General features: G+C 23.8%; 118 protein-coding genes and 12 pseudogenes (2 of these 130 cut by a window edge). 60 read left to right on the forward strand and 70 right to left on the reverse strand.

Annotation, left to right across the window (positions count from 1 at the left end; translation table 4 throughout):
* Positions 1–484, forward strand: the 3' portion of a protein-coding gene (locus AACK95_RS04490; protein WP_338979395.1) for an IS30 family transposase. 467 nt of this gene lie to the left of the window's left edge; 484 of the gene's 951 nt are visible here — the last part of the coding sequence; its start codon lies beyond the left edge, outside the window; it ends in the stop codon at positions 482–484.
* A 177-nt stretch (positions 485–661) separates the two neighbouring features.
* On the opposite strand, the gene AACK95_RS04495 is transcribed toward AACK95_RS04490, so the two are convergent.
* From AACK95_RS04495 to AACK95_RS04505, 3 genes are all read right to left on the reverse strand, one after another.
* Complete coding sequence (locus tag AACK95_RS04495) at positions 662–1,504, reverse strand: ABC transporter ATP-binding protein (protein ID WP_422397166.1); 843 nt, start codon at positions 1,502–1,504, stop codon at positions 662–664.
* A gap of 175 nt (positions 1,505–1,679) precedes the next feature.
* On the reverse strand, positions 1,680–5,675 hold the full coding sequence (locus AACK95_RS04500; RefSeq protein WP_338979585.1) for an ABC transporter permease: 3,996 nt from the start codon (positions 5,673–5,675) through the stop codon (positions 1,680–1,682).
* Positions 5,676–5,715: 40 nt separating this feature from the next.
* Complete coding sequence (locus AACK95_RS04505) at positions 5,716–6,579, reverse strand: hypothetical protein (RefSeq protein ID WP_338959718.1); 864 nt, start codon at positions 6,577–6,579, stop codon at positions 5,716–5,718.
* Positions 6,580–7,197: 618 nt separating this feature from the next.
* Here AACK95_RS04505 and AACK95_RS04510 point away from each other — a divergent pair.
* From AACK95_RS04510 to AACK95_RS04525, 4 genes and pseudogenes are all read left to right on the forward strand, one after another.
* A complete protein-coding gene (locus AACK95_RS04510) occupies positions 7,198–8,148 on the forward strand; it encodes an IS30 family transposase (protein ID WP_338979587.1) in 951 nt (316 codons plus the stop codon).
* Positions 8,149–8,313: 165 nt separating this feature from the next.
* Positions 8,314–9,093 carry a phosphate ABC transporter ATP-binding protein PstB gene (pstB, locus tag AACK95_RS04515; RefSeq protein WP_400255247.1) on the forward strand — a complete coding sequence of 260 codons (780 nt, stop codon included), beginning with the start codon at positions 8,314–8,316 and terminating at the stop codon, positions 9,091–9,093.
* Between the two features lie 37 nt (positions 9,094–9,130).
* Positions 9,131–9,352 carry a hypothetical protein gene (locus tag AACK95_RS04520; protein WP_338979589.1) on the forward strand — a complete coding sequence of 74 codons (222 nt, stop codon included), beginning with the start codon at positions 9,131–9,133 and terminating at the stop codon, positions 9,350–9,352.
* A gap of 82 nt (positions 9,353–9,434) precedes the next feature.
* Positions 9,435–10,673 (forward strand): annotated as a pseudogene (locus tag AACK95_RS04525) (IS256 family transposase).
* 176 nt (positions 10,674–10,849) lie between these two features.
* Here AACK95_RS04525 and AACK95_RS04530 read toward each other — a convergent pair.
* Positions 10,850–11,032, reverse strand: coding sequence for a PhoU domain-containing protein (locus AACK95_RS04530; RefSeq protein WP_338979591.1), 183 nt, complete (start codon positions 11,030–11,032; stop codon positions 10,850–10,852).
* A 4-nt stretch (positions 11,033–11,036) separates the two neighbouring features.
* Positions 11,037–12,275: pseudogene (locus tag AACK95_RS04535) on the reverse strand (IS256 family transposase).
* A 92-nt stretch (positions 12,276–12,367) separates the two neighbouring features.
* On the opposite strand from AACK95_RS04535, the pseudogene AACK95_RS04540 reads away from it, so the two are divergent.
* Positions 12,368–12,508 (forward strand): annotated as a pseudogene (locus AACK95_RS04540) (IS256 family transposase); the annotation flags it as partial.
* A gap of 57 nt (positions 12,509–12,565) precedes the next feature.
* On the opposite strand, the gene AACK95_RS04545 reads toward AACK95_RS04540, so the two are convergent.
* Both AACK95_RS04545 and AACK95_RS04550 read right to left on the reverse strand, forming a co-directional pair.
* Positions 12,566–14,335 carry a ribonuclease J gene (locus tag AACK95_RS04545; RefSeq protein WP_338979593.1) on the reverse strand — a complete coding sequence of 590 codons (1,770 nt, stop codon included), beginning with the start codon at positions 14,333–14,335 and terminating at the stop codon, positions 12,566–12,568.
* Positions 14,336–14,513: 178 nt separating this feature from the next.
* Positions 14,514–16,628: a polyribonucleotide nucleotidyltransferase gene (locus AACK95_RS04550; RefSeq protein ID WP_338979594.1), complete on the reverse strand. Its 2,115-nt coding sequence runs from the start codon at positions 16,626–16,628 to the stop codon at positions 14,514–14,516.
* 105 nt (positions 16,629–16,733) lie between these two features.
* On the opposite strand from AACK95_RS04550, the gene AACK95_RS04555 reads away from it, so the two are divergent.
* The gene (locus tag AACK95_RS04555) at positions 16,734–17,069 is read left to right on the forward strand and encodes a rhodanese-like domain-containing protein (protein ID WP_338979595.1); all 336 of its coding nucleotides are present in this window, start codon (positions 16,734–16,736) and stop codon (positions 17,067–17,069) included.
* Position 17,070: 1 nt separating this feature from the next.
* Here the strand turns inward: AACK95_RS04555 and AACK95_RS04560 are convergent, their stop codons facing one another.
* Genes AACK95_RS04560 through AACK95_RS04570 form a run of 3 tightly spaced genes read right to left on the reverse strand, consistent with a single transcriptional unit; the run spans position 17,071 to position 18,742 of the window.
* Positions 17,071–17,469 carry a hypothetical protein gene (locus AACK95_RS04560; protein WP_338979596.1) on the reverse strand — a complete coding sequence of 133 codons (399 nt, stop codon included), beginning with the start codon at positions 17,467–17,469 and terminating at the stop codon, positions 17,071–17,073.
* Between the two features lie 38 nt (positions 17,470–17,507).
* Positions 17,508–18,323, reverse strand: a complete 816-nt coding sequence (locus tag AACK95_RS04565; protein WP_338979597.1) for an NAD(+)/NADH kinase — start codon at positions 18,321–18,323, stop codon at positions 17,508–17,510.
* 23 nt (positions 18,324–18,346) lie between these two features.
* Entirely contained in the window at positions 18,347–18,742 is a 396-nt protein-coding gene (locus AACK95_RS04570) for a Spx/MgsR family RNA polymerase-binding regulatory protein (protein WP_174481244.1), read from the reverse strand.
* A gap of 462 nt (positions 18,743–19,204) precedes the next feature.
* On the opposite strand from AACK95_RS04570, the gene AACK95_RS04575 reads away from it, so the two are divergent.
* On the forward strand, positions 19,205–19,945 hold the full coding sequence (locus AACK95_RS04575; protein WP_338979599.1) for an IS30 family transposase: 741 nt from the start codon (positions 19,205–19,207) through the stop codon (positions 19,943–19,945).
* A 440-nt stretch (positions 19,946–20,385) separates the two neighbouring features.
* Here the strand turns inward: AACK95_RS04575 and AACK95_RS04580 are convergent, their stop codons facing one another.
* The gene (locus tag AACK95_RS04580) at positions 20,386–21,717 is read right to left on the reverse strand and encodes a hypothetical protein (RefSeq protein WP_338979600.1); all 1,332 of its coding nucleotides are present in this window, start codon (positions 21,715–21,717) and stop codon (positions 20,386–20,388) included.
* 190 nt (positions 21,718–21,907) lie between these two features.
* On the opposite strand from AACK95_RS04580, the pseudogene trpS (AACK95_RS04585) reads away from it, so the two are divergent.
* Positions 21,908–22,932 (forward strand): annotated as a pseudogene (gene trpS, locus AACK95_RS04585) (tryptophan--tRNA ligase).
* Positions 22,933–22,944: 12 nt separating this feature from the next.
* Positions 22,945–23,820, forward strand: a complete 876-nt coding sequence (locus tag AACK95_RS04590) for a Cof-type HAD-IIB family hydrolase (protein WP_338979601.1) — start codon at positions 22,945–22,947, stop codon at positions 23,818–23,820.
* A 246-nt stretch (positions 23,821–24,066) separates the two neighbouring features.
* On the opposite strand, the gene AACK95_RS04595 is transcribed toward AACK95_RS04590, so the two are convergent.
* The 3 genes from AACK95_RS04595 to AACK95_RS04605 form a co-directional block, all read right to left on the reverse strand.
* The gene (locus tag AACK95_RS04595) at positions 24,067–24,327 is read right to left on the reverse strand and encodes a hypothetical protein (protein WP_338959160.1); all 261 of its coding nucleotides are present in this window, start codon (positions 24,325–24,327) and stop codon (positions 24,067–24,069) included.
* A 93-nt stretch (positions 24,328–24,420) separates the two neighbouring features.
* Entirely contained in the window at positions 24,421–25,491 is a 1,071-nt protein-coding gene (locus tag AACK95_RS04600) for a hypothetical protein (protein ID WP_338979602.1), read from the reverse strand.
* Between the two features lie 75 nt (positions 25,492–25,566).
* Positions 25,567–26,841 carry a hemolysin family protein gene (locus tag AACK95_RS04605; protein WP_338979604.1) on the reverse strand — a complete coding sequence of 425 codons (1,275 nt, stop codon included), beginning with the start codon at positions 26,839–26,841 and terminating at the stop codon, positions 25,567–25,569.
* Between the two features lie 135 nt (positions 26,842–26,976).
* Between AACK95_RS04605 and AACK95_RS04610 the strand changes: the two genes are divergently transcribed.
* Entirely contained in the window at positions 26,977–27,624 is a 648-nt protein-coding gene (locus AACK95_RS04610; protein ID WP_338979605.1) for a hypothetical protein, read from the forward strand.
* A gap of 241 nt (positions 27,625–27,865) precedes the next feature.
* Positions 27,866–28,435 (forward strand): hypothetical protein, encoded by a 570-nt coding sequence (locus AACK95_RS04615; RefSeq protein WP_338979607.1) that lies wholly within the window; start codon positions 27,866–27,868, stop codon positions 28,433–28,435.
* A 326-nt stretch (positions 28,436–28,761) separates the two neighbouring features.
* On the opposite strand, the gene AACK95_RS04620 is transcribed toward AACK95_RS04615, so the two are convergent.
* Genes AACK95_RS04620 through AACK95_RS04630 form a run of 3 tightly spaced genes read right to left on the reverse strand, consistent with a single transcriptional unit; the run spans position 28,762 to position 30,032 of the window.
* A complete protein-coding gene (locus AACK95_RS04620; RefSeq protein WP_252320877.1) occupies positions 28,762–28,914 on the reverse strand; it encodes a hypothetical protein in 153 nt (50 codons plus the stop codon).
* Positions 28,915–28,923: 9 nt separating this feature from the next.
* On the reverse strand, positions 28,924–29,517 hold the full coding sequence (rdgB, locus tag AACK95_RS04625) for an RdgB/HAM1 family non-canonical purine NTP pyrophosphatase (RefSeq protein ID WP_338979608.1): 594 nt from the start codon (positions 29,515–29,517) through the stop codon (positions 28,924–28,926).
* On the reverse strand, positions 29,517–30,032 hold the full coding sequence (locus tag AACK95_RS04630) for a cob(I)yrinic acid a,c-diamide adenosyltransferase (protein ID WP_338981026.1): 516 nt from the start codon (positions 30,030–30,032) through the stop codon (positions 29,517–29,519). The genes rdgB and AACK95_RS04630 overlap by 1 nt, the downstream gene beginning before the upstream one ends.
* A 100-nt stretch (positions 30,033–30,132) precedes the next feature.
* Between AACK95_RS04630 and AACK95_RS04635 the strand changes: the two genes are divergently transcribed.
* Positions 30,133–30,936: a phosphotransferase gene (locus AACK95_RS04635; protein ID WP_338979610.1), complete on the forward strand. Its 804-nt coding sequence runs from the start codon at positions 30,133–30,135 to the stop codon at positions 30,934–30,936.
* 50 nt (positions 30,937–30,986) lie between these two features.
* Here the strand turns inward: AACK95_RS04635 and AACK95_RS04640 are convergent, their stop codons facing one another.
* Positions 30,987–31,289 carry a hypothetical protein gene (locus tag AACK95_RS04640; RefSeq protein WP_252320869.1) on the reverse strand — a complete coding sequence of 101 codons (303 nt, stop codon included), beginning with the start codon at positions 31,287–31,289 and terminating at the stop codon, positions 30,987–30,989.
* Between the two features lie 136 nt (positions 31,290–31,425).
* Positions 31,426–31,929, reverse strand: coding sequence for a riboflavin kinase (locus AACK95_RS04645; RefSeq protein WP_338979611.1), 504 nt, complete (start codon positions 31,927–31,929; stop codon positions 31,426–31,428).
* A gap of 40 nt (positions 31,930–31,969) precedes the next feature.
* Between AACK95_RS04645 and AACK95_RS04650 the strand changes: the two genes are divergently transcribed.
* The gene (locus AACK95_RS04650) at positions 31,970–32,614 is read left to right on the forward strand and encodes an IS30 family transposase (RefSeq protein ID WP_338979613.1); all 645 of its coding nucleotides are present in this window, start codon (positions 31,970–31,972) and stop codon (positions 32,612–32,614) included.
* A gap of 82 nt (positions 32,615–32,696) precedes the next feature.
* Positions 32,697–32,909, forward strand: a pseudogene (locus tag AACK95_RS04655) (IS256 family transposase); the annotation flags it as partial.
* Positions 32,910–32,982: 73 nt separating this feature from the next.
* Here the strand turns inward: AACK95_RS04655 and AACK95_RS04660 are convergent.
* Positions 32,983–33,504, reverse strand: a complete 522-nt coding sequence (locus AACK95_RS04660) for a hypothetical protein (RefSeq protein WP_338979617.1) — start codon at positions 33,502–33,504, stop codon at positions 32,983–32,985.
* Between the two features lie 95 nt (positions 33,505–33,599).
* Positions 33,600–34,052 (reverse strand): hypothetical protein, encoded by a 453-nt coding sequence (locus tag AACK95_RS04665; protein WP_338979618.1) that lies wholly within the window; start codon positions 34,050–34,052, stop codon positions 33,600–33,602.
* A 190-nt stretch (positions 34,053–34,242) separates the two neighbouring features.
* Between AACK95_RS04665 and trpS (AACK95_RS04670) the strand changes: the two genes are divergently transcribed.
* A complete protein-coding gene (gene trpS / locus AACK95_RS04670) occupies positions 34,243–35,268 on the forward strand; it encodes a tryptophan--tRNA ligase (protein WP_338979619.1) in 1,026 nt (341 codons plus the stop codon).
* Between the two features lie 427 nt (positions 35,269–35,695).
* On the opposite strand, the gene AACK95_RS04675 is transcribed toward trpS (AACK95_RS04670), so the two are convergent.
* Positions 35,696–36,934: an IS256 family transposase gene (locus AACK95_RS04675; protein ID WP_338981028.1), complete on the reverse strand. Its 1,239-nt coding sequence runs from the start codon at positions 36,932–36,934 to the stop codon at positions 35,696–35,698.
* A 757-nt stretch (positions 36,935–37,691) separates the two neighbouring features.
* Between AACK95_RS04675 and AACK95_RS04680 the strand changes: the two genes are divergently transcribed.
* The 7 genes from AACK95_RS04680 (at position 37,692) to AACK95_RS04710 (ending at position 44,540) form a co-directional block, all read left to right on the forward strand.
* On the forward strand, positions 37,692–38,348 hold the full coding sequence (locus tag AACK95_RS04680; RefSeq protein WP_338979620.1) for a hypothetical protein: 657 nt from the start codon (positions 37,692–37,694) through the stop codon (positions 38,346–38,348).
* Positions 38,349–38,364: 16 nt separating this feature from the next.
* On the forward strand, positions 38,365–39,036 hold the full coding sequence (gene cmk, locus AACK95_RS04685) for a (d)CMP kinase (protein WP_338979622.1): 672 nt from the start codon (positions 38,365–38,367) through the stop codon (positions 39,034–39,036).
* 27 nt (positions 39,037–39,063) lie between these two features.
* Positions 39,064–40,395, forward strand: coding sequence for a ribosome biogenesis GTPase Der (der, locus tag AACK95_RS04690; RefSeq protein ID WP_338979623.1), 1,332 nt, complete (start codon positions 39,064–39,066; stop codon positions 40,393–40,395).
* A 438-nt stretch (positions 40,396–40,833) separates the two neighbouring features.
* Complete coding sequence (locus tag AACK95_RS04695; RefSeq protein ID WP_338979624.1) at positions 40,834–41,751, forward strand: PTS transporter subunit EIIC; 918 nt, start codon at positions 40,834–40,836, stop codon at positions 41,749–41,751.
* An 86-nt stretch (positions 41,752–41,837) separates the two neighbouring features.
* A complete protein-coding gene (locus AACK95_RS04700) occupies positions 41,838–42,482 on the forward strand; it encodes an IS30 family transposase (RefSeq protein WP_338979625.1) in 645 nt (214 codons plus the stop codon).
* An 82-nt stretch (positions 42,483–42,564) separates the two neighbouring features.
* Positions 42,565–43,803, forward strand: a complete 1,239-nt coding sequence (locus AACK95_RS04705) for an IS256 family transposase (protein WP_338981030.1) — start codon at positions 42,565–42,567, stop codon at positions 43,801–43,803.
* Between the two features lie 146 nt (positions 43,804–43,949).
* Entirely contained in the window at positions 43,950–44,540 is a 591-nt protein-coding gene (locus AACK95_RS04710; RefSeq protein ID WP_338979626.1) for an IS30 family transposase, read from the forward strand.
* Positions 44,541–44,551: 11 nt separating this feature from the next.
* On the opposite strand, the pseudogene AACK95_RS04715 reads toward AACK95_RS04710, so the two are convergent.
* Positions 44,552–44,800: pseudogene (locus AACK95_RS04715) on the reverse strand (ISNCY family transposase); the annotation flags it as partial.
* 368 nt (positions 44,801–45,168) lie between these two features.
* On the opposite strand from AACK95_RS04715, the gene AACK95_RS04720 reads away from it, so the two are divergent.
* Entirely contained in the window at positions 45,169–46,407 is a 1,239-nt protein-coding gene (locus AACK95_RS04720; protein ID WP_338981032.1) for an IS256 family transposase, read from the forward strand.
* A gap of 195 nt (positions 46,408–46,602) precedes the next feature.
* Here AACK95_RS04720 and AACK95_RS04725 read toward each other — a convergent pair whose 3' ends face one another.
* The 3 genes from AACK95_RS04725 to AACK95_RS04735 all read right to left on the reverse strand — a co-directional run bounded on the left by AACK95_RS04725 (position 46,603) and on the right by AACK95_RS04735 (position 48,235).
* On the reverse strand, positions 46,603–47,025 hold the full coding sequence (locus tag AACK95_RS04725) for a hypothetical protein (protein ID WP_338979630.1): 423 nt from the start codon (positions 47,023–47,025) through the stop codon (positions 46,603–46,605).
* 231 nt (positions 47,026–47,256) lie between these two features.
* A complete protein-coding gene (gene greA / locus AACK95_RS04730) occupies positions 47,257–47,778 on the reverse strand; it encodes a transcription elongation factor GreA (protein ID WP_338979631.1) in 522 nt (173 codons plus the stop codon).
* A gap of 109 nt (positions 47,779–47,887) precedes the next feature.
* Complete coding sequence (locus tag AACK95_RS04735; protein WP_252320667.1) at positions 47,888–48,235, reverse strand: HPr family phosphocarrier protein; 348 nt, start codon at positions 48,233–48,235, stop codon at positions 47,888–47,890.
* Positions 48,236–48,454: 219 nt separating this feature from the next.
* Between AACK95_RS04735 and rpmB the strand changes: the two genes are divergently transcribed.
* From rpmB to phoU, 5 genes are all read left to right on the forward strand, one after another.
* Entirely contained in the window at positions 48,455–48,646 is a 192-nt protein-coding gene (gene rpmB / locus AACK95_RS04740; RefSeq protein ID WP_338979634.1) for a 50S ribosomal protein L28, read from the forward strand.
* A 360-nt stretch (positions 48,647–49,006) separates the two neighbouring features.
* A complete protein-coding gene (locus AACK95_RS04745; protein ID WP_338979636.1) occupies positions 49,007–49,879 on the forward strand; it encodes a PstS family phosphate ABC transporter substrate-binding protein in 873 nt (290 codons plus the stop codon).
* Between the two features lie 14 nt (positions 49,880–49,893).
* Positions 49,894–51,915 carry a phosphate ABC transporter permease PstA gene (pstA, locus tag AACK95_RS04750; protein WP_338979639.1) on the forward strand — a complete coding sequence of 674 codons (2,022 nt, stop codon included), beginning with the start codon at positions 49,894–49,896 and terminating at the stop codon, positions 51,913–51,915.
* 80 nt (positions 51,916–51,995) lie between these two features.
* Positions 51,996–52,775: a phosphate ABC transporter ATP-binding protein PstB gene (gene pstB, locus AACK95_RS04755; protein ID WP_422397167.1), complete on the forward strand. Its 780-nt coding sequence runs from the start codon at positions 51,996–51,998 to the stop codon at positions 52,773–52,775.
* 37 nt (positions 52,776–52,812) lie between these two features.
* The gene (phoU, locus tag AACK95_RS04760; RefSeq protein WP_338979640.1) at positions 52,813–53,490 is read left to right on the forward strand and encodes a phosphate signaling complex protein PhoU; all 678 of its coding nucleotides are present in this window, start codon (positions 52,813–52,815) and stop codon (positions 53,488–53,490) included.
* Between the two features lie 70 nt (positions 53,491–53,560).
* On the opposite strand, the pseudogene AACK95_RS07140 reads toward phoU, so the two are convergent.
* From AACK95_RS07140 to AACK95_RS04775, 4 genes and pseudogenes are all read right to left on the reverse strand, one after another.
* Positions 53,561–53,686, reverse strand: a pseudogene (locus AACK95_RS07140) (IS256 family transposase); the annotation flags it as partial.
* Positions 53,687–53,828: 142 nt separating this feature from the next.
* On the reverse strand, positions 53,829–55,067 hold the full coding sequence (locus AACK95_RS04765; protein ID WP_338981036.1) for an IS256 family transposase: 1,239 nt from the start codon (positions 55,065–55,067) through the stop codon (positions 53,829–53,831).
* Positions 55,068–55,149: 82 nt separating this feature from the next.
* Positions 55,150–55,803, reverse strand: a complete 654-nt coding sequence (locus AACK95_RS04770) for an IS30 family transposase (protein WP_338979642.1) — start codon at positions 55,801–55,803, stop codon at positions 55,150–55,152.
* 103 nt (positions 55,804–55,906) lie between these two features.
* Positions 55,907–57,205: a hypothetical protein gene (locus AACK95_RS04775; RefSeq protein WP_338979644.1), complete on the reverse strand. Its 1,299-nt coding sequence runs from the start codon at positions 57,203–57,205 to the stop codon at positions 55,907–55,909.
* A gap of 386 nt (positions 57,206–57,591) precedes the next feature.
* Between AACK95_RS04775 and AACK95_RS04780 the strand changes: the two genes are divergently transcribed.
* Both AACK95_RS04780 and AACK95_RS04785 read left to right on the forward strand, forming a co-directional pair.
* The gene (locus AACK95_RS04780) at positions 57,592–57,786 is read left to right on the forward strand and encodes a helix-turn-helix domain-containing protein (protein ID WP_338979555.1); all 195 of its coding nucleotides are present in this window, start codon (positions 57,592–57,594) and stop codon (positions 57,784–57,786) included.
* Between the two features lie 87 nt (positions 57,787–57,873).
* Positions 57,874–58,542, forward strand: a complete 669-nt coding sequence (locus AACK95_RS04785; protein WP_338981038.1) for an IS30 family transposase — start codon at positions 57,874–57,876, stop codon at positions 58,540–58,542.
* A 19-nt stretch (positions 58,543–58,561) separates the two neighbouring features.
* Here the strand turns inward: AACK95_RS04785 and AACK95_RS04790 are convergent, their stop codons facing one another.
* The 7 genes and pseudogenes from AACK95_RS04790 to AACK95_RS04820 form a co-directional block, all read right to left on the reverse strand.
* Complete coding sequence (locus tag AACK95_RS04790) at positions 58,562–59,269, reverse strand: ABC transporter ATP-binding protein (RefSeq protein WP_338979646.1); 708 nt, start codon at positions 59,267–59,269, stop codon at positions 58,562–58,564.
* Between the two features lie 112 nt (positions 59,270–59,381).
* Positions 59,382–59,937: pseudogene (locus tag AACK95_RS07145) on the reverse strand (hypothetical protein).
* 2 nt (positions 59,938–59,939) lie between these two features.
* Positions 59,940–60,146 (reverse strand): site-specific DNA-methyltransferase, encoded by a 207-nt coding sequence (locus AACK95_RS04800; RefSeq protein ID WP_338981040.1) that lies wholly within the window; start codon positions 60,144–60,146, stop codon positions 59,940–59,942.
* A gap of 13 nt (positions 60,147–60,159) precedes the next feature.
* Positions 60,160–60,777, reverse strand: a complete 618-nt coding sequence (locus AACK95_RS04805; protein WP_338979649.1) for a site-specific DNA-methyltransferase — start codon at positions 60,775–60,777, stop codon at positions 60,160–60,162.
* A 131-nt stretch (positions 60,778–60,908) separates the two neighbouring features.
* Positions 60,909–62,006, reverse strand: a complete 1,098-nt coding sequence (locus AACK95_RS04810; protein WP_338979651.1) for a nicotinate-nucleotide adenylyltransferase — start codon at positions 62,004–62,006, stop codon at positions 60,909–60,911.
* Positions 62,006–62,905: a deoxyribonuclease IV gene (locus AACK95_RS04815; protein ID WP_338979653.1), complete on the reverse strand. Its 900-nt coding sequence runs from the start codon at positions 62,903–62,905 to the stop codon at positions 62,006–62,008. The genes AACK95_RS04810 and AACK95_RS04815 overlap by 1 nt, the downstream gene beginning before the upstream one ends.
* A 19-nt stretch (positions 62,906–62,924) precedes the next feature.
* A complete protein-coding gene (locus AACK95_RS04820) occupies positions 62,925–64,283 on the reverse strand; it encodes a DEAD/DEAH box helicase (protein ID WP_338979654.1) in 1,359 nt (452 codons plus the stop codon).
* A gap of 283 nt (positions 64,284–64,566) precedes the next feature.
* Here AACK95_RS04820 and AACK95_RS04825 point away from each other — a divergent pair, with 283 nt between their 5' ends.
* From AACK95_RS04825 to AACK95_RS04840, 4 genes are all read left to right on the forward strand, one after another.
* Positions 64,567–65,061 carry a hypothetical protein gene (locus tag AACK95_RS04825; RefSeq protein WP_338979657.1) on the forward strand — a complete coding sequence of 165 codons (495 nt, stop codon included), beginning with the start codon at positions 64,567–64,569 and terminating at the stop codon, positions 65,059–65,061.
* 69 nt (positions 65,062–65,130) lie between these two features.
* On the forward strand, positions 65,131–65,646 hold the full coding sequence (locus AACK95_RS04830; RefSeq protein ID WP_338979659.1) for a hypothetical protein: 516 nt from the start codon (positions 65,131–65,133) through the stop codon (positions 65,644–65,646).
* A 191-nt stretch (positions 65,647–65,837) separates the two neighbouring features.
* A complete protein-coding gene (locus AACK95_RS04835; protein ID WP_338979661.1) occupies positions 65,838–66,218 on the forward strand; it encodes a hypothetical protein in 381 nt (126 codons plus the stop codon).
* 191 nt (positions 66,219–66,409) lie between these two features.
* Positions 66,410–67,648 carry an IS256 family transposase gene (locus tag AACK95_RS04840; RefSeq protein ID WP_338981042.1) on the forward strand — a complete coding sequence of 413 codons (1,239 nt, stop codon included), beginning with the start codon at positions 66,410–66,412 and terminating at the stop codon, positions 67,646–67,648.
* On the opposite strand, the gene AACK95_RS04845 is transcribed toward AACK95_RS04840, so the two are convergent.
* Entirely contained in the window at positions 67,635–68,675 is a 1,041-nt protein-coding gene (locus AACK95_RS04845) for an Mbov_0401 family ICE element transposase-like protein (RefSeq protein ID WP_338979663.1), read from the reverse strand. The genes AACK95_RS04840 and AACK95_RS04845 overlap by 14 nt on opposite strands.
* Before the next feature lie 286 nt (positions 68,676–68,961).
* On the opposite strand from AACK95_RS04845, the gene AACK95_RS04850 reads away from it, so the two are divergent.
* From AACK95_RS04850 to AACK95_RS04870, 5 genes and pseudogenes are all read left to right on the forward strand, one after another.
* The gene (locus tag AACK95_RS04850) at positions 68,962–69,237 is read left to right on the forward strand and encodes a hypothetical protein (RefSeq protein ID WP_338979664.1); all 276 of its coding nucleotides are present in this window, start codon (positions 68,962–68,964) and stop codon (positions 69,235–69,237) included.
* A gap of 22 nt (positions 69,238–69,259) precedes the next feature.
* Positions 69,260–69,427 carry a hypothetical protein gene (locus AACK95_RS04855; RefSeq protein ID WP_338979666.1) on the forward strand — a complete coding sequence of 56 codons (168 nt, stop codon included), beginning with the start codon at positions 69,260–69,262 and terminating at the stop codon, positions 69,425–69,427.
* Positions 69,428–69,484: 57 nt separating this feature from the next.
* Positions 69,485–70,724, forward strand: a pseudogene (locus AACK95_RS04860) (IS256 family transposase).
* Between the two features lie 111 nt (positions 70,725–70,835).
* Positions 70,836–70,994, forward strand: a complete 159-nt coding sequence (locus AACK95_RS04865; protein ID WP_338979668.1) for a hypothetical protein — start codon at positions 70,836–70,838, stop codon at positions 70,992–70,994.
* A gap of 120 nt (positions 70,995–71,114) precedes the next feature.
* Positions 71,115–72,065: an IS30 family transposase gene (locus AACK95_RS04870; RefSeq protein WP_338979395.1), complete on the forward strand. Its 951-nt coding sequence runs from the start codon at positions 71,115–71,117 to the stop codon at positions 72,063–72,065.
* On the opposite strand, the gene AACK95_RS04875 is transcribed toward AACK95_RS04870, so the two are convergent.
* Genes AACK95_RS04875 through AACK95_RS04885 form a run of 3 tightly spaced genes read right to left on the reverse strand, consistent with a single transcriptional unit; the run spans position 72,062 to position 74,448 of the window.
* The gene (locus AACK95_RS04875; protein ID WP_338979670.1) at positions 72,062–73,399 is read right to left on the reverse strand and encodes a hypothetical protein; all 1,338 of its coding nucleotides are present in this window, start codon (positions 73,397–73,399) and stop codon (positions 72,062–72,064) included. The genes AACK95_RS04870 and AACK95_RS04875 overlap by 4 nt on opposite strands.
* Positions 73,359–74,102, reverse strand: coding sequence for a hypothetical protein (locus AACK95_RS04880; RefSeq protein ID WP_338979671.1), 744 nt, complete (start codon positions 74,100–74,102; stop codon positions 73,359–73,361). Before AACK95_RS04880 ends, AACK95_RS04875 begins: the two co-directional genes overlap by 41 nt.
* Positions 74,053–74,448 carry a hypothetical protein gene (locus AACK95_RS04885; RefSeq protein WP_338979673.1) on the reverse strand — a complete coding sequence of 132 codons (396 nt, stop codon included), beginning with the start codon at positions 74,446–74,448 and terminating at the stop codon, positions 74,053–74,055. Before AACK95_RS04885 ends, AACK95_RS04880 begins: the two co-directional genes overlap by 50 nt.
* A 23-nt stretch (positions 74,449–74,471) precedes the next feature.
* Between AACK95_RS04885 and AACK95_RS04890 the strand changes: the two are divergent.
* Positions 74,472–74,732: pseudogene (locus AACK95_RS04890) on the forward strand (transposase); the annotation flags it as partial.
* A gap of 99 nt (positions 74,733–74,831) precedes the next feature.
* Here the strand turns inward: AACK95_RS04890 and AACK95_RS04895 are convergent.
* The 14 genes from AACK95_RS04895 to AACK95_RS04960 all read right to left on the reverse strand — a co-directional run bounded on the left by AACK95_RS04895 (position 74,832) and on the right by AACK95_RS04960 (position 84,580).
* Complete coding sequence (locus tag AACK95_RS04895) at positions 74,832–75,083, reverse strand: hypothetical protein (RefSeq protein ID WP_338979677.1); 252 nt, start codon at positions 75,081–75,083, stop codon at positions 74,832–74,834.
* Between the two features lie 171 nt (positions 75,084–75,254).
* The gene (locus AACK95_RS04900; protein ID WP_338979679.1) at positions 75,255–75,563 is read right to left on the reverse strand and encodes a hypothetical protein; all 309 of its coding nucleotides are present in this window, start codon (positions 75,561–75,563) and stop codon (positions 75,255–75,257) included.
* A 171-nt stretch (positions 75,564–75,734) separates the two neighbouring features.
* Positions 75,735–76,397 (reverse strand): thiamine diphosphokinase, encoded by a 663-nt coding sequence (locus tag AACK95_RS04905; protein ID WP_338979681.1) that lies wholly within the window; start codon positions 76,395–76,397, stop codon positions 75,735–75,737.
* Positions 76,387–77,073 carry a ribulose-phosphate 3-epimerase gene (locus AACK95_RS04910; RefSeq protein WP_252319571.1) on the reverse strand — a complete coding sequence of 229 codons (687 nt, stop codon included), beginning with the start codon at positions 77,071–77,073 and terminating at the stop codon, positions 76,387–76,389. Before AACK95_RS04910 ends, AACK95_RS04905 begins: the two co-directional genes overlap by 11 nt.
* Positions 77,074–77,086: 13 nt before the next feature.
* Positions 77,087–77,968, reverse strand: coding sequence for a ribosome small subunit-dependent GTPase A (gene rsgA / locus AACK95_RS04915; RefSeq protein ID WP_338979685.1), 882 nt, complete (start codon positions 77,966–77,968; stop codon positions 77,087–77,089).
* 12 nt (positions 77,969–77,980) lie between these two features.
* Positions 77,981–78,952 (reverse strand): serine/threonine-protein kinase, encoded by a 972-nt coding sequence (locus AACK95_RS04920; protein WP_174481523.1) that lies wholly within the window; start codon positions 78,950–78,952, stop codon positions 77,981–77,983.
* Positions 78,953–79,036: 84 nt separating this feature from the next.
* Positions 79,037–79,669, reverse strand: coding sequence for a PP2C family protein-serine/threonine phosphatase (locus AACK95_RS04925; protein WP_338981044.1), 633 nt, complete (start codon positions 79,667–79,669; stop codon positions 79,037–79,039).
* Between the two features lie 79 nt (positions 79,670–79,748).
* Positions 79,749–80,315 (reverse strand): RsmB/NOP family class I SAM-dependent RNA methyltransferase, encoded by a 567-nt coding sequence (locus AACK95_RS04930; protein ID WP_338979686.1) that lies wholly within the window; start codon positions 80,313–80,315, stop codon positions 79,749–79,751.
* A gap of 807 nt (positions 80,316–81,122) precedes the next feature.
* Positions 81,123–81,491 (reverse strand): SemiSWEET family sugar transporter, encoded by a 369-nt coding sequence (locus tag AACK95_RS04935; RefSeq protein ID WP_338979688.1) that lies wholly within the window; start codon positions 81,489–81,491, stop codon positions 81,123–81,125.
* A 5-nt stretch (positions 81,492–81,496) separates the two neighbouring features.
* Complete coding sequence (locus tag AACK95_RS04940; protein WP_174481527.1) at positions 81,497–81,844, reverse strand: SemiSWEET family sugar transporter; 348 nt, start codon at positions 81,842–81,844, stop codon at positions 81,497–81,499.
* Positions 81,845–82,007: 163 nt separating this feature from the next.
* The gene (locus AACK95_RS04945) at positions 82,008–82,469 is read right to left on the reverse strand and encodes an IS30 family transposase (RefSeq protein ID WP_338979689.1); all 462 of its coding nucleotides are present in this window, start codon (positions 82,467–82,469) and stop codon (positions 82,008–82,010) included.
* Positions 82,470–82,473: 4 nt separating this feature from the next.
* The gene (locus AACK95_RS04950) at positions 82,474–83,610 is read right to left on the reverse strand and encodes an IS256 family transposase (protein WP_338981046.1); all 1,137 of its coding nucleotides are present in this window, start codon (positions 83,608–83,610) and stop codon (positions 82,474–82,476) included.
* A 19-nt stretch (positions 83,611–83,629) separates the two neighbouring features.
* A complete protein-coding gene (locus AACK95_RS04955) occupies positions 83,630–84,220 on the reverse strand; it encodes an IS30 family transposase (RefSeq protein WP_338979690.1) in 591 nt (196 codons plus the stop codon).
* Between the two features lie 42 nt (positions 84,221–84,262).
* A complete protein-coding gene (locus AACK95_RS04960) occupies positions 84,263–84,580 on the reverse strand; it encodes a helix-turn-helix domain-containing protein (RefSeq protein WP_338979691.1) in 318 nt (105 codons plus the stop codon).
* A gap of 141 nt (positions 84,581–84,721) precedes the next feature.
* Between AACK95_RS04960 and AACK95_RS04965 the strand changes: the two genes are divergently transcribed.
* The 12 genes from AACK95_RS04965 to AACK95_RS05020 all read left to right on the forward strand — a co-directional run bounded on the left by AACK95_RS04965 (position 84,722) and on the right by AACK95_RS05020 (position 95,127).
* Complete coding sequence (locus tag AACK95_RS04965; RefSeq protein ID WP_338979692.1) at positions 84,722–85,468, forward strand: hypothetical protein; 747 nt, start codon at positions 84,722–84,724, stop codon at positions 85,466–85,468.
* Positions 85,469–85,484: 16 nt separating this feature from the next.
* On the forward strand, positions 85,485–85,643 hold the full coding sequence (locus tag AACK95_RS04970) for a hypothetical protein (protein WP_286640945.1): 159 nt from the start codon (positions 85,485–85,487) through the stop codon (positions 85,641–85,643).
* A gap of 40 nt (positions 85,644–85,683) precedes the next feature.
* Complete coding sequence (locus AACK95_RS04975; RefSeq protein WP_338979693.1) at positions 85,684–85,872, forward strand: hypothetical protein; 189 nt, start codon at positions 85,684–85,686, stop codon at positions 85,870–85,872.
* A gap of 1 nt (position 85,873) precedes the next feature.
* Positions 85,874–86,059, forward strand: a complete 186-nt coding sequence (locus tag AACK95_RS04980) for a hypothetical protein (RefSeq protein ID WP_174480219.1) — start codon at positions 85,874–85,876, stop codon at positions 86,057–86,059.
* 17 nt (positions 86,060–86,076) lie between these two features.
* Positions 86,077–86,454: a hypothetical protein gene (locus AACK95_RS04985; protein WP_338979694.1), complete on the forward strand. Its 378-nt coding sequence runs from the start codon at positions 86,077–86,079 to the stop codon at positions 86,452–86,454.
* A gap of 18 nt (positions 86,455–86,472) precedes the next feature.
* Entirely contained in the window at positions 86,473–87,657 is a 1,185-nt protein-coding gene (locus AACK95_RS04990; RefSeq protein ID WP_338979695.1) for a hypothetical protein, read from the forward strand.
* Between the two features lie 14 nt (positions 87,658–87,671).
* Entirely contained in the window at positions 87,672–89,390 is a 1,719-nt protein-coding gene (locus AACK95_RS04995; RefSeq protein WP_338979697.1) for a hypothetical protein, read from the forward strand.
* Positions 89,391–89,393: 3 nt separating this feature from the next.
* On the forward strand, positions 89,394–91,091 hold the full coding sequence (locus tag AACK95_RS05000) for a hypothetical protein (RefSeq protein ID WP_338979700.1): 1,698 nt from the start codon (positions 89,394–89,396) through the stop codon (positions 91,089–91,091).
* Between the two features lie 331 nt (positions 91,092–91,422).
* Complete coding sequence (locus AACK95_RS05005) at positions 91,423–92,373, forward strand: IS30 family transposase (RefSeq protein WP_338979395.1); 951 nt, start codon at positions 91,423–91,425, stop codon at positions 92,371–92,373.
* A 176-nt stretch (positions 92,374–92,549) separates the two neighbouring features.
* Complete coding sequence (locus AACK95_RS05010) at positions 92,550–93,191, forward strand: hypothetical protein (RefSeq protein ID WP_338979701.1); 642 nt, start codon at positions 92,550–92,552, stop codon at positions 93,189–93,191.
* Positions 93,136–93,993 (forward strand): hypothetical protein, encoded by an 858-nt coding sequence (locus tag AACK95_RS05015; RefSeq protein WP_338979703.1) that lies wholly within the window; start codon positions 93,136–93,138, stop codon positions 93,991–93,993. The genes AACK95_RS05010 and AACK95_RS05015 overlap by 56 nt, the downstream gene beginning before the upstream one ends.
* A 300-nt stretch (positions 93,994–94,293) precedes the next feature.
* Positions 94,294–95,127: a hypothetical protein gene (locus tag AACK95_RS05020; RefSeq protein ID WP_338979704.1), complete on the forward strand. Its 834-nt coding sequence runs from the start codon at positions 94,294–94,296 to the stop codon at positions 95,125–95,127.
* Between the two features lie 61 nt (positions 95,128–95,188).
* Here the strand turns inward: AACK95_RS05020 and AACK95_RS05025 are convergent, their stop codons facing one another.
* The 3 genes from AACK95_RS05025 to AACK95_RS05035 all read right to left on the reverse strand — a co-directional run bounded on the left by AACK95_RS05025 (position 95,189) and on the right by AACK95_RS05035 (position 98,661).
* Positions 95,189–96,427 (reverse strand): IS256 family transposase, encoded by a 1,239-nt coding sequence (locus AACK95_RS05025; protein ID WP_338981048.1) that lies wholly within the window; start codon positions 96,425–96,427, stop codon positions 95,189–95,191.
* A gap of 57 nt (positions 96,428–96,484) precedes the next feature.
* The gene (locus AACK95_RS05030) at positions 96,485–96,709 is read right to left on the reverse strand and encodes a hypothetical protein (RefSeq protein WP_338979706.1); all 225 of its coding nucleotides are present in this window, start codon (positions 96,707–96,709) and stop codon (positions 96,485–96,487) included.
* 245 nt (positions 96,710–96,954) lie between these two features.
* Positions 96,955–98,661 carry a hypothetical protein gene (locus AACK95_RS05035; protein ID WP_338979707.1) on the reverse strand — a complete coding sequence of 569 codons (1,707 nt, stop codon included), beginning with the start codon at positions 98,659–98,661 and terminating at the stop codon, positions 96,955–96,957.
* 73 nt (positions 98,662–98,734) lie between these two features.
* On the opposite strand from AACK95_RS05035, the gene AACK95_RS05040 reads away from it, so the two are divergent.
* The gene (locus AACK95_RS05040) at positions 98,735–99,895 is read left to right on the forward strand and encodes an Mbov_0401 family ICE element transposase-like protein (RefSeq protein WP_338979708.1); all 1,161 of its coding nucleotides are present in this window, start codon (positions 98,735–98,737) and stop codon (positions 99,893–99,895) included.
* Between the two features lie 110 nt (positions 99,896–100,005).
* Here AACK95_RS05040 and AACK95_RS05045 read toward each other — a convergent pair whose 3' ends face one another.
* From AACK95_RS05045 to AACK95_RS05065, 5 genes are all read right to left on the reverse strand, one after another.
* Positions 100,006–100,338 carry a protein kinase domain-containing protein gene (locus tag AACK95_RS05045; RefSeq protein WP_338979709.1) on the reverse strand — a complete coding sequence of 111 codons (333 nt, stop codon included), beginning with the start codon at positions 100,336–100,338 and terminating at the stop codon, positions 100,006–100,008.
* Between the two features lie 84 nt (positions 100,339–100,422).
* Positions 100,423–101,172, reverse strand: a complete 750-nt coding sequence (locus AACK95_RS05050; RefSeq protein WP_338979710.1) for a PP2C family protein-serine/threonine phosphatase — start codon at positions 101,170–101,172, stop codon at positions 100,423–100,425.
* Between the two features lie 11 nt (positions 101,173–101,183).
* Positions 101,184–102,467: a methyltransferase domain-containing protein gene (locus AACK95_RS05055; RefSeq protein WP_338979711.1), complete on the reverse strand. Its 1,284-nt coding sequence runs from the start codon at positions 102,465–102,467 to the stop codon at positions 101,184–101,186.
* Positions 102,468–102,621: 154 nt separating this feature from the next.
* Positions 102,622–102,990, reverse strand: coding sequence for a SemiSWEET family sugar transporter (locus AACK95_RS05060; protein WP_338979712.1), 369 nt, complete (start codon positions 102,988–102,990; stop codon positions 102,622–102,624).
* A 5-nt stretch (positions 102,991–102,995) separates the two neighbouring features.
* Positions 102,996–103,343, reverse strand: a complete 348-nt coding sequence (locus AACK95_RS05065; RefSeq protein ID WP_338979713.1) for a PQ-loop domain-containing transporter — start codon at positions 103,341–103,343, stop codon at positions 102,996–102,998.
* A gap of 247 nt (positions 103,344–103,590) precedes the next feature.
* Here AACK95_RS05065 and AACK95_RS05070 point away from each other — a divergent pair, with 247 nt between their 5' ends.
* Entirely contained in the window at positions 103,591–103,860 is a 270-nt protein-coding gene (locus AACK95_RS05070) for a helix-turn-helix domain-containing protein (RefSeq protein ID WP_338979714.1), read from the forward strand.
* A 29-nt stretch (positions 103,861–103,889) separates the two neighbouring features.
* Here AACK95_RS05070 and AACK95_RS05075 read toward each other — a convergent pair.
* The 3 genes and pseudogenes from AACK95_RS05075 to AACK95_RS05085 all read right to left on the reverse strand — a co-directional run bounded on the left by AACK95_RS05075 (position 103,890) and on the right by AACK95_RS05085 (position 107,779).
* Positions 103,890–105,130, reverse strand: a pseudogene (locus AACK95_RS05075) (IS256 family transposase).
* A 130-nt stretch (positions 105,131–105,260) separates the two neighbouring features.
* Positions 105,261–106,193, reverse strand: coding sequence for a hypothetical protein (locus tag AACK95_RS05080; protein WP_338979716.1), 933 nt, complete (start codon positions 106,191–106,193; stop codon positions 105,261–105,263).
* A 425-nt stretch (positions 106,194–106,618) separates the two neighbouring features.
* Positions 106,619–107,779, reverse strand: a complete 1,161-nt coding sequence (locus AACK95_RS05085; protein WP_338979718.1) for an Mbov_0401 family ICE element transposase-like protein — start codon at positions 107,777–107,779, stop codon at positions 106,619–106,621.
* A 72-nt stretch (positions 107,780–107,851) separates the two neighbouring features.
* Here AACK95_RS05085 and AACK95_RS05090 point away from each other — a divergent pair, with 72 nt between their 5' ends.
* The 4 genes from AACK95_RS05090 (at position 107,852) to AACK95_RS05105 (ending at position 110,223) form a co-directional block, all read left to right on the forward strand.
* Complete coding sequence (locus AACK95_RS05090) at positions 107,852–108,577, forward strand: hypothetical protein (protein ID WP_338979720.1); 726 nt, start codon at positions 107,852–107,854, stop codon at positions 108,575–108,577.
* Positions 108,519–109,559, forward strand: coding sequence for a hypothetical protein (locus AACK95_RS05095; protein WP_338979723.1), 1,041 nt, complete (start codon positions 108,519–108,521; stop codon positions 109,557–109,559). The genes AACK95_RS05090 and AACK95_RS05095 overlap by 59 nt, the downstream gene beginning before the upstream one ends.
* Positions 109,560–109,709: 150 nt before the next feature.
* A complete protein-coding gene (locus tag AACK95_RS05100; RefSeq protein WP_338979726.1) occupies positions 109,710–109,991 on the forward strand; it encodes a hypothetical protein in 282 nt (93 codons plus the stop codon).
* Between the two features lie 25 nt (positions 109,992–110,016).
* The gene (locus AACK95_RS05105; RefSeq protein ID WP_338979728.1) at positions 110,017–110,223 is read left to right on the forward strand and encodes a hypothetical protein; all 207 of its coding nucleotides are present in this window, start codon (positions 110,017–110,019) and stop codon (positions 110,221–110,223) included.
* Between the two features lie 138 nt (positions 110,224–110,361).
* Here the strand turns inward: AACK95_RS05105 and AACK95_RS05110 are convergent.
* The 3 genes and pseudogenes from AACK95_RS05110 to AACK95_RS05120 all read right to left on the reverse strand — a co-directional run bounded on the left by AACK95_RS05110 (position 110,362) and on the right by AACK95_RS05120 (position 114,293).
* Positions 110,362–111,601: pseudogene (locus tag AACK95_RS05110) on the reverse strand (IS256 family transposase).
* Positions 111,602–111,658: 57 nt separating this feature from the next.
* Positions 111,659–113,707 carry a hypothetical protein gene (locus tag AACK95_RS05115; protein ID WP_338979730.1) on the reverse strand — a complete coding sequence of 683 codons (2,049 nt, stop codon included), beginning with the start codon at positions 113,705–113,707 and terminating at the stop codon, positions 111,659–111,661.
* Positions 113,658–114,293, reverse strand: coding sequence for a hypothetical protein (locus AACK95_RS05120; protein WP_338979732.1), 636 nt, complete (start codon positions 114,291–114,293; stop codon positions 113,658–113,660). Before AACK95_RS05120 ends, AACK95_RS05115 begins: the two co-directional genes overlap by 50 nt.
* Before the next feature lie 368 nt (positions 114,294–114,661).
* On the opposite strand from AACK95_RS05120, the gene AACK95_RS05125 reads away from it, so the two are divergent.
* A complete protein-coding gene (locus AACK95_RS05125; RefSeq protein WP_338979734.1) occupies positions 114,662–114,916 on the forward strand; it encodes a hypothetical protein in 255 nt (84 codons plus the stop codon).
* 73 nt (positions 114,917–114,989) lie between these two features.
* On the opposite strand, the gene AACK95_RS05130 is transcribed toward AACK95_RS05125, so the two are convergent.
* Positions 114,990–115,343, reverse strand: the 3' portion of a protein-coding gene (locus AACK95_RS05130; protein WP_338979736.1) for a YfcC family protein. The gene runs 1,140 nt beyond the window's last position; the window shows 354 of its 1,494 coding nt (coding positions 1,141–1,494); its start codon lies beyond the right edge, outside the window — the gene reads right to left on this strand; its stop codon occupies positions 114,990–114,992.

Raw genomic sequence — 115,343 nt, forward strand, 5'->3', positions numbered from 1 at the left:
AAATGTTAATGATCGTATAACACTTGGTCATTGAGAAGGAGATACTATAGTATCATCAAGAGGCAAAAGCAAATCATGTTTAATAACTTTAGTTGAAAGAGTATCACGATTTACTTTAGCAATATTAGTTAAAAACAGAACTACTAAAGTTATTAATAAAAATGTCAGTTATTATTTATCAATTCTTCCTAAAAACATTGTTAAAACTATTACTTTTGATCGTGGCAAAGAATTTTCAAATTGACAACAACTTGAAAAAAATTTAGATGTAAAAATTTATTTTGCCAATCCATATTCACCTTGACAAAGAGGTACTAATGAAAATACTAATGGTTTAATTAGAGAAAAATTTCCTAAAAAATTTATTTTTTCAAAAACTAATAAAAATGAAGTTCATAAATTTATATTGTCTTTAAATCAAAGACCGAGAAAAATATTAAATTATCTTTCACCAATCGAATATTTGGATAGAAAAATAATTTAGTTGCACTTACCTTTACAATTTAGCAACTAAATAAAATATAGTATTTTCTATTAGATTATTATAATTTAATATTTTTTTCTTTATACAAGTATTTACTCTATATAAATATAAGAAAAATGCATAAAAATATGCATTTTTCTTATATTTATTAAATCAACCCCCATCTATACCCTTTTCTTATGATCAATTTATTTCATTTGGTTTCATTGGTTTTTCATTATTCTTTACACTAATAATTTTACCATTTTTAACGTTAATAACAGTATTTGCAACATATTGGAAGTTAGGATTATGAGTAACCATAATAATTGATGTTTTATATTCTCGATTAACATCCAATAAAATTTCTAACACCTTACGCCCCATTTCCTCATCAAGTGCTCCTGTTGGCTCATCACAAAATAAAATTGTCGGATTTTTTGCTAGTGCTCTACCAATCGATACTCTTTGTTGTTGTCCACCTGATAATTGACTTGGAAACTTATTCATATGTTCATCCATTTCAATAACTTGAAAAATATCATCAATACTCATATTTTTATTTTTAGCAAGATTTTCACCAACTTCAGCATTTTCACGAGCAGTTAAGTTAGTTAATAAATTGTATTGTTGAAAAATAAAACCAACATTATCTCGTCTAAATTTAGTTAAATGACTATCTTTTAATAAAGATAAATTGTATCCGGCCACAAAAACATCACCAGTATTAGGTTTATCCAATCCCGAAATAATATTTAATAATGTTGTCTTACCACTTCCCGATGGTCCTAAGATAACAACAAAATCACCTAATTTAATTTTTAAATTAACTCCTTTTAATACTTCATATTCTAAGTCTCCAGTTAAGTAAGATTTTTTAACATCAAATAATTCAATAACATTAGTTTGAGTATCAGGAGTATTATTAGTCATTGATATAATTTTACCTGCTAAAATTTCTTTTGAATGAGTTTTTGTTAATTTTTTAATTGCTTTTTGATTATCTTTAAAAGCTTGTAATTTAGCTTTATTAGCTTCTATTTCTTCCTTTGATTCTGGTTTATCATGAGATTTATGAGTTACTGGTGGTATTGTACCTTCGGTTTTAGATACTGACTTCTTTGTAAAACTAGATTCTAACTTATTTTTAGTTACTTGTTCACTTGAATTTTTAGTGTTTTTTTATCATTTTTCATGTTTTTATTCCTTTCTGCTTTTAATCAATTTCATTTAAAGTTTTAATTGGATTAATCTTCTTCATGGCATATCAATCAATAATAAAGGTTGTTGCATAAATGCCAAAGATAATTAAACCAACCACAAGCGGTAATCATCAAACAAAGAATAATGGTAAAACCCATGTTGTATTAGCAGCTAAATAGTTAAGAATAAACTTAACAATTATTCATCCTACAGGAAAACCAATAACAAACATAACAGCAATCACTGGTAAATACATACCAATAACAATATTAGTTATTTTTGCATCACTATAACCAAGTGTTTTCATTGTTGCTATTGTTTTACGATTTTCATAAATTACTAAATTACTTGTTAATAAAATAATAAAGAACGAAATGATTAATGAAAAGATAATAAATGCAACCAATACTGTATCAACTAAAGCAGTAATTTGATTTAACAACTGATGATGGATATCTTGTGGCGTAATATTAACAGCACTACCTGCACCATAACCTTGATAAGTACCAGAACCATCAGTACCACCATTTAAACCAAAAGCACTGTAATCTCCATACATTTGCGAAGTTGAAAATGAATTAGTTATATCTGATAATGATTGCGAATTTGAAAATTTAAAATTAAAGATTGGATTTTCATTTTCAAATATTTGATTAAGTTTATAAATAATGGGATCATTTAATTGATTAAGAAAATTTTGATATTCATTAAATGATTTTAATTTACCAAAATCAACATCACAAGTTGTTTTTTTGTCTTCTCATTCTTTTTTAAATAATAAAAATAAAAATTCTTTTGTTTTATTAAATGATAAAACTTTATCAGCATTAGTTTTACTAATATAAGCATTAGGTTGACCATAACCATTATATATACCAACTACTTTATACGTTGGTGTTTTAGAACTTATCTTATCATTATAAGAATTAACAACCTTACCAGCAGTAACTTCTTTTAACATATTTGTAGCATTAATACCCATATTATCATAAGCTCCATCCTTTAACTCATCAACTTGTGTATAACCAGTTTGTTGTTTTAATAATGTAACATTATTAACATTTTTACTATCACCAACAATGTTATCAATATTAATTTTTTCCAAATCAAAAGGTTTCAATTTATTATTATCTTTAAATTTCATAGTATTACCATTACTACTCATTTTAAATTCATCATTTATTTTTAAATTTAATTGTTTAGCAATTGTTTGATTAATAACAAGACTAATACTATCATCACTATTTTCTTGTTCTAAAAGTGGATTTAATGAAGAACCTCCAGCATCATATAATTGCATCATTGAAGGTTTGCCTAACTGTTGTTGATTTTGTAAACCATAAACTTTCATTAAATATTTGTTCTGTTTAAATAATTTTTCAGGAGTACCAATAAAGTAAGTTCCTAATTCATCAGTTTCTTTATCAAAAGGCACAACATTAAAAGCAACATTAAAAGGAGCATTGGGATCACTATAAGCTTTGGCAATATTTTGACGAATAAAATATGGGCTTTTAGTATAAGCACCTTGCACTACAGTTTGTCCCATTCTATTATAAAATAAAGCACCAAATCAAATTCCAACTTTATTAATTCAACTATCACGCTCTTTGTCACTAATTTCAGATGCATTATTATTCAATAATTGTGTTTCATTAGTTAAATGTCACGGATATAATTTATCGCTAGTATCAAAACTTAAATTATCAATATGATTAATAAAAGTAGGACCCTTACTTGAGGCATTTTTGTAAGCAGGAATATTAGTATTTGCTCAATCTTTGAATTTTGTAATATCTAAATCATTAGGATTAGTACTAATCTTACCAGTCTTCGAAATCGTACCACTAATATTCATTGCCACTGTTGTTCGATAGTTTTGATAAAATTTTCTAATAATATTATAAGTATTCTCACTATAAAAACTGTTAATATTAGTATTTTTTAAAACTGTGTCATACATTGGTAATGCATTTGGTCAAGCCATTTGTACCATAATTCCAACAATCACAGAAGCATCTTTAATATCACTAGAATCTAATCCATTTAAAAAGTTTTTAGTAAGCATTTTACCATTTAAATACGTTAAACCAGTATATCCTAAATCACTAATAGCAGCACCGGGATTAGTTTCATCTGACATTGGAGCATATGCTTCAGCATTAATATTATTTTCTAATAATTCTTTAACAAAAGTATCATTTAATGGTCCAGAATTATCAAAACGTGGTGGATGTCAATATGTATCACCAGTAGTACTATCAACAGTAGAAGTATAAGTTCAATCATCTTTATTATTTGGATTATAAGTTTTATAAAAACTATATGGAGAATTATAAGTCGGAATGTCATATTCAACTAAGGAGTGATAATTCATACCAGTAAAAGAAAGTAATTTATTATCAGCCATAATTTTTGGACCAATAATAGATGTTGTCATTAAAGTTGTTCCTAAAAACATAGTTAATGATGCTGCTGCCATTTTTCCAATTGATGATGTAAATAGTGATAAACGGAATCTTGTTAAAAATCCACGATTAATACTTTTTGTTTTAATAATTCGACTAAAGCGAGAATTAACAGTAGCTGATTCGTTTTTAATTAAATCTATTGGTTTTTTAATAACTATTAAAGCACTAATAACTCATGCAATAATTGATAAAAAACCAAATATTAAAATTAAACAATATATAAATCCTAAACCATTAAAAATAAAATGACCAAAATTTAGATTAAAATAGTTGGCAAATGTTTGAACTATAATTACTTGTAAACCACTTGCTGGTAAAAACACTAAAATAGTACCAATAAGTGCTGCTACCATTGGATAAGCTAAAGATGTAATTAAAATTTTAATATTACTATAACCTAATGATTTTAAAATTCCAATTTGTGTTCGTGAATTATCAATATTTTTATAAGTAATTAATATTACTGTAATTCCTGTAATAATTAAAACAATTAACAATAAACCAATTAATAAACTTTTAAATCCAATAATAGTTGCATTCAAAGTAGCAGTACGATTATTAAACGTATACTTATTATTTCCTAACTTATATACTAAAGCAGCATCAGAATCAATAGTATTAATATATTTACTTCTTAAACTTTGTGAAATTAATTTAATATCATTAATTTTACCTATTGTTGATTTTCCAACAAAATAAATTTCGCGATCATTATCAGAAGAAATTGTGATTTTTTCATTAGCTTTATCATATGATCAAATATAATTATTTTTTTCTAACCTTTTACTTAAACCAAATTGCATTGGATCAACGTATAATAAACCTTCACGAGTTTTATTTGGAATTGGTGTAGTTTGATCAATAATTGGGGTTGTGAAATCAGCAGATACACCATATCCAACAATTTTTAATCAATTATAACTACTATAAGCAGCATCATTTAAATCATATCCTAAAACTTTTAAACTACTTCCTAATTGATCTGATTGCACACGAATTGTAGCATTAATATGCAAATTATTTTTTTGAGCAAATTCTTTATTAATAACTACCTGTTTTCAACTTGGAGTTTTATCTGGATTATTACTATCTCCTATTTGATAACCATCACTAATGATTAATTTATCAATACGAGCATCTTGATTATAAGTTAATATTTTTAAAATTCTAGGATTACTATTATTATCTAATTGCATAGTTCTGCCTTCAACACGATCTCATATAAATTCATTACCAGCATCATTTGCAATATTGTTAATATCAAAATTATTCTTTTCATCAACAGCAGTTGTTGATGTTGAGATTTTATTAGAAATAGTTTTTGGAGTAGTATTAGATAAATCAATAACAAAATCATGTAAATTAGATTTTGCAACTAATGTTGAATATTCATCAGAAATTCTTGCTAAACTTGTTTGCATTAATGAAAAAATAGTTGATGATAATAATACTAAAACAATTAAACCAACTAATTGAATTTTATTACGAAATGCTTGTTTAAACGCATTTTTAAAAAGCAAAAATGATTGTTTTTTCATATTCGTTCTTCCTTTCTTTTAAATTTTAAAACAAAAAAAGTTATTGAATTAAAGCCATTTTTCAACCATTAATTAAAGTTTTTAAATCTTGAATAGTTTTAGTAATAAGTAGTGTTAATTGGGCACTTAAAAAATAAGTTAAATTCTTCTTAAAAATAGCAATTAAAAGTTTTTTATTATTATCAGTAATAGAAACTTGGTGGTCAAAATTAGTAAACATTTGTTTTTTAAATTGCCATGTTAAAATGATAATTTTAGTTTTAGTATATGCTTTTACTGGAAATTGTTTATTAATAATATTGGGTAATGAAGAATTACTAAATAATGTTACTCAAGTTTTTTTAATTAAATTAAAAATTGTAAATAAATTATCACTAAACATTTTTCATGAAAAGAAACCTAATCAATAGTAAAAGAACACTAAAATTAGTACTGAAATAAAGTTATTTATTGATGGTAATGATATTTTAATCATAGTAAAATTAAATTGTAAAATAATAGCAATTATAATAATTGACAAAATAGTAAAACGCATCACTTTCATAATTTGATTATTATTACGGCTTAAAAAACTAAAACAAATAAATAAATGTAAAATCGAAATCAATGATAGCATTGGTAAACTTTCTAAATCTAAAAAATTAATATTAATTACCATTTCTTGAACTGGTAATAAAAATAAACAAAATTGTGCTAAAAATCATAAACTAAATTGAAGAATAATGATTTTTGTTTTATTAAATATTTTTTTATTATTAATACTATTTTTATGAAAATTAATAGTAATTAAAAAAGTTAATTTCATAATTAAAAGTAAAAAAAGAACTGGTAAACCAAAAAAAATAAATAATTGTTCAAAATTATTAATACTATTAATTTTTAAAATATTACTACTACGTAACATTATATTCACCTTTAAATAAACTTTGCTATTATTATAATTATAAACTATTAAAATTAAATAATGCAATTATTTAGTTTTAGATAGTGTTCAAATATTTAAAAAGAAAAGGAAAAAAAGAAAATGTTATGAAACCGCTGTATCAAATTCTTTAGTAATAATTTTGATAATGAATATCAATATTTACAACCTATGGATTCAAACTATATGTACTACCCCACTACTAATTATCAAACTACTACATCTACTACTAAAATAATAGCTGTTGAACAACCAACTAAAAATACATCAACAGTTTTTTCAAATAGAAAGATTATTTCAAAACCATTGAAAAAAAGATACAAGAGATTAATATTAATAATATTACTATTTTTGAAGAAGAAAGTGAAAATCAAACTAAACATATATCTTTATAAATGGTAATGTTTAGTAATCTGTGTAACTTACAAAAATAACTATGTTTAATTAATTCTAGTAAATATAATTAAATGACTAGAAAGAGTGAGTTACAGATGGCGCTGAATTATACTTGTAAGTGCAAGTAAATAAAATTGCAAAAAATTCTCATATAAAAATTTCATAATGCTAAATTTAGTTTAGAAAAAAGTAAGGATTTTTTATATGAGTTATAAACATCTTGGCATAGATGAAAGGATTTATATTGAGAATCAATTGAAATTTAAATTTAAAATTATTGAAATAGCTAAAAATCTTAATCGAAGTATTAGTACTATTATTCGAGAAATTAATAGAAATAAAGATAATAATCATTATTTTTCATTAATTGCACAAAATAAAGCTGAAAATCGAAAACAATCACATATTAGTTTTCATAAGTTTAAAAATAAGAATTTAGTAAAATATGTACAACAAAAATTACTATTAGGTTGATCACCTGAACAAATTTATGGCAGAATTAAAAATTTTCATAAAGAGTGAGTTATTAGTTTTAAAACAATTTATACTTGAATTTATTTTGGAATGCTTGATAAAGTTACTAGTAAAAATTTAAGAAGAAAAGGTAAAAAACGAAAATCTAAAGAAAATCGTGGCAAGTTTAATGGTAAATCAATTAAAGAACGAGATATAAATGTTAATGATCGTATAACACTTGGTCATTGAGAAGGAGATACTATAGTATCATCAAGAGGCAAAAGCAAATCATGTTTAATAACTTTAGTTGAAAGAGTATCACGATTTACTTTAGCAATATTAGTTAAAAACAGAACTACTAAAGTTATTAATAAAAATGTCAGTTATTATTTATCAATTCTTCCTAAAAACATTGTTAAAACTATTACTTTTGATCGTGGCAAAGAATTTTCAAATTGACAACAACTTGAAAAAAATTTAGATGTAAAAATTTATTTTGCCAATCCATATTCACCTTGACAAAGAGGTACTAATGAAAATACTAATGGTTTAATTAGAGAAAAATTTCCTAAAAAATTTATTTTTTCAAAAACTAATAAAAATGAAGTTCATAAATTTATATTGTCTTTAAATCAAAGACCGAGAAAAATATTAAATTATCTTTCACCAATCGAATATTTGGATAGAAAAATAATTTAGTTGCACTTACCTTTACAATTTAGCATTAAAAGAAAAAATGAAAGCAAGAAAGAATCAGCGAATAGCAATAAAAAAAGAAAAGTAAATGTGATTAAACCTTACTTTTTAAAAGTGAAAGATAAATTTAAGAAAAAACCAAATAACAAATCAAATAATTTATCAAATATAGAAAATATTCCAAAAAGTAATTATGTTTTTACTATTAAAAATTTAAATTTCTTCTATAATCATGGTAAAAAACAGGCTTTATTTAATATAAATTTAGAAATAAGTCGTAATCAAGTAACCGCTTTTATTGGACCAAGTGGTTGTGGCAAATCAACATTACTACGAACTTTAAATAGAATGAATGATTTAATTGATGGTGTTAAAATTAATGGACAAATATTATTCAATAATGAAGATATTTATGAAAATAAAAAAAATATTATTTCATTACGAACTAAAGTTGGAATGGTATTTCAAAAACCTAATCCCTTTCCAATGTCAATTTATGATAATGTTGCATATGGTCCAAAAAATCAAGGCATTAAAAACAAAAAGATTCTAAATCAAATTGTCGAAGATGCTTTAAAAAAAGCGGCTTTATGAGATGAAGTTGCTCAACATTTATTTGATTCAGCATTATCATTATCAGGCGGCCAACAACAACGTTTATGTATTGCTCGTGCTATTGCCCTAAAACCAGAAGTACTATTAATGGATGAACCAACTTCAGCTCTAGATCCGATTGCCGCATCTAAAATTGAAGACTTAATGAATGATTTAAAATCAGACTTTACAATTATTGTTGTTACTCATTCAATGCAACAAGCAGCACGAATTTCTGATAAAACTGCTTTTTTCTTAAATGGAGAAGTCATTGAATATAATAATACTAAAAAAATATTTTCACGACCAAAAGATAAAAGAACAGAAGATTATATTACCGGCAGATTTGGTTAAAAATATATATAATTAATTATAGAGAAAGGAGGAAAAAATGAAAATAATTAACCGTAGATTTGATTTAGATATCATAAATTTAAAACAAAACTTATTAACTTTATTAAAAGAAGTAAAAAAAGAACATAAAGACGCTTTAATAGCAATGGAAACACAAGATTTTGACATGTCAAAAAGAATTGTTGAAACCGATAAAGAAATTAGAACAGTCGCTGAAAGTTTAACAATTACTGCAATTTGAAGTATTGGTAATGTTTAGTAATCTGTGTAACTTACAAAAATAACTATGTTTAATTAATTCTAGTAAATATAATTAAATGACTAGAAAGAGTGAGTTACAGATGGCTAAAAAAGATAACTTTAATAATAATGATCCAATATCAAAAGCAGTAGATTTATTATTAGAAAATACTGAAGATTTAACAACAGTTTTTAAAGAAGGGGGTTTATATAAAGAATTAACAAAACGTTTAGTTGAAAAAATGTTGAATTCTGAGATGTAAAATTATTTAGGATATGAAAAAAATCAACATAGTAATAGTGACAATGCTCGTAATGGTATAAGTTCAAAAAAATTAATAACTCAACAAGGTAAAATTGAGATTGATGTACCACGAGATCGTAATAGTAATTTTACTCCTGTAATAGTGCCAAAAAGACAGAGAAGATTTGATGGTTTTGATCAACAAGTTCTTTCCTTATATGCAAAAGGTATGACATTATCAGATATTAGAATGCAGTTACAAGAGTTATATCATGGTGCTGATATTAGTGAAAGTGTTATTAGTCAAATTACTGATGATGTGATTGATGATGTCAAAGCATGACAAAATAGACCATTAGAAGGCATTTATCCCATTGTTTATTTTGATTGTATAGTAGTTAAAGTACGACAAGATAAACGCATTATTAACAAATCAGTTTATATAGCTTTAGGTGTTGATTTAGAAGGTAAAAAAGATGTTTTAGGTTTATGAATTAGTGAAAATGAAGGCGCTAAATTTTGATTAGCAAATTTCACAGAAATGAAAAATCGTGGCTTAAATGATATTCTTATTGCTTGTAGTGACAACTTAACAGGCATGTCAGAAGCAATACAATCAGTTTATCCTAAAACTGAACATCAATTATGTATAGTTCATCAAATCAGAAATAGTTTAAAATATGTTTCATACAAACATCGAAAATCTCTAGTTACAGATTTAAAGCCAATTTATAATGCATGTAGTGAAGAACAAGCAATGCAAGCTTTAGAATTATTTGAAAGTAAATGAAATAAACACTATCCTTAAATTGCTAAATCTTGATATAAAAATTGAGATAATTTAATGATTTTTATTAGTTATCCTCCAGAAATCAAAAGAGTGATTTATACTACAAATTCTATTGAATCTGTTAATAGTCAACTACGAAAAGTCATCAGAAATAAAAAAGTTTTTCCAAATGATATGGCAGTTTTCAAAATATTTTACTTAGCAATTGAAAATATATCAAAAAAATAAACAATGCCCATTCAAAATTGAAATACAGCAATTGCTCATTTTATGATAAAATTTGAAGACAGAATTAATCTGAACTAGTATTTTGCAAAACAAAGATACACAGATTACTAAAAAGCCTCTTGATTCACGAAAACGATTATCAATATCATATTCTGCTGCTTGATAAGCTTTGTTAATATCATTTTTATTTATAGATTCACCAATTAAATCCATCATTTTAAATACTTTTTTCATTAATCCTGATAATTGAGATGTTAATTTAATTTCTGGTTTATATTTGACATTAAATTTGGATAAATTTTTAGCATAATTGAAATACGTTCTAAATCACGAATAATATTCATATAGCCAATAATAGTACGTAAGTCAGTAGCAAAAGGATTTTGTTGAGCAATACTTCGAGGTTTTTTAATAATCTGTGTATCTTTGTTTTGCAAAGTACTAGTTCAGATTAATTCTGTCTTCAAATTTTATCATAAAATGAGCAATTGCTGTATTTCAATTTTGAATGGGCATTGTTTATTTTTTTGATATATTTTCAATTGCTAAGTAAAATATTTTGAAAACTGCCATATCATTTGGAAAAACTTTTTTATTTCTGATGACTTTTCGTAATTGACTATTAACAGATTCAATAGAATTTGTAGTATAAATCACTCTTTTGATTTCTGGAGGATAACTAATAAAAATCATTAAATTATCTCAATTTTTATATCAAGATTTAGCAATTTGAGGATAGTGTTTATTTCATTTACTTTCAAATGATTCTAAAGCTTGCATTGCTTGTTCTTCACTACATGCATTATAAATTGGCTTTAAATCTGTAACTAGAGATTTTCGATGTTTGTATGAAACATATTTTAAACTATTTCTGATTTGATGAACTATACATAATTGATTTTCAGTTTTAGGATAAACTGATTGTATTGCTTCTGACATGCCTGTTAAGTTGTCACTACAAGCAATAAGAATATCATTTAAGCCACGATTTTTCATTTCTGTGAAATTTGCTAATCAAAATTTAGCGCCTTCATTTTCACTAATTCATAAACCTAAAACATCTTTTTTACCTTCTAAATCAACACCTAAAGCTATATAAACTGATTTGTTAATAATGCGTTTATCTTGTCGTACTTTAACTACTATACAATCAAAATAAACAATGGGATAAATGCCTTCTAATGGTCTATTTTGTCATGCTTTGACATCATCAATTACATCATCAGTAATTTGACTAATAACACTTTCACTAATATCAGCACCATGATATAACTCTTGTAACTGCATTCTAATATCTGATAATGTCATACCTTTTGCATATAAGGAAAGAACTTGTTGATCAAAACCATCAAATCTTCTCTGTCTTTTTGGCACTATTACAGGAGTAAAATTACTATTACGATCTCGTGGTACATCAATCTCAATTTTACCTTGTTGAGTTATTAATTTTTTTGAACTTATACCATTACGAGCATTGTCACTATTACTATGTTGATTTTTTTCATATCCTAAATAATTTTACATCTCAGAATTCAACATTTTTTCAACTAAACGTTTTGTTAATTCTTTATATAAACCCCCTTCTTTAAAAACTGTTGTTAAATCTTCAGTATTTTCTAATAATAAATCTACTGCTTTTGATATTGAATCATTATTATTAAAGTTATCTTTTTTAGCCATCTGTAACTCACTCTTTCTAATCATTTAATTATATTTACTAGAATTAATTAAACATAGTTATTTTTGTAAGTTACACAGATTACTAAACATTACCAAATGATATGGCAGTTTTCAAAATATTTTACTTAGCAATTGAAAATATAACAAAAAAATGAACAATGCCCATTCAAAATTGAAATACAGCAATTGCTCATTTTATGATAAAATTTGAAGACAGAATTAATCTGAACTAGTACTTTGCAAAACAAAGATACACAGATTATTAAAAAACCTCGATAATATCATTAACCTTAAATTTCATTAACAACTGTTAAAATCATAGGTAACTTACCAGTTTCTTTTTTAATATAATCTTGTAAGTCATTTTTCATTTTAGTCTTAACTTCACTAAGACTAAAAGCATTATTAGTTTTATATTTTTCAATAACATTAATAATAATGTTTTGCAATTTTTTCAACATTTCTTCATTATTAGTTAAATAAACAACACCACGCATTTGTGCATCAATTAAAGAAACAATTTCTTTAGTTTTACGATTTATTGTCACTCCTGTAATTAAAATACCATCACGTTGTAATTGTTTTCTTTCACTAATAACAATGGAACCAATATCACCAACACCAATACCATCTACATATACATCACCAGTTTTTATTAAGTTATCTGTTGTTTTATTAGTAGCATTTTTATCATTAAAACGAGAAGGACGTGCAACATACTGTTTAACAAAATTATCAATTAATTTACCATTTTCAAAAGTAATAACTTCACCATTATCATGAATTAAAGCATTGTTATGTAATACACCAGCATCAATGGCTGCTGCTTGTGCTGCTACAAAATCTTTATATAAACCTTTAACTGGCAAAAAATATTTTGGTTCAATAATATTAACCATTAACTTAATATCTTCATAAGAAGCATTTAAACTTCAAGCTTGTTTTTCTGATATATTAATAACTTTAACATCAGTACGTGCTAAGTCATCTAATAAGGCTGCATGAGCCAATTCATTTCCTGGAATTGGTGGAGTTGCTAAAATTATTGTATCTTGGGATTCAAGTTTTAAATAATCATCATTACCAATAGCAATTTTATTCATTCTAGTAAATAAACGCTCACCACTACCAGTAACAATAATTACTGTATCTTTAGTACCAATTGTTTGTGCTAAATTAATAATTTGTGATTTATCAATATTGAAAGCGTTTAAATCATTAACTTTTAATAAAATATCATATAAAGTTGCACCATAAACTGCAATTTTACGTTTAGAGTCAGTTTCTTTAATAGCATTAAGAATTTCACTAACACGATATAAATCTTGATCATAACATGCAAGAATAACCCTTCCTGGTGCTTCTTTTAATACTGGCTCAATAATAGTTTGAATTTTATGCTTAGGAGCTGTAAAAGCTTTTCTATTGGCACATGTTGCTTCACTAATTAATAATAAAACATCATTTTTAGAAACACTAGCTAAATGTTGAATATCAGTAGTAAAATCACTACGATGTTCACCATCAAAAATATAATCACCCGTATAAACAATTGTTTCATTTAATTTAATATTTTCACCATTATTTACAGTTAAAACAAAACCTAAACTACCTGGAATTGAAGTAGTTGTTTTAAATGTTTTAACAACAACATTACCAAATGATACTTTTTGTTCGGGTTCAATAGTTTTAATTATAATTTCATTTTGATTAATAAAACGAAAACGTTCTAATTTCTGCTTAATCATAAAATCAGTTAGTTTACTAGTAAAGATTGGAACTTTATACTCGGGTTTTATTTTATTAAAATCTTTTAAAATATAAGGTAGTGCTCCAAAAGCATCATCAGATGGTTTTGAAATAAATATACCTTGAATACGATGTTTATTTTCTTTTAAATATGTATAATCTGGAATAATAATATCAATTCCTAAAATTTCTCTTTCTGGGAGTCTAATGCCGGCATCAAATACAAATATCTTATCATTTACTTCAACAACATATAAGTTTTTACCACGTTCATCTAATCCACCCAGAGCAAATACTTTTATCTTTGCCATGTTTTCACCAGTTTTCTACTTTCTTTATTTTTATTTTATAAAATTTAATATCTTAGAAGAACATAAAAATTAAAACTTTAACTTAAATTCCCAAGATGCTACTATATTATGTTATTAGTATTTTAACACTAATTTAATAATAAAACTGTAATTAATTTTCATTAAAAATAGTTTCAAATTATTTATCAATAATTTCTAAGCTAAGCTTACTATTATCTTCAACTTTAATTACTCGAACTTTAATTATATCATTGATTTTAACGACATTATTTAAATTATCAATACGTTTATTAAATTTTTTTGAAAATTCTGAAATATGAATTAAACCATCAATCTTATCTTGTAAATTAACAAAAACACCAAAATTAACAATTTTTACAACTTTACTATCAAATTCAGAACCGATTTTAATTTGAACAGGATTAACAATACTTTCAATAATTTGTCAAGCTTTATCAATGGCTGATTGTTCATTATGATAAATCATCAATCATCCATCATCTTCAATATCAATTTTAACATTATCACAGTCGGTAATAATTTTATTAATAACTTTCCCACCAACACCAATAATATCACGAATTTTATCAATTGGAATTAACTTTTGAATAATTTTTGGAGCATTAGGTGCCAATGTAGTTCTAGGTTTTTTAATTACTTCATTCATGTTTGCTAATACTTGTAATCTCGCAATTCTGGCTTTTTCTAAAGCTTGTGTAATAATATTAAAATCAATACCAGTAATTTTAATATCCATTTGTAAAGCACAAATACCAATAGCTGTTCCTGCCACTTTAAAATCCATATCACCTAAGTGATCTTCTAATCCTTGAATGTCAGTTAAAATTGTAAAATCTTTTTCTTCATTAATTAAACCCATGGCAATACCAGCAATTGCAGCTCTAATAGGTACACCACCAGCCATTAATGCCATTGATGAAGCACAAATTGCTGCTTGTGAAGTTGAACCATTTGATGCTAATACTTCTGATACTAATCTAATTGTATAAGGAAAATCTTTTTCAAGAGGAATAATTTGTAATAATGCTTTTTCACCAAGGGCGCCATGACCAATCTCACGTCGTGAAGGAACACCCATTCTTCCGGTTTCACCAACAGAAAATGGAGGAAAATTATAATGATGAATAAAACGTTTATACTCTTCTTTACCTAATCCATCAATAATTTGATGTTCCGCAAGTGCACCCAAAGTTAAAACTGATAAAACTTGTGTTTCACCACGAGTAAACATTGCACTACCATGAACAATAGGTAAAACATCAATCATACTTGTTAATTTTCTAATATCATCTGTTTTTCGTCCATCAACTCGTACATTATTTTTTAAAATCATAGTACGCATTGCTTTTTGTAATAATTGATCAATACTTTTGCGTAAATTATGAATAGTTGTTTCTTCACCAACATTTAAAACTTCTTGATTAAATTTATTTTTAAAACTTTGAAATGTTTCTTCAACTAAATTTTTAATCAAGTTGCTTCGACTTTTTTTATCAACAGTAGTACTAATTTTACTAATTTGTGATTGACAATTTGTTTCTACAAATTGTTCAATATTAACAGGAATTAATGCTAACTGTGGTTTAAATTTATTTGGCTTTAATTTTTCAATGATACTTTCTTGAAAAATTATTAATTTAATAATATGTTTATGTGCAAATTTTAATGCTTTAATCATATCTTTTTCTAAAATATCATGACATCCAGCTTCAACCATATTGATGGCATCTTTTGTTCCACCAACAATCAATTCCATTTTTGAATTTAATAATTGCTCTTGTGTTGGATTAAGGACAAGTTCATCATTTATTTTACCAACAACAACAGTAGCACTAGGACCCTGAAATGGCAAACTACTTAATCCTAAAGCAAGTGAAGTACCAAAAGCTGCATTTACTCTAACATCACAAGCATCATCTAACGCAAAAACATTATTTATAACTTGCACTTCATTAACAAAACCTTTTGGAAATAATGGACGGATTGAACGATCAATTAATCTAGCACATAGTGTTGCATATTCACTAGGTCGACCTTCACGCTTTAAAAAACCACCTGGAATCTTACCAACTGAATATAACTTTTCTTGAAAAACTATTTGTAATGGAAAAAAATCTTGATTATTAATAACTTCATTATATGATACAGTTGTTAATACAACTGTATTTCCATAAGTAATTTTTACTGATTTTTCTGCTAAATTAGCCATTGTACCTAATTCAACAATTAATTCATATTTTCCTTCTTTAAAAAGGAATTTTTCTTTTAACATTATTTACTCCTTAGCTTCCATTTTTTGTCGCAACTATGAGCATTATAGCATAATAAAATGTTAAAATAAGTTATAGAACAATTTTATTTTAGGAGGTCATAACTTATGTTTAAACATAAAATTCAAAATGAAATTTCAATTTCAAATAAAGACTTTGATAAAATTAAAAATAAAGCTTTAATTATTGATGTTCGTGATGTTGCTGAATATCAAATTTTAAAAAAAATAACAAATGATAATGGTGAACTTAATATTGTTAATATTTCTTACTATGATTTGATTAAAAATCCTAGTAAATATATTGAAAACAAAAATCAAGTGATTATAACTATTTGTAATGCAGGAAATCGTTCAACTGCTGCTGCACTAACACTCAGAGAATTGGGCTATACTAACACTTATGTTTTAATTAATGGTATTTATGGATATTACAAAAAATAACTTATTTCTCATTATTTAATTTAATAAGATCATTAATAGCAATACTTAAATTATTACAATAAGTTCCTAAGACTAAACTAACACTATCGTCTTGGTCTAAAATACCACGATTTTTAATTTTTTTAAGATTATTAAAATTAATTTTTGAATGATCAATAATCTCTACCTTAATTTTATTTGCTGTTGCTGTTGTCTCTTTAATATTATCAATTCCCCCTAAATCAATAATAAAATTTTGTAATTTAAATGGGAATTTTTGTGGTTTATTAATAGGTTTTGAACTACTTTCTTGTTGATTGCGTAATTTTTTAGCTGTACTAACATTTCATATTCAAATCCCAATACTAGCCACAGCAAATAACAATGCAATAACTAATAATACTATTTGTCAAATTGGCATGATTACCTTCCTTAATTAATATATTTTTAAATATTTTCTTAATCTTCTTGAATAAAAGCTTTTTTTACTTTAGCAAGTAAAGAATAATGATTAAGTCGATATTCTAAAACTTGTAACGTTAATTCTGATAATTTAATTGTTACCTTATCATTTAGTTTATCATTAAAATCAAAAGTATCAACAATTAATTTTCCAAAATCACTCAATTTACTATCTTTTTGAATATTTTTCAAAGTAATTTCATGATTTTCATCCAAAATTAGTGGTGAATTTAAACTGCGATAACTATTATTATCTACTGGAGCAATTTCATGAAATTGTATTAAGTTATGATTTGAAATTAAAATAGCACCACCAAGTGATTTCATTAAACCCGTCGAACCAGTTCTTGTTGCAATAACTAAACCAGAACCACGAAAGTTTTCAAATAATTGATTATTAATTAACACTTGACATGAAAGAGTTGTTGTTAAATTAACAAATTTAACTTCATTAATAGCATATAAAATCTTATTATTAATATTTACTTCTAATAATGAAAATTTATTTACTATTAAATTATTATCATTTTTATCAATTCACATTAATACTTTGTCAACTTCTGTGTTTAAAAAGTTTTCATAAAAACCAAGATTACCACATTTAAAACTAACAAACTTAACAGTATTGAGCATATTATTATAATCATGAACAGCTTTTAAAAATGTTCCATCACCGCCAATAATAAAAACAATATCTGGAAAAGAAGTATCTTCAAGTGCTTTAAGGGCCAATAACTTGGCCCTTAATTCCTTAGCTAATGATTGAGAATTCTCATATTTATTAGCAATAATTGTAAATTTATAATTTTTCATCATGTATTCCAATCATATTTCAATTAAAATATTTCACAAGAATCTTCAAATTCGTTTTCAATAGAACCACGTAAAAATAATTCAATCTCGTCTTCATTATAACCAATTTGAATACGTTGTTTATTTTCTTGAACAATAATTGGACGTTTTAAAACAGTTGGTGAAGTTTTAATTAAATCAAAAACTTGTAACATTGTTAACTTTTCAATATTAATAGCATGTGTTTTAATAAACTTTGCTCTTGTTGAAATAATATCACCAACACCATTTGGTACAAATCTTAATAATAATTTAATTTCAGTATCGGTCAATGGATTATGGATAATATTACGTTTAATATATGGAATTTTATGTTTATCAAAAAATTGAATAACTTTTTTTGAAGACAAACAACTTGGCGAAACATATATTTTAATCATGACAATACCCCTCTTTGCTTTTAGACTACATTTGATTTAAATACTCTTTTTTAAAATTAATATTTTTTTATCTTTAAAAGATAAAAGTTAATAAACTCTACATTACTATAATAATATATATTTCCACACTATCTTTGACCAAACTTAGAAAATAAGTACATGAAAGACCTTTTCCGCTATATCCTTCACCCACATATTATATCATATTATTTTTTGAAAAATAGATACTTTTATTCCTTAAATTTTATAAAAAAATTTAACATATATTTTACTATCAAATTTTATTAATAATTTGAATTATAATATAATGAAATTATAAAATTAAATTTTCTTTATTTTAAAGTAAATAATTAAAAATGCTGAATTATACTTGTAAGTGCAAGTAAATAAAATTGCAAAAAATTCTCATATAAAAATTTCATAATGCTAAATTTAGTTTAGAAAAAAGTAAGGAGTTTTTATATGAGTTATAAACATCTTGGCATAGATGAAAGGATTTATATTGAGAATCAATTGAAATTTAAATTTAAAATTAGTGAAATAGCTAAAAATCTTAATCGAAGTATTAGTACTATTATTCGAGAAATTAATAGAAATAAAGATAATAATCATTATTTTTCATTAATTGCACAAAATAAAGCTGAAAATCGAAAACAATCACATATTAGTTTTCATAAGTTTAAAAATAAGAATTTAGTAAAATATGTACAACAAAAATTACTATTAGGTTGATCACCTGAACAAATTTATGGAAGAATTAAAAATTTTCATAAAGAGTGAGTTATTAGTTTTAAAACAATTTATACTTGAATTTATTTTGGAATGCTTGATAAAGTTACTAGTAAAAATTTAAGAAGAAAAGATAAAAAACGAAAATCTAAAGAAAATCGTGACAAGTTTAATGGTAAATCAATTAAAGAATGAGATATAAATGTTAATGATCGTATAACACTTGGTCATTGGGAAGGAGATACTATAGTATCATCAAGAGGCAAAAGCAAATCATGTTTAATAACTTTAGTTGAAAGAGTATCACGATTTACTTTAGCAATATTAGTTAAAAACAGAACTACTAAAGTTATTAATAAAAATGTCAGTTATTATTTATCAATTCTTCCTAAAAACATTGTTAAAACTATTACTTTTGATCGTGGCAAAGAATTTTCAAATTGACAACAACTTGAAAAAAATATAGAAAAATAATTTAGTTGCACTTACCTTTACAATTTAGCACTTTCAAAACAAAGATACACAGATTACTAAAAAGCCTCCAATGCCCATTCAAAATTGAAATACAGCAATTGCTCATTTTATGATAAAATTTGAAGACAGAATTAATTTGAACTAGTACTTTGCAAAACAAAGATACACAGATTATTAAAAAACCTCCAAAGCAACTTTTATTTGTTAAATTTTACTTCTTTTTTATTTTTTTTGATAAATATTTTTGGGAAATTTTCACTCGATATTGACATACCAGAATCGTTAGAATTACTCTTTTCTAAGAGTGGCTTTACTTTAGTAAATGGTTCTATTTCTGAAAGTTGTTTTTTTGTTTCAATTTCTACTTCTATCTTAAAATTATCTAAACTAGAATCTGAAATAGATGATTTATTTTCATTAATTTTTATTTTTAATTCACTTTATCTTACTATTAGTGTTTCTATATCTTTATTAAGTTTATCTAAACTAATGGCATTTAATGAATTTAATTTATCACTTTTTTCTTTTTGAAGTATTTCTAAATCAGTTAATGGTTGCATATTTTCAATTGAAATATTTTTTAATTTTTCTCTTTGTTGTTTAATTTTTAGTATTGTATTTTCTAATAAAAATTGTTTTTGACTATTAGTCACTTTGAAATCTTCTATTTCTTTAGTACTATTCTTTTTGCTTAATTGTGCTTTTAATACTAGTCAATTTTCCTTTAATATATTTGTCTCTTTTTTATGTTTTAATATCTCATTAAACAAATCTTTTTCTTGTTTTATTTTTTTTTCATTTGCCATTCGTAAATCAGTAATTTTTTTATTTATATTACTTCGATTAACAAATTCTTTATCTAATTTTTTTTGAACACTTTTGTAATTACAAAAAATGCCAAAAGTTAATAGTGAAATAACACGACGTCAAATACTATCTCTTCAATCTTGTAAAACTATAATATTTTGAAAAATATTTTCTGAATCTTTTAGTTTTAAACTAATATTTTCTTCATTACTTTTAATTTCTTTTTCTAAACAAGAAATTGAATTAGTTTTTGCATCTATATTGTCATTTAATGTTTTAATATTTAAATTTATTTCATCTATTTTTGTGATTAATTGTTCCTTGTTTTTTTCTAATCTTTCAATTTCTAATTCAATTTCTGATTTTTGTTTTATTAATGCAATTAAATTTTCTAAACTTTGTAATTCCGCTTTCAATTCTTCTTTTTTTAAAATTTCTTTTTTTAAATTTAATATTTTAGTTTTTTCTTCTTGTAATTTTGTCATATTTTCTTTTAATGCTTTTAAACTACCATTAAAAAAAGATGATTCTTGAATTATTTCTTTTAAATTAAATAATTCATTTCTAATTCTTTCTAAGGTTCTTCTGTTATCTACTTTGTCTAGATTTCTGTTTTTTATATCTTTATCAGTTTCTTTACTTTCAACTTCTAAAGTATATATATATTCATTAACTGCTTTTAATTTATCAGTCATCTGATTAACATATTGTTCAATAAATGTTTTTTTATCTTCACTATCTTTGATATTTCTTAATTGACTTTCAGCTTTCTTCAATATATCTTCTAGTTGTTTTCTTTCAAATTCAAAACTTGCTTGTTTTTTGGCAATATTTTGTTTCTTGATTTCTAATTCCTCAAGTTTTAACCCAAGAGTTTGAAGATATTCTTTCACATTGTTTCGATCTTTTATTTTCTTTAAATATTTTTGTAAATCATCCTTATATTTTTCTTCTCCAAATAACATAAAAAAACTCCTTTATAAAGTAAAAAACCCATTACTCTTAAAAAATAAAAGCTATGGATCAAAAACTATTTTTAATTTATGTTTTTATTATATCAAAATCAAACAAATTTTAATATAATTAATTGAATTATTTAACTTTATCATTGATAATTAATTATATTAAAAAATTAATTTGGAGGAAGCAAAATATATGGCTCGTATTATATCTGGAATAACTAGCACTGGAAAATTAACTCTTGGTAACTACTTGGGAGCAATTAATAATTTTTTAAAATTGCAAGAAGAACATGAACTCTTAATATTTGTTGCAAATTTACATGGATTAACACTACCAATAAAAGCACAAGAATTAAGAGATAATATTAAATATATTGCCGCTTGATATTTTGCTGCTGGTATTATACCAAATAAATCTCATATTTTTATTCAATCTGATGTTTTAGCCCATAGTCAATTAGGATATATATTATTATGTAATAGTTATGTCGGTGAATTAGAACGAATGACACAATTTAAATATAAAAGTCAAAAAATGACAAATCAACAAAATAAAACGATTAGTATTCCAACAGGTATTCTTACATATCCAGCATTAATGGCTGCTGATATTTTACTATATGACGCTGATTTTGTGCCAGTTGGTGTTGATCAAACTCAACATTTAGAATTGACAAAAACTTTAGCAACAAGAATGAATAACAATTATAAAACTGATTTATTCAAAATTCCTAAAATAATTATTGATAAACAAGCACAGAAAATTATGAGTTTACAAGAGCCTGAAAAAAAATGTCAAAATCTGATACTAATCTAAAAAATACTATTTTTTTAAGCGATAGCAAACAAGAAGTTACCAATAAAATTAAAAAAGCAGTTACTGATTCAGAAAATATTATTAAATTTGATCTAGAACATAAGCCTGGAGTTAGTAATTTATTAACTATTTATGCTAGCATTACTAAAAAAGATATCAAAACTTGTGAACAATACTTCAGCAATCACAATTATGGTTTTTTAAAAGAAGAAGTAATTAAAGTAATAAATGATTTATTAGAACCAATGCAAAAAAAACACCAAGAACTTATTAATGAAAAATCATCACAATTAGCAAAATATTTAGAAGAAGGTGCAAATTTTGCTAATAATATTGCTACTAAAAAATTAAACTTTGTTCAAGACACAATGGGTATTAATTTTATCGAGAAAGAAAGATAGGTGGAAGAGACAATGTCTTTATACAATAAAAAACAAAAACATTTAATCCTAGTTGATTTAGATGGTACTCTATTAAAAAGTGGTGGTCAAAAAATTCATATTAATACTAAAAAAGCACTAATTGATGCTCAAAAACAAGGTCATATTGTTTGTATTGTCACTGGTCGACCTTATCGTGGATCAATTAAATTTTATCGTGAATTAGGTCTTAATACATTACTATGCAATTTTAATGGTGGCCATATTCATGATCCAAAAATCAAAAAATTCAAACGATTAGTTTTTCCAATTTCTGAAACAATTGTTAAACATATTTTAAATGAAGACTATATTTTTCAACAAATTGAAAACGCGGTTATTGAATATTACAACAAAGCAGTATGTTGAAAAAAAGATGATTTCTTTGAAACTTATTTTCATTTAGATACTATTGAAAATGATACTTTTACAATTAGTAAATTAATTCGTGATTGAAAAGGGAGCGCTAATGCCATTTTAATTGAATTTAAAGAAAATACTAATCTTGATCAAGTATATCGTGACTTGGAAAAATATTCAAACTCAATTAAGGTAAATACTTGAAATCGTTATGATAATAATAAACTAATCTTTGAAATTTCAAGTAAATTTATTGATAAAGGAATGACAGCTCGCATTTTGGCTCAATATTATAATGTTGATATTAGAGATGTTATTGCTTATGGTGATGAAATTAATGATAAAGAAATGTTGATGGAAGTTGGCTATGGTGTAGCAATGAAAAATGGTAATATTGTTATTAAAAGTATTGCCAATGATATTACTACTAAAACTAATGATGAGGGTGGCGTTGGTGATCATTTATCAAAATTATTAAATCTTTATGAAGAAAGTGAAATTTATATTTAATGGAAATGAAAATATATTAACTATTATTTCTATATTTGTAATATGATATAGTTTTTAAACATTAATATAAGTTTTTAACCTATTTACTTTAAAAATAAAGTAAATAGGTTTTTATTTAAAAAAGTTTTTTATAAATTTAATATACTAAAATAAAAAACCTATTGTTTTATTTTTCAAAACAATAGGACATTAATTATATTAAACTTCTACTAAATATAAATATTTTAATACTATTAATACAAAAAACTATAAAACTTCTAAAGGCAAGAAGTCAAAAATTTCTGGGTGATTAGCACAAAACTTTAATTCCGAATCATTTTTTTGTTCTTCAATTTTAATTTTTAATTCATTTAATTGCTTTTTTATTTTAAGTAATTGAGCAGGTGCTGGTGGTTGTTTATCTCATTCATCAAATAATATTTTACCTGTTTTAAAAAGTTTTTCATACTGACATTTTAAACAACTATTTTGCTGTGATTCATGATCATGGATATTTTTGCCAAACATAAAATTACCTACTTTCCTCAATTCTTTTACTTAAATTTATTATACCAAATAATAAAAAAGGAGAATTATTTCTCCTTTTTAACTAGTAAAATGTTATAAAACCGTTGGTAAATAATGTAAGAAAAAACTATTTTCTAATTCTCATCCTCAATCACGCTGATTCTGAGGTGTTAAAATTCATCTAGCAAAACTTTCGGCAAAAAATTCATCATCAAGATTTATATTATATTTACCATTAAATCAGGCACTACGACCATAATTACTATTAACTGTTATTAAACCAAATAATAATTCTTCCTTAATATTAGTTAATTTTGCTTCTTGACCTAAATAATCAATTAAATATCAAGTACGATCATAAATTTGTTTGTTATCATTGTTAACAGTTAGTTTATGAGAAACTGATGTCATATTAGTATTAAAATCACTATAACTGCTATCTGGTCACTTTCAATTAGCATTAAATGAATTTCTTTCATCAGCACTTAAACCAATAAAATTACTTAAAGCATGACCATATTCGTGAGTTGTAACACTAATTATTTGATCTGAAGATCAAAATCCCTCTTGAAATTGTTGATCAATTAAATTAATATTTGCAAATTCAGGACCATAACCCATACGTTGATTATCAGCTTCTGAATTAAAAGCAGTTCATGCTACTGTGCTATCACTTACAGCAACTGGTGCTACTTTTTGAATTAGTTTAATAACAGTGTTTTTATGAAAAACTTTAGCAAAAATATTATAAAAACGTAATTGTTGTTGCTCTGCTAATTGTAATTGTTCATTATTTAAACCAGCTTTTTTATACATTTCAACTCAATTAACATCAATGGTTTTACCACCAATTTTAGTATGAGTTAAATCATATTGTAAACTATCATAATTACTTCAAATTACATCACTTTTATTATTATCATACAAGTTATTAAATTCATCAATACTTTCTTTACTTGCCATTTGATGGATTTTATATTCATATTTTTTTACCATCTTTGCATCTTCTGATGAAAGTTTTCATTTTAATAAACTAGCATTAGCATCATGCTTATTTAAATAGACATAATGATCACTGTCTGGAGAAAACGTTAACATTAAACCATTAACTGTTACAAGATTTAATGCTGCAATCATAGTTACTAATTTAATACCTTTTTTCATAATTAACCTCCCCTTCATATCATAATTATAATTATGATTTTACATTGTAGCATTTAAATAAAAATTCTGCACTAACTATTCTCATTTATTTTTAATTTTTTTATTAGTAAAAATTTCAACTTCAAAAACAGCAAATTCTTTGCGAACCTTTATAACTTTAAATGAAAAATTTCGAAATTTTAAAAGTGGACTATTTTTCCTTACTTTCTTTACTTTTGTTTTGAACATATATCATTCTTGGACAGTTTGTTTATTATAATTTGGAGGTTTTCTTTTTAAATAACGTTTAAATAATACTTCAAGTTTTGAAGAACCATCAACACGAAACTTATGTGTTCCTATTTCTTGTATCAATCCAATTTCATCAGTTTCATCATAAATTTCACCAACTAATTCTTCAAGAATATCTTCAAGTGTAATAATACCATTAAAATCTTTTTTATCTTTATTATTGCAGACAATAGCCATATGCATTCTTTCGGTTTGTAAAATTTCCAATGCTTCATTTAACTTAGTACGCTTAGAAATAAAAATTGCTGGTAACATTAATTGTAATAAATCTGGATTTTCATTTTCTAACATATTAATAATAAATTCTTTAATATTTAAAATACCAATTACATTTTGATTAACATGATCTAAAACAGGAATTCTACTATATTTTTCTTCTAAATATAGATGTTTAATAACTTTAGATGGCGTATCATCATAAATATATTTAATTTTACTTTTGGGATGCATAGCTTGAAAAACTGATTTTTCATCAAATTTAATTGCAGATTCAATTAAATCACGTTCTGCTTTTTCAAGAATTCCTTCTCTTTCAATTATTGAAATCAATTCAACAAGTTCTTGTTCAGAACTTGTTGGTTTTTTACTTTTAAATTGAAATAAAGTAACAATAAAAGTTATTAGATAAAAAATAATATTAAGAATATACAAAATATATGCATAATTTAAAGCTATTGTCTCAGGATGTAATTTTGCAACACTTTTAGGTATAATTTCACCAATAATTAAAACAACAATTGCTGAAACTAAAGTTGATATTAAAGGACCATAAGTAGGAGAAACATGAAAAGAATCAATAAATAATATGGTACTTAAAGTACCAATTCCAACATTAATTACTGTGTTACCAAGTAAAATTGTTGTTAAAGTTACATTATAATTTTTAACTAACTTAAATACAATATTAGCACGACGACTTTTCTTACTACGTAATTTACCAATAGATTTAATTCTTATAACATTTAAAGAAGTTAATGATGTTTCAGCAGATGAATAAAAACCACTTAAAAATAATAAAACTAGCAATATTATTAAATAAATATACCAATTACTGTCCATATAGAAAAAAACTACTCCTTTTGATTTTTATATTGTTATTAAGATTATAACATAGTATACTTAGTACGTTATATTTAATTATTAATTTATTACTCATATAACTTTATGATATTATATTGAAGGTGATGAAAATAAATGCGTAAAAAATTTGGACTAATAACAGCCTTAATAATAGGCATAACAACTAGTTTACAAGTTAGTGCTTGTACAGATGATTCAAAATATCAAGAATTTATTAGTGATGTTAATAGTAGCCATGCTTTTTTTGGCATACTTGGTGCTGCTGATAATCCACTTTCTAAGCAAATTATTGACGGTTTACACACAATGCAAATCAAAAATAATAATGTGCCAAGTAAATGAGATAACTGATTAACAGAAAAGAAAACTGAAATAAACAGTGTTACTACTAATGGGACTATTGATATTAAAATTTATGAAAAATCTCCTTATGCCAACCCTAGTAGTGATATTGTTAACCAATTTTGAAATGATAAAAAAATTAGTTGACAACAACAAATTTATCATTGACTACTTGACCATAAAATTTCTGATAATAGTTCAGCACCTGTTACTGATTCAAGTGTCAAGGAAATTCAAAATCCTGTTGATAAAGAAAGAGCATTTAAAGCTTTACCAATTGTTTTTATTGTTAATAAAGGTAAACTAATAACTGTTGGCCAAGAATGAGGAACTATTGATAGTCCAAATCAGTTTTTTGATCAACTAACAGCTTTAATCACAGGTAATCTATTAAAAACTGCTGCTAAAAAAACTATATAATTTTTAAAAGAAGATATATAATTATCTTCTTTTACTTTTTTATTTCTTAATATTGATTATTCCATTTTTTATAAATTAATTTAACTAAGATACGTGTTTATTTTTTATTGTATTTTATTTATAAGGTGCTAAAATTTTAGTAGATAAGCAGATTTAGTAAAAATAACAATAATTCTAAACATTTCTAACTCATTACTTTAAAAAAAGTAATGAGTTTTATAGTTAAAAAGAGGTATCTAAAATGAATGATTTACTTATTAATAATACCAGTGAATTGGTAACTTTTAATACTAACAGTACAGATCCTACTAATATAAAAAATATTACTTGAAAAAATTCTATTCAAGAACACAAAAATAAAGTTGAACAAACATATCAAATTTTTTTAAAATCACAAGAATGAGGAAAAAAGTTAAGACAACAAATAACAACACCATTAACAACAACTAAAATTAAAAACAAACATAAAAAAAGAAGCACAAATATATTAGTCTCAACACTAACAACAGAACAAATACAAAGATTATCACCAAAACAAATAAAATGATTAACAAATTGACAAATTAAAGAACTTACAGCAGAACAAATACAAAGTTTTACAGTTCAACAAATACAATCATTTACACAAAAACAAATGCAAACTTTCACAAGTGAACAAATACAATCATTTACACAAGAACAAATTTCTTGATTTACAGAAGAACAAAAAGAAGTATTTTGACCAAAACAAGTAATCACAAAGATTAACACTATGGATTTGCAAACTCAATCAATAATAAGTGAATTTAAACCAAATTTACCAAAAATGTAAAAAAAGCTTGTAACTTTTAAGTTACAAGCTTTTTAAAAATTAATTTTTAAACAAATTATATTGATATAAAATTAAATTTTTGACTACTATTAATAGTAAAATCTCGTTTACCATTTTCATTTATTTCTTGAATATTAAAAAACTATCAAAACTAATACTATGTTTTAATATTAAAGTTCAGTATTACCAAAAGTATTATATGTTCTAGGAAATCCAATAACAACTACTTCTTGTAATGAATCAACTTCATTTTGCGTTATTTTTTTATATAAACCATTCTTTCATTTTTTAATAATATCACTAAAAAATAAACAAGTAAACTATTACTAAAATGATATAACTAACATAGTATCTTTACTAATTTTTTTTAATTTATCTATTTTACTTAAACTATTATTTAAAATAGTTTCTAAACAAAATTCAATCTTTAAAAAAGAAAAACTGTAAAAAAGAATTAAACCATCCTTTTTATTTTTCATTTTAACTATCTAATTTTGTTCTTGTAAAAATGTTAATAATTGCTGAATTGCTGAATTACGATGAGAAATTTTATTTTTATCTGCCAATGACAATTCACCTAAAGTAGCATGTACTACTGGAACATAAAATATTTGATCGTAACCAAAACCATCATTACCTTTTATCTCAGTAGTGATTTCACCTTCAAGTTTACCAATAAATGCTTTAGTAATCTTATGATCAAAATCAACATAAGCAATAGCAGAAATAAATACTGCTGCACGATTAGTTTCACCTTCCATTTGTTCTAAAATGTCTAACATTGCATCATGATAGGACATTTCTCCCTTTCATCGTGCTGAGTTAATACCAGGAAAATTATTTAAAGCTAATATTTCTAACCCTGAATCATCAGCAATTACAGGACCATTCACTAATTTTGCAAGTGTTGTTGCTTTTAAAATTGCATTTTCAATAAATGATGTACCTGTTTCATTAATTTCAAGAGGAGAATTAAGATCTAACATTGATTTGACATTATATCCCTTTGTATGTAAGATACTCTTTAATTCATTAATTTTACCGATATTATTAGATGCAAACCATAAGGTTTTAGCAGTCATTAATAATCAATCCCTTCACGAGCAATTTGACCTTTTTCAAAATAATGTTTAATTGATTTAACTTCACTAATTAAATTAGCACATTGCTCTAAGGCAAAAGATGCATATCTACCAGATAATGCAATTTCAATATGTGATTTTTTATTTTTTAAAATTTCAATTAAGTCTTGTTCTTTAATCAAATTATTTTGAATACACCCTAAAATTTCATCAACAACAATAAGATCAGTATTATCACTTTGACTTAACAGTTTTAATCTAGTAAGACCATAATTAGTTTCTTGTTTTAATTTATTTTTTTCTTCTTCATCCATTTCTCAAAAAAATTTTTGCGAAGATTCATAAAAACTTTCAATTTTAAGTTTAGTATTTTGTTTTAAAAAATTAATTTCACCAGAAGGACGATTTTTTAAAAAACGTAAGTAACTAACATTAAAATTATTACCCAATGCTCTAATTACCATACCATTAAGAATTGAGGTTTTACCTCTTCCTTCACCTTTATAAATATGAATATAACCTTTTTTAACATACTATCACTTACTTTCAATATTTTTTATTTAATAAATTGTATAATTTTATTACGGACAATACAAGCAAAATAGAGGTGTCATTTTGAAATTTAAAACTATTAAACCACCATATCAATTAGAGATATTAAAAACAAAAGGTTTAACTAATGACTTATTTTTAGTAAATAAACATTTTTTTTTAAAACAATCTAAAGATATTTTGCAACCTTTTTTGAATTTTACAAATCAAATTAATGTTATTAAATTAATTAAATCAAAAAAATTTACATTACCTATTAATGAAGTCAATATTAATAATAATAAACTATTAACCTTAATGCCATATTATCATAATTTAATTAATTTAAGCGAACAAATAATTAATAAACAAATATTAGAACAAATTTCATCATTGGTAAAACAACTACATAATATTAAATTTGATAATAAATCATTAATTAAAACTTGAAAAGGTTTAGAACAACTTAATTTATACTGTAATTTAACTACTAGTAATCCTTGCTTAGAAAAAATAACCAGTGAGGTAATCAAATGAATTGCTACTTATCAACCAACAACAATTGTTTTATCTCATAATGATTTAACATTAAATAATTTTGTTAAAAAAAATAATTGTTGATATTTAATTGATTGAGATTTTGCTTGTTGAAACGACGAATTATTTGATATTGCCTCTTTTGCTTCTGAAAGTTTAACTTCTGAAACCGAAATTAATACTTGATTTAATTGTTTTAATTTAAATAATGAACAAATAATTATTGCTAAAAAATGAATGAATTATCAAAATTTAATTTGATATTATTGAGCTTGTTATTTATACGAACAAACTAATTTAAACATATATAAAGAAATTAGTGAAAGTAAATTAACTAATCTATTAAAATAAGTTATTTAAATAATTCATCATTTTAAGCCTGATTATGTAGTTTTAACTTCTTAACAAATTGAACCATAATTAGGTAATTTATTAGTAGTCTGTTTTTTTTGTTCAATTTGTTTTCCTTGTAAATTTATTTCTACTATATTATTAACAGCTGAAATGTTTGATTCTATTTCAATAACTATACATTTATTATTTGAAGCGTGTTCTTGTAACAATGGCATTCTTTCATCATTTACAATTTGACAATTATCATTTGAAGTAATATTTTTTTGTAAATTTTCTTTATAATCACAGTTTGCGCAAATTTCATTATTATCTTTTATTTGATTTATAAATTCTTTTACTCAATATTTCATTATTTATTTACTCCCTTTTTTCTTTTTTATTTTTCATTAGCATATACAATAAAATTAAATTTTATTGGAAATAGTTTTTAATAAATAGTATTTATAATGTTAATAATTATTGTAAATATAAAGAATATCACAATTATTATGGCTTTAATAATTTACTACTAGAATTAGCAAAATATTTAATTGTTTCTATTAAATCTTTATCCACTTGTTTTTTTAAATCATCTAAATTAGTAAACTTTAAATTATCACGAAGAAAATCTAAAAATCTAACTTTAATGATTTTTCCATATAAATCTTGATTAAAGTTTAATAAGTAAGTTTCAACTAACGGCTTATTATTACGTAACATAATTACTGTCATACTTTGATAACATTTATTATCTACTTCAGTAAGCGTAATATAAGTAGCAAGACCCGGTAATGCATAGTTTGTTAATAACGATAAATTAGCAGTTGGAAAATTAATCGTTCTAGCCTCTTTAATACCATGAACTACTTTACCACTAATTGTATATGGCTCTTGTTGTAAACAAAGATTAGCACTACTAATATCTTTATTTTGTAAAAGTTGTTTAAGCTGAATTATACTTGTAAGTGCAAGTAAATAAAATTGCAAAAAATTCTCATATAAAAATTTCATAATGCTAAATTTAGTTTAGAAAAAAGTAAGGAGTTTTTATATGAGTTATAAACATCTTGGCATAGATGAAAGGATTTATATTGAGAATCAATTGAAATTTAAATTTAAAATTAGTGAAATAGCTAAAAATCTTAATCGAAGTATTAGTACTATTATTCGAGAAATTAATAGAAATAAAGATAATAATCATTATTTTTCATTAATTGCACAAAATAAAGCTGAAAATCGAAAACAATCACATATTAGTTTTCATAAGTTTAAAAATAAGAATTTAGTAAAATATGTACAACAAAAATTACTATTAGGTTGATCACCTGAACAAATTTATGGCAGAATTAAAAATTTTCATAAAGAGTGAGTTATTAGTTTTAAAACAATTTATACTTGAATTTATTTTGGAATGCTTGATAAAGTTACTAGTAAAAATTTAAGAAGAAAAGGTAAAAAACGAAAATCTAAAGAAAATCGTGGCAAGTTTAATGGTAAATCAATTAAAGAACGAGATATAAATGTTAATGATCGTATAACACTTGGTCATTGAGAAGGAGATACTATAGTATCATCAAGAGGCAAAAGCAAATCATGTTTAATAACTTTAGTTGAAAGAGTATCACGATTTACTTTAGCAATATTAGTTAAAAACAGAACTACTAAAGTTATTAATAAAAATGTCGGTAATGTTTAGTAATCTGTGTAACTTACAAAAATAACTATGTTTAATTAATTCTAGTAAATATAATTAAATGACTAGAAAGAGTGAGTTACAGATGGCTAAAAAAGATAACTTTAATAATAATGATCCAATATCAAAAGCAGTAGATTTATTATTAGAAAATACTGAAGATTTAACAACAGTTTTTAAAGAAGGGGGTTTATATAAAGAATTAACAAAACGTTTAGTTGAAAAAATGTTGAATTCTGAGATGCAAAATTATTTAGGATATGAAAAAAAGGTAATGTTTAGTAATCAAAGACCGAGAAAAATATTAAATTATCTTTCACCAATTGAATATTTGGATAGAAAAATAATTTAGTTGCACTTACCTTTACAATTTAGCTTGTTTTATTTTTTTTATTTGCCATTCGTAAATCAGTAATTTCTTTATTTATATTACTTCGATTAACAAATTCTTTATCTAATTTTTTTTGAACACTTTTGTAATTACAAAAAATGCCAAAAGTTAATAGTGAAATAACACGATGTCAAATACTATCTCTTCAATCTTGTAAAACTATAATATTTTGAAAAATATTTTCTGAATCTTTTAGTTTTAAACTAATATTTTCTTCATTACTTTTAATTTCTTTTTCTAAACAAGAAATTGAATTAGTTTTTGCATCTATATTGTCATTTAATGTTTTAATATTTAAATTTATTTCATCTATTTTTGTGATTAATTGTTCTTTAGAACTTTCATTATCATTCAAAATAGATTGTATTTGACCTTTATTTGCATCAATGTCTGTTGTTAATTGTTCCTTATTTTTTTCTAATCTTTCAATTTCTAATTCAATTTCTGATTTTTGTTTTATTAATACAATTAAATTTTCTAAACTTTGTAATTCCGCTTTCAATTCTTTTTTTTAAAATTTCTTTTTTTAAATTTAATATTTTAGTTTTTTCTTCTTGTAATTTTGTCATATTTTCTTTTAATGCTTTTAAACTACCATTAAAAAAAAGATGATTCTTGAATTATTTCTTTTAAATTAAATAATTCATTTCTAATTCTTTCTAAGGTTCTTCTGTTATCTACTTTGTCTAGATTTCTGTTTTTTATATCTTTATCAGTTTCTTTACTTTCAACTTCTAAAGTATATATATTTTCATTAACTGCTTTTAATTTATCAGTCATCTGATTAACATATTGTTCAATAAATGTTTTTTTATCTTCACTATCTTTGATATTTCTTAATTGACTTTCAGCTTTCTTCAATATATCTTCTAATTGTTTTCTTTCAAATTCAAAACTTGCTTGTTTTTTGGCAATATTTTGTTTCTTGATTTCTAATTCCTCAAGTTTTAACCCAAGAGTTTGAAGATATTCTTTCACATTGTTTCGATCTTTTATTTTCTTTAAATATTTTTGTAAATCATCCTTATATTTTTCTTCTCCAAATAACATAAAAAAACTCCTTTATAAAGTAAAAAACCCATTACTCTTAAAAAATAAAAGCTATGAATCAAAAACTATTTTTAATTTATGTTTTTATTATATCAAAATCAAACAAATTTTAATATAATTAATTGAATTATTTAACTTTATCATTGATAATTAATTATATTAAAAAATTAATTTGGAGGAAGCAAAATATATGGCTCGTATTATATCTGGAATAACTAGCACTGGAAAATTAACTCTTGGTAACTACTTGGGAGCAATTAATAATTTTTTAAAATTGCAAGAAGAACATGAACTCTTAATATTTGTTGCAAATTTACATGGATTAACACTACCAATAAAAGCACAAGAATTAAGAGATAATATTAAAGATATTGCCGCTTGATATTTTGCTGCTGGTATTATACCAAATAAATCTCATATTTTTATTCAATCTGATGTTTTAGCCCATAGTCAATTAGGATATATATTATTATGTAATAGTTATGTCGGTGAATTAGAACGAATGACACAATTTAAAGATAAAAGTCAAAAAATGACAAATCAACAAAATAAAACGATTAGTATTCCAACAGGTATTCTTACATATCCAGCATTAATGGCTGCTGATATTTTACTATATGACGCTGATTTTGTGCCAGTTGGTGTTGATCAAACTCAACATTTAGAATTTACAAAAACTTTAGCAACAAGAATGAATAACAATTATAAAACTGATTTATTCAAAATTCCTAAAATAATTATTGATAAACAAGCACAGAAAATTATGAGTTTACAAGAGCCTGAAAAAAAAATGTCAAAATCTGATACTAATCTAAAAAATACTATTTTTTTAAGCGATAGCAAACAAGAAGTTACCAATAAAATTAAAAAAGCAGTTACTGATTCAGAAAATATTATTAAATTTGATCCAGAACATAAGCCTGGAGTTAGTAATTTATTAACTATTTATGCTAGCATTACTAAAAAAGATATCAAAACTTGTGAACAATACTTCAGCAATCACAATTATGGTTTTTTAAAAGAAGAAGTAATTAAAGTAATAAATGATTTATTAGAACCAATGCAAAAAAAACACCAAGAACTTATTAATGAAAAATCATCACAATTAGCAAAATATTTAGAAGAAGGTGCAAATTTTGCTAATAATATTGCTACTAAAAAGTTAAACTTTGTTCAAGACACAATGGGTATTAATTTTATCGAGAAAGAAAGATAGGAGGAAGAGACAATGTCTTTATACAATAAAAAACAAAAACATTTAATCCTAGTTGATTTAGATGGTACTCTATTAAAAAGTGGTGGTCGAGAAATTCATATTAATGCTAAATTGTAAAGGTAAGTGCAACTAAATTATTTTTCTATCCAAATATTCGATTGGTGAAAGATAATTTAATATTTTTCTCGGTCTTTGATTTAAAGACAATATAAATTTATGAACTTCATTTTTATTAGTTTTTGAAAAAATAAATTTTTTAGGAAATTTTTCTCTAATTAAACCATTAGTATTTTCATTAGTACCTCTTTGTCAAGGTGAATATGGATTGGCAAAATAAATTTTTACATCTAAATTTTTTTCAAGTTGTTGTCAATTTGAAAATTCTTGAGGCTTTTTAGTAATCTGTGTTTCTTTGTTTTACAAAGTACTAGTTCAGATTAATTCTGTCTTCAAATTTTATCATAAAATGAGCAATTGCTGTATTTCAATTTTGAATGGGCATTGTTCATTTTTTTGTTATATTTTCAATTGCTAAGTAAAATATTTTAAAAACTGCCATATCATTTGGAAAAACTTTTTTATTTCTGATGACTTTTCGTAATTGACTATTAACAGATTCAATAGAATTTGTAGTATAAATCACTCTTTTGATTTCTGGAGGATAACTAATAAAAATCATTAAATTATCTCAATTTTTATATCAAGATTTAGCAATTTGAGGATAGTGTTTATTTCATTTACTTTCAAATGATTCTAAAGCTTGCATTGCTTGTTCTTCACTACATGCATTATAAATTGGCTTTAAATCTGTAACTAGTGATTTTCGATGTTTGTATGAAACATATTTTAAACTATTTCTGATTTGATGAACTATACATAATTGATGTTCAGTTTTAGGATAAACTGATTGTATTGCTTCTGACATGCCTGTTAAGTTGTCACTACAAGCAATAAGAATATCATTTAAGCCACGATTTTTCATTTCTGTAAAATTTGCTAATCAAAATTTAGCGCCTTCATTTTCACTAATTCATAAACCTAAAACATCTTTTTTACCTTCTAAATCAACACCTAAAGCTATATAAACTGATTTGTTAATAATGCGTTTATCTTGTCGTACTTTAACTACTATACAATCAAAATAAACAATGGGATAAATGCCTTCTAATGATCTATTTTGTCATGCTTTGACATCATCAATCACATCATCAGTAATTTGACTAATAACACTTTCACTAATATCAGCACCATGATATAACTCTTGTAACTGCATTCTAATATCTGATAATGTCATACCTTTTGCATATAAGGAAAGAACTTGTTGATCAAAACCATCAAATCTTCTCTGTCTTTTTGGCACTATTACAGGAGTAAAATTACTATTACGATCTCGTGGTACATCAATCTCAATTTTACCTTGTTGAGTTATTAATTTTTTTGAACTTATACCATTACGAGCATTGTCACTATTACTATGTTGTTTTTTTTCATATCCTAAATAATTTTGCATCTCAGAATTCAACATTTTTTCAACTAAACGTTTTGTTAATTCTTTATATAAACCCCCTTCTTTAAAAACTGTTGTTAAATCTTCAGTATTTTCTAATAATAAATCTACTGCTTTTGATATTGGATCATTATTATTAAAGTTATCTTTTTTAGCCATCTGTAACTCACTCTTTCTAGTCATTTAATTATATTTACTAGAATTAATTAAACATAGTTATTTTTGTAAGTTACACAGATTACTAAACATTACCGCAAAGTGAAATATAGGTTGTTTTACAGAAGGTAATATTTGACATATTTTAAAAGAAATGCTTGGTAATAGAACTTATAACATAAATATTTATATTAAAATGGTTATTTTTAAATGTAATCAAATAAATTTAAAAACATAATTTAATTTATTTTTTTATTAAAATTTTAAAAACTTATTAAATTAAAAGTTAATAAGAATTTTTGTTGTGTATAAATATTAATTTTATTTTTCATTTTTTTAATATTTGTATTTTAATTGAAATTCATTTAATTTAGTAGTAAGATTTATTTACAATTACATATAATTACAGTTATTTCTTGTCTATAATTTAAAAGAAATGTTTAAAAAGTAATTATATCCTCCGTTTTTGTTACCGTCCCAATATTTTTTGTAAATCTTAATTTAAGTCTATAATTGAAAAAAAGAATATACAATAAAAAAATAATACCTGCATAAAAATATAAATTTTTCTAATATTTTATTTTTAATAATGTTTAAAAGAAAACTAAGTAAAAACAATTATTTTTTAAAATATTATCAATAGTTAAATTTGTATATTATAATGATTTTATATATTTATGTTATAATCAAGAAAATTATCATTACTATTAAAAATAAATCAATATTAGAATTTTTTAAATATTAATTTGTGGGTGCTTTAATGACAAGAATGGAAAAGTATAAAAGTTTACGTGAACAAATTGCTAAAGAAATTAAAGAAAATAGTAAGCTTTGAGAACAAGAACAAAAAATAGAAAATTATTATCAGCAACTAATAAAAATTGATAAATCATATTTTGAGCCAATTTTTCAAAAATTAAATTCTGATTTAAATTTAGTTAATTTTGAAAATTATTTTATTAAAAATAATGAACAACATTTAGATGATAATGATAAATTAATATTGGAAAATATGTTAGAAAATATTAATAATATTTTAAAAAAATATAGCGAAAATATTGATTTTGAAATAGTTGATGTGCCATTAATAAGTACTAACTTGGAATATCAAACGTTAATTAATAGTATGCATAATAAAATAAATGAATTTCAAAAAGACTTAGAAAGTAAAATTCATGATGTCAAAAATTTTGTTAAAAATTTAGAATTTAAATATAAAAAGTATAAAATAAATAATAGTGATCTTAATAAAGAACTAAAAGAAATTAATCAAGAACATAATAATTTTCAAGATGAATTACAAAAAGTTAAAATTAAGAATAACTATAAGTGAAGTTTAATAGTATTTAGTATTATCATTATTTGTTTAATTTTAATAGTCGTGTTAGTATTATCATTAATATTATTTATTAAGTAGAGAATGGAGAAAAACAATGTACCCAAAGATTAATATTGCAATAGATGGTCCAGCAGCTAGTGGTAAATCAGCAGCAGCATATTTACTTTCTAAAAAAATTGATTATCAATTTATGGATACAGGAATTATGTATCGTAGCTTTACTAATTATTGTTTAAAAAACAAAATTGCTTTTAAAAGTGAAGATTTAATACTTGCAGCATTACAACTTTTTGATATAAGATGAGTTAATGGTCATTTTTTATTTAATGATCAACCACCAACAGAAGAAATTTATGATAAAAATGTTACTAGTAAAGTACCAATAATTGCTTCGTTATCTGAAGTTAGAAAAGTTATGGTTGCTAGAATTCAAGAAATGGTTAGAAGTCAAGGCTTTATTGTCGTTGGCAGAGATATTAGTAGTGTTGTTTTACCTGATGCTCAATTAAAGATTTTTTTAACTTCTAGTTTACACGCTCGTAGTGAAAGAAGATATAAACAGTATATTAAAGAGGGTATTAATATTACACAAGAACAAGTATATAACGATATGGTAATTCGTGATAATGTTGATAAAACTCGTAGCACTGGTCAACTAGTAATTGTTGAAGATGCAGTTATTTTAGATAATAGTGATTATAATTTACAAACGACCGTTGATAAATTAAAAGTTTTATATGATAATTACTTTAGTCATAAAAAATAATATTTTAAATATAAGGATTTGAATAAAATGAATAAGTTATCAAAAGTAGTAATTGTAGGACGCCCTAATGTTGGTAAATCTTCAATTTTTAATCGTATATTACAAAAAAAAGTAGCAATAATTGAAGATATGCCTGGAGCAACTAGAGATCGAATTTATGGCATTGGTGAATGATTAACACAAAATTTTGTGATTATTGATACGGGTGGTATTACTAAAACGATTACTAATTTTACTCAACAAATCAATCAACAAATTAATATTGCTTTAGCTGAGGCTGATATTGTTTTATTTGTTTGTTCTTATCAAGAAGGTCTAACTCACGAAGATGAAGATATTGCTAAATTATTATACAGAACTAAGAAACCGGTTATTATTATTGCAAATAAATATGATAATGTTCAAAACGATAATGATAAAATTTATGATTATTTAAAAGTTGGTTTTGGCAAACCAATTTTAGTATCTGCTAGTCATGGTGTTGGTTTTGGTGATTTATTAGATATGATAATTACTAAATTACCAAAAGAGGTTCATACAGAAAAAAAAGAACATATTAATTTAGCAATTATTGGTCGTCCCAATGTTGGTAAATCAAGTTTAGTTAATACTATTCTTCAAGAGAATAGAGTTATTGTTTCACCAATAGCAGGAACAACAACTGATGCTATTGATAGTAATTTTGTTTATAATAAAAAACAATATTGTGTTATTGATACTGCTGGAATTCGTAGAAAAGGAAAAATTACTGAAGATTTAGAAAAATATAGTTTAATTAGAACTACTAATGCTATTGAACGTAGTGATATTGTTTTGTTTTTATTAGATGGTAGTGTTGAAATTCAAGAACAAGATTTAACAATAGCAGGAATGGCAAAAAATTTAGATAAGCCAGTTATTATTATTGTTAATAAATGAGATTTAGTTAAAAAAAATGAAAAAACAATGCAAGAGTTTACTAAAAAAATAAAAGAAAAATTTAAATACCTTGAGTATTCTTTTGTTGTATATTTATCTGCTTTAGAAAATACTAGAATTCATACTTTATTTGCTACTATTAATGAAGTATTAGTTAATATGAATTTAAGAATTAAAACAAGTATTCTTAATGAAATAATTAATAAAGCTCAATTAATTAATGAGCCGCCCTACTTTAAAGGTGGTAGATTAAAGATATATTACACAACACAGGTTGAAAAAAATCCGCCTACTTTTATTTTAATGGTAAATGATCCACAATGATGTCATTTTTCTTATGAACGTTTTTTAATTAATCAAATTCGTGAACGATTTGGTTTTCAGGGTGTACCAATTAAATTAAGATTTAGAATGCGTAAGTCATTGTATAATAAACAATAAAAAAGTGTAAAATTTTGTGATTATATTTATTTAAGAAAAATTTATTGTATAATAATATTTATTAAGATAAAAAACTAATGATTAGAAAGTGTAAATGATTATGCTAAATTTTTTAACATTAGAGTCGCACAATAAAAGTTTATCAACATCGGCAATGTGAATAATGTTTATCATTGGTTTGATTTGTATTGGTATTATTTTTCTTGTGTTTTTTTTATTTAAAAGAAAATTACGTAAAGAAAGGAGCCTGATTAACGAGCAATTTTTATTTAAACCAAAAAAAGTTACATATCAAGTTTTTCATTTTTGAAATAAAACTCTTTATATATTTTTAATGTTTTGTGCAACAGTTGGTGCCATTGTGCTATTATCAGTTTCAATAAGTTCAATGTTTTAATTTTGAAAAATTAAGAAAAAGTTTTAGGAAGGGGTTAAAATATGGGTTTAGTTTTCTGAAAAAAATATAAAGAAAAAAACGATAGTATAACAATTTATCAAAAAAAACTAGAGCAAGAATTAAAAACCTCAAAAGAAAAAAGTCCTTGAAATAATGTTTTAAAATTTTTACAAGACTTAGGTAAAGCATTACAATTTCCAATTGCAGTATTACCATTCGCTGCTATTTTAAACAGATTTGGAGCATTAGGGCTTACATTTACTACTACAACTGATGCTGGTGTTATGCATGTTACTAATGAAGTTGGTTATTGAATTTCATATATTATTCAACAACCAGGAAAAATAGTATTTGATAATTTACCATTATTATTTGCTTTAGGTTTAGCATTTGGTTTAGCTAAAGATCATCGTGGTGAAGCTGCATTAGTTGGAGCAGTATTTTATTTGGCAATATCTGCAATGACGTCAATTGAACATTCATTACCAGAAATGTTATATAAAAATGTTTTAACTTTTACATCAAGTAAAGGTGAAAAATTTTCGTCATTATTTTATGTAGAAGAATTTGGAACAGATGGTAAAACTATTATCGGTGGTATTTATGTATTAAACATTGGTGTTTTTGGTGGAATTGTAGCGGGGTGTTTATCTGCAATTTTATATAATAAATATAAAGAAATTAAACTTCCTCAAGCATTATCATTCTTTGGTGGTAGAAGATTTGCACCAATGGTGGCTTTAGCAATAACTATTCCCACTGCTTTGGCATTTGCTATTGTTTGACCATGAATTCAATTAGTATTAATGAAATTTGGTCAATTAGTTGCTAATCCAAATAATCCAGCAGTTGCTATTCCAGGAACAGCAGTTTATGGAATATTAAATCGTTTATTATTACCTTTTGGATTACATCAAATCTTAAATACTTTTTTTTGATTTGCTGAATTATACTTGTAAGTGCAAGTAAATAAAATTGCAAAAAATTCTCATATAAAAATTTCATAATGCTAAATTTAGTTTAGAAAAAAGTAAGGAGTTTTTATATGAGTTATAAATATCTTGGCATAGATGAAAGAATTTATATTGAGAATCAATTGAAATTTAAATTTAAAATTAGTGAAATAGCTAAAAATCTTAATCGAAGTATTAGTACTATTATTCGAGAAATTAATAGAAATAAAGATAATAATCATTATTTTTCATTAATTGCACAAAATAAAGCTGAAAATCGAAAACAATCACATATTAGTTTTCATAAGTTTAAAAATAAGAATTTAGTAAAATATGTACAACAAAAATTACTATTAGGTTGATCACCTGAACAAATTTATGGCAGAATTAAAAATTTTTATAAAGAGTGAGTTATTAGTTTTAAAACAATTTATACTTGAATTTATTTTGGAATGCTTGATAAAGTTACTAGTAAAAATTTAAGAAGAAAAGGTAAAAAACGAAAATCTAAAGAAAATCGTGGCAAGTTTAATGGTAAATCAATTAAAGAACGAGATATAAATGTTAATGATCGTATAACACTTGGTCATTGAGAAGGAGATACTATAGTATCATCAAGAGGCAAAAGCAAATCATGTTTAATAACTTTAGTTGAAAGAGTATCACGATTTACTTTAGCAATATTAGTTAAAAACAGAACTACTAAAGTTATTAATAAAAATGTCGGTAATGTTTAGTAATCTGTGTAACTTACAAAAATAACTATGTTTAATTAATTCTAGTAAATATAATTAAATGACTAGAAAGAGTGAGTTACAGATGGCTAAAAAAGATAACTTTAATAATAATGATCCAATATCAAAAGCAGTAGATTTATTATTAGAAAATACTGAAGATTTAACAACAGTTTTTAAAGAAGGAGGTTTATATAAAGAATTAACAAAACGTTTAGTTGAAAAAATGTTGAATTCTGAGATGCAAAATTATTTAGGATATGAAAAAAATCAACATAGTAATAGTGACAATGCTCGTAATGGTATAAGTTCAAAAAAATTAATAACTCAACAAGGTAAAATTGAGATTGATGTACCACGAGATCGTAATAGTAATTTTACTCCTGTAATAGTGCCAAAAAGACAGAGAAGATTTGATGGTTTTGATCAACAAGTTCTTTCCTTATATGCAAAAGCTATGACATTATCAGATATTAGAATGCAGTTACAAGAGTTATATCATGGTGCTGATATTAGTGAAAGTGTTATTAGTCAAATTACTGATGATGTTATTGATGATGTCAAAGCATGACAAAATAGACCATTAGAAGGCATTTATCCCATTGTTTATTTTGATTGTATAGTAGTTAAAGTACGACAAGATAAACGCATTATTAACAAATCAGTTTATATAGCTTTAGGTGTTGATTTAGAAGGTAAAAAAGATGTTTTAGGTTTATGAATTAGTGAAAATGAAGGCGCTAAATTTTGATTAGCAAATTTCACAGAAATGAAAAATCGTGGCTTAAATGATATTCTTATTGCTTGTAGTGACAACTTAACAGGCATGTCAGAAGCAATACAATCAGTTTATCCTAAAACTGAACATCAATTATGTATAGTTCATCAAATCAGAAATAGTTTAAAATATGTTTCATACAAACATCGAAAATCACTAGTTACAGATTTAAAGCCAATTTATAATGCATGTAGTGAAGAACAAGCAATGCAAGCTTTAGAATCATTTGAAAGTAAATGAAATAAACACTATCCTCAAATTGCTAAATCTTGATATAAAAATTGAGATAATTTAATGATTTTTATTAGTTATCCTCCAGAAATCAAAAGAGTGATTTATACTACAAATTCTATTGAATCTGTTAATAGTCAATTACGAAAAGTCATCAGAAATAAAAAAGTTTTTCCAAATGATATGTCAGTTTTTAAAATATTTTACTTTGCAATTGAAAATATAACAAAAAAATGAACAATGCCCATTCAAAATTGAAATACAGCAATTGCTCATTTTATGATAAAATTTGAAGACAGAATTAATCTGAACTAGTACTTTGCAAAACAAAGGATAATGTTTAGTAATCTGTGTAACTTACAAAAATAACTATGTTTAATTAATTCTAGTAAATATAATTAAATGATTAGAAAGAGTGAGTTATTAGTTTTAAAACAATTTATACTTGAATTTATTTTGGAATGCTTGATAAAGTTACTAGTAAAAATTTAAGAAGAAAAGGTAAAAAACGAAAATCTAAAGAAAATCGTGGCAAGTTTAATGGTAAATCAATTAAAGAATGAGATATAAATGTTAATGATCGTATAACACTTGGTCATTGAGAAGGAGATACTATAGTATCATCAAGAGGCAAAAGCAAATCATGTTTAATAACTTTAGTTGAAAGAGTATCACGATTTACTTTAGCAATATTAGTTAAAAACAGAACTACTAAAGTTATTAATAAAAATGTCAGTTATTATTTATCAATTCTTCCTAAAAACATTGTTAAAACTATTACTTTTGATCGTGGCAAAGAATTTTCAAATTGACAACAACTTGAAAAAAATTTAGATGTAAAAATTTATTTTGCCAATCCATATTCACCTTGACAAAGAGGTACTAATGAAAATACTAATAGTTTAATTAGAGAAAAATTTCTTAAAAAATTTATTTTTTCAAAAACTAATAAAAATGAAGTTCATAAATTTATATTGTCTTTAAATCAAAGACCGAGAAAAATATTAAATTATCTTTCACCAATCGAATATTTGGATAGAAAAATAATTTAGTTGCACTTACCTTTACAATTTTGCAAATTTATAATCTTAATTTTGATTTCAAAATTTGTTGTTTTATTAGAAATTTTATTTCGGGATTTATGAATAAAACCAACTTTACCTTCTCTATTGAAAATTTGAATTAATTGGTTAATTCTTCTAATAGTTAGGTTAAGTTTATTCTTAGCTTGATGTTTAGATAATTTATTAATAATAATGTCATTTATAATATTAAACTTATATTTTTCTTTCATAGTCATGCTTCTTTCCATATTTATCACCAAGTATATTTAACTTTACTTTTGGGAAATTTTTGCTCGATAACTAATAGGAAATTATCACTAAATAATGACAAAAAGTAAGTATTATTGTTGACTAATATTTTTGAAGTGTTAAGAGTAACTTACAATTGCATATTGAAGTCTAAATTATTCTCGTCTAAACTTATAATTTAAAGACAAATTTGAATATTATTGACAACATCGGTATGCTCCCAAAAATAAAGAAAAAATATTTTAAAAATAATAAACAAGGTATTGAAAATCAGGTAATGTTTAGTAATCTGTGTAACTTACAAAAATAACTATGTTTAATTAATTCTAGTAAATATAATTAAATGACTAGAAAGAGTGAGTTACAGATGGCTAAAAAAGATAACTTTAATAATAATGATCCAATATCAAAAGCAGTAGATTTATTATTAGAAAATACTGAAGATTTAACAACAGTTTTTAAAGAAGGGGGTTTATATAAAGAATTAACAAAACGTTTAGTTGAAAAAATGTTGAATTCTGAGATGCAAAATTATTTAGGATATGAAAAAAATCAACATAGTAATAGTGACAATGCTCGTAATGGTATAAGTTCAAAAAAATTAATAACTCAACAAGGTAAAATTGAGATTGATGTACCACGAGATCGTAATAGTAATTTTACTCCTGTAATAGTGCCAAAAAGACAGAGAAAATTTGATGGTTTTGATCAACAAGTTCTTTCCTTATATGCAAAAGGTATGACATTATCAAATATTAGAATGCAGTTACAAGAGTTATATCATGGTGCTGATATTAGTGAAAGTATTATTAGTCAAATTACTGATGATGTGATTGATGATGTCAAAGCATGACAAAATAGACCATTAGAAGGCATTTATCCCATTGTTTATTTTGATTGTATAGTAGTTAAAGTACGACAAGATAAACGCATTATTAACAAATCAGTTTATATAGCTTTAGGTGTTGATTTAGAAGGTAAAAAAGATGTTTTTGGTTTATGAATTAGTGAAAATGAAGGCGCTAAATTTTGATTAGCAAATTTCACAGAAATGAAAAATCGTGGCTTAAATGATATTCTTATTGCTTGTAGTGACAACTTAACAGGCATGTCAGAAGCAATACAATCAGTTTATCCTAAAACTGAACATCAATTATGTATAGTTCATCAAATCAGAAATAGTTTAAAATATGTTTCATACAAACATCGAAAATCACTAGTTACAGATTTAAAGCCAATTTATAATGCATGTAGTGAAGAACAAGCAATGCAAGCTTTAGAATCATTTGAAAGTAAATGAAATAAACACTATCCTCAAATTGCTAAATCTTGATATAAAAATTGAGATAATTTAATGATTTTTATTAGTTATCCTCCAGAAATCAAAAGAGTGATTTATACTACAAATTCTATTGAATCTGTTAATAGTCAATTACGAAAAGTCATCAGAAATAAAAAAGTTTTTCCAAATGATATGTCAGTTTTTAAAATATTTTACTTAGCAATTGAAAATATAATAAAAAAATGAACAATGCCCATTCAAAATTGAAATACAGCAATTGCTCATTTTATGATAAAATTTGAAGACAGAATTAATCTGAACTAGTACTTTGCAAAACAAAGAAACACAGATTATTAAAAAACCTCGAAAATCAAGGTGCAAAATGAAATATTGGTTGTTTTACAGAAACTAATATTTGACATGTTTTAAAAGAAATGCTTGGTAATAGAACATATAATATTTTGATTTACATTAAAATGGTTATTTTTAAATGTAATAAGATAAATTTAGAAACATAATTTAATGAATGTAATAATTACTTATTATTTCACAATTTGCAATAGCATCTCAAAAATTATTATTTTTTATTTTTCTTTTTAAGCCAATAATGAAAAAAGCTAATGCTATAATTATAAATATAAAAATCGGCATCACTATTATTAATAAAATAACTCCAATTTGCAATTGAATTCAATTATAATAATTATCATTATTTTGAAAAATATGAAATAAACATATATGATTTGCACAATGACATAAAATAAAATATGTACTATAAATTTTTAAAATATTAAATCCATTTGTAATTTTAATCTGTTCATAATTATTATAACTAAAATTTGAAATACCAATTAATATTAAAGCAATAATAGTTATTAAAATAGTTAAAACAAATAGTAATACAGTTATTAACTGTAATTTTTTAATTGCTTTAAGTTTCATCTTTAAATTCTCCTTAACTTTTACAATAAGTTTAACACCTAGATAACTTAATTATAAGTATTTTAGTTGCAATTTATTGAAAAAAATTATATTATTTAAATACAATTTCATAAAAATCCAAATTATTTCTTGTCTAAGCATAATAAGACTATATATATTTTAATTTATTCCGGATTTTTGACAATTTCCCAATGATCACTAATAAATAGTGATCATTTTTAATTAAATTATTTATAATTGATTTTTTACTTCTATAATTTTTACCCTATATGTTTCTTTAATACCTTTAATATCACCAATATCACCAACAACACAATTCATAATTGATACTGCTAATGGGCACTCATTAGAAATTAATCCTTCAAATGGATTACTTTCAATACTTCCAACAATTTTAAATTTTTCTTCTGAATCAGAAACAATTTTACCATCTTTAATTTTTACAATTGTTACTCAACTACCAACACGAACTGCTTTGATATTACTATTTTTACGTTGTTTTTGTTCTTCAAGAATAACAGCACTAGTAATAATCGTTTCAAGTTCTTGAATGCGTGTTTCATTTTTACCTTGCTCTTCACGCGCACTAGTATAATCAGCATTTTCTGATAAATCACCATCAGCCCTAGCTGCTTTTAATCGTTCTTTTATCGATTCACGTTCAACATTAATTCGTTTATATAATTCAGTTTTTAACTTTTCTAAACCTTGTTCTGAAATTATTATTTCTTTATTTTTGTTAATTTCGCTCATTAAATGCCTCCATTTATATAATTTAATATTTTAAGAACGTAAATAATTATATCATAAGGATAAATGGTTTTAAAAAAAGTATTCAAAAGAATACTTTTTTTAAAACCATTTACTTTATTAATTTTTCTTCTTTTAATAAAGAAATAATTTCTGTTTTAACTTCTTCAAGTTTTTTATCTTCTTCTTTTTCATCCATTTTTGTAATAATAAAAGCAATTTTACTAAAATTTTTTGCTTGTAAACCTAGAAAATTAAGAACTGACTTAGCTTTAACTTTAGTTTCATTACCAGTAAGTTTTACTGGCTTCGTAATATCTGCATTATCAGGTAATTTAATGACTTCTACCTCAATATTTTTATACTTACTAATAGCAGCAGCAATTTTGGCTATTGGTCGTGCATGTAAACCAATCTTTTTTTCATCATCAATTTGCACAGCATAAATAATACAATTCATTTTTTTCCTCCAAGATTTCTTAAAAATTTGTATAATATAGTTTATTTATAACATATTTTTTATTTTTTTAAAAAAAATATATAATTTAAATTTTTCTTATTAAAATAATGTCCTAGTAAATATTCAATTTTTTACAAATAAATTTTAATTTTTTTTAAAAATAAATAAATAAATATGGTATTATTTATTAGTTAAAACATTAATAAGGAGAAAATAACTATGGCAAGAAAATGTGCTTTAAGTGGTATTGGTCCACTAGCTGGTAACAACCGTTCGCATGCGATGAACTCTTCTAGAAGAAAATGAAATCCAAACTTACAACCAGTAAAAATTGGTGGAAAAACTTTAATGATTAGTGCTCGTACTTTAAAAACTTTAAAGAAAAATAATACTTTAGATAATAAAAAATAAAGTTATTTTATCTTTTGAATTATATAAATAAAGAATACTAATAAAAGAAAGAAATACTTTTCTTTTATTTTTTATATTAAATTAAAAATATTTAATAAAATGGTATTAAGTTAACTAGTAGTACCATTTTTTAATTACTAAAAAATATTAATAATATAGTCTAGAACCTACATTTTTTATAAAAATGAAATAATTTTTCTAGTTTTTATCAATTATATTGTTATAATACGTGTATGATAAAGAAAACTCTCAGTTGGGTGGATTTATATGCTAAAAAAAAGAATTTTGTCATTATTGTGATTAATCACAATGATTAGTATTTTTATTGTAACTTTAGTTAGTCATAAATCCTATTTTATTATGGGCGGTTCAACTTCAGTAGCACCTTTAATGCATACATTAATGGAAGACTATCCTGATAATCATAAAGAAGCAGATTTTACTTATAACAGTTTAGGTTCAGATGCAACAGTAATTCCCGTTAATAAAAATATGTTTGGTATTGGCTGACTTTCAAAAGAATATACAACTCCTGATAATAATTTAATTTCTTTTGTTTTATCAAAAGATGGCATGATTCTAGTTTATAATCTACCACAAAAATTCTTAGGTAATGATAAACCTCTAAATTTTACACAAGATAAAGTAAAAAAAATGTATTTATCGAAATCACCTATTTTCTGAAGAGATTTATTTCCACAAAATACTTCAGAACCAAATCAAGGTTGAATCAAACCAACTTGTGACCTCAAAATTTTACCTTATACTAGAGAAAATGGTTCAGGAACACGAGATGTTTTTAATGAAAAAGTTCTGGGTGATTCAAAAGCATATTATCCACAAGCAATAACCGTTAATTCAAGTACACAAATGTTTAATATGTCTAGTGGTGGTGTTGGCTATAGTTCATATTCAGATAAAAAACAATTAGATTCGAATAAACAATTCGCTACTATTCATATTGCTAATTGAGAAAAAATTGTTCCAAGTTTAGATACCATTAAAAATGGTACTTATCAGTTATCACGACCATTTACAGGTTTAATAAATAAAAATTTTAAACAAATTAATACTTTAGTTAAATTTCTAAAATTCTTGTTTATTCCTGACTATCCAGGTCATAACGAATACGTAGTTCCTGCTTTTTCAGAAGCTCAGTACGCACAATCAGCAGTACCATTAACTGACGAATTGAATAATGATTTAAATCAGTGATTAAGGAAATTTCCATAAAGGAGTATTAATAAATGAAATCCAAATCTTTTAAAAAGTTTTGACATAAAATAACTTTTAATCATTTTAATAAAAATCATGATCCAAAAAATGTTTTTATTAGTGAACAAAAAAAACATACTTATGATTTGATTGCTAAAATTTGTGTATTGTCTATATCTTCATTAGCACTAATTGCCGCTTCATTATTAATTGGTTTTATTATCGGTCAAACATTTAGTAATATGAGTTTTCTAAATTGATTTAAAATGTTAGGAAATAGTAAATGATTACCTAGTGCTAATAGTTTTGGTATTATTGCCTTTATCGTTGCCACTTTTTGAGTTGCGCTATTTTCAATGATACTTGCTGTTCCTTTAAGTTTACTAACATCATTATTTATATGTGAATTTTTACCACCAAAATTAAAAAAAACAACATTAACTTTAGTAGAATTATTATCTGGTATTCCTTCAGTTGTTTTTGGTGCTTTTGGTTTAATGACCATTGGTCCTATTTTTGTAAAAATGGGAGCACCAACCAAAGAAAATATGATGACAGCAAGTTTTATTTTATCAATGATGGCATTACCAACAATTATTTCATTATCTGTTAATGCTATTACTAGAGTACCAAAATCTTATCTATATGCATCATTAGCACTAGGTATTAGCAGGACTGACACTAGTTTTAAAGTCATTTTTAAAGCGGCAAAAACCAAAATCATTGGTGCAATAATTTTTGGATTTGGAAGAGTCATTGGTGAAACAATGGCCGTTGTCATGATTGCTGGTAATAGTACTCTAATCCCCAATTTTGCACATGGTCCACTTGCATTTTTATTTAGTTCAATTTCTACTTTAGCGGGAGTAATTGGACTAGAAATTGGAGAAGCAGTTAGTTCTCAACAAATATCAGCATTATATGGAATTGGTTTATTTTTATTTATTATAGTTTCAATCATTAACTTTATTGTTTTAATAATTTATAAACGTAGTGATAAAAAAGCAAAAGGTCATAAAAAACCACGAAATTATAATTTAAAAAAAATAAATCTATCTGATAATCAACTAATGTTAACTATTAGTGAAAAAACTATTAAAAATCAAGGCTGAAAACACTTTAAAAACTATTTTCGATTATTCTTTATGGGGCTAGCTTGTTTTATTACTATGGGATTAATTATTTGAATTATTGGTGATATTATTATTAATGGTATCTTCAACATTAGTGGTAATGCTGGTAGTAGCGTTTTCAATTTTAATTTTGCAGCTTTAATTTGAACAACCGGTGATGAAGGTTACTTATCAATTATCACAATGACATGTTTATTGGTATTAACAACAATTACTATTGCTATGCCATTAGGTATTATTGGCGCAATTTATCTTCACGAATATGCCAAAAATGGTTGATTTGCTTCAATATTACGTTTTGTGCTAAATACCTTATCTTCTACGCCATCAATTATCTTTGGTATGTTTGGATTTACTTTTTTTATTACTTTCTTACAAATAAGTTTCTCAGCAATTGCTGCTAGTTTAACATTAACAATTGTTATTTTACCACTTATTATTAGAGCAGTAGAAGATACATTAAAATCAGTACCTATTGAATACCGTGAAGCATCATTAGCACTAGGTGCTAGTAAATTTGAAACAATAAGAAAAGTAGTTATTCCAGCTGCCATTGGTGGCATTATTACTAGTATGATTTTATCAATGGGTAGAATTATTGGTGAATCAGCACCAGTTTATCTAACATTAGGAAGCACTGTTGCTTTTCCCAATAAAGGTTTCTTAAGTTCAGGACAAACTTTAACAACCCATATTTTATTAGTTAATAAAGAATCAAATGACCCTAATAAATTAGGAATGATGTACCAAACAGCACTAATAACAGTTATACTAATATTTATTTTAAATTTTATAGCAAAACATTTTGAAAAAAGTTTAACAACAGGAATCGGGGTGAAAACAAAATGCTCAATTGAATTATTAAAAGAAAAAATGAAAGCAAGAAAGAATCAGCGAATAGCAATAAAAAAAGAAAAGTAAATGTGATTAAACCTTACTTTTTAAAAGTGAAAGATAAATTTAAGAAAAAACCAAATAACAAATCAAATAATTTATCAAATATAGAAAATATTCCAAAAAGTAATTATGTTTTTACTATTAAAAATTTAAATTTCTTCTATAATCATGGTAAAAAACAGGCTTTATTTAATATAAATTTAGAAATAAGTCGTAATCAAGTAACCGCTTTTATTGGACCAAGTGGTTGTGGCAAATCAACATTACTACGAACTTTAAATAGAATGAATGATTTAATTGATGGTGTTAAAATTAATGGACAAATATTATTCAATAATGAAGATATTTATGAAAATAAAAAAAATATTATTTCATTACGATCTAAAGTTGGAATGGTATTTCAAAAACCTAATCCCTTTCCAATGTCAATTTATGATAATGTTGCATATGGTCCAAAAAATCAAGGCATTAAAAATAAAAAGATTCTAAATCAAATTGTCGAAGATGCTTTAAAAAAAGCGGCTTTATGAGATGAAGTTGCTCAACATTTATTTGATTCAGCATTATCATTATCAGGCGGCCAACAACAACGTTTATGTATTGCTCGTGCTATTGCCCTAAAACCAGAAGTACTATTAATGGATGAACCAACTTCAGCTCTAGATCCGATTGCCGCATCTAAAATTGAAGACTTAATGAATGATTTAAAATCAGACTTTACAATTATTGTTGTTACTCATTCAATGCAACAAGCAGCACGAATTTCTGATAAAACTGCTTTTTTCTTAAATGGAGAAGTCATTGAATATAATAATACTAAAAAAATATTTTCACGACCAAAAGATAAAAGAACAGAAGATTATATTACCGGCAGATTTGGTTAAAAATATATATAATTAATTATAGAGAAAGGAGGAAAAAATGAAAATAATTAACCGTAGATTTGATTTAGATATCATAAATTTAAAACAAAACTTATTAACTTTATTAAAAGAAGTAAAAAAAGAACATAAAGACGCTTTAATAGCAATGGAAACACAAGATTTTGACATGTCAAAAAGAATTGTTGAAACCGATAAAGAAATTAGAACAGTCGCTGAAAGTTTAACAATTACTGCAATTTGAAGTATTGCTCAACAAAATCCTTTTGCTACTGACTTACGTACTATTATTGGCTATATGAATATTATTCGTGATTTAGAACGTATTTCAAATTATGCTAAAAATTTATCCAAATTTAATGTCAAATATAAACCAGAAATTAAATTAACATCTCAATTATCAGGATTAATGAAAAAAATATTTAAAATGATGGATTTAATTGGTGAATCTATAAATGAAAATGATATTAACAAAGCTTATCAAGCAGCAGAATATGATATTGATATTGATAATCGTTTTCGTGAATCAATGAAAAACATTGTCAATATGTTAAAAGTAAACAAAAATAATGATCAACTCTCTCAATATACATCAACAATGCAACAGTTGAAATATATTGAAAGACTAGGTGATCACTTAGTTAACATTTGTGAAACAATAGTATATATTATTAAAGGTAAATTTTATGATTTATCTTCAACAAAAATATCTGAATAATTTATCATTCAGTGTTAAAATAATTACTTGAGGTTTTTTAATAATCTGTGTATCTTTGTTTTGCAAAGTACTAGTTCAGATTAATTCTATCTTCAAATTTTATCATAAAATGAGCAATTGCTGTATTTCAATTTTGAATGGGCATTGTTCATTTTTTTGTTATATTTTCAATTGCTAAGTAAAATATTTTGGTAATGTTTAGTAATCTGTGTAACTTTGTTTTGCAAAGTACTAGTTCAGATTAATTCTGTCTTCAAATTTTATCATAAAATGAGCAATTGCTGTATTTCAATTTTGGAGGCTTTTTAGTAATCTGTGTTTCTTTGTTTTACAAAGTACTAGTTCAGATTAATTCTGTCTTCAAATTTTATCATAAAATGAGCAATTGCTGTATTTCAATTTTGAATGGGCATTGTTCATTTTTTTGTTATATTTTCAATTGCTAAGTAAAATATTTTAAAAACTGCCATATCATTTGGAAAAACTTTTTTATTTCTGATGACTTTTCGTAATTGACTATTAACAGATTCAATAGAATTTGTAGTATAAATCACTCTTTTGATTTCTGGAGGATAACTAATAAAAATCATTAAATTATCTCAATTTTTATATCAAGATTTAGCAATTTGAGGATAGTGTTTATTTCATTTACTTTCAAATGATTCTAAAGCTTGCATTGCTTGTTCTTCACTACATGCATTATAAATTGGCTTTAAATCTGTAACTAGTGATTTTCGATGTTTATATGAAACATATTTTAAACTATTTCTGATTTGATGAACTATACATAATTGATGTTCAGTTTTAGGATAAACTGATTGTATTGCTTCTGACATGCCTGTTAAGTTGTCACTACAAGCAATAAGAATATCATTTAAGCCACGATTTTTCATTTCTGTGAAATTTGCTAATCAAAATTTAGCGCCTTCATTTTCACTAATTCATAAACCTAAAACATCTTTTTTACCTTCTAAATCAACACCTAAAGCTATATAAACTGATTTGTTAATAATGCGTTTATCTTGTCGTACTTTAACTACTATACAATCAAAATAAACAATGGGATAAATGCCTTCTAATGGTCTATTTTGTCATGCTTTGACATCATCAATCACATCATCAGTAATTTGACTAATAATACTTTCACTAATATCAACACCATGATATAACTCTTGTAACTGCATTCTAATATCTGATAATGTCATACCTTTTGCATATAAGGAAAGAACTTGTTGATCAAAACCATCAAATCTTCTCTGTCTTTTTGGCACTATTACAGGAGTAAAATTACTATTACGATCTCGTGGTACATCAATCTCAATTTTACCTTGTTGAGTTATTAATTTTTTTGAACTTATACCATTACGAGCATTGTCACTATTACTATGTTGATTTTTTTCATATCCTAAATAATTTTGCATCTCAGAATTCAACATTTTTTCAACTAAACGTTTTGTTAATTCTTTATATAAACCCCCTTCTTTAAAAACTGTTGTTAAATCTTCAGTATTTTCTAATAATAAATCTACTGCTTTTGATATTGGATCATTATTATTAAAGTTATCTTTTTTAGCCATCTGTAACTCACTCTTTCTAGTCATTTAATTATATTTACTAGAATTAATTAAACATAGTTATTTTTGTAAGTTACACAGATTACTAAACATTACCATGATTACTGACATTTTTATTAATAACTTTAGTAGTTCTGTTTTTAACTAATATTGCTAAAGTAAATCGTGATACTCTTTCAACTAAAGTTATTAAACATGATTTGCTTTTGCCTCTTGATGATACTATAGTATCTCCTTCTCAATGACCAAGTGTTATACGATCATTAACATTTATATCTCGTTCTTTAATTGATTTACCATTAAACTTGCCACGATTTTCTTTAGATTTTCGTTTTTTACCTTTTCTTCTTAAATTTTTACTAGTAACTTTATCAAGCATTCCAAAATAAATTCAAGTATAAATTGTTTTAAAACTAATAACTCACTCTTTATGAAAATTTTTAATTCTGCCATAAATTTGTTCAGGTGATCAACCTAATAGTAATTTTTGTTGTACATATTTTACTAAATTCTTATTTTTAAACTTATGAAAACTAATATGTGATTGTTTTCGATTTTCAGCTTTATTTTGTGCAATTAATGAAAAATAATGATTATTATCTTTATTTCTATTAATTTCTCGAATAATAGTACTAATACTTCGATTAAGATTTTTAGCTATTTCACTAATTTTAAATTTAAATTTCAATTGATTCTCAATATAAATCCTTTCATCTATGCCAAGATATTTATAACTCATATAAAAACTCCTTACTTTTTTCTAAACTAAATTTAGCATTATGAAATTTTTATATGAGAATTTTTTGCAATTTTATTTACTTGCACTTACAAGTATAATTCAGCTATTGAAAACTAATATTATCTAAATCAATTGCTAAACTACAACCAGCAATTAAATTTGGTGATGAAGTAACACGTGCATTTCATTGATAATAAATATTATTATCATCATGGTATACATAAAGTTCAATAATTGGAAGTTGAATAATAAGATCAGAAATTGCTACAACATTATAAGGATTTTGTAGTTCATATTTAATATTTTTATTAGTAGTAATATTATTAGTATCACCAGTAAGATTATTATTTTCTTTATATGTACCCATATTATTAATTGATAGTTTAGAATTATTAAAATTAAATTTAGGATAAAGTTGTGAAAATTGTTCTCAATTTTTTGCATATTTAGTTCAATTTAAAACGATTTGTTGATTACTATTTTTTAATCAATCATTTTTATTAATATTGCTAAAGTCTTCTTTATAATGATAGTTAATATTTTGATTTATATTTTGGACATTTCATTTTGTATAGTAAATTGCTACTAAGTTATTATCATTATCAAAAATAAAATTTAATGAGTAATCTTTTATATTTAGGAAAAGAGGTGAATTTTTAATAAAGTTAAAGATATTAGTATTTTCAACAATTAAGTTAATAATATTATTTGTTAATTGGTTACTAATTAGTTTGTTTAAACTGCTTTTATTAATGAATTGTTGGCTGATATTATAAGCTATTGCTAAAGAAATTTTATTATTAATAGCAGCATCAGCAATGTAATATAATCCTAAGTTCTCACTAAGATTGTTATTATTTTCAATTCTAGAAGCACCAGCAATGTTAGAAATATCAATATTTTGTTCAAGACCACCAAATTGTAAATATGTTCAATTATTGTCACCAATAAAATTATTTTGTTGATATTCGCTAAAATTGTAAGCATCAGAATAATTAGGATTGCTTTTAAGTGATGTTACTTTCTTCTTGGTAATCATTTCTTGTTTTGTATTTTCAATATCTGATTTATCTTTATTAGGAATAGTAACTTTGGTATTATAAACTAGATTTCCAGTTGTATCTACTAAGAAGACGTTTCTAGCATTGGTAAAAGTATAACTTTTTAATGCTGAAGTATCATAACTATAAAATTTATGATCGGTTGTTGATTGGTTAGTAATTCAGTCACTATTATTTAAATATTGATATTGATTATTAAATAATGATGTTTGATTAGCTGTGGCGTTTGCTTTTTGTAAATCATTTTTGCTAGTATTAAAGTGATTCACACTAGTTAAAATAGTGGTACTTGTTGCTAGTGAAAAAATACCAACTGTTAAAATATTTATTGTTTTTCTCATATTTTATACCTTTAAAGTTAATATATAATTTTAATGATGATATAAACTTTATATCTTTATTAAAATTATAACGATATTAAACTATCGTTATTTATATTATAGTACTTTTAGTGAAATTCTACAATGAATTTTAAAGGATGGTAAAGTTTTTATTTTGGTAGATTTGCTTTTTAATTCATAAGGAATTCTAAAAAAATTTATGAATTGTTTTTAGAATTAATTGGTATATTAATTTCATTTTCATAATAAAAAACTCTTGTTTAAAAGAAAAATTATAAAATTGCTGAATTATACTTGTAAGTGCAAGTAAATAAAATTGCAAAAAATTCTCATATAAAAATTTCATAATGCTAAATTTAGTTTAGAAAAAAGTAAGGAGTTTTTATATGAGTTATAAACATCTTGGCATAGATGAAAGGATTTATATTGAGAATCAATTGAAATTTAAATTTAAAATTAGTGAAATAGCTAAAAATCTTAATCGAAGTATTAGTACTATTATTCGAGAAATTAATAGAAATAAAGATAATAATCATTATTTTTCATTAATTGCACAAAATAAAGCTGAAAATCGAAAATAATCACATATTAGTTTTCATAAGTTTAAAAATAAGAATTTAGTAAAATATGTACAAAAAAAATTACTATTAGGTTGATCACCTGAACAAATTTATGGCAGAATTAAAAATTTTCATAAAGAGTGAGTTATTAGTTTTAAAACAATTTATACTTGAATTTATTTTGGAATGCTTGATAAAGTTACTAGTAAAAATTTAAGAAGAAAAGGTAAAAAACGAAAATCTAAAGAAAATCGTGGCAAGTTTAATGGTAAATCAATTAAAGAACGAGATATAAATGTTAATGATCGTATAACACTTGGTCATTGAGAAGGAGATACTATAGTATCATCAAGAGGCAAAAGCAAATCATGTTTAATAACTTTAGTTGAAAGAGTATCACGATTTACTTTAGCAATATTAGTTAAAAACAGAACTACTAAAGTTATTAATAAAAATGTCAGTTATTATTTATCAATTCTTCCTAAAAACATTGTTAAAACTATTACTTTTGATCGTGGCAAAGAATTTTCAAATTGACAACAACTTGAAAAAAATTTAGATGTAAAAATTTATTTTGCCAATCCATATTCACCTTGACAAAGAGGTACTAATGAAAATACTAATGGTTTAATTAGAGAAAAATTTCCTAAAAAATTTATTTTTTCAAAAACTAATAAAAATGAAGTTTATAAATTTATATTGTCTTTAAATCAAAGACCGAGAAAAATATTAAATTATCTTTCACCAATCGAATATTTGGATAGAAAAATAATTTAGTTGCACTTACCTTTACAATTTAGCGTTCATTAGAAAATCTTTTATTTTCACTTTTTTCTGTAGCATTACTTTTAATTAAAGTAATAGTATTTAGTCGATCAGTAATATCAGCATTAACTTCAGTATAAACTTTTCTTCATTTATAGTTTAAATAACGAATAATTTGAACATTTAATACTGATATTATTAAAATTGATAAAACAATACCTAAAACAATTAATGATAATTGTCAATTTAAAGAAAAAATAACGTAAATTGAACCAAAAAAAGTCACAATTGAACTAAGCATAGTTAAAGGAATAGATTGCATATTTTCACCAATAACACTAGTATCACTAATTAGTTTTGTTAAAGTGTCACCAATTTTGCGATCTTCATAATATGACATATCTAAATCTAGTAAATCTTTTAAAACTTTATTTCGATATTCAATTTCAACTTTAACACCAATGATGCTTCCTGTTAAATTACGAAAGTACATAAATAATCCTGATGCAATTTGTAAACTAATTAAAATATAAGCTAAAGTAGTAATTTTTTCTCATTGAAAACTATCGGGGGTAGCTAAAAAATTATTAGTAATTTTAGGAATAATCACTGAAATTATTGAAGAAGCAATAGTAGTTAGTATTGCAATTAGATAAAGTAGTGGATATTTTTTAAAGTATTTAATAACTGCGCTTAAGAAACCACTTTTTTTTATTTTTAATTCATTATAATCAGTCATGCTTTTTTTTATTTTTGCTGTTGTTTTTTCTTTTGTCGGCGAAGCAGTAATTTTTGTTTTATTTTTTTGGACATAATATTTGATCTCCTTATTAATAATTTATTTTTATTTGTTATAGTGGTAAACCCAATTCTTTTAATGGAATATAATTAAAAAAATAACGACAATTACTATCTATTATATAATTTAAAGTATCTTTATATTCTGGTTTTTTAAATCAATCACTTAATAAATATCAGTATTCAATTTTGCAATTTAATATTGATAAAAGTTTTTGTCATTGTTTTCTTTTAAAATCACAAGTTTGTAGTTTTTCATCAACACTTCCAGCAACATTTTGTGTTTTAATTTCAATAATGAAAAAAGTATTATTCTTATATACAAAAATACTGTCATCTGGTAGTAATTTTTTTGATAAAAAGTAATTTCAGTTTAAATTGTGGTGTTTTTTCTAAATAAACATAGATTGCATGTTTTTTGAAAATATTAGCAACATGTTCTCCCATATAAAACAATTCAAATGCATCATTTCTTTTTAAATTGTGAATTCCAATCATATTTTTAATTTCATAATTTTCCTGTTTTTTAAAAAATGAATATAACTCTTTTTCTCCTTCAAAAGCGAGACCAGTTTTTGTATTTGCACCACCGATTCCATTTTTAACCATTATTATCATCCAATCTTTTTTTTTGCTAGATTAAAATATTCAATATTATTTTCAATTCCTATGAAATTTCTATTGTGTATTTTACATGCAAGACCAGTTGTGCCACTGCCCATAAACGGATCTAAGACAATATCATTTTCATTAGTACAAACAATTATAATTCTTTTTAAAAGATCTAATGGTTTTTGTGAAGGATGTTTACCATAAATTTTTTCAAATGGTTTAGGGGTGGTTTATTGCTCAAACACTTCGCATTTGCTTATCTTCATTCTTAAAATTATCTTCTTCTCATTTAGAATATTTCATATCTTTGTAATTAAAAACATGTTTAGAATTACTATCTTTTTTTGCTCATATTAATGTTTCATGACTAGCAGTAAAATTTCTACAACCAATATTAGGTGTACAATTAGGTTTGTATCAAACTATGTCATTAAGAATGTGAAAATTTAGTTCTTGTAAAATAAAACCACAAATATAAATAGAATGATAAGTTCCAGTAATTATTAAAGTTCCATTTGGTTTTAAAATTTTTTTGCATTCTTTAATTCATTTTTGATGAAATTTATAATTTTCAAGAAAACCTTTACTTTTATCTCATTCACCTTTATTAACAGATGTTCTTTTGCCAGCGTTAACACTATAACCATTATTTGATAAAAAATAAGGTGGATCGATAAATATAAAATCAACTAATTCATTTTTCATTTTTTTCATTTCAACAAAACTATCTCCAAAAATAAGATTTATTTTTTTAATTTGATTTGAATTTGAATTATCTATTTTAAGTTTAATTGTTTTTCCATTTTTGGTTTCTAATTCTTTACTCACTAAACTCATTATTAGTACTCCTTAGTTACAATTATTTGTTTATATTATTACAATACTATTTAGTTTATTATACTTCCCTTTTCTTTAATATTATATATTAAATAATTAATAAATAAGTATTTTACTGTAGATACTATTTGTTAATTTTTATTACTTCACGTTTCATATATTGTTAAAAACTTATTATTTAATGGTTTTTTTTGTTCTAGTAAATGCTTTTTTAAAATTTCTAGATAGTATTTAAAAGCAACAGTTAAATCTTGGAAGGCAAGTTTTCTTAATTCTTCAACATAATAATGGTTACGTTCAATTGATATTTTATCTGCTAATAATACTATTAATTCTAAAGGTTTCATTTCAGTTGAACCAGTAGTATGTTTAGCAATTGCATGAAGAACTAAATCATCATGGTACTGATAATGATTTTTTAAATACAATGCTGCTACATAACCATGTCAAATTGGAAATGGTTCTTGTAAAATTTCTTTATTATATTTTGTTAAAAATTTAGTCATTTTATTTTTACTTCATTGTTTGCAAAGGTCATGATAAGTTCCTCCAATTAGGGCTTTATTAGCATCTTCGTTATAATGGATTGCTAATTTAACAGCCATTTTACCAACATTAATACAATGTTCAGTTCTATTGTTATCCAAATTTGCTTTTAAACGCTCATAACTATATATTAAATTATTGTTAATATAATTATTAATTTTTATATCAATTTGATTAATAATTTCACCATTTCTAATTTTGGCAGAGCTAATATCACTACTTGGTCGAACTACTAAATTTTGACACTTGTATTTTGACATTAGTTCTAATGTTTTACGATAATGAGGGCGATTAACAACAATAATTTTAACTAAATTAATTAACTGTTCAATTCCTTGTCATTTATTTAAGGTATATAAATTATCAGAACCGATAATAAAAAAGAATTTGTGATTTGGATAGTTTTCAATAAAGTAGTTAATAGTATTAATAGTATAACTAGGTTGTTTACTTGTTAGTTCATAATCATTTAATTTTATTCAAGAATAGTTTTTAATAACTAAATTAATCATATCGACTCTTTGTTGATCGCTGGCACTGACACTGTCTTTTAACGGATTTTGTTTTGTTGGTAAAATTCAAACTTCATCAAGTGAAAGTTTATGATAAGCTGTATTTGCAATGTTTAAATGTTGATTATGAAATGGATCAAAAGTTCCACCAAAAATGCCAATTCTTTTCATTATTTGCTAGTTCCTAATGATTCTAAAATTTCTTTATTATATTTTTTTGTTCTTATCATTTTAATTTCATGTAAATAAGGTGGATGTCCATTAATTCATGGCGTTTCTAAAATTTTTATTTTAGTAAGCAACAATGGATGATAAATAATGTTAATTAAAGTTTGAAAACCAAGGTAACCCATTCCTAAGTTAGCATGACGATCTTTATGAGCATTGATTGGGTTTTTAGAATCATTAACATGAATAACTAATAATTTATCTAATCCAATAAGTTGATCAAATTGTTGTATTACTTGTTCTAAATTATTATTAAGATCATAACCAGCATCAGATAAGTGACAAGTATCTCAACAAACACCAATTAGTTCGGGTCTTTTTACATTATTAATAATATATTGAAGTTGTTCAAAAGTAGTTCCTACTTCACTACCTTTTCCTGACATTGTTTCCAAAGCAATTTTTACAGTTTGTTTTTCTAAACATGCTGCATTTAGTCCTTTAACAATTTGATCTAAAGCAGTTTGTGGTAAAGCACCAACAGCGCTACCTGGATGTAAAACCAAAGTTTTAATGCCAATATCTTGACAGCGAATTATTTCTTGTCGTAAGAAATCTACTGCTAATTGATAAGTACTTTTATTAATACTATTAGCCAGATTAATAATATAAGGAGCATGAACAATAAGATTATTAATATTAATATTTTTTTCAATTAGTTTTTCTGTAAATTCTTTAATAAATAATGCTTTGGTTGGTTTACGAATTGTATTTTGTGGAGCACCTGTATAAAACATAAACGTATTTGCATTATAACTTAGAACTTCTTCAAGAGCACCTAATAAATATTTTGGTGCTTTCATTGAAACATGAGATCCAATAATTAATTTGTCATTTTCCATCTTGCTTCCTCTTCCATTATTAATTTTCATCAAAAAGTTTTTTTCTTCTTGCAATTGCTTGTGTTTTTTTAATTTTCTTAATTGATGCTTTAATGTGTTGTTTTCTTGTTTCTTTTTTTATTGCTTCTAAATCTTTATTAAATTTTTTCTTATAACCAGGAGTTACATTTTTATTTTTTTTAAAGCGATTAATAACATATTGCTCTTCTTTATTTCTTTCTATTTTTCGTTTATGAGCAATGATGTTGTCATTAGTAATTTCTGGTAGTAACTTATTATCTTTAATTTTATAGTATTCTATTGGAACGTTTAAATTTTTTAACTTATGAATAGTAGAATTATCACTCTTATCATAAAATACATAAGAAATACCTGAATAGTTAGCTCGTCCTGTTCGCCCTGCTCGATGAAAATAATATTCTAGATTATTTGTCGGTAATTGTAAAGAGATAACATGAGATACCCCTTCAATATCAATACCACGTGCTGCGATATCTGAACAAACAACATATTGATATTCAAAATTTTTAATACGTTTAAAAGTTTGAGAACGTTCTCGTGCTGGTAATCCACCATGTAAGATTGCTACTTTTTTATTTTCTTCAATTAAGACGTTTGCAATTTCTTCAATATTTTCTTTGTTATTAACAAAAATTAAACATAAATAAGGATCAAACATTGTTAATAATAATTGTAGTTGTTTTTTACTATCTTGATGATGACGATTAATAAAAATATGTTGAATTTTTTGAGATTTGTTATCAATACTAATTGTAGTAGCATTAGTAATATATTTTTTTAATCAAGTAACTAGTTGGGGTAATATTGTTGCTGAAAAGGTCATAATTTGAGTATTTTTATTCATTTTAGTAATTAAAAAATCTAAATCTTCCATGAATCCCATATCAAATAACATATCACATTCATCAATAACTAAAGTGTTAGTAGTAGTAATTGCTAACATATTAAGTTCATATAAACATTTTAATCTAGTTGGAGTGCCAATTACAATTTGTGGTTGATTATTACTTAAATTATTACTTTGACGAATAATATCTTTGCCACCCACTAAACAAGCAATGCTAATATTTTGATCTTTGATTAAAGCTTTTAAAAAATTGAACGTTTGTTGAGCAAGTTCACGAGTAGGTGTAATAATAACTGCTTGTGTTACTTTTAAAGTAACATTACAATTATTTAAAATTGGAATTAAATAAGTATGAGTTTTACCACTACCAGTAGCACTTTTAATAATTAAGTTTTTATTAGTTAATGCTAAAGGAATGATTTTGGTTTGGACTGGTGTTGGATTAATTAGTTTTTCTTTTTTTAAATTTTCAATTAGTCATGGTTGTAAATTAAATTGTTGAAATGACATACGTTCACCTTTTTCTTTAATGCAATATTAATATTTTATCTTATTTTTTACTAAGTTCTTTAAAAAATAAGATAAAAAACTTTATTAAAAGTAATAATAATTACTATTTTAATATTTAAGATTATTAATTTTCAAAAAATAAAAAAATACATCAGTAATTTATACAACTAATTGTTTATCTAAATTTCTAATCTAATAAATATAAAATGTCAATAGATTATTTTTAATCATGTAAAATTAACTTAGAAAAAATTTAAGGGCTTAGAAAAGAGGTTTGTAATTTATGTCAGAAGAAGATGAAGAAGAAAAGAAAAAGAAGAAGAAATCAACAAAAATTATTGCTGGTCTTATCGGCTCTGTAGCTTTAATTGGAGCCACCATTGCTGGTGGTATGACAGCTATTGCTGAAACAGAAGGAGAAAAAGAAGAAGAAGAGGAAGAAAAAAATAAAAAAAAATCAAATGGTTCGTTCTCTAAACAATCATCAATTAGTGATAATAAACGAATTTTAGCAGTAATTTTAAAAAGCAAAACAAATTTGCAATTAAAAACTGAAGACAAATTGAAAATGACAAGTCCAGAAACTGTAAAGGAGGTTATTAAAGAGAGACTAATTGAAAGTAATCCACAATCAAATTTAATAAAAGAAAAAATTATTTTAGGTAATTTAAAATATAATAATATGAACATTAAACCAACTACTTTAACAGTTGAAATGACTTATGATGACCCTTTAGTTATTGGAAGTGTAATTTTAAATGTAATTTATCCAAAATAAAAGATAAGAAGAACTTGTTTATAAAATGACGCAAATTTATATATTAAGAAAATTTAGGGGGTTATTTATATGCAAAATAATTTAAATATAATGTTTTTAGTTAATTGATCAGATTTTTCAATAAAGGACTGAATAATCATAGGATTATCAATATTATTATTAATAATAACTTTTATTTTTATTTTAGTTATTTTTCTTTTAAAAAGAAAAAGATTTAAGTTTAAAATAAACAATATTATAAGTGATAATTTAGTAAAAATAGGTAAAAATAATTATAAATTTTCAAGTAGAAATGCTTTTATACTCTTTAATGAAATTAAATCAATAATTTTAGATAAGCGTTATAAGTATTTTTATAAATTTAAAAAGAGATATAAAGATGGTAGTTTAAATAATGAACTTTTTGATATAGTTCAAAAATATTATTTAAAAAATGAAAAAGAATTAAAGAAAAAACCAAAACCTTTATTTGAAAATAAAAAAAATGATAAACCCAGTGATGCTGTTAATAAAAAAGATGATAAAAAAGTTAAATTTGTTTTTGATGATCAAGAAATGACAGTAAAAATTGAAGAAGATAAATAAAACTACTCAACTGAGTAGTTTTATTTATTTATAACTATTTTTTATCTTTTAAAAATATGTATAAAAATTTAACACCAAATATTCTAGATATTATGATATAATTCTTTAAACTTAATTTAAGTTTTCAACTCATTATTTTATTTTTTAAAGTATATGGGTTTTTTATTTTTTTGAAAGGAAGATTAAAAGATATGTATAGTAAAGTTAAAAAAATAAAAAGTATATATAAATTAATTGCTGAAATTAAAGAAGAAATAAAACTTCCAGAAGGATTTGAAGAAAGAAAAATGTACCATGCTTGAGTACAAGAACCACTTTGCAATGTTTTAGATACCACTTGATATCATGAAATTGATATAAAAATTCAAAATATTGAAAAGAGATTAAAAAATAATATTAATAAAACTAGTTTAAAAGAAATCAAAATAGAATTGGAAAAAATAACAAAAGAAATTGATCAAAAAAATGGTTGAGATATAGAAAAAGATAATAATTTTATTGATGAAATAAATAAAATAAGTTTATCAATCCAACATAAAACTAAAATTAATAATAAATTTATAGCAAAATAAAAATAGTTACCAAAATGGTAACTATTTTTCTAAATTAAAAAAGATAATAAAATCAAGAACATAAACTTAATATAAGTTTATAAATACACTATTTATTGGTAATGTTTAGTAATCTGTGTAACTTACAAAAATAACTATGTTTAATTAATTCTAGTAAATATAATTAAATGACTAGAAAGAGTGAGTTACAGATGGCTAAAAAAGATAACTTTAATAATAATGATCCAATATCAAAAGCAGTAGATTTATTATTAGAAAATACTGAAGATTTAACAACAGTTTTTAAAGAAGGGGGTTTATATAAAGAATTAACAAAACGTTTAGTTGAAAAAATGTTGAATTCTGAGATGCAAAATTATTTAGGATATGAAAAAAATCAACATAGTAATAGTGACAATGCTCGTAATGGTATAAGTTCAAAAAAATTAATAACTCAACAAGGTAAAATTGAGATTGATGTACCACGAGATCGTAATAGTAATTTTACTCCTGTAATAGTGCCAAAAAGACAGAGAAGATTTGATGGTTTTGATCAACAAGTTCTTTCCTTATATGCAAAAGGTATGACATTATCAGATATTAGAATGCAGTTACAAGAGTTATATCATGGTGCTTATATTAGTGAAAGTGTTATTAGTCAAATTACTGATGATGTGATTGATGATGTCAAAGCATGACAAAATAGACCATTAGAAGGCATTTATCCCATTGTTTATTTTGATTGTATAGTAGTTAAAGTACGACAAGATAAACGCATTATTAACAAATCAGTTTATATAGCTTTAGGTGTTGATTTAGAAGGTAAAAAAGATGTTTTAGATTTATGAATTAGTGAAAATGAAGGCGCTAAATTTTGATTAGCAAATTTCACAGAAATGAAAAATCGTGGCTTAAATGATATTCTTATTGCTTGTAGTGACAACTTAACAGGCATGTCAGAAGCAATACAATCAGTTTATCCTAAAACTGAACATCAATTATGTATAGTTCATCAAATCAGAAATAGTTTAAAATATGTTTCATACAAACATCGAAAATCACTAGTTACAGATTTAAATCCAATTTATAATGCATGTAGTGAAGAACAAGCAATGCAAGCTTTAGAATCATTTGAAAGTAAATGAAATAAACACTATCCTCAAATTGCTAAATCTTGATATAAAAATTGAGATAATTTAATGATTTTTATTAGTTATCCTCCAGAAATCAAAAGAGTGATTTATACTACAAATTCTATTGAATTTGTTAATAGTCAATTACGAAAAGTCATCAGAAATAAAAAAGTTTTTCCAAATGATATGGCAGTTTTCAAAATATTTTATTTAGCAATTGAAAATATAACAAAAAAATGAACAATGCCCATTCAAAATTGAAATACAGCAATTGCTCATTTTATGATAAAATTTGAAGACAGAATTAATCTGAACTAGTACTTTGCAAAACAAAGAAACACAGATTACTAAAAAGCCTCCACTTTGCACCTTGATTTTCAATACCTTGTTTATTATTTTTAAAATATTGTTTTTTTAATTTTTTATGGTTTTTTAATATTTCATTCATATATTTTATTAACTCATCATATTGACCATTTTCAATAAAATTTCTACAAGTATTATATTCGTTTCAATATTTTCCTTTATTTCCAGCGATTATTCCAACATATAATTTTTTAACTAAATGGAATTTATCTAAAACAAAATTTGCACCTAAATAATCAGCAACTTCTTTAATTCATCCTGCACTATCTCCACAAATAATAATTTTTGCTTGGTCAAAATTTTCAAAAAATCTATTTCCTTGTTCTTTGATAAATTCAGCAGTTTTTTTAACACCAATTGCTGTTTTTGTTGGTCTTATTATTACATCTGCTCTTTTATTAACTAATTTATGATTAACATTATCTGTACAAAATAATACTAAACGCATTGAATATTTACCAGAATTGCGTTTAAATTTTCAAAATTTTCGATGTCCATCATCAATACTAATATAAATAAATTGATTTGGTTCTAATTTTATTTTAGGAACATCTAATTTATTAACTTGATATTCTTGAAATAATCTACTAATACTTGTTGTACTAAATTTTGTTTGCTTCATAGTATGTAAAATATCAACATATCTTTTTCCATCAGCAAAATGTTCAATAACATTATTTTTGATATCCTGACAAGTTATTTTATATTTAGGTAATTCTAATTCTTCATCTAATAAACAAACTCTTACTCATTTTTTTAATTGTTCATCATAATATTTATAATCACAACATTTATAAATAACAAGACCATTGATAGTATTTCTAGTTCTTTCTTTAATTTTAACTGGAATATATTTTCTATCTCTTTCTTTTAATATTCTTCAATCTGTTTTTTCTCATTGATTTTTTATATCATCTCTAAATGATTGATACATTCTTTTTGTTGCTTCTTTTAAAGTTCATAAATAATTAAAACTCATATTTTTTCTCCTAACTATTTTAAAAAAATCTAAATTTATTGTAAATATATTTAAAAAATTAATTTACTTAATTATTATATACATATATAAGTGTAATTTAAAATTAAATAAAAAAACACTTTCATATTTAAAATATAATAAACAATTTCAATATAATTAATAGTATAGGTATCACAAAATAAACGCCTTTAATTTAGGCGTTATTTTGCATTTAAAAGCATACTTGTAAAAATAATCAAAAATAGTACAATTTATAAGTAAAATTAAGGGAAAAGGAGAATAAATTATGATTAACAAAGAAAAAGAATTTTGAAAAAAATATGAACAGCATATCAAAGATAATAAATGTCAGTTTGTAATGTCAAAATTTTGTAATAGGCCTGCTAACAGAAATTGTATAATGTGTGATTATCCTGCTTGTGCCTATTGTTTTAGATTAAAGATGAATGATAGATATTCACGTTTTTGTTTTAATTGTTTAAAAGATACTTTTGAAGAAGAAGATATTGAAAAGTTCATGGATATGCTTTTAACAGACAACAATACAAAAAACTTACATTAATAATAAAAAAAGGAGAATTAAAATGCAAGATAACAAAGAAATAATAAAAAATGTAGAAAATAAAAAAGAAGAAAAAATAAAAGAAATAAATAATTTTAAAAAATGAATTAAAACAAATTATAAAAAAATAATATTATGAACTGCTGTTATAACGGTAATGTTTAGTAATCTGTGTAACTTACAAAAATAACTATGTTTAATTAATTCTAGTAAATATAATTAAATGACTAGAAAGAGTGAGTTACAGATGGCTAAAAAAGATAACTTTAATAATAATGATCCAATATCAAAAGCAGTAGATTTATTATTAGAAAATACTGAAGATTTAACAACAGTTTTTAAAGAAGGGGGTTTATATAAAGAATTAACAAAACGTTTAGTTGAAAAAATGTTGAATTCTGAGATGCAAAATTATTTAGGATATGAAAAAAATCAACATAGTAATAGTGACAATGCTCGTAATGGTATAAGTTCAAAAAAATTAATAACTCAACAAGGTAAAATTGAGATTGATGTACCACGAGATCGTAATAGTAATTTTACTCCTGTAATAGTGCCAAAAAGACAGAGAAGATTTGATGGTTTTGATCAACAAGTTCTTTCCTTATATGCAAAAGGTATGACATTATCAGATATTAGAATGCAGTTACAAGAGTTATATCATGGTGCTGATATTAGTGAAAGTGTTATTAGTCAAATTACTGATGATGTGATTGATGATGTCAAAGCATGACAAAATAGACCATTAGAAGGCATTTATCCCATTATTTATTTTGATTGTATAGTAGTTAAAGTACGACAAGATAAACGCATTATTAACAAATCAGTTTATATAGCTTTAGGTGTTGATTTAGAAGGTAAAAAAGATGTTTTAGGTTTATGAATTAGTGAAAATGAAGGCGCTAAATTTTGATTAGCAAATTTCACAGAAATGAAAAATCGTGGCTTAAATGATATTCTTATTGCTTGTAGTGACAACTTAACAGGCATGTCAGAAGCAATACAATCAGTTTATCCTAAAACTGAACATCAATTATGTATAGTTCATCAAATCAGAAATAGTTTAAAATATGTTTCATACAAACATCGAAAATCACTAGTTACAGATTTAAAGCCAATTTATAATGCATGTAGTGAAGAACAAGCAATGCAAGCTTTTAGAATCATTTGAAAGTAAATGAAATAAACACTATCCTCAAATTGCTAAATCTTGATATAAAAATTGAGATAATTTAATGATTTTTATTAGTTATCCTCCAGAAATCAAAAAAGTGATTTATACTACAAATGCCATTGAATCTGTTAATAGTCAATTACGAAAAGTCATCAGAAATAAAAAAGTTTTTCCAAATGATATGGCAGTTTTCAAAATATTTTATTTAGCAATTGAAAATATAACAAAAAAATGAACAATGCCCATTCAAAATTGAAATACAGCAATTGCTCATTTTATGATAAAATTTGAAGACAGAATTAATCTGAATTAGTACTTTGCAAAACAAAGATACACAGATTACTAAAAAGCCTCGTTATAACTGCACTTTTATTAAGTATAATGTCATATTATAAAACTTATAATTATAAATCATATTTAGGACATGACTATACAGTCTACTGGGGGGGCTGGAACAACAATATGAGAAACTAAAAATTTATATAATGAAAATAAAATAGATTTATATTTTGGTATTAAGCCAACATTTAAAGATGATATAAAATGAAATGGTCAATATCCTGATGGATATTTTGATAATTAAATTTCAATATTTATATGCTGAATTATACTTGTAAGTGCAAGTAAATAAAATTGCAAAAAATTCTCATATAAAAATTTCATAATGCTAAATTTAGTTTAGAAAAAAGTAAGGAGTTTTTATATGAGTTATAAACATCTTGGCATAGATGAAAGGATTTATATTGAGAATCAATTGAAATTTAAATTTAAAATTAGTGAAATAGCTAAAAATCTTAATCGAAGTATTAGTACTATTATTCGAGAAATTAATAGAAATAAAGATAATAATCATTATTTTTCATTAATTGCACAAAATAAAGCTGAAAATCGAAAACAATCACATATTAGTTTTCATAAGTTTAAAAATAAGAATTTAGTAAAATATGTACAACAAAAATTACTATTAGGTTGATCACCTGAACAAATTTATGGCAGAATTAAAAATTTTCATAAAGAGTGAGTTATTAGTTTTAAAACAATTTATACTTGAATTTATTTTGGAATGCTTGATAAAGTTACTAGTAAAAATTTAAGAAGAAAAGGTAAAAAACGAAAATCTAAAGAAAATCGTGGCAAGTTTAATGGTAAATCAATTAAAGAACGAGATATAAATGTTAATGATCGTATAACACTTGGTCATTGAGAAGGAGATACTATAGTATCATCAAGAGGCAAAAGCAAATCATGTTTAATAACTTTAGTTGAAAGAGTATCACGATTTACTTTAGCAATATTAGTTAAAAACAGAACTACTAAAGTTATTAATAAAAATGTCAGTTATTATTTATCAATTCTTCCTAAAAACATTGTTAAAACTATTACTTTTGATCGTGGCAAAGAATTTTCAAATTGACAACAACTTGAAAAAAATTTAGATGTAAAAATTTATTTTGCCAATCCATATTCACCTTGACAAAGAGGTACTAATGAAAATACTAATGGTTTAATTAGAGAAAAATTTCCTAAAAAATTTATTTTTTCAAAAACTAATAAAAATGAAGTTCATAAATTTATATTGTCTTTAAATCAAAGACCGAGAAAAATATTAAATTATCTTTCACCAATCGAATATTTGGATAGAAAAATAATTTAGTTGCACTTACCTTTACAATTTAGCATATATGAAATATTTTCATTATATTTATCAAATAAATTAATATTATTTAAGTTTATTTCTTGTTTATCAGTTTTTAAAATTAAATCATAATTACCAGCACCAAATATACCACTAATTTCAATCCGATTTAAATTATTAATTGGATTTTCAATTTGTAATTCAAATTCATTAATATTATCAATTTGTGAAATTTCTTTATAAAATTCTAGTTTTGAAAATAATTGAGATTTATTTGAACCATATAAATTTAATATATCTTTAATTTTATCTTTATTAATAATTGTTTTTGTAAAATATTTACCATATTCACCATTACTTAATGTTCAATCAGCAGGAATTAATGACGGAATATTATTGCTTTCAAGTTCATTAGTTATAGATAATCAATTAAATTGATTATCATCTAATTTAAATAATTCATTTTGGCTAATATCATTATTTTTTAATTTAATATTATTAATATCTGTAAAGTCAAAATACTCAGATTTTAACACTACTTTTACATCTTTGAATTTTCAAATTTCTTTATCACTTGGTTTTATAGGACTTGATTTTAATTCGAAATAATAAGGTAATAATATTTTATTATCATCGTTTAATCCTTTATTAATTGATAATGATGAATAAATATATTTTGATAACATAATAAATACTTGTTTAAATATTTGTATTTGTGGTAAAGTTATATAATTTGGATATTCAAACTCTCATTGTTTAAATAAGTTAGTAATTATTTCATCCGGTTTTTGTCCAGAAAATGTATCACGTAATTCTGCCATTTTATTTTTTGCTTTACCTTTATCATCATATTCTGCACCATTAAAATTTCTATTATAATTATATGTATAACTTAACATATCTAATAAAAGTTGTTGTAAACTATCAATTGTTGGCGCATCTTGTATTTCAATTGCTATACTTTTAAATCTATTATTGGTTGCAAGATAAACATATCATCCTTCATTACTATAAGATAAAACTTTTTTATCTTCTAAATGTATTTCGTGTTTTAATGGTCAATTACCATCTCAAACAGCACCCATTTCTCAACCTAGTCAAGTATCAGTTACTCTTGCATTATTAATAACTTCTTTTCTTGTTACAGTACCAGTACTAATTTTAATTAAATCTAAAACTGATTTTTCTTGTCCAATAAATTGTTTTGCTAAATTTCATGGTAAGATTTGTTCACTAAATCATTGTTGTAAAATTCTAACTTTTGGTTGAGTTTCAATAGGCATTGATAATAGCGGAAATGCTATCTTATCTTTAACAAATAACTTTGGGGGTATACTTTTCCATATTGTCAACTTCACCAAGTACCTTTATATTGCCAAAAATCATGCTTCTAGGGGCTTTAATTTTTAAACCAATTACTTTGGTATCTTTATCTAATGGTTTTTGTAATTTAATAATGATTGGATAACCATCTCTTGTTTTAAAATCTTTAATTTTAATAATAGTAATACTTTTAGTACTTCTTGTTTTTGGATTTTGATAAGGTTGAGAATAATTATTTATGATATATAAATTATCAATATTATTTTCAGTTAAAGGTTCATTAATAGATACAGCATATAATTTAAATTGGTTTAATAAATTTATTTCTTGAAATATTAAATTTTTAATATCAGTCATACTATATTCAATAGTATTATCATTAATATTAGTACTTGCTCTTTGATTTAATTGCATAGTAAAGTCTGATGTTTCAACAGCAGTAGTTTTTAAAACTTTATCAATATCAATAAAACCTATTTTAATAGTATTTGCTGAAAATCTTAAACTATTATTTTCATTATTTTTAAATAAACGTTCAATTTCATAAATATATATTGTTCTTTTTTTAAATTCATCATATGCTCTATTAATATCAGGGTCACTAGTTGCACCCATCATATTAGTAAAATCATACGGAATATTATCAATTAAATAATCATTTTCTAATTCTGCTTGATTAAGTTTAGTTTGTTTCTGTGGAAATTTCGTTTGTGGTTTGTTGTTGTTTTCCATTGTTCTCTCCTATTAATTGGTTATTTTCGGGATTAAATAATTTTAATTTAACAGTTAAATTATTAATTTCTTGTTCATCATTAATATTAAATGTTTTACTATTTAATAAATCTTTATCAATTCTTAATAATATTTGAATAAATTTAAGAATATCAATATTAAACTGTCATAATTTTTGTTCAATATAATTAATAGTTGAAATATTTACTGCTGTACTTTCGGGAACTGATTGTTGTGCAGATTTCTTTTGACTTGGTATATGAATACCACAACGTTTAAATATTTCATTAACATTTCAATCGTATATATCAGTTAAATTTTTACCTTTAAAATTACTATTTGTCATATTGATATTTTCGTTTTGTTCATGATAATTTAATGATTTTTATTAGTTATCCTCCAGAAATCAAAAGAGTGATTTATACTACAAATGCCATTGAATCTGTTAATAGTCAATTACGAAAAGTCATCAGAAATAAAAAAGTTTTTCCAAATGATATGGCAGTTTTCAAAATATTTTACTTAGCAATTGAAAATATAACAAAAAAATGAACAATGCCCATTCAAAATTGAAATACAGCAATTGCTCATTTTATGATAAAATTTGAAGATAGAATTAATCTGAACTAGTACTTTGCAAAACAAAGAAACACAGATTACTAAAAAGCCTCAAATTATCTTTCACCAATCGAATATTTGGATAGAAAAATAATTTAGTTGCACTTACCTTTACAATTTAGCATTTAATCCATTATGTTCGCGAATTAATTTATCAAAACTATCCTTACTATATTTATTATTAATTGCTTTAATTTTATTACTTTCTCACATTCCACAAGTCAAAAATTTAAGTGGTCAATGTCACCATCTTCTTGCTAATTGTTTTTCATTTTTGAAATTCAAATTAAAATTATTAATTTGTCCACATATTTTATTTTTAGCTTCTTTTAGTATTTTTAAATCATGTATTTTTTCTTGCATTTCTTTAAAAATTTCATTAATGTCTGAACTATCATATAGTGTTAAATCATCTAAACTTTTAGAACTATCTCTATACTTTATTTTAACTTCTAAATCAGTTTGTGAACCTATTACAAATAACTTATCTTCTGAAGTAGTTAAAACATTACTTAAATCATATTTATATATATTTTAATCTATTGCTAATGCCCCCTTATTTACTTGTGCTTCTAAAAAACTAATAGTTACAGTAAACAAAGATAAAATTGGCATTATTGCTTTATCAGAATATTTTTTAGTACTTTTTCCGCAATTATCTTGAAGATAATTAAGATTTTTAATAACATTAGGAATATCTGCAACCAAAGATATACCTTTTAATTCTTCAATAATTCTTTTAAAATAAGGAATTTGAGTATTATGTTGTTTTTGATATCTTAACTTTATACTTTCAAGTTTTTTTATTAACTCTGTTGCAGATGACATTTTTTCTTTTACCATTTTTTAATTTCTCCTCTTTTAAAAAATAAAAAAACCCATTTATTTTTAATAAAAATAAGGGTTAGAAAACTTATATTAAGTTTATGATTTTTATTATACTATCTTTTTTTTAAGATTTTATTAATATACTTTTGTCATAAAATAATAATTAGTTTTTCTAAATTTTAAAAATTATTTATGTAAAAAAACTAAACATTTTCCTTTTTTAATAATTAGTTTTGGTCTTTCTTCTTTGTTAAATTCATTACTAATAGTTTGCGTACTATTATTAGTAACAGTAATATCTTGATTTGGATAAAACTTACAACCACTAAAATTATAAATTACTTCTTCATTGTCTAAACTAAAAAAAGAAATATATTTATATGTTAATTGTCAATTGTAAAAAATATATTCTGATTTTGCTTTTAGTAAAAAACAATAATTATTTTCACCTAATAAAATTGGGTTAAAACATTCATATTTTTTTAATATATTAATACTAGCAAGTAACATATCCCAACGTATTCCATCACTTACTATCACTATTTGTTGAAAATCAATTTTTTTGGAAATTGCAGTAACTATCGCAAGTTCACTATCAATAAAATCTTTTTCTTTATTAAAAGTAATAATTTCAAAATTATGTATTTTACTTTGATCATTTAAAATCTTTAACTGTTGTTTATTAATGGTATCATTATCACCACAAATAAACTTAATTGGTTTGTTATATTTTAATAATGATAAAACACCAGTTTCAACACCAATAAAAATTGGATTAATAAATTGTTCTCAATTTAAATTATAATCACGACAAACAATTACTAATTGTTTAATATCACTATTTTTCATAATTTGTTAACATCGCAACTTGTTTTTTTACTGAATTATCACTATTTAATAAATAACTACCCGCTACTAGGTAATTAGCACCAGCAGCAATACAATCATTTGCTGTTAAATTATTAATGCCACCATCAACAGCAATTGTAATATTTGGAAAATTATTATCGATATGTTTTACTAACATTTTAATTTTATTAATAGTTAAATCTAAAAAACGTTGTCCACCCGCACCTGGTTGCACACTCATAATTAAAATTGTATCAAGATCTTTCAAATAATCATAAATTTTTGAAATTGGTGTATCAGGATTAATGGCAATTCCTTTTTTAAAACCAGGGTTTTTTCACTGCAGAAATTCTTTTAATTGTTCTTCTGTTAATGCTTCATAATGCAAAGTAATATTTTTAACTTGCGGTAAAATTATAAATGGTTTTAAATAATCACATACTTTTGATGTTGTTATCTTTACCATCATATGACAATCAATATTGATATTAGAACTAAATTTACATACATCACTTAATATTTTTGCACCAAAACTTAAATTTTCAACAAAATGATGATCCATAACATCAAAATGAATTCAATTAATTCCTGCATTTTGTAAATTTAATAAATCATCTTTTAAAGATAGAAAGTTAGCAGTTAAAATGCTAGCGGCAATTGTTACTTCTTTTTTCATATATTACCATCCTTTATTTTAAATTATTAATTTTATTGAATTCTATTAAAATTTTACAATAATCTTCATAAAAAAAACTAGAAATTATTTTATTTGCAACTGCTTTTTTAATTGCACATTCTGGTTCTTGCTGATGTAAGCAAGTACGAAACTTACAATTTTGTCAAATATTAGTAAAACTAGGAAAATTAGTAGCAATATCAATACTACTTAGACCTTGTAACTGAAAGACCGAAAAACCAGGTGTATCTGCAATAATACCATCATGTAAAAAATAAAGGCGAGTTTTAGTTGTGGTATGTTTACCACGATTTAAACTTGTAGAAATATCCTGTGTTCATAATTTTAAATTATTATCCAAACTATTTAAAGTTGAACTCTTTCCCACTCCTGAAGTACCTGTTAATATTGATAACTTGTTTGTAAAAACTTTTTTTAAATCTTCAATACCATTTTTTTTAACATTTGAAATAAAAATTGTTGGTAAATTTAAATTCTGATATGCTTTAACTTTTGTTCAAACTTCATTATCTTTAGTTACCAAATCAATTTTTGTAAATATTAAAATTATTTTTAAATGATAATAATTAAAAATAGTTAATAATTTATTTAATAGAAAACTACTAAGAAAAGGATTAACAAGAGAACTAACAATTAATACTTGATCAACATTAGCAATGCTTGGTCGATATAGTTCATTAAATCGAGGTAAAATTGATTCAACCAAAGGATTTTTATCATCTTTAAAATTAACTTTAACATAATCACCAACTAAAATTTTTGCTGTTTGAAATTTTAAATTTCCTTTGATTAAACAAGAAAAAATTTGATTATCAATTCTTACTTCAACAAAGTTATTTGCAACTCCAATAACTATTCCTTGTTTAAAATTCATAGTGTCCTCCAATTAATATAAAATTAATATGCTTATAATAACACCAATAAGTAATAATATAATTAAAATTAAAGATAATAAAAATTCTTTTTTTAAATAAAATGGTTTTTTTAATTTTTGTGAATTTAAGTAATTTTTCTTAAATAACATATTATTTTTATTTTCCGTTTTTAAACAACAATCTAAATCATTACTCAATTCACTAATTGTCCGATAGCGATCATTAATATTCTTAGCAGTTGCCTTCAAAATAATATTTTCTAAACTTTGTGGAATATTCTTATTAATTTCATGAATTAATGGCATTGGTTCTTTAATATGTTTAGCGGCTAATATTTGTGGATTTTTATGAAAAAAAGGTGGTTTACCAACTAATAATTCATATAATATAATACCCAAAGCATAAATATCACTTTGAATTGTTGGTTTTTGAAATTTTACTACTTCTGGAGCAATATATTTCATTGTTCCTACAACTTGATTAGCGTGTTTTTTAACTTCATAATCATCAATAACAGCAATACCAAAGTCTAAAACTTTAATTGCTCCACTACTAGTTAAAATAATATTTTCAGGTTTTAAATCACGATGAATAATATTGACTGAATGACACGCATTAACCCCTTTTAAAATTTCTTTCATAATAACTATAACTTCATTAACTGATAAAACTGAATAATTACTTAAATATTCTTTTAATGTTTTACCTTCTAATAATTCAAAAACTAAGCATCAATCTTTCTTATCAATAAAAACATCATATACCAAAATAACATTGGGATGTCTAACTCTAGATACTGCTCTAATTTCTTGCAAAAATCGTTCTTTTATTAAGTCATCTAGTGGTGAAATTGGATTAATTACTTTTAAAGCAACTTGCCGATTTAAATATTTATCTTGTGCTTCATAAACTTTAGCCATACCACCCGAACCAATAATTTTTAAAATATGATAACGATTATTCAATAATTTATTTATTTCCATTAGTTTCACCATTACTTTTAAATTTATTTTTTAAAAATTACTAACTTATTTATAATTTATATTTTACACAAAAATATCAAAAGACTAAAATTTTATTTCCATTAATAATGCAGTAACATTATCAGTTGAAACATTAAGTAATGCTTGCTTAATTAATAATTTAACTTTATTATTAATATTTCCATTTTTTTCTAAAATATTAACTATTTCATATTCTTCTAAAAAATCATGAACACCATCACTAGTTAAAAGAAAATATGATGGAATTATTAATGGTAAATGAAAAATATCAGTTTTTAATGGCTTACGTGGACCAAGAGCACTAGTCAATGCCTTTCAATAAGTGTGATTTAAATCAACACTTGATTCTTTAGTTGTATTTTTTTGTAAATATAAATTTAAAATATTATGATCAACTGTTAACTGTTTTAATCCTTGTTCACTATATTGATAAATACGTGAATCACCAATATTTACTAAATAAGCTTTGTTATTAGTAATTAAAATTATTACCATAGTTGTTCCCATATCAAGCGCTTGTTCATTACTTAAACATGCATGAATTTGTTTATCATGTTTTAATTTAGTAAAATCTGTTGTTTCAAAAATTTTTTTTAACATACTAACAGCCATATTACTCGCCACTTCACCACATTTATGACCACCCAATCCATCACAAACAACACCAATAACTTGTCCAGTGTTATTTGTAAATATAAAACGGCATCTTGATTATTTGTACGATAATTACCAACATCTGTTTTATAACTAGCATTTATTTTCATAAACTGTTCCCCTATATTCCTTTTTTTAATTTACAAATATAAAATCCATCAGTATTGTTATTAAAACCAAAAAATTGTTTTTCTGCAATGATTGTCATATCTGGGTGATTTTTAACAAAATTCTCAATTTGATTTTGATTTTCTTTAATATTGAAAGTACAAGTAACATACACAACTATCGCTTCAGGTTTTAAAAGTTGATAAGCCTTATTTAATAATTTTGCTTGAACAGTAATTAACTGATTAATTTCTTCTTTACTTCAATTGATAAGTTTAACTTCTGGTTTTCTTTTAATTAAACCTCAAGCAGTACTAGGAGCATCAATTAAAATTTTGTCAAATTTATTATTAAAATCTAATATTGTAGAATCACCATATTTAAGTTTAGTATTTGTTACCCCTAATTTTTTTAAATAAGTAGCACCAATTTTTAATCGTTCTTCATTTATATCACAAGCAACTATCTTACCGTGATTAGACATTAAAGCTGCCATATGGGCTGTTTTACTAGCAATTCCTGCACACATATCTAATACTTCATCATATGGTTGTGGATCTAAAATATGACTAACTAACATACTTGCTTGATCTTGTTTAATAATTTCACCATTTTCATATAATTTTGTGTTAAAAATTGACTTTGAACTAATAATACCATCAGATACTATCTCGCTTAAACAAAAGTTAAAAGATTTATAATTTTCCTTAAGTTATCTTTTATCAATTGATTTGCAATATTAATACTAAATTGTGATTTTATTAAAGAGTATAATCAACTAGGATAACTATATTTAATTAATTTAATATTTTGTTTACTTTCTTTTTGTAAATTAAATTCTGATCTAAATTCAGTAAAACATAAATCTAATACTTTAGAAATAATAAATGTTAGTTTATTATCAATGGTGCTTACTTTTTTTAAAGTATTTTCAATGAAAATTTCTTTATTAGTAATTTCTAAAAAATAGATTTCATATAAAACTATTCATAATAAAATAGTTATGTGAAAAGGAATAGTAATTACTGATTTCAAAACATTTCATATTTGATTTAATATATAATCTAAATAAATTTGATTTTTTAAGGTTCCTAGTACTATTTTTTCAATTGCTTCTTTTTCTTATAATGTTAGATTTTTATCTCGCATCATTTGTGCTAATAAAACATTACAATGACCTTTTTCTAGGATTACTTGTACTAGAATTTTATAAACATCATTTTGAATTATCATTATTTAACCCCACAGAATTTTTAATTATACATATATTATAACTTAAATTATATTTTTAATTTTGATAAGTATTTTACTACTATAACTATTAAAAAATGCATCATTACAATGCATTTTTAGTAATAAATTATTATTTTTTTAAAAAAATAAACTATTAAAAGTTACTCTTTATATTTACTTTACCTTTTCATTTTTTACAATCTTCACCATATTTATATATATTATTAATTTTAATACCAAGAATAATTCCTGATCATATTGCACAAGGTGTATTAGCACAAATTATAACTAAATCTTTCATTAAAATTGTTGATTCAGATCCACCATGATATGATAAATGAATAATGCCCCATAATACTCATAAACTGTTAGCTGTTGTATAAAGAATAAATGTAAGTAAAGAAATACCATCTGTTTTTTTAGTTTTTATTGTTTTTAAAGACTGTGGACAAAATGCTATAACAGCAATAAGTGCTCCAATAATCCCTATTATAGTAATAATTCATCATTCAGTATTTGCCATTATTTTTATTCCTCCAAAGTTTTAGCATTTTCGCCCAACGTTTTCATATTTTTTACTTTAACATAAATAATACAATTAGTTGCAGTCATTGTTACTGTATACGGTATTATTAAGGTAGAACCTCAAATTGCAATTTCAAGAGTATCAGCACCTTCTGGTCACATTACTGGTAATGTTACTGAAAGTATTCCAAATATCAAGAAAAAAAGATTAGCAATATTATAAATAATATAAGTTGATAAGATTATATGTTTAGTTTCCTTAGTTTTTATTGTTTTTATTGCTTGTGGAATAAATGTTATAATAGACAATATTCCGGCTAAATAACCTATAATTCCAATAAAAGTTTGCATTTTCATCCTCCATTAAATTTTAAAAATATTTTAGTAGTTTTTTTAAAACTATTAATATACTTATTTCTTGTTTTATTAACAATAACATTATTTTAATTTTAATCATTTAAAATAGAAAGTGTTTAGTTAATTTTTTTTCGCTAAATTGTAAAGGTAAGTGCAACTAAATTATTTTTCTATCCAAATATTCGATTGGTGAAAGATAATTTAATATTTTTCTCGGTCTTTGATTTAAAGACAATATAAATTTATGAACTTCATTTTTATTAGTTTTTGAAAAAATAAATTTTTTAGGAAATTTTTCTCTAATTAAACCATTAGTATTTTCATTAGTACCTCTTTGTCAAGGTGAATATGGATTGGCAAAATAAATTTTTACATCTAAATTTTTTTCAAGTTGTTGTCAATTTGAAAATTTTTTGCCACGATCAAAAGTAATAGTTTTAACAATGTTTTTAGGAAGAATTGATAAATAATAACTGACATTTTTATTAATAACTTTAGTAGTTCTGTTTTTAACTAATATTGCTAAAGTAAATCGTGATACTCTTTCAACTAAAGTTATTAAACATGATTTGCTTTTGCCTCGAAGCTTTTTAGTAATCTGTGTTTCTTTGTTTTGCAAAGTACTAGTTCAGATTAATTCTGTCTTCAAATTTTATCATAAAATGAGCAATTGCTGTATTTCAATTTTGAATGGGCATTGTTCATTTTTTTGTTATATTTTCAATTGCTAAATAAAATATTTTAAAAACTGCCATATCATTTGGAAAAACTTTTTTATTTCTGATGACTTTTCGTAGTTGACTATTAACAGATTCAATAACATTTGTAGTATAAATTACTCTTTTGATTTCTGTAGGATAACTAATAAAAACCATTAAATTTTCTCAATTTTTATATCAAGCTTTAGCAATTTGAGGATAGTGTTTATTTCATTTACTTTCAAATGATTCTAAAGCTTGCATTGCTTGTTCTTCACTACACGCAGTATAAATTGGTTTTAAATCTGCAACTAGAGATTTTCTATGCTTATATGAGACATATTTTAAACTATTTCTAATTTGATGAACAATGCATAATTGATGTTCAGTTTTAGGATAAACTGATTGTATTGCTTCTGACATGCCTGTTAAGTTGTCACTACAAGCAATAAGAATATCATTTAAGCCACGATTTTTCATTTCTGTGAAATTTGCTAATCAAAATTTAGCGCCTTCATTTTCACTAATTCATAAACCTAAAACATCTTTTTTACCTTCTAAATCAACACCTAAAGCTATATAAACTGATTTGTTAATAATGCGTTTATCTTGTCGTACTTTAACTACTATACAATCAAAATAAACAATGGGATAAATGCCTTCTAATGGTCTATTTTGTCATGCTTTGACATCATCAATCACATCATCAGTAATTTGACTAATAACACTTTCACTAATATTAGCACCATGATATAACTCTTGTAACTGCATTCTAATATCTGATAATGTCATACCTTTTGCATATAAGGAAAGAATTTGTTGATCAAAACCATCAAATCTTCTCTGTCTTTTTGGCACTATTACAGGAGTAAAATTACTATTACGATCTCGTGGTACATCAATCTCAATTTTACCTTGTTGAGTTATTAATTTTTTTGAACTTATACCATTACGAGCATTGTCACTATTACTATGTTGATTTTTTTCATATCCTAAATAATTTTGCATCTCAGAATTCAACATTTTTTCAACTAAACGTTTTGTTAATTCTTTATATGCTAAATTGTAAAGGTAAGTGCAACTAAATTATTTTTCTATCCAAATATTCGATTGGTGAAAGATAATTTAATATTTTTCTCGGTCTTTGATTTAAAGACAATATAAATTTATGAACTTCATTTTTATTAGTTTTTGAAAAAATAAATTTTTTAGGAAATTTTTCTCTAATTAAACCATTAGTATTTTCATTAGTACCTCTTTGTCAAGGTGAATATGGATTGGCAAAATAAATTTTTACATCTAAATTTTTTTCAAGTTGTTGTCAATTTGAAAATTCTTTGCCACGATCAAAAGTAATAGTTTTAACAATGTTTTTAGGAAGAATTGATAAATAATAACTGACATTTTTATTAATAACTTTAGTAGTTCTGTTTTTAACTAATATTGCTAAAGTAAATCGTGATACTCTTTCAACTAAAGTTATTAAACATGATTTGCTTTTGCCTCTTGATGATACTATAGTATCTCCTTCTCAATGACCAAGTGTTATACGATCATTAACATTTATATCTTGTTCTTTAATTGATTTACCATTAAACTTGCCACGATTTTCTTTAGATTTTCGTTTTTTACCTTTTCTTCTTAAATTTTTACTAGTAACTTTATCAAGCATTCCAAAATAAATTCAAGTATAAATTGTTTTAAAACTAATAACTTACTCTTTATGAAAATTTTTAATTCTGCCATAAATTTGTTCAGGTGATCAACCTAATAGTAATTTTTGTTGTACATATTTTACTAAATTCTTATTTTTAAACTTATGAAAACTAATATGTGATTGTTTTCGATTTTCAGCTTTATTTTGTGCAATTAATGAAAAATAATGATTATTATCTTTATTTCTATTAATTTCTCGAATAATAGTACTAATACTTCGATTAAGATTTTTAGCTATTTCACTAATTTTAAATTTAAATTTCAATTGATTCTCAATATAAATCCTTTCATCTATGCCAAGATGTTTATAACTCATATAAAAACTCCTTACTTTTTTCTAAACTAAATTTAGCATTATGAAATTTTTATATGAGAATTTTTTGCAATTTTATTTACTTGCACTTACAAGTATAATTCAGCTAAATTAATTAGAACTGGAATAAGTCCAATTTGTGCAATGATTGGTACAAGTGCTTATTATGGTCAAGTAATTGCAAATCCAGTATTAGGTTCAATTAATAGTTTATTATTTGGTAAAAAATTAGGTTTAGATATTTGAAATTTAAATCAAAGACCAAATACTAAAACTAAATTAATTAATAGTAGTAAAAAAATATTACTAGGTTTAGGAACAATTGGATTAGCAAATTATAGTAAATGAACTGAAAATAATATTAATCCTATTATTCCAACAACACCAGCTCCAATCACAACTACAACAGAAGGTCCGCCATGATTACTATTAAATAAACAAGAAAATCAGTCATTAATGGATTGAGATACATATATTAGTTTAAATGCTTATGGTATTTCAAATCTTATTAGTGGATTAACTGAGTTAATACCTAATAAATTTGAAACAATAAGAAAGATTTGTAATATGGCTACTGGTGGATGTTTAATATCAAGTGGTGTTGCTATGGGTATTAATAATGATTTTAATAATGCTTATGCAGTACCTACCATAATTGCTGGTGCAAGTGAAATTATTCATAATTTACTACCTATGGAAACTACAAATCATATTCAAGAAATGCAAGAAACACCATTTAATAATGAAACTGCAAGACTAATTAATGATAATAGATTTACTATTAATAGTGAAACTGAAAGTCAATATTATGGTAGTGATAATATGAGCGAAGTACCATTAAATCATGATAATGCTTCATTAAATTGAGATTATAATCACATGAGTTTATAAAGGAGGTGAATAATTTATGAATAAAGAAAAAATACTTGAATATTATAATAATGAAATTCATACATATAAAGAGAGAATGGAACAATTAAATAAAGAAATTGCCTTATTAGTAAGCATTATAAGTAATTCAAAATCGATGATTGAAAGAATTAATGGTGGTCAATTTGATGAATAATTAAAAATTAAAAATAAATAGTTGAAAGGAAAATATTCACATGAAAGAATTTTTACATGAATTAATAATTATTGGAACAAGTATTGGAATATTAATTTGCAGAGAAATTATTGTTTTATTAAAAAGATTTATCACAACTCCAAAACATGTTAGAGCAAATAACAAAATTATAAAACATCAAAAAAAATTAGCAAAATTAAACGAAAAAATTAATAAAGGAGAAAAATAATATGACAAAAATTGAATTTAATGAAAAATATAGAAAACAAGATATCAGTATTGATAGAGATTTTGATTTACATATTGATAATTGTTTTAAATTTTCTGATATCAATACATTAGAAAATGCTGTTAATGATTATAAAAAACTAATAAGTGAAATGCCACAATTAGTTAAAGATTGATTATTGGGATAAGATTAGGAGAATGTTAAATGTTAGAAAATGAAAATAATGTTCAACAAACAACTGAACCTTTAACTGAAAATAATGCTCAACAAGAAATAGAAAATAAAGTTAATGAAGCAGAAAATAAGTTAAATAAACTTAATCAAGAAATTAAAGAAAAAGAAATGATTAATATATTTAAAAAATATCAAGTTAAAACTGAATTTTATGATTATTTAAAATTTAAAACTAATAATTTAGAAAATTCAAAAATTGAAGAAACTATTAAAAAAATGGTTAAAGAACAACCAGTATTTAAAGAAATAATTAATACAGGTGGCAATAAACAAATAATTATTAATAATAATAAAACAAATGATAAAGAAAATTTTTTAATTAATTATAAAAAGAAAAATTATTTATAAACGAAAGGAAGAAATAAAATGTCAGTACCATTTAATCAAAATTTAGACAATACAGAGAGATTAGTAGAAGCACCAGAATTTATAGAGTTTTTTAAAATTTCAAATAGTCCATGGGCAAACTTTTTTCCTACTGAAATTGTTGACTCAGTAAATATTGAGTTTATTGTTAAAAAACCAAAAAAATCGGAAGTAAAAATTATTGCTTGGGATGATAAAAGTAAAAGATATGAATTACCATATGTTGATACAGATAAAATTAGTAAAAAAATAACTAAAAAATATCTTGCAGGAGAAATTATTGCAGATGTAGATTTAAAAGCAAATAATGGACAAAATTTATTAGATAGTATGCAATATGAAGTTGCAAATGATTTAGCAGATAAATTAGCAATTGATGATACACAAGCAATTGCAAAATTTGCTACTAAAATCGATATTGAAGATACAACACCAGTAGGCTATTTAAAATCAATGTTATCTGCTTGAAATACTTTGTTTCAATTTAGAAACATTGCAAATAGTAAATTTTTTATTACTAATGGTCTTTATGATAGTTTAGTTTATTTAGCAGATAATAAAGGTTTAATTACCGATAATCAGTTGGCACAACAATTACGTTTAAATGGAAATAATTTATATGTAAAAGGCGTATTATGTGAAATCGTTCTTGATGACTATATGATTTTTACTAATGATAAAAATGAACAACAATTAATGACCTTTATTTTAGCAACACCAAGAGCAATGAAAAGATACATGATAGAAAATACATTTATTTATGTAGATTTTATTAAAGATGATAAAGCAGGAAGAGCATATAAAGTTGCTGGTGAAGTTGTTGGAGAAGCAATCCCATATATTTCTAATAATGAAAAAACATCACGTTGAATGTTATGTGGAGTTATTAAAACAGAAAAAACTGATTTAAAAACTAAGATTACAACTTTAACAACTAATATTACTGCAAATGTTAATAACAATAATAATGAATTAAATACAGAAATCAAAAGTACTAATGAACTTAAATCATTAAATCCAAATTTAACAAATCCAACTATTAAATATTTTAGTGATGCACAAGGTAAAACTAATGTAAGTAATCAAAAACAAAAAGCAGGTGACTTATACATAGTTATTTCTTCAAATGTTAATGATTTAAATTATAAAGGTTCAACAAATCCAATTAAAATAACTCTTAAATAAAGGAAATTAATATCATGCCAATTGGTACAACTAGTACAGCAATACTTTTAAACATAAATAAACCAAAACATACTAGAACAAGTAAACAACAAGAAAATAAAAGTTTTTGATGAGAAATTTTAGAAATGATTGGTGTACAAGTTATAGCAGTAGCACTTGCTCCTTTTACTGGTGGATTAAGTGAAAGTGTAGCCCTTGGATTAGGTGCAAGTGATTTTATTGCAAGTACTATTAATTTTGGTATTTATGCTACAACTGATTTTACTATTAATCAAGTTTATGATTATTTGAAAGGAAATGTAACAAAATTAAATACTTTCTTTAATATACTACCTGCATTTGCTGAACTGAATAAAATTAGTCGTGATTATCGTACAACTAAATTTATTAAATTAGCACAAGAAACTAAAACATTAGAACAAGTTGGTATTAAAGAAGTAAAAAACTTACAAGAAATTATTAGTCAAGTAGGTGGAAAAGAAATTTTAACAGATAAAATTATTGGTAATAAACATTATTTAATGAATTATAGTTTTACTCCTAATCGTGAAACAGTATTACGAGATTTAGGTTATGTTGCTAAAAGACAATATAAAAATAATTTTCAAAAATTAGAAGCACAGGAGTTAAAAGATTACTTATTATTACAAAATACATTAATAAAATTAAGTTCACAATTAACTCCTAAATTTAAAATCAAAGATATTGAAAAAGCAAATAATTTTTTAAAAAAATATAATACTGATTTAAAAAAAGTATTATCTATGAACCAACATGATTGATTAAATTTAGTTCATACAATACACACAGAAAATAGATATGGAAAAACTTTAATTTTAGATTTACAAAAAATTTGTGCTAATTCTATTAAATTTAATTTTAAAAATAATGTTATTCATCAACTTGTTTTAAAAGCAAATCAAAGTTTTAAATATTTTGATATTAGATTTTATTTAAAAAAAGGTTTAAATAAATTTTGAAAAGATACTCCATATTTTGAAAAATTACGAGAAAGTATATATAAATTACAAGAAAAATTTGAAAAGTTAGAAAAACAAGCATTTGAAAAAATTAATAAATTAAAAGAAAAAGCAACTGATTTATTTACTAGTGCAGAGAAAAAAGCAATTAAACATGCACAATTAATTCCATTAAATTCCCCAGTATTTATGGGTTATAAAATTCAACCTTTATCATTAGATAAATGTGCAATTACTATTTATCATCGCAATCCTAAATATAAACCAATTACAGTTGTTGATAGTATTCTTAAAGCAAAAACTTTTGTTACTCAACTACATCCATTCCATTGATATCGTTGATATAGTGGTTGATACATTGGTTATGGAGTTAATCAAAATAAATGATTAAAAGCAATAGTATTTGCTCCACCAGTTATTCAACAAGTAATTAGAGATAGTTTTAAAGTTTATAGAGAAATATTTAGAACTATTAGAACTTATCATAAAGTAGTAAATGTTATTAATAATCCTATTGAAAATATTAACAAATCATTTAAAAATGTTGGTTTAAAATTTTCAGTAAATACTTTATTTGGTACGGGATTATTACATCATTTAGAAAAATTTGCATATAGTCAAGTTATAGCAAAAAGTAAGAAAAAATTAAAAAAAGGCAAAAATAAAATACAAAAAGAAATTGAACATATAACACATAAAAAAACAAAAAAACATACTCATCATTATAAACAAGCATTTTTTAAGGAATGATAAATTATGATTAATAAACTTTGAACTGGTGTCAGTCTAGAAAATTATAATAACTGATATCCATTAACTGGAAAAATTACAGAAACACCACAGCAATATATACAAAAATGACCTAATGTTAATGATTGATTTAAAACTTTTGCTATTCGTGCTCAAAATGATATTAATGCTTATCTTGATTTTATTTTATCTAAATTTCCCTTTGATAGTTTTAAAGATGAATTAATTAAAGAAACATTAAGAGATATGGTTTATGTTATGGTTGAACATTGAGTATTTAATCGTACACCAATTGAATTTAATGTTGATGCTACTATTCAATTTAATAATGGTAGTCAATTTAGTGCAAATAGTACTCCTACGATTAATGTTTGAGATTTAGCACCTAGTAGAATGAAAATATGAGCAAGATTAACTGAATTAAAACAAATATTTTCAAGTTATAATAATGATGAAATAGATGTTGAAAAAATTGACTTAAAAGCATTTTATACTAGAAATCAAGTTGATGAATTAATTGAACAACAAAAAGAATTTACATTATTAAAACAAATTAAATTATATGATGATTTAGTTGATGATAATGAAAATGAAATATATAGAGGTCCTGTTAGTAAATTTATTAATAAAGGTTATGTTGCAACAGATTACGATAAAGAAACTGAAACAATGATTTTAGATTGACCTGATGAAATTGGAACATTACCACCAGAAGCATTACAAAATAATCCACAAATTGGTGATTATACACATGCTCCAACTTGTGATTTTTCTGCTAAACAACAAAAAAATATTACAGCTTTAACTAATACTAAACAAAATAAATTAAGTACTGGTCATGGCATTAATCTTACAGAAGATAATGTAATATCTGTAAGTTCTTATTTAGTAACACCACAAGATTTTTTAAATAATCCACAATGAGAAGAACAAAAATCAATGATTTTAACAAGAAATACATATTATCAAATTTTTTGGTCACCTAATATGTCAAACAGTCAAGGACATAAAGGAATATTTTTCTTTTATGGTGCAGTACCAACAGCCCATAATGTAGCTATTGATTCAGCAGGTTATTATTCAAATTCTACTAATGAAATTAAAGCTCATTTAAGTGTCCAACCCGAAAATGATGAATTAATACTATCATATTTTGATGGTAATTCTTGAATAGTAACTAATCTAGATGGAAATAAACTAGGAACTAAAATATATAAGCCTAAGACAAATAATAAAATTTATAGAATTAAAAGTAATACATTAGATATTACTTCACCAAGTGTAATTAATATAAATAAACCTATAAAAATTAATTCAAAAAGTTTAGAAACTAATGAAATAGAAGAAAATAATTGAGATATTGAATTAAAAGATATTCCTCCAACACCAAGTCCAAGTAGTTCAAATTGAAAAGATGTAGGAACAAGAGAGAAAAATAAATGAGATAATTGACAAATTACTTATGATTTTCAAGAAAATAAACATTATAGAGTTTATTATTCTTGAAGTATATATAATTCAGTTTATACTATTCAAGAATTTATTATAACTAATAAAAAAATTGCTGGTGTACAAATACAAACCTTTAATGATAGTACTAATATAATAATTTTATCAGTTCAACATGCAAAATGGATTACTATTTATACTGGAAAAGGTAATTTAAAAGGTAATGTATGAAAATTAGAAGAATTACAGGAATAATATTATGTTTTTTAAAATTATAAAAATTATTTTAGGTTTAATAGGAGTAATTTTATCATCAGCAACAGCAGGTTTAATTATATTTATCATTGTAAAAATCATATTAAAAATTAATCAAATATTTTAAGAAAGGTGGTGAATATTATGTTAGGTAAATTTTTTAGAAAAGATAAAAGTAATATTAGTGATAATCAAAATGAAAAAGTAAAATTTTTAAATAATAAAAAGCTGAATTATACTTGTAAGTGCAAGTAAATAAAATTGCAAAAAATTCTCATATAAAAATTTCATAATGCTAAATTTAGTTTAGAAAAAAGTAAGGAGTTTTTATATGAGTTATAAACATCTTGGCATAGATGAAAGGATTTATATTGAGAATCAATTGAAATTTAAATTTAAAATTAGTGAAATAGCTAAAAATCTTAATCGAAGTATTAGTACTATTATTCGAGAAATTAATAGAAATAAAGATAATAATCATTATTTTTCATTAATTGCACAAAATAAAGCTGAAAATCGAAAACAATCACATATTAGTTTTCATAAGTTTAAAAATAAGAATTTAGTAAAATATGTACAACAAAAATTACTATTAGGTTGATCACCTGAACAAATTTATGGCAGAATTAAAAATTTTCATAAAGAGTGAGTTATTAGTTTTAAAACAATTTATACTTGAATTTATTTTGGAATGCTTGATAAAGTTACTAGTAAAAATTTAAGAAGAAAAGGTAAAAAACGAAAATCTAAAGAAAATCGTGGCAAGTTTAATGGTAAATCAATTAAAGAACGAGATATAAATGTTAATGATCGTATAACACTTGGTCATTGAGAAGGAGATACTATAGTATCATCAAGAGGCAAAAGCAAATCATGTTTAATAACTTTAGTTGAAAGAGTATCACGATTTACTTTAGCAATATTAGTTAAAAACAGAACTACTAAAGTTATTAATAAAAATGTCAGTTATTATTTATCAATTCTTCCTAAAAACATTGTTAAAACTATTACTTTTGATCGTGGCAAAGAATTTTCAAATTGACAACAACTTGAAAAAAATTTAGATGTAAAAATTTATTTTGCCAATCCATATTCACCTTGACAAAGAGGTACTAATGAAAATACTAATGGTTTAATTAGAGAAAAATTTCCTAAAAAATTTATTTTTTCAAAAACTAATAAAAATGAAGTTCATAAATTTATATTGTCTTTAAATCAAAGACCGAGAAAAATATTAAATTATCTTTCACCAATCGAATATTTGGATAGAAAAATAATTTAGTTGCACTTACCTTTACAATTTAGCCATTAAATAATGAACAAGTAACAATTAATCGCTCAATTTATAGTATTAGTGATAATAAAAAACAATTTCCATTAGATTTTAAATCATTTATTAATAATCCTAATCTATTACAAGAATAAAAATTAAATATTAATTATATACCAATATCAATTATGCGAAATAAAGCAAATGAGTTAGCAGATTGTAATAAAGTAATGGATAAAATTAAAGCATTAGATGTTATTTATGAACAAATTGTTTTAGATACTATTTTAAACTCACCTAAATTTATTTTTAATCAAACTTATGGTAATGTTCAATCAACATTAGAAGAAGCAGTAAGAACATTAGTTACTAAAAACTACATATTTAAAAGTGGCGGAGATAATAATGAACAAAACGAAAATATCAATATGACAAATAGTAATTTTAAAGGTAAGAATTTAACTGATATATACGATTGAAATGTTAATGAAATATTTAAACGTTGTGGTATTCATATACCAAATCAAAAAAAATCTGCACAACAATCAGTTCCAGAAAGTACAGCAGTAAATATTTCAACTATTAATTACATTGAACAAAAATTATGACAATTTAATATTGATATTCTTAAATTTATTCAAATATTAGTACGTATGGATAAAGATTTATTAAATAGTAAAACATTTAACATTATTGATGAACAAAAAATTAATAATTTAACAGTTAAATTAAAATTATTTAACCCCGAAAATAACCAATTAATAGGAGATAACAATGGAAAACAACAACAAACCACAAACGAAGTTTCCTCAGAAACAGAAACAAACTAAACTTAATCAAGCAGAAGTAGAAAATGATTATTTAATTGATAATATTCCTTATGACTTTACTAATATGATGCGCGCTACTAGTGACCCAGATATTAATAGAGCATACGATGAATTTAAAAAAAGAACTTTATATATTTATGAAATTGAACGCTTATTTAAAAATAATGAAAATAATAGTTTAAGATTTTCAGCAAATACTATTAAAATTGGTTTTATTGATATTGATAAAGTATTAAAAGCTACTGCTGTTGAAACATCAGACTTTACTATGCAATTAAATCAAAGAGCAAGTACAAATATTAATGATAATACAATTGAATATAGTATGACTGATATTAAAAATTTAATATTTCAAGAAATAAATTTATTAAATCAATTTAAGTTATATGCAGTTAGTATTAATGAACCATTAACTGAAAATAATATTGATAATTTGTATATCATTAATAATTATTCACAACCTTATCAAAATCCAAAAAAAAGAAGTACTAAAAGTATAACTATTATAAAAATTAAAGATTTTAAAACAAGAGATGGTTATCCAATCATTATTAAATTACAAAAACCATTAGATAAAGATACCAAAGTAATTGGTTTAAAAATTAAAGCCCCTAGAATCATGATTTTTGGCAATATAAAAGTACTTGGTGAAGTTGACAATATGGAAGTATACCCAAAGTTATTTGTGAAAGATAAGATAGCATTTCCACTATTATCAATGCCTATTGAAACTCAACCAAAAGTTAGAATATTACAACAATGATTTAGTGAACAAATCTTACCATGAAATTTAGCAAAATAATTTATAGGACAAGAAAAATCAGTTTTAGATTTAATTGCTATTGGTGGTGGAACTGAAACAAGAAAAGAAATTATTAATAATGCAAGAGTAACTAATGCTAAAATTGGTTATGATGTTACTAAAAATTCAAAAGTATGACCATTATCTGATGAACTAGAATTAAAAGATGCAAAATTAGAGTCATGATTTTTAGCAGGTAACTATAATTTATTTATTTCTACAACTAATAAATTTCATGATGTTGAACTAGAAATAAATGATAAACCACCAATTGATAGTTTACAACAACTATTATTAGACATGTTAAGTTACACATATACTTATAATAGAAATTTTGATGGGTTTGACCCAAATGATTTATCAAAAGATATCGCAAAATTAAGAGCAAAATTTGAAAGTCAAAAACCAAATGAAGTTATTACTAATTTATTTAAACAATGAGAATTAGATTATCCTAATTACACAAACTTACCACAAGTTAAAATATTAAAACAAATAATTACAATGTTATCAAAAAATATTTACTCAACAATGTCTATTAATAATGGTTTAAATGATGATAATAAATTATTATTACCTTATTATTTTGAATTAAAATCAAATCCTATACATTCTACACCTGATAAAGTTTGAGAATTTAAAGATGTAAAAATAGTATTAAAATCTGAATATTTTGATTTTACTGATATTAGTAATATTAAATTAAAAAATAATGATATTAGCCAAAATGAATTATTTAAATTAGATGATAATCAATTTAATTGATTATCTATTACAAACGAATTAGAAAGTAATAATATACCTTCATTAATTCCAGCAGATTGAACATTAGGAAATGGTGAATATGGAAAATACTTTACAAAAGTAATTATTGATAAAGGTAAAATTAGAGATGCTTTAAATTTATATGGCTCAAATAAATCTCAATTATTTTCTAAATTGGAATTTTATAAAGAAATATTACAAATTGAAAACCCGATTAATAACTTAAATCGGATTGAAGTTAGTGGAGTATTTGGTGCTGGAAATTATAATTTAATTTTAATAACCGACAAACAAGAAATAGACTTAAAAAATATTAATTTATTTGATAAATATAATGAAAATATTTCTTATATAAATTTAGAAATTTAATTATTAAAATAGCCATGAATGAGGCTTTTTAGTAATCTGTGTTTCTTTGTTTTGCAAAGTACTAGTTCAGATTAATTCTGTCTTCAAATTTTATCATAAAATGAGCAATTGCTGTATTTCAATTTTGAATGGGCATTGTTCATTTTTTTGATATATTTTCAATTGCTAAGTAAAATATTTTGAAAACTGCCATATCATTTGGAAAAACTTTTTTATTTCTGATGACTTTTCGTAATTGACTATTAACAGATTCAATAGAATTTGTAGTATAAATCACTCTTTTGATTTCTGGAGGATAACTAATAAAAATCATTAAATTATCTCAATTTTTATATCAAGATTTAGCAATTTGAGGATAGTGTTTATTTCATTTACTTTCAAATGATTCTAAAGCTTGCATTGCTTGTTCTTCACTACATGCATTATAAATTGGCTTTAAATCTGTAACTAGTGATTTTCGATGTTTGTATGAAACATATTTTAAACTATTTCTGATTTGATGAACTATACATAATTGATGTTCAGTTTTAGGATAAACTGATTGTATTGCTTCTGACATGCCTGTTAAGTTGTCACTACAAGCAATAAGAATATCATTTAAGCCACGATTTTTCATTTCTGTGAAATTTGCTAATCAAAATTTAGCGCCTTCATTTTCACTAATTCATAAACCTAAAACATCTTTTTTACCTTCTAAATCAACACCTAAAGCTATATAAACTGATTTGTTAATAATGCGTTTATCTTGTCGTACTTTAACTACTATACAATCAAAATAAACAATGGGATAAATGTCTTCTAATGGTCTATTTTGTCATGCTTTGACATCATCAATCACATCATCAGTAATTTGACTAATAACACTTTCACTAATATCAGCACCATGATATAACTCTTGTAACTGCATTCTAATATCTGATAATGTCATACCTTTTGCATATAAGGAAAGAACTTGTTGATCAAAACCATCAAATCTTCTCTGTCTTTTTGGCACTATTACAGGAGTAAAATTACTATTACGATCTCGTGGTACATCAATCTCAATTTTACCTTGTTGAGTTATTAATTTTTTTGAACTTATACCATTACGAGCATTGTCACTATTACTATGTTGATTTTTTTCATATCCTAAATAATTTTGCATCTCAGAATTCAACATTTTTTCAACTAAACGTTTTGTTAATTTTTTATATAAACCCCCTTCTTTAAAAACTGTTGTTAAATCTTCAGTATTTTCTAATAATAAATCTACTGCTTTTGATATTGGATCATTATTATTAAAGTTATCTTTTTTAGCCATCTGTAACTCACTCTTTCTAGTCATTTAATTATATTTACTAGAATTAATTAAACATAGTTATTTTTGTAAGTTACACAGATTACTAAACATTACCCCATGAATATATATACCATCTCATTTTACATCATGATTTGGTTGTTTTGGAATATTTGAAAAATATAAATTCATTTTTTTGGTTCCACTACTATCAAAATAATCTGCTCAAATTGTAGTATCACCAAAAACAACTTCATGATTTGGTTTTAGATAATAATTAAATTTTTTATTTTCATGGGTAAGCACCTCCCATGATTAATCCTATTGTTCCGGTTGTAGCACCAGTTAGTGCTAATGCTAATGTTATTTTACTTAAATTTGTTTTTATTCATGTTTTCATATTAAATTACTCCTTTTTTCCTTGATTTTACTTCTAAATTGTACTGATTTTTTATTATTTTTACAAGTATGCTTTTAAACTCAAAATAATGCCTAAATTAAAAGTGTTTATTTTGTGATACCTATACTATTAATTGTATTGAAATTGTTTATTATATAGCAAATGTGAAGATACTTTTTTTCACAGTAGCATTATTTTTACCACGAATGACATTTTTATATGGATATAGTGCATAAAATAATGCATCATATGGGTCTTGATACATATTTTTGTCAGGAATGTTAGTTTTTGTTTCATCATAACGTAATTCTTCTAAACATTGAGTTGTTTTTGATAAATCATCTTTATTTGCATAAAAGTTTCCATAACTCATAATATTTCTCATTCAAACTACTCTATTAGTTAATCCGGCTTCTTGATTTAAATTTGAAGCATGTTTAATAGCAGTTTGTGTTATTAAAATAGTATTGTGTTCATCAATTAATTTTTGATTTAATCAATCCATTGCTGTTCTTGCTTTATCATCATAAAAATAAATTGCTTGTTCAAAATTTTCAAAATTATCAATTAATCCTAAAATTTCATTAACATAAGCATTAATTTTTTCATTTTCATTAATAAAATCATTTGGTGTAACAACTAATTTACAAATAATATAAGCATCATAATAACCAGTATTATTATATTCTTTAAAACCAACTATCATAAATACAGTATGGTCTTTATGTCCAGTTGCTCAATCAACACCAACTGAATAAAAATCAAATTTATACATATCTTTTTCTTGATTATAAAATTGTTTTAAATCATATGGTTGTCAATATTTTACTGTTTTTTGAAATGGAAAAATTGTTGCATCACTATCTAAAAATTCAAAACCATAAAAAACAGTATTAAATTCATCAGGATTACTTTTTTTCATTTCTAATAATGTTCTTTTTTGAATATCTGGTAATTTATTTCAAAATGGTTGAATAGTAAATCTTAAAACAAATAAACCTAAACCACTAAACATATCTTTATTTTCATAATAAACTTTACCAACTTTTTTAAGATTTTCCATCACTTTATCATTTAATGGTAAAAATGGCGTGCAATACTTTAAATAAAATGGATGGTATTTATCATAAGGATTACATGTAAAAGTAATGAAAAAACTTTTATAAAAATAACGAGTAATCTTTTGTCCAAAGTTAGAACTATATATATTTTTATCAATAAATGTTCAACTTCATTCTTTAATTGGTTCATTTGATACTTTAATACGATTACTTCTAAACATAGAATTTTGTAATCTTTCATATCGATATGTTAATTGCTTTTCAGTTAATGTTTCTTTTTCTTCAGCCATTATTATTTCATCTGTTCTTGAACCTAAAAAACTTGAGCCACCTGCTTCTTTTCCAAAAATCTTATTACCATTAGCATAGCCAATAAAGTCAATTTGTTGATTATTAGGAAAAATAATATAACCACCATCCTTAGTAATTTTTCATTTAATACCATGTGGATTATTAGGTAATAAATTAATATCATATTTATCTAGTAAAACTTGACAAACATTCATCAATGCCCCAATAGTAGTTTCACTATGAGTATTTTCATATCTTCTTACTTCTTGAACACTGCTATCACTAAAATTACAGCATATAAATAAATTAAATGCTAAACAATTTCAAGTTTTTCTTGTTCCCCGTGCAGTTGGAATAAAACGATAAAAACAATTAGTAGTAAAATATTCTGCTCATTCATCACCAACAAATTCTTTAAAAATATCTCAACTAAAACCATAATTATTATCACTAAAATTAAGATTATATTTTTTATTTAATTGTCCATAACTACTAATAAAAGCCATATTTACTCCTTATTTTTAAAAAAAATTAAACTTAAATTATTAACAAACAAAAATTTAGAAAGGAAAATTAAAAATGTTTATACTACCATTCACTAATCATTTTGATTGAGACAAACACGATTTTAATCAAGATGAATTAAATTTACAACAAACAGAAGAATTATTTGCAAAAATAGATGATTATTTATGAAGTATATGTGATAAATCTGAATATAAATCATATAGATTTAGAAAAAGAAAATTAAAAGCAAAAAAGGGTTTATTAAATTATAAACGACGTATTTGTACACATTATAACTCAAAAACACAAAAAAAGGAATTTGTTTCATTGTTAGATAATTATCTTGGAGTTAAAAAATATAGTAAACTTGCACCTAATTTCATTAAACAAATTTTAAAATATTTTGCTGATGATAAAAAGTATCGTGATGTTTGTGATACTTTTATTGAAGGTTTAATAAGTAATAGTACAGTTTGCAGAACATATCAAAAATTTGAATTACCAAAAGTTAATATTCCTAAAATTGTATTACAACCAAATCAAACATTATATATAAATATTGATGATGGACATCGAAAATTTAAGTTTAATGAAAAACACAATACTAAAAATTGTAAAAAATGTTCTATGAGATTAATAGTATTTTGTACTGGTAAAAAGAAAAATGGAAAATTAATTAATAAAAGAGCAGTTTGTAAAATAAGAGTATCAAAAACAGAAATTGGTGCAGAAAAAACTGCAAAATTAATTGAAAAATATGGTAATTTATTTTTTGAAAACTTTGACCAAGCAAATTTAGTAGTTTGTGGAGATAGTGCAAAATGAATTAGAAAAACTGCTACAATTTTAAATGCTAAATTTATTTTAGATAAATTCCATGCTTTTCATGTTTTATTTCTTGGAATAATGGCCGGAAGAAGAAAAAATAAAATTGCTAAATTACACTATCAAAATGCAATAACTTTATTTGAAAAAGGTCAATATTATGAATTAATTGATTTTTTACAATCATTAACTTTGCAATATAAAAAATTAAAAGTTGGTTATTTTATTAATGCAAAAGATGGTGTATTAAACCAAGCACTAGTTGAAAATATTGGTTGCTTTACTGAAACTAATATTAAACAAATTTTAAAACATATGATTGGTGATAGAACCTATAACATTGATATGTATACAAAAATGGTTAATTTTAAATGCTATCAAATAAATACTGCCATCCAGTTATTATAAATTAAAACTTAAATTCAAAAATAACTAAAAATAAAACAAAACTTATTAAAGTAAACTTTAATAAGAATTTTTGAGTTATAAAAGTAAGTATTATTGTTGACTAATATTTTCTAAGTGTTAAGATTAACATACAATTGCATATTGAAGTCAAAATTATTCTCGTCTAATTTTATAATTTTAAGACAAATTTGAATATTATTGACAACATCGGTACGCTCCCTATACAAAATAACATTGGGATGTCTAACTCTAGATACTGCTCTAATTTCTTGCAAAAATCGTTCTTTTATTAAGTCATCTAGTGGTGAAATTGGATTAATTTCTTTTAAAGCAACTTGCCGATTTAAATATTTATCTTGTGCTTCATAAACTTTAGCCATACCACCCGAACCAATAATTTTTAAAATATGATAACGATTATTCAATAATTTATTTATTTCCATTAGTTTCACCATTACTTTTAAATTTATTTTTTAAAAATTACTAACTTATTTATAATTTATATTTTACACAAAAATATCAAAAGACTAAAATTTTATTTCCATTAATAATGCAGTAACATTATCAGTTGAAACATTAAGTAATGCTTGCTTAATTAATAATTTAACTTTATTATTAATATTTCCATTTTTTTCTAAAATATTAACTATTTCATATTCTTCTAAAAAATCATGAACACCATCACTAGTTAAAAGAAAATATGATGGAATTATTAATGGTAAATGAAAAATATCAGTTTTTAATGGCTTACGTGGACCAAGAGCACTAGTCAATGCCTTTCAATAAGTGTGATTTAAATCAACACTTAATTCTTTAGTTGTATTTTTTTGTAAATATAAATTTAAAATATTATGATCAACTGTTAACTGTTTTAATCCTTGTTCACTATATTGATAAATACGTGAATCACCAATATTTACTAAATAAGCTTTGTTATTAGTAATTAAAATTATTACCATAGTTGTTCCCATATCAAGCGCTTGTTCATTACTTAAACTAAAATTATTCATTTCAATTTCAATAATTTCTATCTTTTCTTGTAATCATGCATGAATTTGTTTATCATGTTTTAATTTAGTAAAATCTGTTGTTTCAAAAAATTTTTTTAACATACTAACAGCCATATTACTCGCCACTTCACCACATTTATGACCACCCAATCCATCACAAACAACACCAATAACTTGTCCAGTGTTATTTGTTAAATATAAAACGGCATCTTGATTATTTGTACGATAATTACCAACATCTGTTTTATAACTAGCATTTATTTTCATAAACTGTTCCCCTATATTCCTTTTTTTAATTTACAAATATAAAATCCATCAGTATTGTTATTAAAACCAAAAAATTGTTTTTCTGCAATGATTGTCATATCTGGGTGATTTTTAACAAAATTCTCAATTTGATTTTGATTTTCTTTAATATTGAAAGTACAAGTAACATACACAACTATCGCTTCAGGTTTTAAAAGTTGATAAGCCTTATTTAATAATTTTGCTTGAACAGTAATTAACTGATTAATTTCTTCTTTACTTCAATTGATAAGTTTAACTTCTGGTTTTCTTTTAATTAAACCTCAAGCAGTACTAGGAGCATCAATTAAAATTTTGTCAAATTTATTATTAAAATCTAATATTGTAGAATCACCATATTTAAGTTTAGTATTTGTTACCCCTAATTTTTTTAAATAAGTAGCACCAATTTTTAATCGTTCTTCATTTATATCACAAGCAACTATCTTACCGTGATTAGACATTAAAGCTGCCATATGGGCTGTTTTACTAGCAATTCCTGCACACATATCTAATACTTCATCATATGGTTGTGGATCTAAAATATGACTAACTAACATACTTGCTTGATCTTGTTTAATAATTTCACCATTTTCATATAATTTTGTGTTAAAAATTGACTTTGAACTAATAATACCATCAGATACTATCTCGCTTAAACAAAAGTTAAAAGATTTATAATTTTCATTGTTTAACACTTTATTAACAGTAGTTTTTAATGTATTAACTCTAAAACTAATTAATGGCATTCTTAAGTTATCTTTTATCAATTGATTTGCAATATTAATACTAAATTGTGATTTTATTAAAGAGTATAATCAACTAGGATAACTATATTTAATTAATTTAATATTTTGTTTACTTTCTTTTTGTAAATTAAATTCTGATCTAAATTCAGTAAAACATAAATCTAATACTTTAGAAATAATAAATGTTAGTTTATTATCAATGGTGCTTACTTTTTTTAAAGTATTTTCAATGAAAATTTCTTTATTAGTAATTTCTAAAAAATAGATTTCATATAAAATTATTCATAATAAAATAGTTATGTGAAAAGGAATAGTAATTACTGATTTCAAAACATTTCATATTTGATTTAATATATAATCTAAATAAATTTGATTTTTTAAGGTTCCTAGTACTATTTTTTCAATTGCTTCTTTTTCTGATAATGTTAGATTTTTATCTCGCATCATTTGTGCTAATAAAACATTACAATGACCTTTTTCTAGGATTACTTGTACTAGAATTTTATAAACATCATTTTGAATTATCATTATTTAACCCCACAGAATTTTTAATTATACATATATTATAACTTAAATTATATTTTTAATTTTGATAAGTATTTTACTACTATAACTATTAAAAAATGCATCATTACAATGCATTTTTAGTAATAAATTATTATTTTTTTAAAAAAATAAACTATTAAAAGTTACTCTTTATATTTACTTTACCTTTTCATTTTTTATAATCTTCACCATATTTATATATATTATTAATTTTAATACCAAGAATAATTCCTGATCATATTGCACAAGGTGTATTAGCACAAATTATAACTAAATCTTTCATTAAAATTGTTGATTCAGATCCACCATGATATGATAAATGAATAATGCCCCATAATACTCATAAACTGTTAGCTGTTGTATAAAGAATAAATGTAAGTAAAGAAATACCATCTGTTTTTTTAGTTTTTATTGTTTTTAAAGACTGTGGACAAAATGCTATAACAGCAATAAGTGCTCCAATAATCCCTATTATAGTAATAATTCATCATTCACTATTTGCCATTATTTTTATTCCTCCAAAGTTTTAGCATTTTCGCCCAACGTTTTCATATTTTTTACTTTAACATAAATAATACAATTAGTTGCAGTCATTGTTACTGTATACGGTATTATTAAGGTAGAACCTCAAATTGCAATTTCAAGAGTATCAGCACCTTCTGGTCACATTACTGGTAATGTTACTGAAAGTATTCCAAATATCAAGAAAAAAAGATTAGCAATATTATAAATAATATAAGTTGATAAGATTATATGTTTAGTTTTCTTAGTTTTTATTATTTTTATTGCTTGTGGAATAAATGTTATAATAGACAATATTCCGGCTAAATAACCTATAATTCCAATAAAAGTTTGCATTTTCATCCTCCATTAAATTTTAAAAATATTTTAGTAGTTTTTTTAAAACTATTAATATACTTATTTCTTGTTTTATTAAAAATAACATTATTTTAATTTTAATCATTTAAAATAGAAAGTGTTTAGTTAATTTTTTTTCAAATGCTGAATTATACTTGTAAGTGCAAGTAAATAAAATTGCAAAAAATTCTCATATAAAAATTTCATAATGCTAAATTTAGTTTAGAAAAAAGTAAGGAGTTTTTATATGAGTTATAAACATCTTGGCATAGATGAAAGGATTTATATTGAGAATCAATTGAAATTTAAATTTAAAATTAGTGAAATAGCTAAAAATCTTAATCGAAGTATTAGTACTATTATTCGAGAAATTAATAGAAATAAAGATAATAATCATTATTTTTCATTAATTGCACAAAATAAAGCTGAAAATCGAAAACAATCACATATTAGTTTTCATAAGTTTAAAAATAAGAATTTAGTAAAATATGTACAACAAAAATTAGAGGCTTTTTAGTAATCTGTGTTTCTTTGTTTTGCAAAGTACTAGTTCAGATTAATTCTGTCTTCAAATTTTATCATAAAATGAGCAATTGCTGTATTTCAATTTTGAATGGGCATTGTTCATTTTTTTGTTATATTTTCAATTGCTAAGTAAAATATTTTGAAAACTGCCATATCATTTGGAAAAACTTTTTTATTTCTGATGACTTTTCGTAATTGACTATTAACAGATTCAATAGAATTTGTAGTATAAATCACTCTTTTGATTTCTGGAGGATAACTAATAAAAATCATTAAATTATCTCAATTTTTATATCAAGATTTAGCAATTTGAGGATAGTGTTTATTTCATTTACTTTCAAATGATTCTAAAAAGCTTGCATTGCTTGTTCTTCACTACATGCATTATAAATTGGCTTTAAATCTGTAACTAGTGATTTTCGATGTTTGTATGAAACATATTTTAAACTATTTCTGATTTGATGAACTATACATAATTGATGTTCAGTTTTAGGATAAACTGATTGTATTGCTTCTGACATGCCTGTTAAGTTGTCACTACAAGCAATAAGAATATCATTTAAGCCACGATTTTTCATTTCTGTGAAATTTGCTAATCAAAATTTAGCGCCTTCATTTTCACTAATTCATAAACCTAAAACATCTTTTTTACCTTCTAAATCAACACCTAAAGCTATATAAACTGATTTGTTAATAATGCGTTTATCTTGTCGTACTTTAACTACTATACAATCAAAATAAACAATGGGATAAATGCCTTCTAATGGTCGATTTTGCCATGCTTTGACATCATCAATAACATCATCAGTAATTTGACTAATAACACTTTCACTAATATCAGCACCATGATATAACTCTTGTAACTGCATTCTAATATCTGATAATGTCATACCTTTTGCATATAAGGAAAGAACTTGTTGATCAAAACCATCAAATCTTCTCTGTCTTTTTGGCACTATTACAGGAGTAAAATTACTATTACGATCTCGTGGTACATCAATCTCAATTTTACCTTGTTGAGTTATTAATTTTTTTGAACTTATACCATTACGAGCATTGTCACTATTACTATGTTGATTTTTTTCATATCCTAAATAATTTTGCATCTCAGAATTCAAGATTTTTTCAACTAAACGTTTTGTTAATTCTTTATATAAACCCCCTTCTTTAAAAACTGTTGTTAAATCTTCAGTATTTTCTAATAATAAATCTACTGCTTTTGATATTGGATCATTATTATTAAAGTTATCTTTTTTAGCCATCTGTAACTCACTCTTTCTAATCATTTAATTATATTTACTAGAATTAATTAAACATAGTTATTTTTGTAAGTTACACAGATTACTAAACATTACCTGATTTTATGCTAATCATATCATTATTATTTTACTATTAATTGTTTATTCTTATTATTATTGTTGACTTTAAAGAAATAGTTTCTTGGTTTTTTACTAAAGCAATAGAAAGTGTTAGTTCATCTCCGTCTGTTAAATTATTTGGACGAGGGAATGCTTCTCTTCTTTCAAAACTTATAACATTAAATTTTGCTTTTCAACCAACTAATTGTTCAAAGTTATTAAATTTAATAGCTTTTTCAGTTCTGCTTTTGCTTATTAATGGTACTTCTGTTTTATCTTTTAATCATTTATTAACAGTTTCTTCTAATTTATAACCCGCTTGGAAATGCTCAATAGAACTTCCTTCATAAACAAATTCATTATAACTTAACTTAGCAGGACTATCACTTGCAAAAATATTAAATAAAGCATCAGTTCCAGTCATTACTTTTACTGTATATTTATCCCCTAAATTTGTTTTACCATCTTCTTTAAAGAATTGTAAATTATATGTCCCATCACCAACTACAAGTTTTTCATCATCATTTGGTTCTACAAATTTACTAGTAGAAACTTTTATATTAGATATTTTATTTTTAATTTTAGCAACTTCCGCTGCATCAAAAGTACCATCTTCAGGTGTTGTTCCTGATGTTAATTTCTGTTGTAAAACAGATTTTAAAAAATAGAAACTGTCTTTATCTTTAGCTTTGACTTGACCAGTAGTTGCCTCATTTTCTAATAATTTAGTAACTAAAATATCGGAATTATCAATTCAGAAAAAGGATGTATCTTTTTCTCAATCAAGTCTAATAGTTTTTAAACCGTTTCCTTCATCATTTGTTAAATCTAAATTTATTGATACTTGATCTAGTAATATTTTTACTTGATCTTCTTTGTTGTTACCACAAGCTATAATAGTAGTTACTGGCACTGTTGTTATGACACTAGCACCTAATAACTTTAATAAAGTTCTCATATTCCTCATTTTTTTCTTAACCTCCTCAGTTAAATCTAGAATAGATGTGAGAAATTATCTTCAATAATCTTATGTAAAACATATTATTTTAAATAACTCACTAATACTATTATAATACATAAAAAAAATTTTATGGTTTTTTTTACACATTTAAGAGTGTATTTATAAATTATTAATAGTAAAATTAAATAAAAAACACTTATAATTTTTTTTGAGAGCATACCAATGTTGTCTATAACATTCATTAAATGTCTTTAAATTATAAAGTTAGACGAGAATAATTTAGACTTCAATATGCAATTGTATGTTAATCTTAACACTTGTAAAATATTAGTCAACAATAATACTTACTTTTATAACTCAAAAATTCTTATTAAAGTTTACTTTAATAAGTTTTATTTTATTTTTGGTTTTTTAAAATCTTTAATTTTAATTTATAATAACTGGATGGCTGTATTTATTTGATAGCATTTAAAATTAACCATTTTTGTATACATATCAATATTATATGTTCTATCACCAATCATTTTTTTTAAAATTTGTTTAATATTAGTTTCAGTAAAGCAACCAATATTTTCAACTAATGCTTGGTTTAATACACCATCTTTTGCATACATAAAATAACCAACTTTTAATTTTTTATATTGCAAAGTTAAAAATTGTAAAAAATCAATTAATTCATAATATTGACCTTTTTCAAATAAAGTTATTGCATTTTGATAGTGTAATTTAGCAATTTTATTTTTTCTTCTTCCAGCCATTATACCAAGAAATAAAACATGAAAAGCATGAAATTTATCTAAAATAAATTTAGCATTCAAAATTTCAGCAGTTTTTCTAATTCATTTTGCACTATCTCCGCAAACTATTAAATTTGCTTGTTCAAAATTTTCAAAAAATAAATTACCATATTTTTCAATTAATTTTGCAGTTTTTTCAGCACCAATTTCTGTTTTTGATACTCTTATTTTACATGCAGCTCTTTTATTAATTAATTTTCCATTTTTCTTTTTACCAGTACAAAATACTAATAATCTCATAGAACATTTTTTACAATTTTTAGTATTGTGTTTTTCATTAAACTTAAATTTTCTATGACCATCATCAATATTTATATATAAAGTTTGATTTGGTTGTAATACTATTTTAGGAATATTAATTTTTAGTAATTCAAATTTTTGATATGTTCTGCAAACTGTACTATTACTTATTAAATCTTCAATAAAAGTATCACAAACATCACGATACTTTTTATCATTAGCAAAATATTTTAAAATTTGTTTAATAACATTTGGTGCAAGTTTACTATATTTTTTAACACCAAGATAATTATCTAACAATGAAACAAATTCCTTTTTTTGTGTTTTTGGGTTATAATGTGTACAAATACGTCGTTTATAATTTAATAAACCTTTTTTTGCTTTTAATCTTCTTTTTCTAAATCTATATGATTTATATTCAGATTTATCACATATACTTCATAAATAATCATCTATTTTTGCAAATAATTCTTCTGTTTGTTTTAAACTTAATTCATCTTGATTAAAATCGTGTTTGTCTCAATCAAAATGATTTGCGAATGGTAGTATAAACATTTTTAATGTTCCTTTCTAATTTTTGTTTGTTAATAATTTAAGTTTAATTTTTTTTAAAAATAAGGAGTAAATATGGATTTTATTACTAGTGATGCACAATTAAATAAAAAATATAATCTTAATTTTAGTGATAATAATTATGGTTTTAGTTGAGATATTTTTAAACAATTTGTTGGTGATGAATGAGCAGAATTTTTCACTACCAATTGTTTTTATCGTTTTATACCAACTGCACGTGGAACAAGAAAAACTTGAAACTGTTTAGCATTTGATTTATTTATATGTTGTAATTTTAGTGATAGTAGTGTTCAAGAAGTAAGGCGCTATGAAAATACTCATAGTGAAACGACAATTGGTGCTTTAATGAATGTTTGTCAAGTTTTATTAGATACATATAATATTAATTTATTACCTAATAATCCACATGGTATTAAATGAAAAATTACTAAGGATGGTGGTTGTATTATTTTTCCTAATAATCAACAAATTGACTTTATTGGTTATGCTAATGGTAATAAAATTTTTGGAAAAGAAGCGGGTGGGTCAAGTTTTTTAGGTTCAAGAACAGATGAAATAATAATGGCAGAAGAAAAAGAAACTTTGACAGAAAAGCAATTAACATATCGATATGAAAGATTACAAAACTCTATGTTTAGAAGTAATCGTATTAAAGTATCAAAAGAACCTATTAAAGAGTGAAGTTGAACATTTATTGATAAAAATATATATAGTTCTAATTTTGGAAAATTGATTACTCGTTATTTTTATAAAAGTTTTTTTCATTACGTTTACATGTAATCCATACGATAAATACCACTCATTTTATTTAAAGTACTGTACACCATTTTTACCATTAAATGATAAAATAATTGAAAATCTTAAAAAAAATGGCAAAGTTTATTATGAAAATAAAGATATTTTTAGTGGTTTAGGCTTATTTATTTTAAGATTTACTATTCAACCATTTTGAGAAAAATTACCAGACATTCAAAAAAGAACATTATTAGAAATGAAAAAAAGTAATCCTGATGAATTTAATACTGTTTTTTATGGTTTTGAATTTTTAGATAGTGATGCAACAATTTTTCCATTTCAAAAAACTGTAAAATATTGACAATCATATGAGTTAAAACAATTTTATAATCAAGAAAAAGAAATGTATAAATTTGATTTTTATAGTGTTGGTATTGATTGAGCTACGGGACCAAAAGACCATACTGTATTTATGGTAGTTGGTTTTAAAGAGTATAATAATACTGGTTATTATGATGCTTATATTATTTGTGAATTAGTAGTTACTCCAAATGATTTTATTAATGAAAATGAAAAAATTAATGCTTATGTTAATGAAATTTTAGGATTAATGGATAATTTTGAAAATTTTGAACAAGCAATTTATTTTTATGATGATAAAGCAAGAACAGCAATTGATTGATTAAATCAAAAATTAATAGATGAACATAATACTATTCTAATAACACAAACTGCTATTAAACATGCTTCAAATTTAAATCAAGAATCAGGATTAACTAATAGAGTAGTTTGAATGAGAAATATTATGAGTTATGGAAATTTTTATGCTAATAAAGATGATTTACCAAAAACTACTCAATGTTTAGAAGAATTACGTTATGATGAAACAAAAACTAACCTTCCTGATAAAAATATGTATCAAGACCCTTATGATGCATTGTTTTATGCACTGTATCCATACAAAAATGTAATTAGGGGTAAAAATAATGGTACTGTGAAAAAAAGTATCTTCACATTTGCTATATAATAAACAATTTCAATATAATTAATAGTATAGGTCTCACAAAATAAACGCCTTTAATTTAGTCGTTATTTTTCATTTAAAAGCATACTTGTAAAAATAATGAAAAATAGTACAATTTAAAGGTAAAATTAAGGAAAAAGGAGTAATTTAAATATGAATGAACAAATTAAAGATATTCAAAATAAAATAAATGAATTAGAAAAAAATAAAAAATTATTAAAACATAGTATGAATCCATTTAATGAAAATTTTAATATTAATAGAGAAACTACATTAATGAAAATTAATTCTATTGATGAAGAAATTTTAAAATTTCAACAAGATTTAGAAAAAATACTTACTACGAGTGATTTTGATATAAATAGTATAAATTCAGAACAATTTATTGAAATACAATATGGAAAAAAATCTTGCCCATCATGTACAATTTTATAAAATTTAAAAAAGGAGAAAAATTAAAATGAAAGTATGAATAAAAACAAATTTAAATAAAATAACATTAGCATTAGCACTAACTGGTGCTATAAGTGGAGTAACTGGTTTAATAATTGGTTCATTAGCACATCATAAAACTAATGATTTGAGTTATTTTTTAGACCATGATTATAATGCTCACTGGGGGGGGCTTCTATTTGAGAAAGTCAAAGAAGCGACCATTATAAAATAGATTTATATTTTGCAATTAAACCAACTAATGATAATGATAAAAAATGAAATGGAATTTATCCAAAAGGATATTTTGATAATTAAATTTCTAAATTAATGAGGCTTTTTAGTAATCTGTGTTTCTTTGTTTTGCAAAGTACTAGTTCAGATTAATTCTGTCTTCAAATTTTATCATAAAATGAGCAATTGCTGTATTTCAATTTTGAATGGGCATTGTTCATTTTTTTGTTATATTTTCAATTGCTAAGTAAAATATTTTGAAAACTGCCATATCATTTGGAAAAACTTTTTTATTTCTGATGACTTTTCGTAATTGACTATTAACAGATTCAATAGAATTTGTAGTATAAATCACTCTTTTGATTTCTGGAGGATAACTAATAAAAATCATTAAATTATCTTAATTTTTATATCAAGATTTAGCAATTTGAGGATAGTGTTTATTTCATTTACTTTCAAATGATTCTAAAGCTTGCATTGCTTGTTCTTCACTACATGCATTATAAATTGGCTTTAAATCTGTAACTAGTGATTTTCGATGTTTGTATGAAACATATTTTAAACTATTTCTGATTTGATGAACTATACATAATTGATGTTCAGTTTTAGGATAAACTGATTGTATTGCTTCTGACATGCCTGTTAAGTTGTCACTACAAGCAATAAGAATATCATTTAAGCCACGATTTTTCATTTCTGTGAAATTTGCTAATCAAAATTTAGCGCCTTCATTTTCACTAATTCATAAACCTAAAACATCTTTTTTACCTTCTAAATCAACACCTAAAGCTATATAAACTGATTTGTTAATAATGCGTTTATCTTGTCGTACTTTAACTACTATACAATCAAAATAAACAATGGGATAAATGCCTTCTAATGGTCTATTTTGTCATGCTTTGACATCATCAATCACATCATCAGTAATTTGACTAATAACACTTTCACTAATATCAGCACCATGATATAACTCTTGTAACTGCATTCTAATATCTGATAATGTTATACCTTTTTGCATATAAGGAAAGAACTTGTTGATCAAAACCATCAAATCTTCTCTGTCTTTTTGGCACTATTACAGGAGTAAAATTACTATTACGATCTCGTGGTACATCAATCTCAATTTTACCTTGTTGAGTTATTAATTTTTTTGAACTTATACCATTACGAGCATTGTCACTATTACTATGTTGATTTTTTTCATATCCTAAATAATTTTGCATCTCAGAATTCAACATTTTTTCAACTAAACGTTTTGTTAATTCTTTATATAAACCCCCTTCTTTAAAAACTGTTGTTAAATCTTCAGTATTTTCTAATAATAAATCTACTGCTTTTGATATTGGATCATTATTATTAAAGTTATCTTTTTTAGCCATCTGTAACTCACTCTTTCTAATCATTTAATTATATTTACTAGAATTAATTAAACATAGTTATTTTTGTAAGTTACACAGATTACTAAACATTACCAAATTAATATATGAAATATTCTCGTTATATTTATCAAATAAATTAATACTATTTAAATTTATTTCTTGTTTATCAGTTATTAAAACTAAATCATAATTTCCAGCACCAAATATTCCACTAATTTCTATCTGATTTAAGTTATTAATCGGATTTTCAATTTGTAATTCAAATTCACTAATATTATCAATTTCTGAAATTTCTTTATAAAATTCTAATTTAGAAAATAATTGAGATTTATTTGAACCATATAAATTTAAAGCATTTTCAATTTTGTTTTTATTAATAATTGCTCTTGTAAAGTATTTTCCGTATTCACCATTACCTAATGTTCAGTCAGCAGAAATTAATGATGGTATATTATTACTTTCTAATTCATTTGTAATAGATAATCAGTTAAATTGATTATCATCAAGTTTAAATAATTCATTTTGACTAATGTCGTTATTTTTTAGTTTAATGTTATTCATATCTGTAAAGTCAAAATATACTGATTTTAAAATTACTTTTGCATCCTTAAACTCTCAAATTTCATCAGAATTTCTATGAATTGGATTAGATTTTAATTCAAAATAATATGGTAATAAAATTTTATCATCATCATTTAAACCTTTGTTGATTGAAATATTAGAATAAATATTATTCGATAACATAATAATTATTTTTTTAAGTATTTGTACTTGTGCTAAATTTACATAATTTGGATAATCTAATTTTCATTGTTTAAACAAATTGCTAATTACTTCTTCAGGTTTTTGACCCTCAAATTTTGCTCTCAATTTATCTAATTCATTTGGTTTTTTTGTTGGGTCTAAACTTGCGCCATCAAAGTTTCTATTATAAGTATATGTATAAGTTAGCATATCTAATAATACTTTTTGTAAACTATCAATTGGTGGTCTATCTTTTATTTCTAGTTCAACATCATGAAATTTATTGGTTGTAGAAATAAATAAATTATAGTTACCTGCTAAAAATCATGATTCTAATTTTTTATCTTTTAATTCTAATTCATCAGATAATGGTCATACTTTTAAATTTTTAGTAACATCATAACCTATTTTAGCATTAGTTACTCTTGCATTATTAATAATTTCTTTTCTTGTTTCAGTTCCACCACCAATAGCAATTAAATCTAAAACTGATTTTTCTTTTCCTATAAATTGTTTTGCTAAATTTCAAGGTAATATTTGTTCACTAAATCATTGTTGTAATATTCTAACTTTTGGTTGAGTTTCAATAGGCATTGATAATAGCGGAAATGCTATCTTATCCTTGACAAATAACTTTGGGTATACTTCCATATTGTCAACTTCACCAAGTACCTTTATATTGCCAAAAATCATGCTTCTAGAAGCTTTAATTTTTAAACCAATAACTTTGGTATCTTTATCTAATGGTTTTTGTAATTTAATAATAATTGGATAACCATCTCTTGTTTTAAAATCTTTAATTTTAATAATAGTTATACTTTTAGTACTTCTTGTTTTTGGATTTTGATAAGGTTGTGAATAATTATTAATGATATATAAATTATCAATATTATTTTCAGTTAATGGTTCATTTATACTAACTGCATATAATTTAAATTGATTTAATAAATTTATTTCTTTAAAAATTAAATTTTTAATATCAGTCATACTATATTCAATTGTATTATCATTAATATTAGTACTTGCTCTTTGATTTAATTGCATAGTAAAGTCTGATGTTTCAACTGCAATAGTTTTTAATACTTTATCAACATCAATAAATCCAATTTTAATAGTATTTGCTGAAAATTTTAAACTATTATTTTCATTATTTTTAAATAAACGTTCAATTTCATAAATATAAATTGTTCTTTTTTTAAATTCATCATATGCTCTATTAATATCGGGATCACTAGTAGCACCCATCATATTAGTAAAGTCATAAGGAATATTATCGATTAAATAATCATTTTCTACTTCTGCTTGATTAAGTTTAGTTTGTTTCTGTGGAAATTTCGTTTGTGGTTTGTTGTTGTTTTCCATTGTTCTCTCCTATTAATTGGTTATTTTCGGGATTAAATAATTTTAATTTAACTATTAAATTATTAATTTCTTGTTCATCATTAATATTAAATGTTTTACTATTTAATAAGTCTTTATCTAAACGTACTAATATTTGAATAAATTTAATAATATCAATATTAAATTGTCATAACTTTTGTTCAATATAATTAATAGTTGAAATATTTACAGCTGTACTTTCGGGTACTGATTGTTGTGCAGATTTCTTTTGACTTGGTATATGAATACCACAACGTTTAAATATTTCATTAAGATTTCAATCGTATATATCAGTTAAATTTTTACCTTTAAAATTACTACTTGTCATATTAATATTTTCATTTTGTTCGTTACTATCTCCACCACTTTTAAAAATATAATTTTTTGTAACTAATATTCTTATAGCATCTTCTAACGAATCTTTTACATTACCATAAGTTTGACCAAAAATAAACTTGGGTGAGTTTAAAATAGTATCTAAAACAATTTGTTCATAAATAACATCTAATGCTTTAATTTTATTCATTACTTTATTACAATCTGCTAATTCATTTGCTTTATTTCTCATAATTGCTATTGATATATAGTTAATATTTAGTGTTTGTTCTTGTGCTAAATTAGGGTTATTAATGAATGATTTAAAATATAATGGAAATTGTTTTTTATTATCATTAATACTATAAATTGCACGATTAATAGTTACTTGTTCATTATTTAATGTATAAACTTCAAATAATCTTACAATTTGTGCATTTTGTTCATAACTATCATAAAAAATAGTACATTGAATTAATTTACCAGTAATATCATAAACTCTTTGTTGTATATCAACTACTTGAAAATATAAATCATCATTAGCAATAAAAATTGCTGAATTATACTTGTAAGTGCAAGTATAATTCAGCTATTTATAAAGTTTCTGCTTTTGTTGAAGAAATGTTGTTAAATTCTTGTCAATCAACAGAATATGATCCTGCTACTGGAAAAATAATTAGAGACAGTAAAATGAGTGAAAATTTTGTAAATGATTGAAATAATATTAATAAAATATTAGAACAAATTTTTTTACCAGAAGATGAAGTTGTAGAAATTTCAGAATTAGCAGATGATCAATTAAGTTTACTAAATAATGAACAAACGCAAACAGATCGTGAAAGTGAATGTTTTCCCAAACGATGTTTAATTTTATAAAAATGAAATAAAAATTAAAAAACTTTTCTCTAATTAGAGAAAAGTTTTAATTAACATAGTGCTTTAAATTCTACTAAAATATTGATTGAGGTAATAAAGTTCCAATACTTAACATTATTAAGGCAAAGACAGTAATACCAATAGTATATGGTCAGATTGATCGATAAAAACTTGTTAGGGGAACTTTAGCAATGGCAAGTCCTGCCATCATTACACCTGCACTTGGTGCAAATAAATTAATTCAACCACTAGCCATAACAAAAGTAGTAATCATTCCTGAACCTAATCCTAAAGGAATTACTATTTTTGAAACAATAGGGAAAACAGCTTTTGCAAATCCTGATGTTGAAGGAATAACAAAGGCAATCAAAAGAAAAGCAAAAAAACCAATAATAACAATAGCAAATCTTTGCAATTTATCAATACT

The sequence above is a fragment of the Spiroplasma endosymbiont of Lasioglossum malachurum genome (genome assembly GCF_964020065.1).
Lineage (GTDB): Bacteria > Bacillota_I > Bacilli_A > Mycoplasmatales > VBWQ01 > Spiroplasma_E.